We start from the raw sequence: 115,343 nt of genomic DNA, 5'->3' as shown, positions 1-115,343 counted from the left end.
GAACACGAACATTGTGGACATCGACGGCATTCCTGCAGATTGGGAAGGCGTGGATATCGGACCGAAAACTCGTAAAATCTATGCAGATGTTATCAAAAACTCCAAATTGGTTGTTTGGAATGGACCAATGGGTGTATTTGAAATCGAGCCTTTCGCTGGCGGTACTCGTGAAGTAGCGGAAGCTTGTGCTACAACAGAAGCATACACCATCATTGGTGGCGGTGATTCTGCGGCTGCGGCTGAAAAATTCCACTTGGCTGACAAAATGGATCACATTTCCACTGGCGGCGGCGCATCCCTGGAATTCATGGAAGGCAAAGCACTTCCGGGTGTTGTTGCACTTAACGATAAATAATCAAACGCATTACGCGTAATAAAGGCTTTAGGGCACCTAATAGTTAGGAGTTGAAACCATTGAGAACACCGATTATCGCGGGTAACTGGAAGATGTTCAAAACCGTACCAGAAGCTAAAACCTTCATCGAAGAGATCAAAGGTAAAGCAGAGGTTGCAGGAGTGGAGAGCGTTATCTGTGCTCCATTTACAAATCTTCCTGCTCTGGTTGAAGCAGTAAAAGGTACATCTATTAAAATCGGCGCACAAAACCTGCACTTTGCAGAAGATGGCGCATTTACAGGTGAAATCAGCGGCGGAATGCTGAAAGATCTGGGCGTAGACTACGTTGTGATCGGACACTCCGAGCGTCGTGAGTATTTCAACGAAACAGACGAAACGGTGAACAAAAAGGTTCATGCAGCATTCCGTCATGGCCTGACACCAATCGTATGCGTAGGCGAAAAGCTGGAAGACCGTGAAGCAGGTCAAACCAAAGAAGTTGTAAAAGTACAAACTGTAGCAGCTTTTGCTGGTCTGGCTAAAGATCAAGCGGCACAAGTTGTAGTTGCTTATGAGCCAATCTGGGCCATCGGAACAGGCAAATCCTCCACTTCGCAGGATGCGAATGAAGTGATTTCCTACATCCGTAGTTTGATTAAAGAGCTGTATGATGAAAATACAGCAAATGCTGTACGTATTCAGTACGGTGGTAGTGTAAAACCTGAAAATGTTACTGAGTACCTGGGTCAAAGCGATATCGACGGCGCGCTCGTGGGCGGTGCCAGTCTTCAACCGGCGTCGTACATCGCGCTTGTTGAGGGGGCGAAGTAAGATGACAGCACCAAAACCGGTAGCTTTAATTATTATGGACGGATTCGGACTGCGTGACACTGTGGAAGGCAATGCGGTTGCACAGGCCAATAAACCGAATTACGACCGGTATTTAAAACAGTATCCACATACTACTTTGACGGCTTCTGGTGAAGCGGTGGGTCTGCCGGAAGGACAAATGGGTAACTCCGAAGTAGGTCACTTGAACATCGGCGCAGGCCGAATCGTATATCAAGATTTGACTCGTATTTCGAAGTCCATCCGTGAAGGCGAGTTCTTCGACAATGAAACATTGGTTAAAGCCGTGCAGCATGCGAAGAAGAACAACACTAAACTTCACTTGTACGGACTTCTGTCCGACGGTGGTGTGCATAGCCATATCAGCCATCTGTTCGCTATGCTGGATCTGGCTAAAAAAGAAGGATTAACCGAAGTGTACATTCATGCTTTCATGGATGGACGTGACGTTATGCCTGATAGCGGCGTAGGCTTTATGCAACAACTGGTCGCTAAAATTCAGGAAGTGGGCATTGGACAAATTGCAACCGTACAAGGACGCTATTATGCAATGGACCGCGACAAACGTTGGGAACGTGTTGAGAAATCTTACCGTGCAATCGTATACGGTGAAGGTCCTCAATATACCGACCCACTCGAAGCATTGAAGGAATCGTATGAAAAATCAGTGTTCGATGAATTTGTGGAGCCAACTGTTATTGTGAAGGCTGATGGAAGCCCTGTAGGGCTGGTTGAAAGCAATGACTCTGTCGTATTCCTGAATTTCCGTCCTGACCGTGCGATTCAATTGTCTCAAGTATTTACCAATGAAGATTTCCGTGGTTTTGACCGTGGGCCACAATGGCCTAAAAATCTGCACTTTGTTTGCCTGACCTTGTTCAGTGAAACGGTTGGAGGCTTTGTTGCCTATGAACCGAAAAACCTGGACAACACGTTTGGCGAAGTGCTGGTACAAAACAACAAAAAGCAATTGCGTATTGCTGAGACAGAAAAGTATCCGCACGTTACTTTCTTTTTCAGTGGCGGACGCGATGTGGAGCTTCCTGGCGAAACTCGTATTTTGATCAACTCGCCTAAAGTGGCTACATATGATCTGCAGCCTGAAATGAGTGCGTATGAAGTAGCGGATGCTGCTGTTAAGGAAATCGAAGCCGACAAGCATGATGCGATTATCCTGAACTTTGCCAATCCGGATATGGTTGGACACTCCGGTATGCTGGAACCAACAATTAAGGCAGTAGAGACGACGGATGAATGTGTTGGACGTGTTGTAGATGCAGTTAAAGCCAAAGGCGGCGTGGTAATTATCATCGCTGACCATGGTAACGCGGATATGGAAATTGATGAGCAGGGACGTCCGTTCACAGCTCACACAACGAATCCGGTTCCGTTCATTTTGACTGACGAAAATATCGTTCTACGTGAGCATGGAATTCTGGCTGACGTAGCTCCAACGCTTCTGGATTTGATGCAACTTCCGCAACCTGCGGAAATGACAGGAAAATCTATGATTGCATCCCGCAAGTAAGCTTGATTTAATAAGTATAGGCTTGACCAATAAATTATGAATTACAAAGGAGATTAAGTACAAATGACTATTATTTCTGACGTGTACGCTCGCGAAGTCCTCGACTCCCGTGGTAACCCTACGGTTGAAGTTGAAGTATATCTGGAATCCGGTGCGATTGGTCGCGCTATCGTTCCTTCTGGTGCATCCACAGGCGCTCACGAAGCTGTAGAGCTTCGCGATAACGACAAATCCCGTTACCTGGGTAAAGGTGTTCTGCAAGCAGTTAAAAACGTGAACGAAATTATTGCTCCTGAAGTAATCGGCTTGGATGCTGTGAACCAAGTAGAAATTGATACACTGATGATCAAATTGGATGGTACTCCAAACAAAGGTAAACTGGGTGCAAATGCAATTCTGGCTGTATCCATGGCTGTCGCTCGCGCTGCTGCTGAAGCTCTGGGCTTGCCACTGTACACTTACCTGGGTGGATTCAACGCTAAACAATTGCCAGTACCAATGATGAACATCGTTAACGGTGGTGCTCATGCCGACAACAACGTTGACGTACAAGAATTCATGGTTCTGCCTGTAGGCGCTCCTACATTTAAAGAAGCTCTGCGTGTTGGCGCAGAAATCTTCCACAACCTGAAATCTGTACTGAATTCCAAAGGCTTGAACACAGCTGTTGGTGATGAAGGTGGTTTTGCTCCTAACTTCAAATCCAACGAAGAAGCTCTGTCCACTATTATCGAAGCAATCGAAAAAGCTGGTTACAAACCAGGTGTTGACGTATTCCTCGGTATGGACGTTGCCTCCACTGAGTTCTTCAAAGATGGCAAATACACTTTGGAAGGCGAAGGCAAATCCTTCACTTCTGCTGAGTTCGTTGACCTGCTTGCTTCTTGGGTTGATAAATACCCAATCATCACAATCGAAGATGGCTGCTCCGAAGATGACTGGGAAGGTTGGAAATTGCTCACTGAAAAACTGGGCAACAAAATCCAATTGGTTGGTGACGACCTGTTCGTAACTAACACAGAGCGTCTGGCTAAAGGTATCGATGAAAACATCGGTAACTCTATCCTGATCAAAGTAAACCAAATCGGTACGCTGACTGAAACATTCGATGCTATCGAATTGGCTAAACGCGCAGGATACACAGCTGTAATCTCTCACCGTTCCGGTGAATCCGAAGACAGCACAATCGCTGATATCGCTGTTGCAACAAATGCAGGCCAAATCAAAACTGGTGCTCCTTCCCGTACTGACCGTATTGCGAAGTACAACCAATTGCTCCGCATTGAGGATCAGCTGGGCGAACTGGCTCAATACCACGGCCTGAAATCTTTCTACAACCTGAAAAAATAGTATTGCGAAAAATGCTGACAGCGTCTTAGATCGATGATTTATGATCACGAAGTCTGACGCCCGAAGCTTTTACGCATGAATTAACCAGACCTGCTCGCTATATGCAAGCAGGTCTGGTTTTTGTTATGAATAATGTATCTATTATCTACAGAAGCTTAATGGCTAAGTGTCTTACTGTAGCTGTTGTTATCTACTGGAAGCTGTGGTAGAATAAAAATAGTGTTTTGCGTTAATTTCCGGCTATTTAAAGCATGATATGTGCATGTTTTCATAAAAGAGGCTGTGTTGTTTTGCAAAACAGATGTATAAGCTCAGGAGGTGGGATTTTTCATGGAAATCTTTTTGAAAGTGCTGCTCGTTGTGTTCTCGATTGCTGTTATTGCGGTTGTTTTATTGCAAAAGGGGAAAAGCGCAGGTTTGTCCGGTGCCATCTCTGGCGGTGCTGAGCATCTGTTCGGCAAGACCAAAGCTCGCGGTATGGATTTGATTTTACAACGCGTAACTGCTGTTTTGGGTGCATGTTTTATGATCGTTTCCGTTTTGGTTGCATTTTTCGCAAAATAAGATAAGTATATACCTTAAGCCTTCGTTTCATGGGAAACGGGGGCTTTTTTGGATTTTGGACAGGCAGGGATGCCGTCGATTAAATTCGTGTATACTAGGGTATGAGTATATTAAGAGCCTTGTATCAGGAACAAGGAACATGCGGATTTATTACTGAAAACTAAAGGTCACCCGAGGTGGACAAAATTATGATAACAGAGCAACAACTACTTGATTTCATGCGCGAGACCGCATATAAACCTATGACATACCAGGAGCTGGAGCAACATTTTGACATTAAGGATGCAGAAGAGTTTCGTGAATTCCTTAAGCTCTTGAACGCATTGGAGGAAGACGGGAAAATTCTGCTGACCCGCACAAACCGTTATGGTGTTCCAGAACGGATGGATTTGCAGCGCGGGCGTTTGCAGGCCCATGCCAAGGGCTTTGCTTTTTTGATTCCAGAGGACCGGGAGCACCCGGATGTGTACATTCATGCTAACGACTTAAAGAGCGCAATGAATGGAGATACGGTACTGGTAAGAGTGACGTCAAAGGGACCTGCGGGTGGCCGATTAGAAGGCGAAGTTGTGCGAATCGTGAAGCGCGCAGTGCTTCAGGTAGTCGGTGTGTTTCAGAGCCACGAAGCATATGGTTTTGTTTTGCCTGATGATAAACGTATTAATCGGGACATTTTCATTCCTAAGGACAGCTTTAACGGAGCTGTGAACGGGCAAAAGGTCGTCGTACGTATTGTGAGCTATCCAGAAGGACGTGCAGCGGCGGAAGGCGAAGTGCTGGAGGTGCTGGGTCATAAGGATGATCCGGGCGTTGACATCTTGTCCGTTATTCGCAAGCATCAGCTCCCGGAAGCCTTTCCGGATGAAGTGATGGCGGAAGCGGATCAGGCTCCTGATGCGATTACGGAAGAAGAGATCATACGTCAAGGACGGCGTGATTTGCGCGATAAAATCATTGTTACCATTGACGGTGAGGATGCCAAAGACCTCGATGATGCGGTTAATGTAGAGCGCTTGCCGAACGGAAACTACCGTCTGGGCGTTCATATTGCTGACGTAGGGTATTATGTGCGTGAGAATTCCAAGCTGGATCAGGAGGCATATAACCGCGGTTGTAGTGTGTATTTGGTTGACCGCGTCATTCCGATGCTTCCACATCGACTTTCAAACGGAATATGTTCATTGAATCCTCAGGTGGATCGACTGACTTTATCCTGTGAGATGGAATTCAATGAGCATATGAAGGTCGTAAAGCATGATATTTTCACCAGCGTGATTAAAACAAAGGAACGGATGACCTACACGAACGTTCGCAAAATCCTCGAAGAGGAAGATGCAGAACTGATGGAACGCTACAAGGACCTGGTTAATGTATTCCGTACGATGAAGGATTTGGCGTTGAAGCTGCGTGCAAATCGGATGCGCCGGGGTGCGGTTGATTTTGATTTTGATGAGGCCAAAGTGATTGTGAATGACGAAGGCAAAGCTGTCGATATTGTGAAAAGGGATCGTACGATAGCCGAACAAATTATTGAAGAGTTCATGCTGGCGGCCAATGAAACGGTAGCCGAACATTTTCACTGGCTTAAGGTACCGTTCTTGTACCGAATTCATGAGGACCCCGATCCAGAGAAGCTGCAAAATTTTATGGCTTTCGCAGCTAATTTTGGTCATCAGATCAAAGGTCGAGGAAATTCCATTCATCCGCGTGCACTGCAAACATTGTTGGAAGACATTCAGGGTACGAAGGAGCAAACGGTGCTTAGCACGATGATGCTGCGTTCGATGAAGCAGGCCAAGTATGATGCGGAGTCAACAGGACATTTTGGACTGGCCGCGGAGTATTACTCTCATTTTACATCACCGATTCGTCGTTACCCTGACTTGGTAATTCACCGTGTTATTCGTGAGGTGTTGGAGAATGGCGGGGCTTTGACAGATGAGCGTCAGGAATACTTGACTGCACGCATGCCAGACATTGCTCAGCAATCCTCCGAGCGTGAACGTGTGGCTGTGGATGCAGAGCGCGACACAGAGCAAATGAAAAAGGCTGAATACATGCTGGACAAGGTTGGCGAGGAGTTTGAGGGGATCATCAGCAGTGTAACCAGCTTTGGGATGTTCATTGAGCTAGACAACACTGTCGAGGGTCTGACGCGTCTGAGTGCACTTACAGACGACTATTATCATTTTGACGAGCAGCATATGGCGTTAATCGGAGAACGCACCTCTAAGGTGTTCCGCATTGGGGATGAGGTTAAGGTTCGCGTCGCACGTGTGAATATGGAAGATTACACAATTGACTTTGAACTCGTCGATATGAAGCAACGGCAACGCCGTGAACGGACGGGTGGATCGGGCCAGGGCGGAGATTTTGCACGTGGCGAGGGCCGCGGTAAAGGCAGGGGCCGAGAAGGACGTGACCGCAAGGGCGGCAAGGACAAGGCTGGTAGAGAGCGTAAAGGCGGTCGTGAGGCGGCTGGAAAGCCTAAAGAGGGCGGTAACGGAGGCATCAGCACCGCAGGGCGTTCAGGGCGCGGCAGTGCTAACGGAGCAGGAGCTGGTTCAGCTAGCAGCTTCGGCTTTGGCAGTGGCAAGGGCGGGTATAACTCGCCAGCAACGGGTGCAAGCAAGCGACGGAAGAAGACGTCTGCCAGCGGGATCTTCATTGGTGATGCAGCTACCCCAGGTAATGATGCCAAATCAGGCGGTGAAGGCGCAGCACGTCGCAAGCGGAAAAAAAAGGGCGCTAACGGTGGAAATAGCACCGCTGGGTTTGTACGGAAAAAGAAAAAGTAGGTTGAACCAACTTACTTTTTTAGGAGACTAGAGCTTCTCAAGAGCAGTAGATCATGCTAAATGAGGCTTAGGTATATGAGCGGTTTCTGTCTGTAGCAATGGATAGAAGCCGCTTGATTTTAGTGTGCTATTGGGGTAATTAGAAATGTAGAAGCCTTGACTTTTCTTGCTTTTACCATCCGAAATTTGTTACAATATATTTCTAGGGTAGCTCATTGTAGCGAGATTTCTAGATTGAATTAAGTTATGTATAAGGAGTGGTATTCATGGGTAAGAAGGCAGACGGGAAAGTGCTCGCCCAGAACAAAAAAGCTTCCCATGACTATTTTATTGAAGACACCTACGAGGCGGGCATGGTGTTAACGGGAACAGAGATTAAGTCTCTGCGGAATGGTCGCTCTAATATAAGCGATGCTTTTGCTACGATCCGTAATGGCGAAATTCATATTCACAATATGCATATCAGCCCTTTTGAACAAGGTAATCGTAACAATCCGACTGATCCGACGCGTACGCGTAAGTTGCTGCTGCATAAAGAGCAGATTCGTAAGCTTATTGGTCTCTCGAAACAGGAAGGCTACACCATCGTGCCGCTCAAAATTTATGTTCGCAACGGTTATGCCAAACTGCTACTTGGACTGGGTAGAGGTAAAAAGCAGTATGATAAGCGCGAAACAGCTGCCAAACGTGATGCACAGCGTGATATCCAACGTGCACTAAGAGAGAAGCAAAAAATTGCAAGATAAGCAGTCTGCTTACTCTGTATGGTACAAATTACGTGGATAAGTTACTTGTTCCTGTAATGGTGCTATTTTATCGAGCCTTAATGGCTTCATTCCGTTTCGTTATGACATGTAATATGTTATACTAACGAAGTAGTAATTTTTCAATGCATCTTGATTTAACTTGTTTGGAGTGTTGAATCTTAGGATTTGGCTTTTGATATTATGCACTTATGCTCCGGTGTTTCCGGATTTATCCGTGGAGCCCTTTTATAATAAGGGGGCGTTTATGGATTCGACGGGGATAGTTCGAGCATGGGTAGCGGGTAGTGGGGACGCGTCCACTTCATCAACGCTAAAGCCTATTAAACGGCAAACAACAAAACAACTACGCTTTCGCAGCTTAATAACCTGTGAGCGTGCTCCTCTCCTGCATCGCCCATGTGCCGGATGTAGGGGCTAACCTATAGTGGGATACGCTGTCACATCTCCGCCTGGGGTGTGCTGAAGAAGACAATCAGGCTGACCCAACGTATAGCCGGTTACGGGGCGATACTCGGGTGACATCAAAACTGTGACTACACCCGTAGAAGCTTATGTGTCGTTATCTTCGGACAGGGGTTCGACTCCCCTCGCCTCCATCGATCAAATCCACAACTTGTAGCTTAAAGATGACTTCTACATGTTCTTTGTAGACGATCACCTTTTCTACATAGCTGCCGATGAACTTCTTGATCTCAGGAAGGTTCCGGCTGGTGATGTGGTCCTGAAAGCCAGAAAGCAGTTGTCGCAGAGCATCCTCTGTGATGGCTGCTTTTTCTTTTACCTGGTGAGCCTCAAGCAGTTTCGTTTCTAGCTCAATTTTTTGCTGTTCCAGTGAGGATAACTTTTCAAGAATGGTAGGATTGTTCAGACCGCCAGCCACCGCATCTACAATGTTATCAATCTGGCGCTCCACACCTTCCAGACTCTTGGTCAGGCGTTGTTGATCGGCTTTGACGCTCGTTTGCTTGGAATTCTGGTACTCATTAAGCTGTTTAGCCAGAACAGGGATAGCCTGATCGTTAAAAATCTTCTCCTGAAGCTGAGCCAGCACGTAGGCTTCAATGTATTCGCGGCGCAGCTCAGGGTTTTTACATGCCTTTGTCCGATCACGGTTGCCGCAACGGTAGGTGACATATTTCAGTTTGCTTCTACCGCTGTATTTGGTATTGCCCATCATGGCATACTGAATACCTACGTTTTTTAAACATTCCCCGCAAACAATGAGTCCGCTAAGCAGGTACATTTCTTTTGCCTTGTAAGCGCCAGGTTGGCGCTTGTTTTGATTCATCTTTTCCTGTGCCTTCTGAAAATCTTCCTTGGTTACAAGCTGTGGCATACCACCTTCGACACGAATCACATCTTCACTTTTTTTTTATGCCGATTGCCGTTTCGTTTACCAGCCGCATCCTTGCTGTCGGTGAGGTTGAAAATGTAGGTGCCTGTGTATTTTTCATTGCGAAGAATGGTACCTAAGGTTCCCTTGCTGATCGGTTTCCCATAACGTGATGTGTAGCCTTGCTCTGTTAGTTCCCTAATGATCTGGTTGTACCCATGACCAGCGAGGAACATCGAAAAAACAGTTTCGACGATGCCACATTCCTCTTCATTAATGATGTATTTCCGTGTTACAGGGTCTACTGTGTAACCAATAGGAGGCAGACCGCCTGTATGCTTGCATTGGTATGCGGTTTCTTTCATTCCTTTCATGACCTCACGGGCCAAGTTTTTAGAATAGTATTCAGCCATACCCTCCAGCAACGATTCTAGAATGACACTTTCGGGGGAGCCGTCTAGGTTTTCGGTGACGCTGTACAGTTGAATGCCATTTAGTTTCAATTTGCGTTTGTATTTAGCACTGTCGTATTTGTCCCGGCTGAAACGATCCAACTTATGAACAATGAGCACATCAAATAATCCTTTTTCACTATCGACAATCATTTGCTGGAACTGTGGACGTTTGTCTGAGGTGGCGCTTTTGGCGCGGTCGATATAGATTTTAACGAGTTCAAAGCCTTTTTGTTTACAGTAGGCTTCAATAGCTCGAACCTGAGCGTCAATGGATTCATCCCGTTGATTGTCACTGGAAAAGCGAGCGTAAGCTGCGGCGCGTTGAATAGTCATTGGTATATTACCCCTTTCGATGTAGGCGAAATGATAGTAAATAGAAATCAAAGGCTGGCTCCTCAGAAAGAGGAGCACAGCAAGATAAAGATAAAGCGAGCCTATTGGTTCAGCGTTGCTTTTTGAGAATGGTATCCAGCATCTGCACAGCAGGAAGATAGTAACATTCCGTTGTTTCCCGCACTTGGTCGATTTCGTTCCATGACGTAGTATCTGGATCAGTACAGGTGTGTTTCAGCTTATGCCTTGAAATACTAGTGATGTAATGTGCGAGTATGATGATCTCCCCCGGTGCTTATTTTTTAGTTTGACTAATAATCTCTATGGTCAATTGAGCTGCTGCAACGATGAGGGCCAAGATTAACTTTTCCAATTTAAAATAGCCCCCTTTCCTTCATGCTGACATAGCCATCCTGGCCTAAAATGATATGATCCAGTAGCTCGATACCGAGCAGTTCCCCACTCTTTTGAAGCCTTCTGGACATGGAAATGTCTTCGCTACTTGGCGTAGGGTCCCCCGACGGATGGTTATGACAAGCGATGATGGATGCCGCATTGGAAAGAATGGAAAATTTGAAGACCTCCCTGGGATGCAAGATCGATGAATTGAGCGTGCCAAGTGAAACCTGCTGTAAGGCCAGTGGCTGGTTTTTGGTACTCAGCGTGAGAATACAGAAAGACTCCCGATCGCAATCCCCAATGAACTCTCGAAAGAGTTGGACGGTATCCTCCGGCTTATGAACTTTGCGACCTGCAAACAGCATCGACTTTTCTCGAACCAACTCCAAGTGAATCACTTGAACCCGCTTCATAGTGTTATTCATGTGATAACCTCCATAACAGAATGTAATAAGATAGGCATTATTAATAGGCCCATCCTATTTATAATTTCTGTTTGAAGCCCTATTTGAAACGTTTTAACGTGCTTTTATCAACGTGTATTCAAAAATACTATACTTAACTAAAATCATCTCGTGATTCATTGGTAAACCGGAGATGACATTCCAAATCAATAGAGCTTTCATCTACATGTAACCATTCGGCAACCGAGCGGACAACAACTAGACGTGTAAAAACGATGTTGTTCAAAGGTTATAACTTAGTCATGATCTCCGGGCTCAAAGGCAATGAAGTACCATCCATCCTGAACGCTCCAATCTTCGCAGGTATCCTGTAAATGCTTGGCCAGTTTGAGTACAGAAAGGTCATCGAGATGTACTTGGTCACCGTGCCCAGTGACGTGGCGATGGAGCGACCCGAAGGGGACGTTTGTGGAATTCTGTGCCACGGCCTTCGTTCCTTACAGGGCATGGCTTTTTTAGGTGTCGTGGCATCGATGTGTCCGTCCTCAAAAAGTTCGTAGCAGCGGAGGCTTCGCTTCTTCTGAGAGGCGAGATGGGCGTCGATTTGCTTCAATGCCTGCCGGATGGGTAGCAGCTTTCCGTCCCGCCTGAGATTGATCTCATCCACCAGCCGCTGGGCAACGGAAGGATGAGTGATGAAATGCCGCCCGGGATTCGACTCAGGCCTCGGCCTCATAGGATTGATGATGTAGTTCTTCAACTGGCATTTGATTGTAGTCATCGGCAATCATGAGCGCAGAGCCAAGATCACCATAATTTATAATCCAGGCCTCCAATTCGTTAACTGGTAGATTGAACCCTTCAAAGATATGCTCCTCACGCCTTTCAGGGTGACATTGGCTGTGAATCACCTCAATTCGATTGACATTTATCCGACGAAGCTGAAAAAACTGCCAGTGGTCCATGACCAATCCGAGTTTAATTTGTGAATCAATCAGGTGGAAAAGCTGAAATTGAAGTTCAGGCGATATTAAGTGATTTGCTTCTCTTGTCGCAAATTGCATAGTCATGGTTTAAGCTCCTTTTTAATGTAAGCCGGGACCTAATCGTTTTGATCCATTGCAATCATCTGTAACGCGAATCTCTGATGGGAACACTTCACATCATTCTCTTTCCCTTCATGCTGATGAAATTTCCTTCACCAAGAATGATGTGATCCAGGAAATCAATGCCGAGCAAGTCTCCGCCGTCTCTCAGGCGCTCCGTCAATTCACATCTTCCTGGCTTGGTTCAGGTCGACCAGAAGGGTGATTGTGACAGGCAATGATCGCTGCCGAATTTGCCAGAATTGCCAGCTTGAACGTCTCGCGAGGATGAACCAAAGAAGCGTTCAGCGACCCCAAAGATACTTGGTGCAGCGCTGTGGGTTCATTCTTTGTGTTCAGGCAAAGAACGCAAAAGGTTTCCCTGTCGTAATCACCAATGAACTGTCGAAACAAATCGGCAGCGTCCTTGGGTACCCGAATCAATCGATCAGGGTAGAGTAACGATGTTTTTTCACGTACCATGCGCAATGTAATGATTTCGATCCTCTTAGCCGGTTTTTTAATATAGTCACCCATTATTCTCTTTCTTTGAGAAATTACCACTGTTTATTTGAATACGAAGGGCCTGAATAGATGTAATGCCGCCGCCCTTTCACCGGGGCGTTCCAAACGCTGCTCGGTAAAAAGTCCTTGCGACTCATGGCATGAGAGGGTGCGCCCCCGATGCCCCAGAAAAAGGGGGAGAGATCCGTCTTCTCTCATTTTTTTGTCAAAGGAAATGATGTATTTTTTTCTACGGGGGCAACGGGGGCGCACCCTCCAAAGGTTCTTGTCCAGCCTGGTATTTTTGGGCCCCATCCATGCATTTTTAAGAGGGCTTTGCACCCGGTCAGGGGGCGGAATGCTTGCTGCGCCTCTGTAGAAATCTTTTTTGCCGTCAGTGTGATTAAATGGCATCCTGCTCCTGTAAGGCTTCCCTTCTTACCCAGAGCAATCTTTTACGCTGCTTTTTGATTGTCTTTTTCGGTAGCATGTGCCGCCGTTCTTTACTACCCTCTTTTGAGGTTTCGGTGTGAATCATGCCTGCATCGGCCATCTCCTTCCATAGCGTTGAAGTGGAAATCGGAAATTGCTCTCCTTGTCTGGAGAAGAAAAGGTTTACTTGGTTATACAGAACTTCCGGAAGAAAATAATAATAGTCTTGGTCATGCCAGCCGACATGAATGCTGCTTGTCGGTACAGTTTCGGGCAAGGGCTCATGACGGGTAATCTCGGTATGAATGCTCCGGTTAGCCAGCAATTGTGAAACGATAACTGTAAACCGTACGGAGGGTTTGATCTCGGTAACTTTCTCTCCTTGCTCGCTAGCCGTATCCAGAAATATGTCCCAAGCCTCTTTAAGAAGTTGCTGTCTTCTTGGAGGTTCAAGCGCTCCGACGCTTACGGCGTACTTCAGCCCGAAATGAAGGCCAAGATAAAGCCAGGTAGATGCTTCAATCAGTCTGCCGTGAACACCCAGGGCGGTGGCCTCATTTCTCTTCTGAATGAAAAGGTCTTTTATAGAGCTATACTCTTTAGATGCGTTCATCATTTGTTCGACCCATCCTAGGTAACCTGTCATCGCTTCTCTTAGTCTTTCAGCTTCGTGTTGTGCTTTCGTCAGCAGATTAAGATCAACGTCTGTTTTCAGGAGCTCGGTAGGAAACAAACGTGCAGCACTGGAACCTCCACTCACTAAATCTTCGGCTGTTACAATCGCCATGCCACGTGGAGGATAGTCCTGCCTCAGTGTAGTGTCTTGCTTCATCCTTCCTCGTCCAACTCTGTCGCCGTAGCCTCTCAGAATTTGCTGTGCTAGTTGCTCCATGGCTCGCTTTTCCTGAGGCGAGCTCGTCGGATGGTAATCATCAATTAGAAGGAGTGAGTCCTTGGTATCGAACCCGCGCTTTTCCACGGAGTTTGCCGTGTCTTTGAAGCTAGCGGGAGGATGCTCCAGCAGCTCGCCGAAGTGACTGAGGAACAGCTTCGCAAGGGTTGTTTTACGCGAACCAGTGTACCCGTGAAGCCAAACTAGGAATTTCGGTTCCAGGTTCACTTTTCGCAGTACTTCACATAGAGGTGTAAGAAATGTCAAACTCCACAACACGAGCGTCACACGAGTCGGAGCCAAGTTCAACAGTTTGAGGCTCGTCTTCATTGCCTTAACGGGATCGGACGATGTTTTGGGAAGTACGTAGTTTTTGAGTCGCGTATCCATTTCAACCTTGACATGGGGCACACCCAGGGCTCCATTTGCATGGAGATATGTCCACTTTCCGTCGATGGTTACCCAGCCAAGGTGAGCGAAAATCCGCTCATTTACCACTCCTGTCGCCGTCGATTGAATGGCATGACGAATGGTGTCCCGCATTGTATGGCCAGGAAGAATATTCGGTTCAGGTCCCCACATCGAGGGCCATTTCAGGCTCTCAAAATCACTTGCTGGGACTAGTACGGCCGGCAGTTTTTTTCCTGAATTAATGATAACTCCGTCGATTTCGTACAGAGTCGTCTGTTCTGCGCCATCGTCCTTCGTAATCGTTTTGGATATTCGGGCTACAAAGTTGGCAATCGGTATGTAATCCGCATCACCATCAGTTTTGATCTTAACCAGACACAGATTGCCTTTGTGTATGCTGTACCTGGAGGGAAGCAACTTCGAATACGATGCGACTGTCTTTTGGTTCGCAGTACGTTGTGAGCCTGTTTTCGATTTTTTAACAAAACGTTGTTTAGGTCTTGGAAGCTTGGAGCGCTGGGCCATGGCATTTGTGGCTTCGCTGGTTGACATATTATTATCGACATTTGCCGACGAAGGTTTGTTTATCGGTTTCATAAAGATTCCTCCAATTTACTGAGTTATTTGTGGGCGGGAGTACATCCCACCCAACAAGCAATGGGTTCAGATACTCAATCAGTTGATTAATCTTGATTGAAATCTATGGAAGCAAGGGTATGACCCATGTACTGTACATAGGAGACATTTTGATAGGAGATACATGTTTTTTCCGAGAAATCCAGGTTGAATGCATCGGTTATCTCCTTTACAAGTTGACTAGAATAAATAACCTTTTTATTGGCGGCGTCTTTTAATTGAAAGTAATTTTCTGCAATACTTTGCCCTATAACGATCCCTTTATCGTTTAGAGCCACATGTATTTGAGTTGGATTGCCCATTCTTTTGATAACATCAGATGCGATTAAGATCCTCTTACCATTTGCTTTTGTATTAACAATAGTGAGTACACCTTTCTGTACAACTGATCTATTGATCTGCTTGCTGTTAGAGGGACGAAAGTCTGCTCCAAAGATGGATTGTAGTTCTTCGTCGATTCCTACGAGTTGTTCATTTTTGATTTCTGTCATGAAGGACTCTCCTATTCTTTTTAAGGATTTTCGTACGGACATGTAGTAGCTTAACAGAAGTCCATATTTCCTCTTTGCACATGATTCGGCTTTCCGCAGGCATGTGCTCGCGGAAAAGAATATGTTTTTTTAAAAGTCAGTATTCATAAGGCATATCTCAATTATTTCAAAACCAAATAAATATGTCGCAAATTATAAGCAAATAAGCTGAGCACTTTATTTAGCACTCAGCTTTTCGAGAATTTCTTTTAGTTTTTCTAGTTCTGCTTGAGTAAGTACTTCTTTGTTGTACTTTTTTATAATTGCATTGGCATGCTTTTGAATTCCTTGTGATTTCTTCAACTCATATAAGACCTCATTTTTCACGTCTTGAACGGTATCAAAGTGAGAAAGTCCATGAGGAAGAAAGTCAATAGAGAGGTCTCTCTTACTAGTGTTTCTAAAGCGTGAAACGACGAACTTGGTATATTGCGATTTCGGTAAATAGAAATTTAGCTTTTGCGTTTTAGCCTTTTTCAGCGTTGCGTTAAGCAGATCTTCCCACTCTTCTTCTTTATCTCGGGAAGGGTTAACAAGATGACAAATTGTTCCTAATCCATTGTATTTCTCTGCACATAAAACAATCGCACGCTTTCCTCTGTTTCGTATTAGAACTTTCTCTATTGGTCTGTATCCCACATAGAATTGACCAAATATCCATACATCTGAACCGGAGTTGGAAAGATCCTTGATTACATTTTTGAATTCTTTTTTCGCCTTCTTCAGAGACAAATGGTTCAATGGTTCGCTAGTCGAATCATTCTTAAGGTGATTAATTAGGAAAGTTCTGCACCATTCCATGGACATAGTTAACTGAAACTTTTTTTGTAAATACATAGCCAAGGTAGGAGGTGACCAGCTTGAAATAGGATATCCGAAGTCTCGGGGAGATTTCTTCAGATCACGAATTACTTTTGCTCTTTGTTTGGTGGTGAGTGAATTGTGATTACCGGGTGATTGTTTGCTGAGGAGACCCTTTATACCTGTTTCCTTATAATCCTTTATGTAACGTTGTATACTCCGTAATGAAATCCCGATCTCGTTGGAAATTTTAACAGGAGTATACCCTTTAAGGTAGTATTTTATTGCCTTCAAGCGATTTTGCTTGTATTGGGGGATATACTCTTTCAAAAGCTCTTTTTCAATACACTTAGAAACGTCCACTTCTCTATCTCCTTGTTATGTAAACTATACACATCATAATTCAGAATATTTCCTAAATTCAATTTGAAAAACACTTATTAAGATAATTTTCTAAAAAGAGAGAATGAAAAGGTCAGTGTAATTTACACATTTTTATGGTTAGTATGGTCATATATTTTGGTACGGATCAGATTTTGCATGTTCCTTTTTATGATCCTAGTGCCGCACGCTGAGCGTCTCAGCGTCATACAAGATTATAATATACATTTATTTACATTTTGTGTCGTGGAAGTATGTATTTTTTGATCAGGACCATGAAATGAAAAAAAGAAGAGCCTTCGGAAATTACCGATTGCTCTTCGTATTTGATTAATAGAACACAGTGGACGGATGAAGTCTCAACTCATACATATATTCAAGAGCCCGCCTGTACGTTCCACGTTTATTACAACAAGTTCTTGATTTTTATCTGTTGTGTTTGAAGCATTGTTGTTGCAACTTGTGAGCAATGATAGACCAAGTATGAGTAAAATGAGAACACTGAAATTTTTTCCAAGATGTTTCATAGTTAAATCCTTTCAAAATAATTAGCTTCGACATAAAGGATATTATTACGCCTTCACAAATACACCATTAGTATACTTGTATTCCTCGCACAGTCCCTGCGAACCGTATGGAAGTAGGAACTGGTTGCCAGACATTGAAATATCCGATTGTCCCATACCACTCCACAGCAGTTCTAAAGGGTTAGTTCCCTGCTCCGAAGCCATGAAATTATAGGTGAGTATCCACACGTACATGTCGGCTTGTCCATCACTCGCAACCAAAACAATTTCAGGCGTTCCATCTTGAGTAAAATCATGTTCTTTAACAGCAAGCGAGTGATCAGGCAACAGGTCCCCAAATTCATCAAAGGGACTACTGCCTTCTATGGAAGGCAAGGATATGTTCCAGCTCTGCCCCAAAGCATGATCGACAACCTGTACTTTCACGCCATTGGGATGATCCAAACCCAGCACAATGTCCATGTTATCCCCATCTAAATGAACAGGATAGGTGAGATCAGCAGCAGGAGGAGTCCAGTGGTTGAAGTCTTTTAAGCTCACCGTTGGGGCGGCATTGGATGCTGGCGTTGTAGTCTGTGCTTCTTTCACAGGTGTTGTAGCTACCTGCACAGGAGGAGCGGGTTCCTGTTCAGATGATTTGGCTTCGACATTGGTTTGAGTCGGCGGTTCTGACTGAGGGGACGTTGATGTGGAAGAAGTAGAGGCGTTTTCTTGCCAAGCCTCTTTATCCGAGGATGGGGGACTTCCATCCAGTTTGGAAGTAACCTCTACTAAAAAGTAAGTCCAGTCCGACAGTTCTTGCCCATCTCCATCAATATCATAAGCAACGGGAGTGAATTGATTTTTGGAAAACACTTGAAATACGGTTTGAATGTTGATGCTCACACCTTGATCGGTGTATGTGGCTTGGTACATAACGTATTTGTTTACATCTTCTTCGTTGCCGTCCTTGTTGACCTGTTTCCAGACGACATTGCTAAAATACTTATCATTGCTCAGGGCTTCGTCCATCGTATAATGGGTGCCGCCTGGAACCGTAGCATCTTTAACCCAGGTGACGTATGGATTATCAAAGCCTCCGCGTGATGCAATGACAAGCAGTAAAATGAGAATCGCCACAATCCCCGCACTTACTATGCCAAATATTTTTTTAGGCTTGTTGCTTAGGACTTGGGGAACGATGGAACTTTGTCCCGTTTCTGTGTTGTCGGAATGCTTTACTTGATTGATCGTATTGGCTAGAACTTGAATGAATGAGTTTGCATCACCTTTAGAACCAGTTAGTATGTTCAGGTTGTTTCCTGAGCGTTCGCAGATTTGAATGTTGGTGTTAAAGGTGCGCCACAGAAAAAGAGCAGTCAGGAGTAAAGGCAAAAAGTTCATGGTGATCAGAGTTACGAATACAAACAAAATAGCAAATACAAGGTCAAACCAATTGATCTTGGAGCCAACAGCTATGGAGTTGATGTGGGTGAGCGGAATGTCCTGAGCCGATGGTTGTAAGGGAAAAGCGCCTAAGATGAGGTTTTGTCTAGTGAGCAACAGCTTTTCGCCCTCTAATGTAGCGGTTGTTCTCTTTTTTAAGTACGTAAGATAACTGAACCCCCCGTTCCATTCAAAAGTAAAATTTTTGGGTGTGGATGGAGTTTCTTCGGCCTTGGTTAGCATTTGAGGTACACCTTTCTACATTAATTTAACGTAGTTAATGAAAATAAATATAAGTTATGAGATTTGTACTATTATGAATTAGTCCAGTTTAGTTATTTGTTGTTTTGTGCAAAAGGCCAGCTTCGGGCTGGCCTTGTTTCCTATCTTTGGAGGGAAAACCTACCAGCTCTACATCCAAAGGTTTCTAAAGATCCATTTACGAATGATCACGGCGAGAATAGCACCAAATACTATACCCGACCCTACATTTGTATCCGTAAGGTAAGCGCCGATTAGCCCAAGGACTGCTCCCCCAATAGCCCATTTTAACAACATTGTCTTCAACCCTTTCAGTATGAAATAGAAGATGATTAAGACGACTTGTCACCTATGCAGAATACTGGTGACATACAATTTGGCCTACTGCTTAAGAGCCAAGAGTACTGACTTCATTTAAACTTAATCCTGGCAAATGCCTAAACTAAGAATCTTTTCCTACATATAAACCAGTCCTTTTTATCATTGTTATTTCCGTTTTTACGTCTTTGGATAGTAAAATTGTACCATAAACAATCCCTTTGGAATATATATTTATAATTATATATTCTATTGACTATTGGAGTGAGGATTACTTGTAGCTATGTTTACTGTAAGGTGATTAATTTGAAAAATATAATGGTATCTATCGGACAAACCATTAAAAACTATCGAAAGAAACGTGGCTGGAGTCAAGAAGAACTGGGTCATCAATCTGGTTTGCATACAACTTATATTGGGAAGCTTGAGCGAGCCGAAAAAGTTTGCAGTGTAGAGGTTCTTGCTAAAATCACAGAATCTTTTGAAGTTAGCCTTACGGAGTTTTTTAGTCACATTCAATCTTCTAATATTAGCGAATCAGAGGAGAGGCTTTTGAAAATAACGAATGAAATTCGCTTTATGGAGAAAAAAGAGCAGGAGCGAGTACTTAAAATTATTGAATTGATATTGGAGGGTTATTAAACCTTCTTTTTTTGTTTGGATTTATTTTCAGATGATTTTTGACTTTAAAAGCATAATGCTATCCTGCTTATGCGTTTAGTTAACCTTTCAGATACTTCTCATTTATACTTATTTTTGTTTCCTGAAAATGAGTGTAAAACTTCATGTCACGAGTTGATTGGTTGGCTTGGTCTGTAAAAGCCTGCTGGAGTGAGGAATCCTCCGTAATAAAGTAATCCCTTCCTTTCTGCTTACCAAACAAGGAAATCAATGCATATTTAAAGCTGGCGGGATTACAAATGCCTCCGGTACCCAAAGGGAGCAGCTCAACGGTCTGTCCAATGGTAAGTTTTTGCCCCACCTCTGGCTGCTCGTCCAGCAATGAGAGTAGACAAGCGAACAGGACGTCTGCATTGGAGCGTAAAGTGATTTTCTCCAAGTCATAGTATTCTGTTTTAACGTCATTCCAAGAAAATTGCCAGATGTGAGGCTCATTGGTGGTGTAGTTGCGGTCTACATTTTTGTAAGCATGACGGTTGCCATAGGCTTTTAGAAAGCGGTCGAGCTGTATGCGGTTGTGTTCGCCAAAGGAGAATTTGGGTAAGATAGCGCGGAAAAAGCTGGAGTAGTTTTCAAGGTCAAGTAACGAACGTGACAAGCTACGGTCGTTTCCCTGGTGATTGATTGTTTGAAGCAATTCATACATGGCTTGAAGGCGATGGGAGTCCGTGATTTCGTATTCGTCAGGACGCATAAGGTGTAACAGGAAGGAAACAGCCTGAAATCCATTCGTCCAGTCTGTCATCCGCTTCTCCCAAAATTGAAGGATGCCAGTGGATTCTGGGGGCACCTTTTCTGTGAACTCCGGCCACAGCTTGATGATGCTTCTAACTACACTACTTTGTGCAGAGGGCATATCTTTCCGCTGCCACCCTCCGAATGTCCAACCAAGTATTTGTTTTAAAATCGTTGGCGTCACAGTAGCTGGATCACACAAAAGACGCTTCCATTCTTCCAAAGGATACATGGGATATCTGGCGAAAGGAAAGCGAGATAGATGCGTGTCCATTTGCTCTTGAATGAGAGTTGCAAGAGCACGTTTTTCTTTTTCCGTGAAGGTTAGCGTTGACATGGTTTTCGCTCCATTTCTACATGAAAATAGCGACAGTATGGACATTCACATGCCCGTACTGTCGTTTTTTGGTTGGTAAGATTATTTACAAGGAGAAGGGATCATCTTCTTTTACACTCTGCATGAACATGATGCGTTGCTCCGGTGTAAGGAACGGATCTTCTAGCGCAATGTAACAAGGATCGGCTAATTCATTCACCCAACGTAAGGCATCTGCAATTTCACCGCCATGAAATACAGGGCTGTCTGACAATACTTCATCCTCTTTTACAATATCTACAATTCCAGTATCCTGGTCTATTGTCACAAACAGACTCGTACCATCCACGTATCTGTTTGTTCCACACTGATCGGTTGTTCTGATGATCACACGTACAAAAAAGGCCTGTTCGGAATGGAGCACTTCATGCTCTTCCAAACAGGCGGGTAGGAACTGTTGTTGATTGTGGGTGAACGGCCTAATCGCTAGCGCCATGATCCAAGTGTTTCCGTACGATTCAGGATTATTTACAACGTCCCCGTTGTATTCAATGACCTCTTTTAGTTTATTTAGTACATTGTCCTCATTTGCCTTTAAACTTCTGCTAGTTCTTTCAGCCATTGTTCGGCCTCCTTGTGGTGAATTCCGAATTGTGTAAACAAAGTGATGATGTAGTCATTGGTGGTCATGACAGCAATCTTGTAGATTTGGATGTTGCCGAGGTCATACAACTCGACGTATTCAGGGCAACTACCGAAAAGTCCGTCGTCTTCTCGTCTAAGACCTACGAGGCTGAGATCGTGTAGGTTATCCCCTGCCTCCAGGATGAAGATGGGACCGTGAGGCTGGAGGGAGAAATATGGATCATCTTTGTCATGGAATGAGTCGCGAAGCTGGGTAAAGTATTCCTGGATGTGATCCAAGAGGGCGTGGGGAAGCGGGGATACATGTAAAGAATCCATGTCTTGCTGGGTCTGTATGATACGCATGATACAACCTCCTAAAAAAGTAATTATTTCAAATTAATAATATATAATTTATTTCAAGACAAAGACGGCTTTGGGATAAAAAGTTAAAAAAATTAACGGGGCTTTCTGTAAACAAAATCACTTATCTATCCGATACATACATAAGAATCATTTGCTGTTAAAAATAACCTCTTAAACTCGCGATCTGAATTGTATGGTTGCTACGAACACATATAAACACAAGGTAGCTGGCGAACGTGCCTTGTGTCGCTGGGAAGGAGATATGAAAGCATTTGGACGTACTGCAAAACGGAATAGGGTATGAAAGTCTACGCTTATACGGTCCTTTTCAACCTCAGCATATGGAACAATTGCGAATTACCAGGGCCGTTAACGATCATGTATTCCTATATGTGAGCGGCATGCTGTCGGAAGAACAGGGAGCCGCGTGCATTGGACAGGACATGGAGCAGGAACCGATTGTCATACGTCAGCTAGATGAGCAAGGGCAGTCGCTTAGACGTTTATTTCATGGATTAATTACACGCATGTCTGTGCACTGCATACGGGGAGTATACACTTTTGAACTGGAGGCGGCTTCGCATTCCTATCAAATGGATACCAAAACGAAAAGGCGCTCCTATCAGGATATTCACCGTACTTATGATGATCTAGTCACTACAATGGTTCGGAAGTACATGTATGGGGATGCCATTGATACGGTGACTAATTATGCTAAATTAGGTACTTTTGTTTTACAATATGAAGAAACCGATTGGGCCTTTTTAAAGCGTCTTGTCTCTCGCTTTGGTTCGGTACTTGTACCGGAGATCACGGCTGCATCACCTAAGATTTTCTTTGGAATGCCAGAAGGCAAGCAGTACAAGGTGGAACGAGATGTATTTTACAGGGTACGGAAAACATTTCATGAGTTAGATACAGGAAAACCAGGGAAACGTGTTGGCGCGTATGTCACCTATACGATTGAAAATCTGCAATACTATGCGCTGGGTGACTTGATTACGTTACCCATTGGACAAGGCAAAGAGCTGGTCGTTGTGAGGGCAGTGACAGAGTTAAAGGACGGTTTACTCCAAACTCGTTACGATCTCCAAGCCGAACAGGATATTCAGTATGCTCGGTATGAAAATGACCAAGCCATCGGGATTTCACTCACGGGAACGGTGTTGAAAGTACAACAGGATTTGGTACAACTTCAACTGGAAATTGATCCGAAGCAAGACCCAGCTAAAGCTTGTTGGTTTCCCGTAGCCACCCGTTATGTGGCGGAAGAACATAGCGGCTGGTACGACATGCCTGAAGTTGGGGAACAAGTGGAGCTGTATTTACCTACACACTGTGAACAGGAAGCCTATGTGACAGATTCCTTGCGACAGCACCGCCACGCCAATGGACAGCCAGATGTAAAGGTATGGAAACACGTACAAGGTAGCGGCATCGAAATGTCTGAGCAGGAACTGATCCTGTCCACTTCCGATGGGTTTTCGATTACACTGCATGAGAATGCTGGCATCACCGTCAACAGTCCGGGGAATGTACAGATTCAGGGCGGTCATGTAAAGCTGAATGCAGGTCAGGAACTATCACTGGAAGCTGGAACCGCAATATATTTAAAAGGTGGAGCCAGCAGTATGGTGCTAGATGGTGAGACAGACACCAAAGCTCCAGTGATTTATCAAGAAGGTACGGTAAAAGCTCCAGTTTTCGTAGCTGACCTTCCTCCTGTACCTGAACCTCCATTGATGAGTATTAAAGCCTATGAAGTGGCTCAAACTGCAGCAACAGCCAAAGCTCCATCCAGCAACACTCCTACCGCGAAAGTCACAAGTCCGACAGCCCTTCAACAGGCTAAAGCCTTGATGGGTACGGTGTCTAAGCTTTTAGGCTCCATTCCGGTGATGGGAAAAGTGACTGGTGCTGTTATAGGAGCACTAAGTGGACCTGCGGCGGGTGTCATTCTGAAAGCAACTGCAGCGATCCCTGTTCGAAGTAAAGGAACACCTACGGTTGGAGGAGGCGGTAATGGAACCAGAGTTCATCCATTAAAATACTTGGCTGGTTTAACAATGCAAGGATTGGTCAGTCAATACGAGTATGAGCGAGCTCAGGAAGCTTATTATAACAAATGGATTTTGGGGAAAGTGTATACAAGTGCTCGTCATGTGGCTCATTCCGGTGGAACATTGGAGCTGGTTCAAAACTTGCTGAAAGAGTCTAAGATGGTGGTTCATGCGTATCAGCAGGTTCCTAAAATTGTTCGTGAAAAATGGATTAGGGATTATATGAAGCAACAACCTCCTCCTAAGCCGCTTTCCCCAGAAGAAGAAAAATTACAGAGAGCAAGAAAGTATGCGCAAAGTATTCGTGACTGGGAAGCTAATCGTCCCGAACCCCCTAAAAAAAGCTTTGGCGAGGAAACCACACTCTTTTTCCAGGGCATGGAGGAAACAGTTCAAGCGAACGTTGAAGGCTTGAAGCAGTTAAAAGATGCCCTAATCGAGCATCCTGTGGATACTATAAGTACAATAGTGTCGGGCCAATATGAAGAGGCAAAGGGAGATTTGGTATTTGCTAAAAATTATCTTTTAGATCAGGAAAATGCCAGAGAAGAGTATCTCAATGGTCTAAAAGAAGACGATAAACGGATGTTAGAGAAGGGCCAAAGTTACATGGAGGGTGAGACATTAGCTGGGATGCTAATTAGCTCTCTTCTGGGTAAGGGAAAAATAAAAGGTGGAAAAGGGACACATCATAATTCCAAGGATACCCCAGGAACAAAGCCCTTAAAACCTAATGAGTCCAAAACAGGTCCAACTAAAACTGAGGAAACGGTTAAGCCAAAGCCCCTAGTTTCTCATACAAAAGTGAAGTATGGCGATCAATATACTCGCGAAGGGCGAAGAAAGGTATTAAAATCAAATGTGGAGTACACTTCTCCAAATGGTCACACTTATAGAACGGATGATAAAGGTCGTCTTGTAAGTGCAGAAGGAAAGCTTGAATTAGGCGAAGCCAAAAGGAATAATCATGCCCAGAGAGTAGCTGGTCGGGAAGATCGTTTACCAGATGATGAGGGTGGGCACTTAATTGCTAGTATATTTAAGGGATCTGGTAGCCTTGATAATCTTGTCCCTATGAACGGTAACCTAAATAAGGGTGAATGGAAGAAGGTAGAAAACTCTTGGGCTAGGGCTTTAGAAGCTGGGGAGGAAGTAAAGGTAAAGATAAAACCTATATACAGTGGGGATTCGCAAAGACCTGTAAGTTTTGAAATAAAATACTCAATAGATGGTATTATGCAGAATCCAGTTAAATTTAAAAATATACCCGGAGGTTGATGCAATTGGAAACACAAAAAATTGCGGATTTGTATCAGGATATTGCAGTGAAAGTTAATGAAATAATCCCCGAAGAGTGGAGTAAAGTGTTCATTTACGCAGAAGTTCAAGAAGATGTGAGCAAAGTTGGGTTTTATTATTATCCTGAAAGGGAGGGAAACCCGGTTTTTGTTCTTGAAATACCCGAATTGTTTGAGGTTGACGAAGATCATATAGATCAGTTGAGGCATGAACTTTCTGGATGTTTTGAAGATTTGTGGAAGGAGTATACACAGGAAAATCAGGATATTTGGACAAGCCTAACCTTTATACTGGATGCAACAGGGCAGTTTAAAATTGACTTTGAGTATCAGGATTTATCAGAAGTAGATGATTTTGAAAGGCAAATAATTTGGAGATATAAATATCTAGGCTTAGAACCACCAATGGAAAAAAAACGTGCTAGGCAGATTTTTGAGAGCTACATTGAAAGTACACAGGATAACCATCAATAACTAGACTGAAAGAGTTATGATAGAAGTTTAATGGAATCAAAGGTTAAATGTGACAGAGTCGTCTTAGTGAATGCGTGATGTTTTTTTAGCGTAGGTGAAAGGCTCGTTTTTTCATTGATGGTTAAAATCCACAGGGTACTGGCACAGTTCTTTAGAACAAAAGCGACGGTACCGACATTGGTCTATATCGTCGGTATCGCGCTAAAGAATTATTGATAGAGTTTGAGTAGGTACATATAATGGACACTTAAAAAAGTGAGGGATTGGACTAATATGGCTAAAAAACATCTACAGTAAATAAAGTAAAGCAAGGCCCCACCGATGCATGATATTAGTCGATCCTTTTTTGTTTCATGCCAAAGTTTGAAACCTCACATTGGTTGCATAATGTACTTATTGACATATAAAGGACCATTTCTAAGATGTTTTAGTATCAATAAATGTTATAACCAACAACTCAATTGACTGACTGTATCAGGAGATAAATAGCTCTTCTATCCGTATAATTTAACGAAACTGACGGTTCTAATCTGATATGGTAAAAGAAAGTTTATTAAAGAGTACAGTAATGGTGAGGTCAAAAAAACAATGAAAAAGAAATTTCATTATGAGTGAACCACTCGTTCTTCATTTAGAAAACCATATCATTAGAGAAACCTGAAAAACCATTGTGAAAAGGGCTTGGAACCTTATTTTAGTGTTTTCAGGACTGCCTTCCTTGTTTCAAATTCAGTTAGTTTTTACTTTCCCCGCTCGTTGTTCCAAATTAAAGTATGCAATTGAGGAAGTACCCTAGCGGTTTGCATTTCTGGGTCACTAATAACTATGTCAAACAGCCATTCCAACTTTTTTAGTAATTGCTCAGCAATACTTCCACTGCGAGCTAGTTCATTATTCCCTACTTGAAGATAAAAAGGAATATAAGGGTACATCTTATGAACTTTCTTGGCAAATACATAATCATCTTCATCAAAGATAACTATTTTTAAAGAGACGTTTGAATGTTGTAGATTTTCGAAAATAGATTGAAGACCCTCCCAATTTGTAGACATCTTAGAGCTAGGAGGTTTTGGACTTATGGTTAAAATGTCTACATCATTGAACCAATCTTGCCAGATACTTCCTTGGGTTTCGATGATAACCTTTTTAGATAGTTTGTGTAGTTCTGAAATAAGATCCTTAACAGGTTCTTTATAAAGCGCAGGATTCCCGCCTGATATCGTGACATAAGTACAATTTTTTAAGCCAATATTTTGTAGTTGTTCAATTGTTTCTTTACACGTTAAACGTCTCAAGTTGGATTTATTTGAACCGTCCCAAGTGAATGCAGAATCACACCAAGAACATTTGTAGTCACAGCCATACAAACGAACAAACATGGTTTTTAGGCCGATGACAGATCCTTCTCCTTGAATAGTAGGTCCAAAAAGTTCAATGACTGGCAGTTTACTCATAATCACAATCTCCGCGTATCCCATAATGAGGTACAGTATCTTCTATGTCCGATGCAAATACCTCTGCCCAACTTGTAGGAGTTTCCCACAGTTTTATGGACCATACGGGTAACTTGGCCTTGTTGAGTTCGTAACAGATATACTTTGACATATTTTCTGCGGTAGTTCTACATCCAATAACGCATACCTTCGATCCGGTTTCTTTTAGGATTTTAAGAACGGGTTCATTTCCCGCTGCAATAAAAGCATGATCAAACTTATCCACGATAAGTTCCTTTACGATTTTCTTAAGATCACTAAAATCCATCACGAATCCTTCTTTGGAAATAGCTTCGGAACCTTGAACTTTCCCTCGAATGACAACTTCAAGTTTATACGTATGGCCATGTACATTTGCACATTTACCATCGTGACCTATCAGTTGATGAGAGGCATCAAATTGAAATATCTTACAAACATTTACTTCACCCTTCATATTGTACTCTCACTTCTCTCTTGAAGATACTGATCCAGTCCTGTCTTTCGCAAAAGGCACGCCGGACATTCACCACAGCCATCTCCCATAATCCCGTTATAGCAAGTCAGCGTCTTCGTTCTGATAAAATCGAGGTGGCCTAATTGATCTGCAAATTCCCAAGTTTGTTTCTTGTTAAGCCACATCAAGGGAGTATGAATGACAAAATTATAGTCCATCGCAAGATTTAAGGTCACATTTAGAGACTTGATAAAGACATCTCGACAATCGGGGTATCCACTAAAATCAGTTTGACACACACCTGTAATCAGATGATAGTAGCCTAATTGTTTAGCTAGAATGGCTGCAAAGGAAAGGAACAACATATTGCGACCATCAACAAAAGTGTTTGGAAGTGTTCCTTCGCTACCTGCTTCTATTTTTATATCTTCTCTAGTGAGCGCATTCGGTGCTAATTGATTGAGTAAATTAAGATCTAAAACGTGATGCTCCACGTTGAGTTCTTTTGCAATTTCAGAAGCACATTCCAATTCCAACTTATGACGTTGACCGTATTGAAAAGAAACTGTTTGGACCTCATCAAATTCTTTTAGTGCCCAGAGTAAACAGGTAGTACTATCTTGTCCTCCACTAAATACAACAAGTGCCTTATTATTCATCAGATTTATATTCTCCTTTCTCGAAGATCCTATGAGTACGCTACTACTTAACAAGTATAACATTATAGAATTTATGATAACGCCTAGTCTTTTTGAATATTTGTAAATCAACAGGAAACATTGGTAAGAATTCTACATTGTTAAGTCATTCCTAAACCAATAAGATAAATTTTCAACCCCTCTTAGGCCTCCCTGGTGAGGGAGGGGGTAGCTGATTTTAAAATCCTATTATATAATAGTAAAAAATACTGAGAAAAGGTGAATGAATGAAATACCTAGTTATTCTATTATACTTATTGGCTATTGTTACAGCGAATGTCGTGACGGCAGGAACAAATCCGATTCAATTTGGATTTTTTATTATTCCGGCAGGTTCCTTTATCATTGGGGCAACCTTTATCCTTAGAGATTTTGTTCAAATGTATGTGGGGAGAAGGTTTGTATATATCCTCATTTTCATAGCAATGATTTTGTCTGGGTTAACTTCATATTTACTCGGTGATGGACTTTGGATCACATTTGCATCTGTTTTGACTTTTCTCGTCTCTGAGACCACCGATACAGAAATATATACTCGTTTAAAGTTTCCGTTTTTTCTACGGGTGATGTACAGCGGTATTGTTGGAGGCTTCTTAGATAGCATTATTTTTGTAGTGATTGGGCTATCACCTCTTGGTGCAAACTTTATTCCTTGGAATGCAGTTGTATATGCAATTTTAGGCCAAATTATTGTTAAAACAATTGTTCAGTTGCTTGCGTCTGGCGTTATCCGTTTCTCTTTGAACAAGGGAGCAAATCGTTTTATACAAGAGTAGAGATATTTTAATAACAAGACAATTTATGTTATTATTGCAGGGGAACAAACATTTGTATATTAGGATACGGAGGAAATATGGAGAAGCGCATTTTAGTAGTAACCTCATGTACGGGTGAGAAGATAAGTAAGCCGGAGAATCAATTGTTATTTGAAGATTTTCAGGATAGATATAGATTACAGCAACGAGAATCTGAATTATCCGAGTATAAAACAACGGCCAAAAATATGTACACGGGTAGTCAGCATCTTGCATTAATGGAAGGAATCAATGCTTACCGTACACATGGCGGTATGATTGATGTGAATATAGTTTCTGCTGGATATGGGTTGTTAAGTGAGAATGAAGAGATTGTTCCTTACGAAGTGACATTTAACAATATGAACTCCCAAACTATAAAAAATTGGTCGAAAAAACAAAAAATTACCGAAATGTTACAAGAAAGAATTCGTGACTATGATTTGGTTTTCTTTCTTTTGGGAGATAAGTATTTACAATCTGTTGAATGGCCATTGAGTATTAGTGATCAACAAAGGTTCTTCTTTTTTGCAGGAAATTCAAGTAGAACTAGAGTTATGGTTGAAGAAAACTACCATCTTCTTTCTATAGGAGAGGATGAGGCTAAAGTATTTAGATTTGGACTCATTGGTATTAAGGGATTTCTTTTTGCCCAGATGTTAAAGCAGGCTTCTGCTGTGGGGCACAATAAGATCTGGGAGGATCTTTATTTAAACCCGTCAAAAGTTCGTGATTATGTTATGGACTCTTTTGATAATAAAGATAAGCAACTTACTTTATCCGATTTTTCAGGGAAAGAGAATAAAATTGATTCATTAAAAGCATCCCATCTCTTAAATTTTTATAGTGAGTTATTCCCGGTACCAGATTCTTTGATTGCTGTAAACTTTAAAACGGAACTGAATTTCTTCTTGCCGGAGAATGATGATCGTGTGGATCCAAATTATGATTTTATTAATGACGTCTCCCAAAAAGACCGCAATCCGTTGCTAAACGATGTGTATTCTCACCAGATTTACGGAACTCCACAATATGACGGTTTGTTGGTATCTAAAGTCAATATTGATAATGCAACTAAACAAAAAGTTCAACTTATAAAAGAGATGGGCGGAATTCATAAGTTTCTCCATCTACCTGAGGACTTTCCAATTATGGGTGATTGCGGAGCGTTTAGTTATATCAGCAACGAAGTTCCGCCATACACAACGAAACAAATTATTGACTATTATGATGAGTTAGGAATCAATTATGGTGTTTCGGTCGATCATCTGGTCGTGGGCCCTTTTAAGAAGGATCCTGATATAAGGAAGTTTAGATATGAGTTAACACTTAAAAAGGCTGAGGAATTTATTGTGGAATATCGTAAAGGAACACATAAATTCCATCCGATTGGGATTATTCAAGGGTGGGATCCCCAATCGTTCAAAGAAGCAGCGTTGCACCTAATCAATTTGGGTTATGACTATATTGCGATAGGTGGACTTGCAAGGGAACAATCAGGGAAAATATATGAGATTTTAAGAGAAATTTCACCGATTATCCCAAATGAACATTTCCGTATGCACTTGTTTGGTGTTGCGCGTGATATGCGCACCATGAGATCCTTTCATAAACTTGGAGTTACTTCATTCGACTCAAGTTCCCCATTGCGTCGGGCATGGCTAGGTACAGGACACAATTATCATACTTTAGGTGGAAAACACTATACGGCCATTCGAATTCCAGAAGCGAAAGAAACATCCGGAAGAGTAAAAAAAATGGTCCAAGAAGGAAAGGGGGAGTTTCTTCAGTATAAGGAACTCGAACAGAACGCTTTGAAGGCATTGAGATCTTTCAGTAATGGAGCATTGGAACTAGAAGAAGCCCTATCGGCCATTTTACGTTATGATGAACTACTTGGTGAAAAGCGTGAAGTGCACGAGGACCTATACCGCGAGGTACTATCTGAGCGTCCATGGGAAGCGTGTGGCTGTGAAATATGTAAAACAATTGGAATCGATACCATCGTGTTCCGAGGGAATAATCGAAACAGAAGAAGAGGTTTCCATAACACTCATGTGTATCACGAGCAGGTCAAAGAGCTAAGAAGAGCCTTAGATATCTCTCATCATGAAAATAAGAAGCATCTTTAAAATACGAGTAAAAAAATGAATGAAGCATAAATGGCCCTAGTGTGATACACTAGGGCTTATTTGCTTTGGGGGAATAGCAATGCTGTTTTCGATTGATGACGTGCGTAGATTAAACAGAAATAAGAATGCTGTATTTTTTAGTATCAATACTTTACATACCCTTAGATTATGGAATCTTCCGTTACTAAGTACAGATACGATAAATCCAGTTGTCGTTGTGGTAAGTTACGAAAGACTGGTTAGTCACAGCACAGATAAAATACAGATATCCAATCCAGTACTCCTTTATCCACTACCTAACGGTGAAGATGAGGATGAGTACGTGGTACTCTTTGTTATGTCGGAGTACCACTTAGCAGAATACTGTGAGAAACTAGTACTCTCATATGATTTCATCAGTCGATTAATTGAGAAAAAAGATAAATTAAGCAGTAATTCTACCAAACTTATGACCCTTCATTCATTCCAGAGTATTCTTAAAATATTCAATGATCTTTACATTGAACGTGAACTATGGCCTAAACTCTGTAGGGACTTCATTCATTATCTCAAATCTTTAACTGAGAAATATCCTTACCTTGGTTACCTACAGATATCAGAACGGAAAAAATTTAGAAAGAGTTCCATTGCAGATTCGAATTTTGCTTGGAGATTGTATGTTCATTATTTTGTAGATGTATGGGATGTGGAAGATCGCGAGGTTAAGATACCTGACTTATCTAAACCGTTTCAATATATGGGGTGGACAGGGGACTTTTTTCATCGGGATAATCCGTTATGGAATTCGTATTTAAGTGCGAATGGAAAATTTCGCTTTAATGATGCTGTTCGTGAATCGGTATATCAAATTTGGAAAGAATGGATAAAGTGAGCCTCACAAAGGCTCTTTTTTTATTGAAAAAGAAACGGTAGCTCGGATAGAAAATGTATGCTAAGATACAATTATCACGTAATATCACGTAAAAAAGAGGTGATACAGTGCAGTTCTACGTTGGATGGTCTCATAGTGATGCTATTTTTACAGATTACTTTCCCGATTGTTCTATACTCGTGAGTGCAGTTCCAGACAATAGAGGGACCCTTGGCAGGTTTAAAATCAAACCTAAAAAGATAATACTGGATTGTGGATCAGTCTATTATGTAAAAAAAAAGACTCGTCCCTCATTAAAAGATATTTTTAAAATACAAGTCTCTTTTCTTGAAAGTAGTGATCCGCAAGAAGCCTATATGGTTCATTTTGATGAACCGATGCTCAATAAAACAACATTATCCGAACGTTATATGTCCATGGAAAAAACTTTATTCAATGCTTATGAATACTTAAGTCTTTTTAGTGCTCAGAGGTTTCCTAAGTACGTACAACCTATGGGGGTGATTCAGGGCTATGATCGGGCAAGCATAGAATTTTCTGCAAAAGAGTTAGTTCGAATAGGTTATAGAGCGTTTGGTATAGGATCTTTGTTAGCCCTAAATCAAAGTAAACAAATTGAAATGATTAGGTATGCAGCGAATATTGTTGGCCCAGCTAATCTTCATGTATTTGGCGTAACGGGCATCCCTCAAATGCATGCTATGGTTGACATTGGTGTAAGATCTTTTGATTCTACGAGACCGACAATGGCAGCAGCCTTTTTCCAAATTTTCTATAGCAGACCTTTTGAAACCTATTTTTTGTCCAAATCACACGCAAAAATCGGTAGTCCTCGACTTAGTGAACCACTACCTTGTCAATGTCCTGTATGCCAAGTTAATGCCCATGATTTGTTTATTCCCTCCCCAAGGGACTACATGAAACTGAGGACGGTACATAACTACTATCATCTTTGCATCGTAATTAAGGATTTATTAACAAAAAAGAACGGAGGCGAAGCTTATGCTCTTTCAGATGTGTTATGGGCCAGAGATTGAAGCGATCTATGAAACGATTAGAAATCATTCTGGTCTTGATACTCAAACTCTTCGACAAAACTATCAGTATTCAGAAGAAGGCGATATCTCTTCCTTAATTGACGGGGCTCTAACGATTCTTCTTGATCTTCACTTCATACGCAAAGAAGAAAGTGGATTGGTAGCGATAAAGGATAGATCATGGAGCAATAAAGAAGTGTTTAGCCGGTTGGCTGACATTTCCCGAACAGAGATTGGAAACGACGAGAGTTTGAATTTTGTTTTTTCCTCCTTATATAATCAGGTATTCGTGAAGCAAGATAAGATGTTTGTGACGGATATCCATTATTACGTGAATAGCAGATTTACGAGGACGATGGTTGGGCATGAGAAAATAAATGCTTGGAAACGAATGATGGAGTGTTGGGGACTGGGAAAGCGGGTATACACAGGTTTTTACGCTTTACCTCATCTATCACTTTTACAGGAGATTATAGAGGAGATTGGTGATTGGGAGGGAGGGCTTCATCCTTTTTGTGAGAAATATATTCATCCTATCTTACCTTGTATCACTTCGGAAGGACGGATCTTTAGAGGAATGGTTTTTGGGCTAATGGGGTTACATAATAAATCCCTCGAAATTAGTTACAAACAAGATCTACCGTTTAAATCTTATGGTCCTAACCAGGAATGGAATTGGATTCGATTAAGAAAGCAGGTGAAGTAGTATGATACCATGTCTGGATAAAGATGCATTAAAGCTACTAGTTGGAACCGCTGACGAAAGGTACAGTTATTCTCCAGATTACTTTCGGAAGACTCATTTTCCCCAAGTCATGCATAGATATCATGGAAATAAACTTATTGCGGAGATTACCGAAAATGAGCTATTTGAAGATCTAGTAGAAGCGGACTCCGAAGGTAATCGCGTATTTTTCCTATTCGGGTCTACAGGGTCCGGCAAATCTGAGTTACTGTGTTGGGTTAAAGACAAATGGCAGCTTCACCAGGTGAACCGCCCCGTTATTCGTATTTCCCGTACCGAACTCAATCCCCAGGTTTTGATTAAGAAATGTTTTGCAGCTTTAGATATCCCTTTAGAGATTAGTATTGATGAAACCCGCTGGGAACTGCTGCTTAAAAAGCCAATTACTCTTATAAACCAAATTGTTTGGTCAACGTTGTCTGAAATTCTTCCTACCGATGAAGAGATTGTGCCAATCGCATTAATGATCAGGCCTATTATTGAGAAGAATGTGACTGAGTTTACGAGGCAGGTGCAGAATGGCCGAATTAAAAAGCCTCTTGAAGTTCTTCATCAATTTCAGTTTGAAGAACTGGTGTTGAGCACAACACTTCAAATACCTATTGAGTATCCTTCCTTTAGAAAAACATTGTCCCAAAAACTAGATCAATTTCTGTTTGAAGGGAGGGATATTGGTTCCTTGTTTAAACAGCTTACGGAGCAGCTAAAAAAGATCAATTTACGCCCGTTATTACTAATTGATGATCTTGTACAGTCAGTTAATATATATGCGACCGATTTATTGGATCAACTGATAACCCTAGATGAAGGCAATTGGGATGTTGTCATTGGTCTTACGCCAGGATCTGTTCAAGGAACAGATAAAGGATTTAATCTCACACAGCGGATTCAAAACTTAGATACTATCACGGATCGAGTTAAAAAATTGTGGTTATCAGATGAATCGGGGAAGGATTTCTATAGCTTGGACCGTATTCAAGTGACAACCTACATGTCCAATTATTTAGTACAATTAAAGGCCTCTCAAGGGTTCACATGTTCCAGCCATTGCCCTCGCTATTCTGAGTGTGAAAGGATCGCTCGGTCCGCCAGAGAAACTGAAGAAGATAAACTAGAACAAGACATAAATCTCTTGCCGTTCAATCGTCATTTGGTGAAGAGGACGTTCGATGCCATCCCAGTGGGTAAAGGAAAACTTCGGTATATGATTCTCAATAGTAAAGAGATTATTAGGTTTTTCCAAAAGGGCAAAAAAGAATGGGTGTCCAGGGTACTCCCTATGGTGAAAAGAGAAAAGTTCTCTGATCATTCCGATCTTTTTTTAAAAACGTACGCTGAGTGGTATGTACCTGAAGAACAAATGGATTGTCTCATCCCAAAAGAGGTATTACACTATTTTGGTTATCAGGATGATGACATGAGAATCCGCTTGTACCCACTCGAAAGTAAAGATGAAACCAATCCTAAACTGGTGACAAGAGAAGAGCTTCAGCAATCGAATCCAGATAAGTCAACCGTTAGAGAATGGGTTGAAGGGAAGCAAATCAATCCTGAACTTCTTGATCCAGTGAGATTGGGAGTATCTACTCTCATTCATGACGTCGTAAAAGGTATAAATATATCCCGACAGTTTACTCCAAGAATGACAGCAACCATTCAGAGGAAAAATGTAATGAACCGGACTCGCTATCCCATTACATTTGATGCCAAGAGAGGCGGTTTAAAGAGGATTGTGGTTAATCGTGGGTATGCATCTCTCCAAATTTCAAATTTCCAATTGCTTAAGTACTCGAATAAGGCAAAGGTTTTTCAACAAATAGCAAATGAATGCGAAACCGCAAGTTGGATATATCAGGCGGAAGAATTAAAAAATGATTGGAAGGATGAATTAGAAAAAGCGTTAGGATTGTCAGTTGCTTCATTTGTTTATCTTCTAAAGAATTGGATTGAGGCATGTTCCATTTTTGAAAATGCTCAATGGATAGCAGATATCAAAAATCAGTTTCCTGTCAATCAGGAGATGATAAGTTTCATAGAACAAAGTTATCAAGACTGGTATTTGTTGCGAGATAACATGTTTGAGCCCGTTGATTCTCGGAGGGTACCACAAGTTGAATTTGATCAATGGTTGAAGAACTACTCCCCTGTAAGGGAATTGGAGCATTACCAAATAGGAGAAATCTCACTCTATGCATTTCTTTTACGCTTAAAAACGGATTATCTATCATACCTTAATCTTTTAGATCATCGTTTAAAGAAACAACTCCATACACGACAAGCTATGATCCCCTTTTTGTTGGGATCGCAAAACAAGGAGTATCATATGTATGCAGACAAAATTAGGGAGTTCGAGAAGATGATGAATTTCACACTTCAAGATTACGTGGATTATGCGCGATTCGAAGAGCGCCTTCAGGAGGAAGGCATCACCAATACATTTGCGATAAATGTTTCTTTATATCAGGACGTGGTTCAAATTTTCAGACGGTTTGAAGTACTATGTGAAGAAGTTCAATCAATCATGGGTGAGTTTGATGAAATCCCAACTAACAATTGGAATACCTTTACACCCAGTTGGTCAAACCTAGCCATGAAAAAAGAGGAATTATTGCAATGCATAGATGCTTTGGCTTTTCTGAATAACAGCCTCTCCACTGCTAGAAGTGCCTGGTTACCAGTTCTACGTTCAGAATATGTGTTGGATGATGTTTTGCTAGTAAAAGCTATATGGTCTAGGCTCGTGAAAAGTGCAAAACAACTAGTAATGCAACAACAAACCACTAACTTAGACTTCCAGAAAGATATTATAGCATGGAAAGACATTGACTTTTACGGAATAAAAGCCCGGATAGAGGAACTTAAACTGCGCGAGGTCGAGAAACTAAACATAATTAAGCATTTACAGGTAGATCTTAGATGTGGAGAAATAGAAAGTTTGGATGACTTAATGAGAATAATTGAACTTAATAAGGAATTACGTCCAAGAGTTAAGCGACATCTCAAAGCACTTTTGGAGCAAGGATACACGATTCTACCACCAGTACAATGGAAGCGATTATTAGATGAGCTCAAGACGAGATTTCCGACTCTTTTCGAATTGGTTGAAATCAGATTGGTGGCTTCAGGTAAGTAGAAGAAATAATTAACAATAAATAATTTCAGATGGGGGGTACAATCTAAGTAAACGAATTTTCGAATATCTAATTTTCGTAAATAAAGTCAATAGATAATTTATCGTAATCGCTGTAGTAGAGATAGTTTTTTCAAAAGTAACATCATAGAAAAACATCATTGATATAAGTTTATTTTTATACGGAGTTTGGTGACTAACGTCTCTTAACTCCGTTTTTGTTTTATATTGTAGTATAATTGGAAGTAGAATCAGTAGGCAAAGTACAGAATTATGATATTTTTTGCATAAACTTGAGGTTTGTCAAATTCATTTTCCAATGTAGTCTATATATGGTACTATAATTCTATCAATTAGTGCTTTAGAAACAAATTCAGAACGCTAATAGGAGGACTTTATGCTTACTTTGTTTACATATGAAAATCAGAGACCCGATCGTTCACAAATTCAAGAATTTATAATAAAAGAGTGTTCATTTACATATTTAACAGCCACCAAAGCGCTTGCTTCTAAAAGGGAGGAAGATGCTCTGATCCCAAATGAGCAGTGCTTCAAAGATGAGAAGGGTCATGAACGTAAGATGGCATTGTTTGCAGAAGTACTTAGGGGATGGACAAAACAAAAGTATAAGCTAGCGTCACGAGGCGAATCTAAAATGATGTTATTCCGTGCGATGGACGAAGTATCTATAAATAATCCTCGACTAAGAGATTTATTACGTCATGATTTTGCCTCATGGAGCCGTTTGCTTTACGAACTTGCTGCTCAAGGAATTAATTTACATTATATGCAGTTACCAAGAGATAAGCAAGAAAGACTTGTAAATCCGATGATAGAAGGCTACCTCAAAGAAATACAACACTCTTTTTACAAGCGTCTGGAGCTTGAAAATAAAAGACTATTTGAAGAAGTTGCTCGTGAATATATACTTGAAAATTCTCCTCCTACTAATCTCGTTATTATGGAAGGGTTCACTTATTTGACTGATTTGCAAAGGTGGTTTATCGAACAATGTGATAAACAAGGGAAAGATGTTATTTTCCTGGTGCCTTATCGTGAAGAACAACTACAAGCCTACCAAATCATAAGAAATACATACGATTTTGTCTGGAATAATCGTCGTTCAATTGAAACGGACCCCCAAAGCAATAATGAAGACATCACGCACGTTCAAAATCATTTACTTCAAACTAAAAAATATCCTGATTTTAATGGTAATGTAAATAATGTTGTTTTAAAGCAATATGTGAACCGAGATCGCGAGCTTCAAGGTTGTTTGGCACAGATCAAAGAATGGTTTGAAAACCATGAATATGAACCAAAGGATATTGCGATTGTCATGCGTCGAACCAATGAATTTAATGATCGTCTTCGAGATTATCTTGCTATGAATCCAGTTTTTTTTACAGATCGTGAAACAGGGTTAAAACGACAGGTACAACTCGCTACTAATCCGAGATTATTATTGCTAACCCCTGTAGGTCGTTTTATTTTGACGCTTTATCAGTTGTGGCATAATGACCAATTATTACTTGAATCTGATGCATTCGAGTCTATTTTAGCGTCGGGTTGGCTGGGAGCCGTAATTCAAGATTCAACCCCGGCGTTCCGTGCCGTTAAGTATCAATACTTTACAGAATGTAGAACCAAAGAAGAGTGGATCAATGGTTTAAAGCAGCTTGAACGGGATAGTGAAGAGACAAAGAATTTACGTCTGCCCATTAAATTAATTGATTCTGAAATCATTCGTAAATGGAAGAAGGTTGTGGAACTTCTTGACCAAGTGTGTTTCAGATTATTTTATAACGGAGAATCATCATTTGGGGAACATATCAAAAAATTGCAAGAGCAATTAAATGAAATGCTCCCCAACGATCTCCGTAAAGCAGAGAGAGAGGTTCTGGAACAAATCCAAGCCGTCTTTGAGGATTTAAGCGCCTATTACTCAATTCCCATAACAACAGGTGAATTTGGTGATGCCCTCCATGCGATAACCAGAGGAAATTCCGAGAACAAAGAAGAGGAGCAGGATGAATCAGATATTAATATAGATAATGCGTCTCTCCGAGTTGTGATACCGGAAACGTTAGATGGAATGTTATATAAAGCTGTGATCTATGTAGGTTGTGATAACGTACACGCACCGGCCTTATATCCAGAACCATGGCCATTTTACATAGATGGCAGAAAAGATCATTTATATAAGGAAAGGTACATGTTTTTGACTGTGGTTAGAGCAGCAAAAGAAAAGCTTGTGATTAGTTATGCGCAAAAAGATGGAGATCACTCTTTCCAGCCAAGCACTTATTTTCAGGAAATAGAAAAGCTACTTGAAATGAAAAGAGGGAAGCAAGGTCTCCTTGACACGCTTGATTTAAGTGAAGCTCATGATGGAGTTAAGCACTCAAAGGTAGGTTCAGCTAAAAGAAAGGAGTATGATTTAAGCGAACTTGCCCATTATGGTCTATGTCCACTCCGGTATAGACTTGAAATGCTTCAGCCGGAAGTTCGGATGTATCGAAGTGAGTGGCAACTTGAAATTTATGCGCAAGGCATATGGTTAAATCGTATTTACGGTATGATCGAGAAGACAGGTGAAGATGAAATCCCTAAGTTGCGTACTTTTAACACCTTTAATCAATTTATGTTGGGCTATATGAAAACAACGAGACAAGAAATGTATAAGCTCTTTCCGGCTTTTACTCCGATCACCTGGCATGCCATTGAACACCGAGTCAAACAACAGCTATCATTTTTTAGCGAACTAACATACAAATACTTTAGCGGAGTTATAAAAGGGACAAAGCAATCGTTTCGTGTAATGGTAGATGGAGAATATGAAGAACGAACGGTAAAAGTGATCATTGATATTCCTTATATAGTTAAAAGAATGAGATTTGACTCGCCTATTCTGGATGATGTCCAAACGGAAGAATGGCTCTTGTCAGGTGTTGCGGAAGAAAACAAAACTGAAGGTAAAGGTAAAGTCCCAGAGGATATTGAAATGGATGGTGTGAAGCTTTTTCCTACTCAACGAAAGGCTGTTTCATGGTGGAGAAACTCTTTTAACGCCTTTTTTATGGTAGAAAAGGAACAAAAAGCAGGTGATAATTCACATACTCGTTTCTTGGAAGAACATTATCTAAAGATGAGAAATAAAGTGGTACATTGGATTAGAAGCATCGAAAATAACAGATTTCCAAAGCATGCCGGAGATCACTGCATATCTTGTCCGGTCAGGCTAGAATGCTTGGGAATAGCTGAAGAGAAGGAGGAGTTAACCGTATGAGCATTTTACGAGGTGGTATCCTTTTATCGGAAGAACAAGCGAGCATTGTCGATAGCGTCAGAACAACGGATAAGATTACTGTTGTATCTGCAGGGGCCGGATCAGGTAAAACCCGTACCATGGTTGCCGCTGTACTGCATCTGGTGGAGGAAGGAAACGTAAACATTGATGATTTTGCTCTGATCACCTTCACGAATAAAGCATCAGATGAAATGCGCGAGAGACTTGAAAGTGGTGTTCATGCTCGCATTACGGATGCCGAGAAAGCAGGAGACTGGGATCAGCGTGCACACTGGCTGGAACAAAAAGAGCGTATTGCATCGACCTTCATAGGTACAATTCATAGTTTCTGTACGATGCTGCTGCGCAACTTTGGATATACAGAGTTAATTGCTCACGAGTCGAATATTATTATGGCAAAGCATTATTTCAAAAAGGCATTGAAAAAAACAATGAATGAGGGATTGGATAATCCTGAAACTTCATGTCTCTTTCGGATGGACAAGGTTCACTGGGCTCCACATGATATGGCGGAGAGACTGGAAAAATGGTACGAGAACATTCGAAGCCGAGGACGATCTATCCAGGACGTCGTTGCCAAAACGCTTGCTCAAAACGAAGATGATGAGAATCAGTACTATCGCAATGCTGCAGCCCGTATGTTAGAGAATCTGGATCGTAACTATCAGGAGATAAAGAATGAGGTAGGCGGTGTGGATACGAATGATTTGCTGCATAAAAGTGCTGCTCTTGTAGAGCAATATAAAGAGCAAATCACCCCTTTGGTAGCTTCTCGCTTCCGTTATTTATTCGTAGATGAATTTCAGGATACAGATGAACTGCAGATGAAAATCATCCAAGCTTTATCGCCACAGCTTAAACATGTACTCGTTGTTGGTGACCGCAAGCAAGCGATTTATGGTTTTCGTGGTGCTGACCATTCTGTGATTAAGAAAATAGCTGAGGCGAATCATAAGTCACTGCTTTCACTCAGTGCTTCCCGTCGTCCAACTCAACCATTATATAAGGCGCAAACAGTTTTGTTTGATCACATGGGACAAAGTTATGATTTTTTGCGAGACAAATCGACTCAGGCAGATGATGCTCATATCCCCAGTGATGCATTAGTCCCTTTTCAGTATGAGCATGTAAATGTATATAGCAACCGTCACCAGCCGATTGCAGAGCGATTGATAGATAAAATAAGAGAATTTCACGGTCAACAAATTCATGACAGATATCGTGGTTTGCGTGAAATTGAATACAGGGATATCTGTGTTCTTTTCCGATCTAATAATCAACTCAATCAGTTTGCTTCTCTGTTTCCATCCAGTATTCCTATAGAAACAGATATGGGAGGGAGCTTTTTTCGAAAACCGGAGATCATAGCCTGCTATTATATGCTGCAAGCAATATTGAAGTACCCAGATGATGTTTCGCTTGATTTGGCTCTAGGCACGCCTTTTCTTCCATTTACCGCTTCAAGATCAGTCTACCGGAGCGATGGTGAGAATCTGGTACTAAGAGATTGGTTTGTAGAAGAAGAAGAATGTGCCGCATGGTATGAAGGAATGCGGAATGTGCGCAAACGAATGAAAATCGATCTCGTGCCGAAATTATTAACTGATATTTATGAATTCACAAAAATACGAGAGTATTATGGAAGCCAGGATAATCTGCAGGCTGTAGCAAATTTGGAGAAATTAGTGATGTGGTCGCGTGAATTAATGAATACGGAGGCCTTAACCTTGCAGCAATTTTTTGATCGATTCCAGATGGCTCTTTTATCTGGGGTGGACATAGACGAGGCTGATACAGGTGAGGAGGATACTAGGCCTAATAAAGTTCGTTTCTCAACGATTCATTCGGCGAAGGGTCTAGAGTATCCAATAGTAATCATTCCTGACATTGGACGCAATCTCCTGTTTGAGGGGAATATGCCCACTTTTTTTGTAAATCCAGATTGGGGGATAGACCTTGAATTACCAGGCGGACTTGGTCCATCTTCCAGGTTTAATGAATGGATTAGTGAATATCGCAGTCAATTTCTTGAGGAAGAAGCACGTATATTCTATGTGGCTATAACAAGAGCGGAACATGTTGTATGTTTAATTGGACATGGTAGAAATCAAGCGAACCAAGTAGGTAGCGATAACTGGTCATGGAAAGACGAGATTTTGAATGCAAGGCTACCATTAGAACAGTTAGGAAGAAATATTACTCATATTAATTTAGGACAGTAGTAACTACTGTTTTAAGCTTTGTTGAATCTATTGAACAGAGTTAGACTGGAGACGGTGAAAAGGCTGTAAGGCCTTGTTTATTTATGAGGTTTCAAGCTAAAAAATCGCGATGGTATTTTTTGAGCATCAAAAGATGCAGTTAATATATCATCGTTTTTTCATATGCTTTAGTTATTATTTTTGTTCTTTGGCCATTATTTGAGATTTAAACCTGCAACTTTTGGGGGTGAAAAATGGTGATCGAAAGAATGCTTGGAAAAAGCGAATTGTAATTAGTGCTTCTGGATTGTTTACTAGGCTTCTAATTGCACTTACTACACTAGGTTCAGGGATAAATCATTTACTGTCAGGAAGTAAACCGTCTTTATATTTTTTGCAAATTTACGCTCTATATCTTCTGATGGATATAAAATTATGAGGGGGCTCAAATACCGTCAGACCTATGTAGAGCATATTAAGCAGATCGGTTATCAATTTACAACTTACAATTTGAAACCTGCGGTGGAAAAAAGCTGGCGCGAAATACGATGAGTCTAATTGTTAGTTGGATTTGACAATGCTTAGAGATTTTAAAATATGGATGCTGGTACATTAATTATAGGATTCAGTTACCTTGTGCGGTATGTGGCAAATCGAAATAGATACTATACGGATGTAGAGTATGCCATCTCTCCAAACTTTCTCAGCATTACGACACTTCGAATTGTGGATTTGCCGCTCTATCGTTCGTAAAAATGAACCCTTATCCAGACAAAACCAAAATGGTTAATGTCGGACAGGGTTTCATCAGCCATTAGATATGTCTTTATTTGCGCGCTGTTTAAGTGGCTGTTTGCAATTTGGTTTTGAGAAATTTATCATAATCAAACATTTGGAGATCATTAGGTGCTAGTTATTTATAAGTTGCTTGCTTTGTACTATAATTACTAGTCTTTGTGTGCTTAGATGGTCAGCGCATCTGACCGGTAGGGTGGTCGGTTCGAATCCGAGAATGTGGTTTATTGGTACATTCGTGCTCTTGTATTAGTGGGCTTAACACTGGCAGGATTATCCAATTTATGTATTCTTGGTGCGAAAACTAAGGGGGAGATTACAATGGAAAACAAGACTAACACAAACATGTTTTTATCAGCAAGTGTAGAAACGGGTTGGGCACTGAGGACCAACATAGCCGCTGGGTACAGCCTCCCCCTCTGAGCAAACAAGCGATCCACTCAATTTTTGAGTGGACTCTTTTTATGGGTTTCAATTCATATTCTAAATACTACTAAACTTAGGAAAGGGCATAATAGAAAATGCAACCAGAGAATAATCAAGGGATTTTAGAGCAGAGAGATGTTGATAATGGACTTATCTTCATTCTTTATCTATTAGTGGTATTAGGGAATGTATGCTTTCCGGGATTCATTATGGCGATGCTCCTTTATATAAGCACATTGTGGTACTTTAACCGAATCGGTATATTTCGTAAGTTTAGTAGATTAAGGTTTGTGTTTCTGGCCTTTTATGTGCAAATTTTTTTACCGTTACTTACGGTTCTAACCTCCATGACTTTGGTTATAGAACTGATGGAATCTTTACCAAATAGTACATTGGATAACGTTCGAATATATATAATTTTAGGTTATTATATATTTGCTACCATTATCCTGAATCTTATAAGTTTTACAATTTTCAAAAAGCATGAACATTTCGTTTTTAATCAAAAACCAGCTTTAGAGTTAGGGAGAATGTTGATTTGGGGAATTACTTTCACTCTTAGCGTGTTAGTTATTACTGACGAAGTTAAGGATGTCTTTTTAAAGGTATCATTGTTAATGATAATGGCTCCGTTACTTATGTTTAACTACGCGGTTAAGGTTTTATATGAAAGCAATAGTGCCCTCAATGAATATAAAGATTCAAAGGGTAAACAGAAATGAAAGCACTTAGTTATGCGACCTCCCTAAAAAGACAAACCATTACACTACGGCGAATTGTGTATTTACCGCGCCATGATTCGGAAAAAAGAACCCTTGTCCACAAAAAACCACAACGGTTAATGTACTACAGGGATTCGTTTCCTTATTGATCGACTGACAATGTCAATTCAGTCTGGGATTAGATGCGAAAATTTTGTATGATGAGAATACAGTTAGGATTGTTGTGGAAATCTGCCTTTAATTCACACAGGTTGAGAGCTACATTGAAGGGAAGAATGAGTGGGGCTGAGCAACAAAGCTTATTAAACAAAACGGTGGTTTGAATACAAGGTTAATGAGAGCTTATGTCGAAGGGTGCTCGGAAGGCTTTAAAGACGGGGAACGAAGCGGTGCTGCTAAAGCTATTGTGTTCGTATCAAGATTATTTGAAGATCAACAAAATCAAAAATATCATAATTAGTTAAGCAAAACCTGCCCAAACAGTCTTACTAGTATGTGGCGGCGAAATGGAAGCAAGCTCCGTCCAAAGCGGAAAGAGGTTGCTTACTTGAGATTTGACAGGCTTAGAGGAGTGGCTGAGAAAAAATGATAGCGTCCATCTAAAATCTTGAAAGTAGGTAACTATTATTGTTTTATTGGGAATCTGTTCGGAATTGTACAGGAAGTAGCAAATTGAGTTGAAGGAAAATCTAGCCCTATGTCAATTTTTTTATTAAGAAGTAAGTAAAATAATGTCAGTTTTTAGATTTGCAGAAGCGAGCTTTGTTAGTTCTTTCTTATATTCTGCAGGGATTTGGCGTTGAAGAGGGTAGGTTTTAATTCTGTAAGCCTTGTGTTACATGTTTGATTTTATGAGAAGCGATAAAAAACGGAGAGTTTATTTTTTATTAGCAGCAAGTGGGGAGATGAACATATGAACGAAATAAACCAACTAGTAACGAATCCCATTGTATCTGTACTATTAGCTATAAGTACTATTGCAGGTTTTGTTTTAAGTGTCATATTTTATTTTAAAAGCAAAAAAGTAAGAAAGCTCATATACTCTATTGAAGGTAAGAATTTGATCAATAATGAAAATCACGTTATGGATAATGTCAGGATTTTATTTAATGAAAAAGACGTAAATAATTTAACGATTTCAAAAATTAGCATATGGAACGCAGGGAAAGAAACTGTTAATAAAGAGGATATTGCAATAATTGATCCAATTAAATTACGTTTACCTGATGACTGTGCTTTACTAGATGCTAAGATAATTAGAAGGAATGAACCGGCTAACAATGTTTCTGTTGAGGTCAGCGGGAATGATGTTATCTTAAATTTTGATTATTTTGACTTCAATGATTTTGTAATTATACAAGTTATACATACTGGACTAGAAGAGACAGAAATAAAAGGAGTTGGAAAAATAAAAGGGCAGGGCCCGTTTAGACGATTTAAACTCAATAAAACATTTTTGTTCTTAGTCCATATAATTTCTTTTTTGTTTTCGGGCTCCACTTTTAATAAACAAGCTTTTATAGATTTTTACTTGAAACAGCAAACAGATTTTGACATATATAGGGTGCATAAAAAGTCAGGGGAAGGAATTTTGGTTAGAAAACATAGAAGATGGAAGTAGAATAGATTTCGATGATCTTAGTCCTTGTCTAGTTCATCGTCTTTCTGGAGAACGATATGAAACTGAGGTTGAACGTCGATTTGCCGTCAATAAGTGAAGAAGCGGGTTGGATCGGCTTCAAATGGAGTGCCTATATGAGTAGCACAAGCTTTGAGTATACAAGCTGTGGGTTCAGGTGCATCTTGTGGAGAATGTGCCATGGAATATTGGACAATCGTCTCAAGAGTGCCGAGGAGTTAGAGCACACTTGTTTGCTATCGCTTGCAAACGAGGCTGCAGCTTTCCAGACTAAAACGAACTTGGAGATACTACATGAGAAGCTTACGTGCTGAACGTATGGGTGTAAATCATCTATATAGGAACTAAGCAGGCAAGCTTATTAGTGGATTAAGATTTGGGGTTAAAAACCATATAGGTAAGAGCATACCTCTAAGTGGCACGGTTAAGGTTGTTTTCCAGGATATATCCATTGAAGGCACTATTCCTCCGTCAGTAAGAGGGCGTATTAATGGTGTCCACTTATACAAGAAACTTCCTGACATATTCAAAGTAGGGTCCAAATTGACTGTTAAATATTCAAAGGCTGATCGTACACTGAATGTTTTAAGTGTTGATAACTAAGTTACTATGAAGGGGATTGTGATGAAAAATAGCGGGCATCTAAATTTCCAAAAGAAACGTGGTGAAAAACAGGGTTGTATAAAAGGGCTGTGATGGATTGAGGTTTGTCCCCTCCGGGCATTTACGATCTACAGAACATTTAAGATACATTTATAAATGCTGACCTTATTCCCAGAGAGCATTTTACAGATCGCCAAGATGTCAAGTATCCTCTTTGGAGAAACTACATTCATTCGGTACGTCCAAAGAGTAGCGCGGTGTGCCTTGTAACTATTGAAGATTATTGCACATTATAGATATTATATAGTGCTGGGGGCGTTGGAAAAAATAATTGTGTTATTTGGAGGATAAAATGATAACATTTGTAATGGTCAATCCTAAAAATGATATAGATCTCAAATATGTTCCTGATTTCCTTCAAACTCTTAGAAATAAGGCAGCATTTGTTAAGGCTTGTATCATATTTGATGAATCTGAAAATGAATGGGAAGCAAAAATCGAAACCGGGAATTCTCATCTTTATTTCGGAAAATTTTCATTATATACATATAACGGAACAAAGCAGTTGAGCGTTATTTTGCAGCCCCAAAAAGATATACATTTTGACGACCATCTTCATGATCTGAAAATCCTATTAAAAGAGGCCCTGAAAAAGGATTGGGAGCAAATACTCTGGTTGACAGATGAACAATCCTCTAGATTTGCTGAAGAACTTTATGGACGGATATACAGAGTAGAAAATGGACTTAGAAATTTTATTAACATGGTTATGGTTAAGAAATTAGGTGCATCTTGGTGGGACAAATATGTTCCTGAAGAAGTTCGTAACAAACATAAGGCTCGTCAAGGGGCATATAAAAGGTTAGCCGTATCTTTTCAAAATGTAAATGATCATTTAATGTCAATTGATACTGACGATTTGTTAATTGTAATGACAAATATACTTCAGAAATGGGAACCTACACATGATAATGAAATTGAGAAGTTAATTGCAAAAGATAACCTATCTCAAAGTGAAGTTATTAAACTAAAAGAAAAGCTAAAAGGCCAGTTAAAAATAGAAGTTAAGATATGGGATACATTATTTAAGCCGTATCTTTCAGAGTCATTCCTTTCAGAATGGGAAAACTTTAGTAAGAATCGTAATCATATTGCTCATAATAAATTAATAGATAAAATTGCGAATGAGAAGATTTCAGAAAATATAGTTTCTGTTGCAGAGATGATTAATAAGGCTTCAGAAAAATTCAGCCAAACTGAGATATCTGATGAAGATCGTGAACAAATAGAGATACTAAGAGAAATATTTGAAGAAGATGTGAAAAACCGACCATATGAGATGGTGGGTGTTGAAGTTAGGAATGAGAAGCAAATATTAAGTTTGTTTGAATCGACTTTGATGAATTTCGTATCGGATATCCAAGATCAAATATATTTCCGTCCTGCTCTTGATATTGAGTATAATTCCAAACCTGCCTTGGATTTAACAGAACCTACTGAACTTCTAAAGGTTAGTAGTCGTATTGACGATAAAATTGTTACATTAATATCAATTGTAAAAGAACTATCTGATGATCCTGGGGAGACTAGTTCCTTGGAGTTGAAACTACATCTTGACGATGGTGAGGTCGCAACTTGTAAAATAAGTAACTCCAATGGTAATGCAGAATGGGATACAGATGAAGGGTGCTATCAGCAAACAGCGGTAGATATATTTGATATTAGTGAACTAGAAGACTTTAGAGAAAAGATAATTAAAACAATTGATGAAAATTATCAAGATTATTTGGCTGAGTTACAGTCTGAACAATATTCATCTGTAAAGGATGGCGGTTGGGATCCTATTGCTGATTTTGATTGTGACGAATGCGGAGAAAGTTCAGTAAGTTTGGTTGATCATATTGGCGGGGTTGGGAAATGTGTGAGGTGCGGGCATCAACATGATTTAAAGTCTTGTATACGATGTGAAGAATTGTATAATCCCAATATAAGTGGAATAAATGGTTTCTGCGATGCTTGTGAAGCTTATATCGATTCCCAATAAATTATTCCCTAGAAATATTCCCCAATCTAAGCATCACACGGCAGCGGGTACTGACGCTATATGATGGTGATTTTACTATTATAAGCGGTACTGCTTATTTAGGTGATGAGGATTAGATGTGACTTTTTGAGTTTTCATGACACTTGAGGAATGCGTGCGGGGCATAACCCGTTTATAAAAGTAGGCTTATTGAAATGTACTAGAAACTACATGTAAATTAATGGAATTATACGATATAATATGTCGAGTGGAATCGTAAATATCATTTTTGTCCTTCCTCCACGAAGAACCGGGCAACCTCAAAGCAAAAAAGTGAGTCTTGGGAAAAGGCTAGAAAGACTGAACGGCGAGAGTCAAATAGTCAAGTACGGGCTTTCTTTATACTAATCGTAATAATTGCTGTAGTAATATTATTCGCTAAATACAATCCGTGATTAAGTAATTAAGAGTGAAGTTGATGGAAGGACTGGGTTAAAGGATGATTAATGAAGGAGACCTGGTTATCCCCAAACATTCTAAACATTACAACACGCAGAACTGTGGATTTACCGTGCCACGGTTCGCCTCCATCGATCAAATCCACAACTTGTAGCTTAAAGATGACTTCTACGTGTTCTTTGTAGACGATCACCTTTTCTACATAGCTGCCGATGAACTTCTTGATCTCAGGAAGATTCCGGCTGGTGATGTGGTCCTGAAAGACAGAAAGCAGCTATCACAGATTATCTTCTGTAATGGCTGCTTTTTTTAATAGTTTTTTTCTATTGCATTTTACACCTAAAACTTATATTACAATACAGTTCGAAATATAAATATAAATTACTCTAAAAATACAGAGATAATATAACTTTTAACCATAAAATAAGTATAACAATTTCAAAGGGAATAAAATCAGGTTACTGACATCCCAGTAGCCTGATTTTTAGATATAATATTTTGGACGATAATACCAATTTATAAATTCGTAAAATGGAGGGGAAATCTTGCGTATAGTTGATACAAAAGAATTTGATAAAAAAATGATAACCGATTTTTTTATTTGTAATTGGGGAACTCCTCAAATGGTGATTTCTAGCGGGATCTATCAATGTGATGAGTTAGATGGATTTGCTATCGTAGATCATACAGAAAAGATTATGGGATTAGTCACTTATGTTATAAGCGATAATGAATGTGAAATCATTTCTTTAGATAGCAAAGATGAAAATAAGGGAATTGGTACTGCGTTATTGAATCAGGTAGAAGCAGTATCAAAAAAGAGCGGATGTTGCAAAATAAAATTAGTAACAACTAATGATAACTTACATGCTTTTTTATTTTATCAAAAAAAAGGTTATCAAATTGCGAAAATATTTCCAAACTCTGTTGAAAAGGCAAGGATCGTAAAACCTGGAATACCAAAAGTAGCGGATAATGGTATTCCGATTCGTGATGAAATTCTATTTGAGAAAAGCATATTATGAATATTATAAGGACAATTTGAATTACTTAAAATTATTTTGTGTAGTATTCTTGAATTAGAGATGGTACGGACTTCACGTTGAATGATGCTTTCGTCGGTACCGTCTTTTTTTGGTTGGAAGAGCTGCCTTCTCATTTAATTGCATTAGTTTCACTTCATATCCGTCGCCACTTCCCCGCTCATAGAGCGGATTTTTGCTCTTTAATAAGTTCGATTGCGGACCAAGTAACTCCAACTCTACAAACCTCGATTATCCAAACCGCTTAATAAAATTAATTGTATTACGGAAGATGCCCTTCAAATTAATAACACCTACTTTAAGCAAGGATGGATTCAATCCAATCCTTAGTCCGTTTCTATCCTCCCCTTCTCCTTTCAGAAATGTACATTGAAAATAACGCATTCTATGGTTCTTTCTGTAAACAAAATCTCGATTCTGGCCGATACATACATAAGATGGGTTATTGTTAAATATGCCCTCCTAATTTTATATTTTGAATGAAACTCTCATCTTTTTAAGAAGAAGGGACTACCCCTATGAACTATATGGACGAGCATATTTTAAGTCTCAAAAATAGGCTTAATTATGATGTTGCATCTAATAACGTAAATACGAGTCTTTCTCAAACTGTTATATCCGATCGCGATCAATCCGTTTTCGGGGAAAATCAGGCGTTGCGGTTAGGTGATGAGTTCATTACGTTGGAATGGAGGATAATTTTTGACGGACAAATGCAGGTAAGCGTCCCAAAATCTTTTAGCTTGATGCCACTGGAGCAGGCCAAATTTAAGTATCCTTCGGAATATCGTCCAGAGGTCATTTATACCTCGGAGGATGGAACGGTGAATATCACCTTTAATCGGACAGAGTCCACTTTGGCAGACGAGGAACTTTCTGAGTTTGTGGAGCAAATGGCGGACACTTTGCGAGCTGTACAACCAATCCGTAACTGGCTGGGCACTCAATTGATCGTGAATCATTGCGGTCTGTCCATTGGCATGATCCGTTTTATAGCTGCAGGCGTGGATACGAATTTGTACAACGAAATCCTGCTGTTCACCCATGCAGGACAGGTGATGATGGGGACGTTTAACTGTACGGAATCGGACATGGAGGTATGGATACCTGTAGCGGAAAACACAGTGCAGTCGCTTCATGCAGTTTCATTGCCCTTACAAACTACGCTTGAGAAAGGAGCGGATTCGCTATGAGTCTGGGCTACGATAATATCCAAATTCACCCCTACGAACTGGTTGAGCTGGAGCACCTTACCCTCGCGAAGAAAATCAACGAGCATACTCGGCTCTATTTTACAGGGATCATCCCGGAAGAAATGCAGGACAGCTATGTGGAAACGACGGAAAAGAACACGGTTATTGAGGTAAGCCAGCGCAATGAATCGGGTGAAAGTAAGCCGCTATTCAGCGGAATTGCGCTATCGGTCGAAGTGAAGGTTGTGCGGGATGTGTACTATCTGGAGGTAGAGGCCATCTCCCATACTTATCGGATGGATATTCAGCAACGCACCCGTTCTTTTCAATATACCAAAATGACGATTCCCCAGATGCTGGAGCAGATTGGTAAGGATTATGAGGGGTTGGATGTGATTGATGGAGCGACCGGTGGAGAGCCTATCGGACGGATTGCCATCCAGTATCAGGAGACGGATTGGGCTTTTTTAAGACGCATGGCTTCTCGCTATCATACGAGCCTGATGCCTGTGGCGCGTTTTGACAGTCCTAAATTTTATTTTGGCATTGAAGACAGCCCTGCACAGGCCGTGCTAGATCATACCCGTTATACGGTACGCAAGCAGATGCTGCCTTTTCGCTACTTTCAGGAAAATGAGCAGGCGAAGGTGAACGAAAATGATTTTATTTTTTATGAGGTGGAGACAGACGAGGTGCTGGATCTGGGCGCTCAGTTGACCTTTCAGGGACACAGTTTGTATGTCATTGAGGCTTATACGGAGATGAGGCAAGGGCTGTTGCGGCATCAATATGTGCTTGCCTCGTACAAAGGCTTACGGCAGAAAGGCTATTATCAGGAAAAGCTGGCGGGTGCTTCATTAGGCGGGGTGGTCGTAGACGTACGTCAGGATCAGGTACGTATCCATCTGGATTGCGACAAGAAGCAGGCGGTCGATCAGGCGCATTGGTTCAACTATTCGACGGTGTATAGCGGCGGGGGACATACAGGCTGGTACGTAATGCCGGAGAAAGGGGACCCGGTTTCACTCTATTTTCCGGGCAGCCGTGAAGAGGATGGGGTAGCAGGCAGTGCAGTCCGACGTGCAGACAGAGGAAGCGGGCATAACAAGCTTTCCAATCCGCAGATGAAAATATGGCGAACACCTCATGGAAAAGAAATTCGTTTGGGACCGGATGAACTGGTCGTGACGGGTAAAGATGGTGCTATTTTTATCAAGCTGGACGATAAGGAAGGCATTCATATTATGAGCAATAAACAGGTAAGTATCTCGGCGGGTGGTAATCTGAGCTTGTCGGCTGGGAAAACGATGAATTTGTCGGCAGGCAGCGAGCTGCGTATGGATTGCAATGGCAGTCATATTCAATTGAGTGGATCAGCGGATATGAAGGGCAGTGAAGTGAAGTCGAATTAGGCTGTAGGGCAGCGGACGAATGGCATCAGCCTGTAGATATGAGTATATGAAGAGCTTTGGGTGGTGATTGAGTACAAATGGAGAAGCCTATGGATGAGTTAGAACCGCAATGGCAAGCCATTTTGAATCAGGCGTGGTTTCTCATCCGCAGAGACTGGGCACTGAAGTTCAAGGTGGCGCAGGAGCAACGGATTCAAGCCTGTGTCGAAGAGTTTAGGGGATATTGCCAGCACATTCGGCAAGAGCAGCTTCAAGGAAGAAAAGGAAGGATCGGTTATATCACGTACTCTATGCTACGTACCACCTGGCTGGAAGAACGGCCTGCTTATTTCGTAGAGGCTTCCGATGTTTTATGGATGCTTGATCCGCAGCCGATCCGATTGGAATGGGATACAAGCTGGACATATTCCTACTGGACCGATTTGCAGCGACAATTGCGAGGGGAGGTAGAGAAGCAGCATGTTTCTCTATCGGAGCTTGAATGGGAGCAGATAATGTTGGAGGCAGCAGTACACATTCATGCGCTCGTTGTGAATGCGTTGCGTTTGGCGATGAAACAGGCGGTGTGCTTGCCGGAGTTTCAAGAGCTGGAGCGAGATGAGACGTTCGAGATTCGTGTGGGGGAATATATGGATCATAGTGTGTCGGTATATCGAGAAGATCGCAGAGCCATGGAGGCAAATGAAATCCAGTCGTGGTTGCAGGAAAGAGAAGAACATGCGTACAGCTATCAGGCGTTGACCCAAGTTGAACTATCGGATGGGGATTACAGCCTATTGGATTTCCGTTATACAGCCTTTCGCCAAATCAGAATGGAACACAGCCGTCTGCATGGTTGTATCCTGGTAGGAACGGTGTGGCAGGATAGTCAGCTAAATGGAATCGATTTGACATACAGCGTACTTCATGGAGCCAATTTTAGCGGATGCTCGTTGAAAGGGGCCATATTGGATGTCGTTATAGGTAACGCCGGCTATGGATCAGATGCTTCACTAGATTGGGAGCCATTGGGTTTTGCTGGCGTAGATTTCACAGGGGCGAGCTTGCAGGGGGCCCGTTTTCAAGATGCACAGTTGCGGGGAGCCATATTTCAAGAGGCGTTACTACAAAAAGCGTCCTTGGACGGAGCAGACCTCACGGATGCCTGCTTTGTTGGAGCAGATGTGACAGGTGCATCCTTTAAAGGGGCTTGCCTGATCGGGACTGATTTTACGGGTGCAAACGTACAAGGAGTCATTTTTACCGATGAACAGCGTAGAGGAGCCATTGGTTTGGAGTGGTCTACACAGGTCAGGGATGCTGCTAGCAAAAGGGGGTGGTTGCACTGAGATATTTCCGACTGATGGTAGACGAGCGGGTAAAGCATCGGGTGGAGCCTGCTGCGCTGTCTCCTTTGCAAGTAGAAGATATCCTGACGGAGGCCGAGGGACAGCAACAGCAGGATGAACCTCTTTTTTTGGCTGTACATACCGATCCACGAACAGTGTACCCGGATTTTTTGGAATTTCCCCTACCACTGGTGTCCGATCGGATGAAAGTATTATTGGAGAAATATATGCCGGAACTGAAGTGGAAAGCAGCCATCCTTACCGATTTCCAGCAGGCCAGACAGGAGGTATACTGGGTGCTTCGTCCGCCGATGGTGGACTGTTTGTCTACACAAACGGAATGGTACCTCAATGGTACGTTGAAGCGTTTGCTACTGAGACAGGGGGAGATAGAGCCCCCTGTTTTTCGGATTGAGGGACTGATCGAACCTTATATCTATATCCATTTGGCTGTGGCAGAAAGCCTGCTGCGCCGATCTTTTACAGGTATTCGAGTGCAAAGAGTTGAGATAGAAGCACTAAGGAGGATGGGGTAAGTGGGAGAAGCCCAGGTGAGACCGGGAACGGGTGCAAAAAAAAGCTATGTCGTGGCAGGAGCGATCTTAAGTTGTAGTTATGGCACACAACCTACCCGTTTGAAGAGACCTTTTAGCCATGGCGTCTACGTAAAAAACAAAGCACAAATGAACATTGGAGATTACGTTCCAGGGGTGAACATTCAGTCTTTTGGAAATTGCTCCAGTCCCTTAAATCCAGCTGTGCAGGCTAGTGAGATGGTAGACATCTATGGCGTGAAGAAGGCTCCGTGTGTTCCAGTCCTGACCATGCCGTGGCTGAATGGGAAAAGTGATGTGAAGATCGAAGGACAGCCGGCTTTGACACAAAACTGTACCCATCAATGTCTGTATTGTGGTCATATTCAAATTGAAAATGATGGACAGGAGCTGGACTAAGGGTCTGTTTCAAAGCTGTTAGGTTTCGAATTGTATTCGGGACGTGTATACAGTTGAACTGAAGGCTGCTTCGTATTCGTATCAGATGGATATCCAGATAAAGAAGCGATCTTATCAGGATATCCATCGTACCTACGATGGTCTGGTCACTGCAATAGTACGTTTAAAATACAAGTAATATCAGTATGGAGATGGCCTTGATATTATGGGGGTGAAAAGCAACTCAAGGGTCTATCTTCTTCCCTTTTTAATAAAGTGTTGACAAGAATAAAAAAATATTATATCTTTATATCAAGATAAATAATTTAAAGATAAAACAAACAGAAAATTTTGAATAGGGAGGTATACACATGATTGCGATTTTAGAAAGAATTAATCAGTTGGCAAACAAAGCAAAAGAAGTTGGGTTAACTGAAATTGAAAAAACGGAGCAAATGGATCTTCGCAAGGAATACCTTCAAATCTTCCGGGGCTCTGTACAAAGCATTCTCTTGAACGCTACGATTTATGATCCAAATGGAGATGATGTTACCCCTGAAAAACTTAGAAGAGAGCAGGCTAAAATCGTTAAACCATGAATTTAGCTTTGCTAAATATCTCTAATTTAAAAATCTTTAAATAATAAATATAATATGGAGCGTGATTTTATGTTGGCGAGTGGATTGTTGTTGATACGTTTGGTAGTAGGATTGCTATTTGTGGGGCACGGGGCTCAGAAGCTTTTTGGCTGGTTTGGCGGTTATGGTCCAAAAGGTACTGGTGGTTGGATGGAATCAATTGGGATCAAGCCCGGAGTATTGATGGCCGTGGCCGCTGGATTGATGGAATTGCTGGGAGGAGCTCTATTTGCTGTAGGACTGCTTACTCCACTGGCTGCACTGTTGATTACGATGACGATGCTCGGAGCGATTGTCAAAGTACATGGCCAAAACGGGATCTGGGCCACAGCTAACGGCTATGAATATCCGCTGGTTCTTATTGCTGTCGTAATCGGAATTGCGTTGACAGGGGCAGGTTCATATTCCATTGATGCAATACTTCATTAATACATGAACTTAGGTCATTAAAGATTATCAATAATGAAAAATAAGGATTTTTACAATTAAAAGGAGGATTTTATATGTCACTTCAAACTACAGGTATCCATCATATTACAGCTTTTGCTGGTAATCCGCAGGCAAATGTCGACTTCTATGCAAGTATTCTTGGACTTCGGTTAGTGAAGAAAACAATCAACTTCGATGCTCCTGAGGTTTATCACTTGTATTTTGGTAACGAGGCAGGAAGTCCTGGAACGATTATTACTTTCTTCCCGGCACCAGGAACCCCCAAAGGGCGAGTCGGAGGCGGTCAGGTGGGCATAACCTCGTATGTGGTACCGCCAGGTTCACTTGATTTTTGGCAGCACCGTTTGCAAAGCTTTGGTATTGAAGTTACGAAAACAAGCCGTTTTAATGAACAGTATCTTCAATTCGAGGATAATGAGGGCCTACGTCTTGAGCTTGTTGAACGTGCAGAAGGAGCGAACAGTACTTGGTCTTACAATGGCATTTCGGCTGATAACGCCATTAAAGGGTTCGGAGGCGCCGTACTATTTAGCGTCAATCCACAGAAAACGATGGATGCATTGGAGAGCATACTCGGATTTACGAAAATCGACGAAGACGCCGAATATGCTCGTTATCAGTCCGCTGGAGAAATCGGCAACATTGTGGATGTTCCGCTGGTCAAAATGGGCTTAGGCTTTGGTGGAGCAGGCACGGTACATCACATTGCATGGCGCGCAAAAGATTTCGAGCAACATGAAGAGTGGAGAAGCACAGTCCAGCATTATGGCTATCAGCCGACCCCAATCATCGACCGCCAATATTTTAATGCGATATATTTCAGAGAAGCGGGCGGCATACTATTTGAAATTGCTACAGATCCACCGGGATTTGCTAACGATGAACCTGCGGAATCTTTGGGGCAAAAATTAATGCTACCAGAGTGGTATGAACCGCAGCGGGCTCAGATCGAGGCAAACCTGCATCCTATTGAAGTGAGAACATTAACAGATAAACAAAAGTAAACGAAATAGCTGCTGTTTTGCATCCAGATAAAGTCACATAAATCCACAATCTCATTCGATTGTGGATTTTTCATTCGATGAATTACCTCCTGAAAATGAAATCCTCCGCAATTAACCTATATTTATGATTTGACTAATCTAATATACGACATTATCTATCCAAGACAGAACCTGCTTCCAGGTATATATCTCATGACCTTCCGCCCTCTTGTTATTACACCAGCTTTTCAGACTTTACTAACATTTCTCGTAACACATGAGCGACTCGGCTTTTCCGGTTCTCAGCTTTCCTTTGTATCGCTCGTAATGATTGTTGGTATGCTGGGGTGTTGTTGTGATAATAAAACTGCTTGGCAGCAATGCGTAGTGTCCTTCTCAACAACATAGCTGATGAACGTGTTAACCTGGAACGGAGTCCCCTGCGCAATACTCGCAGCGTATTTTTGTAGGTCTCAAAATCCTCGGATGGAGGAATCAGAGCAAATAAATTTAACGAGGAGTCATTGAACCCGTAAGTTTCATACATGATTCTTAGATTTTCCGTATTTAAAACGTTACCTCTAAGATGGGTTGGATGCTCCTGATGATACCCGACCACCTCTTTGATGCAATAAAAAGGGATTTTTAAGCGATGCAGTCTATAGCCAAGATCCCAGTCTTCGAGTCCGTACAGCACAAACCGTTCATTAAAACCTCCAATACGAATTAAGTGGTTGCGTCTGATGGCCACACAACGAGTTACTAGCATCATCCAGGGAGCTACGTCCGTTGAGGCAAATTGTTTCTGCGTATTGGGAGGAACCCTTGTGGGGCTAACGACTTTAGACAGTGCACCTGTTTGATGAAGGACATCATCAGGGGTGATGATCGGAACAATTTCATTCGCTGTTTCAAAGTCAGGATTCCATAAGCCGGATTGTGTAAGTATGCTCCGACAATGTTCTTTTTCTTCCAAAGAAAAATCAGGGTGATAGTGGGTAAATGCATCGTCCCACGAGTGCGGAATGCCTGAAAGCACAGATTTGGGATACTTGCGGTGATAACGGCTCACGGTTTTAATGAAATGAGGCAGCACCAAAAAGTCAGCGTCACAGAAAATGATGTATAGCCCTTTTGCTCGGCGCAGTCCCAAATTTCGAACGGCAGATCGACCGCGTTGTTCAGGGTGTGACACATAGATAAGAGGATAGGATGCTTTGAAGCCTTCGACCATTTCTTTCGTTCCGTCTGTAGAACCATCATCAGCTACAATGACTTCGAATAGTTGCTTCGGGTAGGTTTGTGATTCAAATGAAGCGAGTGTGAGCAACAGCTGCTGGGCGCGATTATAGGTTGGAATGATGACGCTGTAGCGGATAGCCAATGTGATCTCCCCCCACCATTCTAATTAGACAACCTTTGAACGAGATAAATAATAACAATGTATTCAAGGATTTTAGCCTGGTCTAGTCAAACAACCCACAAAGTTCGAAACAGGCTTGGTCCTATGCGGATGTTAATGTGGGTGTGATGTATATGTCATGGCAGCATTATGCATAAGGATGTAAAGTAAAAGGGACACAAACAAACATGAGATGAAATGGGCATGTTTATGGTAAACTATATGGAGTTATAGAAGACCTGAAAGAGGAGTACTATATGACACAATTTGTCTATAAGCAAATTATTGACGATCTTAAAATGAAAATTTTCGCTGGAAAGTTTGCAGATATGAGATTGCCAGATGAACGTAGTCTTAGTGAGACTTACCAGGTTAGTCGTAGTTCCATTAAACGTGCTCTGACTAAAATGGAGAGTGTCGGAATTATTTTCAAAAAACAAGGTTCCGGGACATTTATTAATCCCTTATACATAAGAAATGAATCTATCTTTAACTACGAGGGCTCTAATCTAGGAGTTACTGATAATTTTCAAATGCATGGCAAAAAGCCAAAAATCAAAGTATTGAGTTTTGAGGTCATTCCACCGACAGAAGAACTACAGCGCGATTTGTTCTTGGACACTCATGATTTTGTTTATAAAATCGTTCGCTTGCGTCTGTTTGATGATGATCCATTTATGATCGAAACGGGCTATATCCCCATTAAAATTGTCCAGGATTTAAATCAGACCATTATTGAGGGTTCCATTTTTAATTATTTGGAGGACTCGCGGAACCTGGCCGTCACCAAATCCTTTTTATCTATTTTTGCAGAACCGTCTGAAGAGAATGATCAAAAGCTACTGCAATTGAAAGAAAATGAACCCGTAGGCATTATGGAGGGTGTTTTCTTTTTGGATAACGGTACCCCATTTGAATTTTCGCATATGCGATTTCACTACAAATATTTGAAATTTAATACCTTTGTATCGGTACACTAATGAAAAGACTGGAGAATTCTCCGGTCTTTTTTTTATAGTTTTGAAAAAGGATTAGAGTCTGCAAACTCTTCATTTATCACAAATTTTATTGGTTTATCCTGCTATATATTTTAATGTAAGAGCTTTTTTACTGTCTTTTTAATTTATATTTCATAGTATGTTCAAAATTTCACAAAATTGGACCGTATCACTTGTGAAAAAGGTTGAATTAATTCAGTGTAGCGTTATGATGTACATGTAGATGAAATTTCCGGAAATAAATTACAAACAAAATTACTAGGGAGTGGACACCATGGCTTTATCACCCGTGTTAGAAGATTACTCGTCTAAAACATATTTGGAAAAACTTGATGCATACTGGCGTGCAACGAACTACATTTCAGTAGGTCAGCTTTATTTAAAAGACAATCCTTTGTTGAGAGAACCTTTGAAAGATTCGGATGTAAAGGTTAAGCCTATTGGACACTGGGGCACGATTCCAGGCCAAAACTTTATTTATGCTCATCTTAATCGTGTTATTAATAAATATGATTTGAACATGCTTTACATTGAAGGTCCTGGTCACGGCGGCCAAGTTATGGTTTCAAATTCATATCTTGATGGAAGCTACACCGAAATTTATCCGCAAATCACGCAGGATATCCCAGGTATGAAGAAACTGTTCAAACAATTTTCATTCCCTGGCGGTATTGCTTCACATGCTGCGCCTGAAACCCCTGGATCTATCCATGAAGGCGGGGAGCTGGGCTATTCCCTTTCTCATGGTGTAGGTGCTATTTTAGATAATCCGAATCTGATCTCGGCTGTTGTTATTGGGGATGGTGAAGCTGAAACGGGTCCATTGGCCGCTTCGTGGTTCTCTAACCGATTTATCAATCCAATCACGGATGGCGCAGTGCTGCCGATCTTACATTTAAATGGCTTCAAAATTAGTAACCCAACGATTATGTCTCGCCAATCAAAAGAAGAGTTAACCTCGTTCTTTAAAGGTTTGGGTTGGGAACCATTCTTTGTTGAAGGTGAAGATCCTGATCACATGCACCCAGAAATGGCGAAAGTATTGGATACTGCCATCGAAAAGATTGAAGCTATTCAAAAGAATGCGCGTGAAAATAATGACCTTACTCGTCCGGCGTGGCCAGTGCTTATCTTCCGTTCCCCTAAAGGCTGGACAGGTCCAAAGGAATGGGACGGCGTGCCGAATACAAATTCGTTCCGTGCCCACCAGGTTCCAATTCCGGTCGATCAAAAAAATATGCAGCACGCACCTGCTTTATTAGAATGGCTGAATAGCTATAGACCAGAGGAATTGTTTGACGAAAACGGTCGTTTAAAAGCTGAGATTGCTGAAATTTTACCTACTGGCGATAAACGAATGGGAATGAACCCTGTTGCGAATGCAGGTAACCTTATTAAAGACTTGAAATTGCCTGATTTCCGTAACTATGCGCTGGATAACTCCACGCCTGGTAAAGTGATTGCGCAAGATATGTCGGTTTTGGGCAAATACGTTAAAGATGTGGTTGTTTTAAATGAAGAGAATCGTAATTTCAGAATCTTCGGGCCTGATGAAACGATGTCTAATCGCTTGGCACCTGTTTTTGAAGTAACCAAACGCCAATGGATGGATCAAATTATTGAGCCTAATGATGAATTCTTGTCATCGTATGGTCGTGTCATTGATTCCCAATTATCTGAACACCAAGCTGAAGGATTGCTGGAAGGTTACGTGTTAACAGGTCGTCATGGTTTCTTTGCAAGTTACGAAGCCTTCCTGCGTGTGGTTGACTCGATGATCACTCAACACTTCAAATGGCTGCGTAAAGCAACGGATCAAGGATGGCGTGCAGATATCCCATCATTGAATGTTGTAGCAACTTCAACGGTCTTCCAACAGGATCATAACGGGTATACACACCAAGATCCAGGTTTGTTAGGTCATTTGGCTGATAAGAAACCAGAATTTATTCGTGAGTATTTGCCAGCTGACGCCAACTCTCTTTTAGCTGTTTTTGACACTATTTTAAATGACCGTCAAAAGATCAATTTGGTTGTTTCGTCCAAACACCCACGTCCACAATGGTTCTCTGCTGATGAAGCGAAAGAATTGGTAGACAAAGGGTTGAAGATTATTGACTGGGCAAGTACAGATCAAGGCGGAGAGCCTGATATTGTCATCGCTTCTGCTGGTACAGAGCCAACGATTGAAAGCTTAGCTGCGATCTCGATCTTGCATAAAAAACTGCCTGACTTGAAGATTCGCTACATCAACGTAGTAGACTTACTGAAGCTGAGAAGCCAAAAGTTAGATCCTCGTGGATTATCTGACGCTGAGTTTGACCAATTTTTCACAAAGGACAAGCCAGTCGTATTCGCTTTCCATGGTTACGAAGGTCTGATCAAAGACCTGTTCTTTGATCGTCATAACCATAATCTGCATGTACATGGTTATCGTGAAAATGGCGATATTACGACACCATTTGATATGCGTGTATTGAATCAAATGGACCGTTTTGACTTGGTGAAGGAAGCTGTTCTAAGCTTACCTAACGCTGGAAAGTACGCAAATATTGCGGATGAAATGGATGCAATAGTTAAGAAACATCATCAGTTCATTCGTGAAGAAGGTATTGACTTGCCAGAGGTAGAGAACTGGGTATGGGAAGGCCTGAAATAAAAAAGTATAGTACATTTCAGCTTTGTGTTGGACAACCAAGCAGTCAAGTATGAGCTGGAATATATGATTTAGTAGTAGTATAGATGTGCCTGACCCCTTGAATTCAAGTAGGATTTCAACGGGGATCAGGCACTTTTTGATGTAGCACACTGAGAATTTAATAAGGAAGTCACGAGCAAGTGGGTAATAAGTATATGGGAACCGAATGGTTCACTGTATTTTGTCTGAATATTGAAGAGGTGTTATGGTATAAGAGAATAGGAGAGGAGGCTGTTAATATGAACCATCAAATTCCAGAGAAGGTATTGAATGATGGCACTAAGGTGCCTGCCATTGGATTTGGAACTGCTGGGTTGAAGGGTGCAGATGGAGTAAAAGTGATAACCAGCGCGATTGATGCGGGTTACCGTCTGATTGACACAGCTTTTAACTATGAAAATGAGGGCGCTGTCGGGAAAGCTGTCCAGCAGAGTTCAGTACCGAGAGAAGAATTGTTGATTTGCTCCAAACTTCCAGGTCGTCGACATGCATATCAGGAAGCCATTGTCACGATCGAAGAGTCACTATATAGAGGCGGTTTGGACTATTATGATCTGTATTTGATCCATTGGCCGAATCCCAAAATCGATCGGTATGTTGAAGCCTGGCAGGCATTGATTGAGGCGAAGAAGCGGGGCTATATTCGTTCGATCGGGGTCTGCAATTTCCTGCCTGAGCATAATGAACGATTGATTCGGGAAACAGGTATCGCGCCGAGCATCAATCAAGTTGAATTGCATCCATTGTTTAACCAGGAGCATCAGCGTGCAAAAGATGCTGAACAGGGCATTGTGACGGAATCGTGGAGCCCTTTGGGTCGCGGTCACAGCATGATGGAAAATGAAGAGATTGGGAAAATTGCCGCTGCTCATGGCAAAACCGCGACACAAGCGATTTTACGTTGGCATATTCAACTGGGAGCGATCCCAATTCCTAAGGCTTCTTCTGTAAAACATCAGACGGAAAATCTGGACATTTTTGATTTTGAGTTGTCACCAGAGGAAATGAACATGATTTCAGCGCTTAGCAGGGAAGATGGACGGCTATGGGACCAGGACCCCAATTCCTATGAAGAACTGTAATCTACAACAATGAATTCGAAGGGTTCAAAAATCTGTAGAGGGTTTTTGAACCCTTTGCTTTTTAGTAATAGCGGAAAGGATGCGATAGGCCTGAATATAGCTATGATGAATGATGAACATTTTTAACCGGATATGATGTATGATATGGGGGAATGCAGTCTTTTTGAAGGAGGGCATCATGGGGATTTTATCAAGGTTTAAGGATATTATGAAGGTGAATATCAGCGCCTTATTGGATAAGGCGAGCGATCCGGAGAAGACCATTGATGATCATATGCGGAACTTGAACAGTGATCTGGGCAAGGTGAAAGCGGAAACGGCCTCGGTACTAGCTGATGAGAAAAGAGCGAAAAGAGCACTGGATGAATGTAGAGCTGAGATCAAAAAGCTCCAGCATTATGCAAGTAAGTCTGTGGAAGCTGGCAATGAAGATGAGGCTCGAAAGTTTCTGGAACGTAAAATCTTGCAGGCAGAGAAACTGGAATCGTTACAGACCTCTTATGACTTGGCTTCGGCAAACGCCGTACATATGAAACAAATGCAGGAGAAATTGGTGTCCGATATAGGGCGTCTGGAAGTGCGGCGTGCCGAACTTAAAGGGAAGCTGGCGATCGCCAAAGCACAGCAAACCTTGAATGCTATGGGCGACCATGATTCTGTATTCGAAGCCTTGGAAGAGAAGGCAAACAAGGCATATGATGAAGCGATGGCGATAGCTGAGCTCCGGGGAGAGACGAAGGACGACCTGGATGCGTTATTCACGCAATATGAGAAGAGTACCAATGCGGAAGATGAGCTGGCTGCAATCAAGCAGAAAATCAATTCCAAAGAATCATAATAGTTTCTACATGAAGAGGTGAGCAGATGCCGGTTATCGAATACAAATGCCCCAACTGCGGCAGCGGCATGGTCTTTGACAGTGAGACAGGAATGTTATCTTGCCATAGCTGCGGAAGAGAGGACAACATCGATACGATTCCTGATCCTCTGACCAATCGTGTTTTTTCAGAAGATGAGGCCCATGAGTATCATTGCAATAACTGTGGAGCAGTGATTATGACCGAAGTGGAGACGAGTGCAACGGTGTGCAGCTTTTGTGGTTCTGCCGTGGTACTGGGTGATCGACTGACCGGGAAGCTGGCTCCGGCGCAGGTTATTCCCTTTTCGATCAGCAAGGAAGAAGCCATAGCTGCGTTCAAAAAATGGTGCAAGAATGGCCGTCTGACACCGAACCGATTTATGATAGCCGATCGAATCAAGGGAATAACCGGTATGTATGTCCCCTTCTGGTTATATGAATTACATAATCAAATTGAGGTTCAAGGTGAAGGTACCCAAGTGAGAACCTATACGAGCGGAGATTACGAATATACAGAAACGAAGCATTTTGATGTATATCGGAAAATCCGTTTGAATTACGTGAAGGTTCCGATTGATGCTGCGGAGAAAATGAATGACGAGCTGATGGATAAATTGGAGCCTTTTCCTTATGATCAGCTCAAATCTTTTAAAACGCCATATTTAGCGGGCTATATTGCGGAAAAGTATAGTTATAACGAAGAGGAGCTTTTCCCGCGCGTGAAAGACAAAGTGAAGGAATATATTGATGCTTATATTCAGTCCACGGTGTCAGAGTATACGTCTGTGAGTTACACGGAAAAGCAAATTGATACTACATTAAAACAAGCGGATTATGTCCTGCTCCCAGTATGGGTCATCCACTATGACTACAATCAATTGGAGCATACGTTTGCGATGAACGGTCAGACGGGCAAAGTAGTTGGTAAGCCTCCGATTAGCAAGTTCAAAGTGACAGCTTGGTTTGCAGGCATTTTCGGCATAACTCTCTTTTCATTAAGGTTCATAACTTGGCTAATAATGGGGGGAGGATTCTATTGAAAAAATATAGAGCCATTGTGGCTGTTTTGTTGTTCTTTGCTGTTTTTCTAGCGGTTCCTATGGAAATGAAGGGCGAAGTAGCAACGACAGAGATGAAGCCATTGATTTTTGACGAGGCGAGTCTACTTAATCAGGAAGAGTATGATGTGTTGAACTCTATGGCTAATCAATACGGAGCTGAAAGAGAGACAGACATTATTATTTATACGACCAACAATCCCGACAATATGGATGTTATGAAGATGACACAGGATTTTTATGATGATCATGGTCCAGGGTATGACAGGGCTCATGGAAATGCAGTCATCTTAACGATGGATATGAGGAATAGAGAGGTGTACTTGGCCGGATTTTATAAGGCAGAACGGTATCTGGATGACGACAGGCTTACGAAAATCCGCCATGAAATTACCCCGGATCTGACGAATGGCAACTATGGACTTGCCTTTCAAAAGTATATTCTCGGCGCGCACAAATATTTGGCTATCCGCCCAGGGGTGAATCCGGACAGTATATTTTTCAAAGGCTGGCTTCACTTGGCGATTGCGCTGGGATTGGCGTCTATTATTGTAGGTAAGATGGTTTCGAGTTCCGGCGGTCGGGTTACGGTAAATCGGCAGACCTACGAGGATGCAAGCACCTCAGGGGTTCTTGCACATCAAGATCTGTACACTCACACCACGACAACGAAGCGGAAGATTGAAAAGAGCAGTAGCAGCAGCTCATCAGGCGGAGGGGGCGGAACCACCAGCGGCGGTCATTCGCATAGTGGCAGCAGAGGATCATTTTAACGGAAGGGATGGATACAGCACATGGGATTCTTCAGAAATCAATTTGCAAATGTAGTAGAATGGGAAGAATTTAGGGATGATATGATTTTTTGGAAATGGAGCAATCGTGAAATTAAAAAAGGCAGTAAATTAATCATCCGCTCCGGTCAGGACGCGATTTTTGTCAATAACGGCAAGATCGAGGGTATCTTTGAGAATGAAGGGTCATATAACATGGACTCGGATATTATTCCATTTCTATCGACATTAAAAGGGTTCAAGTTCGGTTTTAACAGCGGCATGCGGGTGGAGGTCTTGTTCGTTAATACGAAGGAGTTTACGGTCAAATGGGGAACACAAAATCCGGTTTTGATTCCGACCCCCCAATTGCCAGGCGGGATGCCGATTCGGGCCAACGGTACGTTTAATTTTAAAGTAAATGATTATGTTACGCTTATTGATAAGATTGCCGGGGTAAAGGACAGTTATCTTGTAGAGGACGTTAAAATACGCATTACTTCGGTGTTGGATCAGTTATTGATGAAGTGGATCAGCAGAGAAGGCAAGGACATGTTTAATCTACAGGCAAATGCTTCTGATATTTCGAAGGGCATTCAAGAAGACCTGGATATGCAAGTGATGGACAACGGTATGACGATTACAGGCTTTCATGTGATGAGCTTCAATTATCCTCAAGAAATTCAGGATATGATTACGAAGACGGCTTCTCATGAAATGATCGGTAATCTGCAAAAGTACCAACAAGTGACGATGACTGACGGTATGGCATCGGGGAATGTAAAAGGCGGCGGTGCTGCGTCGGATATGGCGAGTATGATGATGGGCATGAATATAGCCAATGAAATGATGAAAAATTTGAACCCAAGTCAACAGCCTCAGGCTGAGACTCAGCCTGCACCCGATACCCCCACTCCTTCTGGCGACGGTAAAAGGCCAAATTTTTGTCCGAATTGTGGTACAAAAAACGAGGGAGCTAACTTTTGTCCGAATTGTGGACATAAATTGAACGGATAGCTTTGTAAACCAAACAGCAGTTGTTGCAGAGTATTCTCTGTGATAACTGCTTTTTTATTGTAGTTTGTTCAAGCATTTTCTTTATAAATCTGATTTATTGGATTGAAAAAAGTACACAGGATAAGGTACTATAGCTATATAGTATGTATTTATATTAACTAATTAGGTATTACATTAATAAACTATAGGTATAGGAGCCACAAAGATGACCAAATTCCAAGATCAAATCATTGCGCGGTACAAGTTTGATGATGCAGAGAACGTCGGCAAGGATAGCTCCGGACAAGGTAATGACGGGATTGCTTCAGGCACAGCAGCACCTACGATCTCCCATGCTACAGGAAGAGCGGCTTTGGCACTTGAGGGAGGACCCAACGGAACATCTTATATTCAGCTCCCTTCCGATCTGTTCAAAGATGTAAGCGATAACACCGGTGTTACAGTGACGGCTTGGGTAAACTTCGGCAGATTCACGGATATGTGGGAACGTGTTTTTGACTTTGGTAAGGCGCATACTGGGCCTTATATGTTTATGACACGGAATCTGCGCGGAACTCTTTTCACTGAGGTGGATTTGTCCGTAGACCCAGGAAGAGGCTTTGTCAGGGATGAGTGGATGCACATAGCCCTGTCTGTCATCGGCACAAAAGGCGGTACATTAAGCAGTGCGGGACCGGTGGTATATGTTAATGGTGAAGTGGCAGCAGACGGTTCCATTAGCCAAACCTCCAGTGGTAACTATGCCAAGCTGCGCAAATGGTTCGAAACATTTGCAGATACGACCAACTATAGTAACAATTTTATCGGTCGTTCCCAACATGCAGCCGATGTAGACTTTGCTGGCTCGGTTTCGGACTTCCGAATTTATAAAGCAGGTTTGACGGCGGATGAAATTATTGAGGTCATGTGCGATTCATTGACAGATGAAGAGATCGTGAAGCTTGCCCGAGATAAGTATTTATCATTTCCGACGACAATTATAACCAAAGACATAGCTCTGCCAACGGTTCTGATGGGTGGAAGAGTAGAAGTGACCTGGAAATCCAGCCAGCCTAGTATACTCTCTGACCATGGTCAGGTTCAGGCGATTACTTCCGCACAGGGAGTCACCGTTACGGCTCTCTTGACCAGAGGTTCAAGCAGGATAGAAGAAAGCTTTGAAGTATCCGTTCTTCCAGAACAGTTGCCTCCATACACGCTGACCATTCATGGGAATAAAGAAGTTGTGGATGTCAGCGAAGTGATGTACGGCTTGTTCTACGAAGATATCAATAACGCGGCAGATGGCGGGATATATGCAGAACTTGTACAAAATCGCTCCTTCGAATCCTTTGAGTTTGATACGTATTCCCATGCTTCTGGTGAATGCGGCTGCTCTACAGGACGGAACCGCAATCCATTGTTCGCCTGGTCTGGTGATACGGACAAGATGGCTCCACAACATAGCGGTGGATTAAATGAGTTTTTGGGTGCAAAAGACAAGGATGTGAACTCTTATTATGTGACGGTAGCGGATGGGGCAACGATTCGAAACAAAGGCTTTTCCGATTCTAACCAGAATTGTGCCATGTCCATCCAAGAAGGTGCCAAGTATGAGTTTACCATCTGGGCAAAGGCCGAATCTGCGGGTACAATCACACTGCAACTTCAAGACTCGAAGGAGAAGGCTATCAGTGATTCGGTAACCGTACAGGTGGAAGGTGGAAACACATGGAAAAAATATGGCGTCAACTCCAAGCTGGTACTGACAGGTACAGCTACGATTCTGGGGCAGCTGGCGCTTACATTTGAAGGCGACATTTCCATTGATATGGTCTCCTTATTCCCACAAGATGTATGGGGGGCAGGAGAGGAAGAGCAATCCCCATCGGCACACGCCAACTATCAGGGTAATCCGAACTACCGATTGAGAAAAGATCTGGTGAACGCACTGGTCGGCATGCATCCGAAGTTTTTGCGTTTTCCAGGGGGATGTATTTCCGAAGGATCGTTTATATGGGAAAACGTATATGACTGGAAGGAATCCATTGGGGATATCGAGCTGCGCAAGGAAAACTTTAATGTATGGGGCTATATGATGACCATGGGTCTTGGTTATATGGAATACTTCCAGTTGGCAGAAGACCTCAATGCAGCTCCGCTTCCAGTTATGGCCTGTGGTGTGCTCTGCCAAGCCCGCTCGGATTATGCTCATCCGGCTGGCGGCGCATTAAGAGAATACTATATCAAGAATTTTACGGATCTGATCGACTTTGCGATCAGCGTTGATTTTGAACACAATGAATGGGCCGCCATGCGTAAAAAAATGGGCCATGAAGCACCGTTCGATCTGCGTTATCTGGGCGTGGGGAACGAAAACTGGGGCACAGAGTTCTTCGCCAACTTTGAAGTGTTCAAGACATCGATTGATGAGTACATGGAGAAAAACTACCCAGGATATGAGCTGCACATTATCTCCACGGTTGGCGCTCAAGCAGACGACGATGCCTATCAACAGGGCTGGAAGTTCCTGAGCGGTAACATGGAGGGCTCTGCCAAGGTTGCTTTTGCGGACGGTAACCAGGTGACGGAAGAAACTGTAACCTGGTATGAGAAGCAAAAAGACTATATGGACACCATTGCCGATGAGCACTATTACCGTTCTAATGAGTATCTGTTGAATAATGTGGACCGCTATAATTATTACTATAGAGCTTATAACGCTGATGGCAGTGTCAACTGGAAAGAAACGTCGAAGGTGTTTGTTGGGGAGTATGCCTCGACAGATAAAAATACATTGGCAGGCGCAGTCGCAGAAGCAGCAGTGATGACGGGCTTCGAAAATAATGCCGACGTCGTCCGGTTGGCTGCCTATGCGCCGCTGTTTAACAAAGTCTTGACGGACGGAACGTACAGATGGACGCCGGATTGTATCTGGTTCGATGACGAAACTGTATGGTTTACACCAAACTATTATGTGCAGCAAATGTATGCCAAATATTTGGGGAATAAAGTATTGGCCACTTCGTTCTCTACTTACAAAAACGGCCAGCCAATTGACCTCATTCCTCAGGGTGGAATTGAGATCGCGACAGGTAACGCCGAGGTTGTGGTTAAGCGTGTGACTGTTACTTCGAATAAGGACGGCAGTGTGCTGCTGGATCAAGATTTTACCAAGGCATTGAATTCAGACTGGAAGGTTATTCCTGGTTCCGTGGGATATACGGTGGAGGAAGGCAAGGGGCTTGTCCTCAAAGCCCAAGATAGCGGGCTGAACGGCCTGTACATCTTGAACGACAGCTGGAACAACTATAAGGTAGAGGTCGTTGCTTCCCGCATTTCCGGCACGGACGGTTTTTATGTGGGCGCAGGTCTCACGGATATTACCGCTGAGAAAAAGAACGTCATCGAATACGCGATTGGCTATGGCGGCAATGCTACCGGCGTGAAGGTTTACAAGCAAGGCATAGAAGGCTATACCATGGGTGACTACTCTTCCAGTACAGCTGCGGGCAACTTGAGAGCAGCCAGCTATGAAGAACTGGCCGATAATACCGACTACACCATCACGGTGAACTATGGGGGAGAAACGGGCAGCAACCTGATTTGCTCCTACACGGACGGCAAGACAACCAGCAAAGTGCTGGATTACAAGCTGGAGGCTTATAACAGAGACGTGTTTCATTCGGTGACCCGAGATGCTGAACATGTATATGTGAAGCTTGTGAATGCCGACAACGTAGATAAGGCAACGCAGCTGAATCTACAAGATTTGAATGTTGAGTCCAGCGCCAAGCTGATTACACTAACCGGCGATTCCTCGCTTGTTCATGTACCTAACGTGAATAAGAAAAATGATGAAAAGGTAGTGCCTACCGAACATCAGGTCACACTTCATACAGATTCTGTCCTCTTACAATTACCGGCTAATTCGGTAAATGTACTGGTACTGGATCTTAAAGCGTAGGGTACGAGATAGTTAAGGTAAGGATGTTGGAACCTTTTCCCGCTTAAAAACAAAAAGGGGTGTCCCAAGTAGCCGTTTTATGGCTTTTAGGACACCCCTTTTTCTATGGATCAAGTCAGAACGTTGTTGTCTCGATTTCCCTGACGGGCATTACTTCGTGCTTCTGTTTACCAATTCACGCGGATTGGTGCCATCGTCTATCGTTAGCGGGGTAGGAGCACCTGTAGCAATTCGTTCCCAAGGTACCATTTTAAAGTTCTGATTTAACTTCTTGCCGTTTTGGAGATTTTCGTCATCTTGTGCAACGAAGATACCATGAGGGAAATTCTTGCCTAATCCATAGCCAAGAACATCAATACCGTCTGTGACAGACGTACCATCTACGGTAGGGCTGTCGCCGATCGTGAAGTTGCTAATATAGGCATTGTCGCCTTGTCGTTCATAGATCGCATAGCTGCTGTTGCCTTGACTGGAGGCCATCAGGTACCCCTTGCCGTCCTTGCCATAATACAATGTGAGTCCCTCTATGTCATCGTGAAGTCTGCGTCCATCTGCAATATCAATACGTTGCAGCGGCTTGGATGAACCGTCTGGCTCGGCGCTATATTTCCAAATGGCGTAATCCTCTTCAGCAATGTACAGCGTACCATATTCATCATCGGCGACCATGCCCTCGGATTGCGTAGCCAGCTTAAACTGGCGGACAAGCTTGCCGGCAATTTTGCCGTTTCCGTTGTCAGTCAACTCATATTGCTCGAATTCGCCCTCTTTGCCCAAAACGAGTGCGTAAAACTTATCTGTCTTGAGGCTATGGTACAAACTGAATCCATATACTTCTTTCATGGTTGCTTTAATAGGTTTATCAACCACGTTGGTTAATGTTCCTGATTCACCGTCAATGGCAAAGATATCGATCGTGTTATTGGTACGATTGGTTGCGCCTGCGATATCAATTTTTTTACCGCCCAATGTGAAACCGTAACGAAGATCCACGTTGTTCATTTTTCCGACTTTCATGTTTTGCAGTTGCTTGCCATCTAGATCATAGACTAAAATTCCGCCTCCTTTATTGGTAGCTAAAATTCTGCTTTTATCCGGATCAACCGGATTGAGCCAGATCGCAGGGTCATCAGCTGCATCTTCTCCATCCTCCACGGCTTCTGTTTCGACAGAGGGGGTCACTTTATAGGTGGGAACTGCGTCTTTAGGATCTGCATATTTGCTATTTTCTGCTTCAAGCGCAGTAATCACTTTTGTAGGAAGATATACATTTCCATTGATCATCTTAATTTCTCGGTCCGCTTTTCCGGTTTGGCCGGCTAGACGATATTGCTTCTCGCCGACTGTAAAAGTCCCGACTATGCCATTTTTCAGCTTGACCAACACTGAATGGTCATCACTATCCCATGTAATAGTTGCCCCCAATTTATCTGCTTGTGTTCGTAGTGGTGCATACCCAGATGGTTGAGTGTCTGCCGCATGGATCAGGTCTGGTGATACCAGAATTCCTGTTAACATGGTTAATAATGCTAGTTTAGTTGACTTCATATGTATGCCCCTTTTCTGATGTAAAAATGATATAACCGACTCAGTATAAAGCGACAATATCAAAAGAATACAATCAAAATGTAAAAGAAATGTAAAAGAGACGTAAACATTCAATTGGTGGCTGGTTTCCAATATTGTTGTCTGTAATTTTTCGGCGACATTCCGAATCTTTCCTTGAAGCACTTTGAAAAATAGCTGGCTTGGGAGAATCCTGTTTCCTCCGTAATTTGTTGGATGGACCAGTCGGTTTGCAGCAAAAGACTGCGTCCCTGATCCAGACGGTAGTCCATTAAATACTCAAGTGGTGTGCGCTGAAAGGTGGCCTTCATGCATCTAGCAAGATAATTTTGATGTACGTGAAAATGCGCCTCCAGGTCTTTATTAGTAATCGCATTTCTGTAGTTTTGTTTTAAGAAAATTTCGATCTGTTCAGCTAACTTGGAGGAACTGCTTTTATAATTCTCATCATATTCCAAACTCTGAAAAATATTCACAAATGTTTGTTGAGTCTCCCATAGAGCCAGCTTTCGGGTTTTTAGAGTAGAGGCTAGTAAATAGTCCAATTTGGAGAACAGCTCATGGGGATTAATTAATTTCTGATATTTGGGTAGATGGATGGTGGTATGTTCTGAGTGAAAATGCAGTTCAGGAATGGGGGTGCTAGGGATAATAAAATTCGGCGAGGATTGGGCACACCACATACTGTTGGTTTGAAAATGAAACCAGTAAAAGGAGGTTTGTTCTGTACATGCCTCTATGGGGAAATGGTGCTTGTCCGGCTCAAGAATGAGAGCATGATTTTCAGTTATCTTCCACGATTCATCTTCCTCACCGATGTGCAGTAGTCCTTCTTTAATGATAATTACGTCAAAATAACCCAAGTTATAGCGATTCGGATGCCAGTCCCCTTTTTGATATGTAGTAAAATTTCCCTCTATGAAATAGGGCAATGGAGGGACAAGGAAAGATAGAAAGTCTGTTTTGCTCATAGAAGTCAGCTCCTTTGTGTGTGAAATCGTATAAGTTTTAGTTAAAGATTGCGATTTTTTTTATAAATTCAGGTTGATAAAATAAGGACTGTAGCAATGGGCGCTCAGGTTAGCTTGTTCGATATTATCATTACTTTATCCTTATTTTTTCAAAAATGAAAGCGTTCTATTTCCAGGAAGGGATGTTTATTCAATGAAAACGGCAAAGCCAGTAAAGCATGTCATCGTCGATGATTCATTTTGGAAAAAGTATAAGCAGGTTGTGGCGGAAGAGGTCATTCCCTATCAGTGGAAAGCATTAAATGATGAATTACCAGATACAGAACCCAGCCATGCGATTGAGAACTTTAGAATTGCAGCCGGGGAATCCAGTGGGGAGTATTATGGAACCGTTTTCCAGGACAGTGATCTTGCCAAATGGCTGGAGACGGTCGCTTTTAGCTTAAGGGATCATCCAAATTCTGCGCTGGAAGAGCGAGCCGATGAAGTTATTGAACTGTTGGGAAGAGCTCAAGCTGAGGATGGGTATCTGAATACGTATTATCTGCTCAAGGAACCCGATAATCGCTGGACGAACCTAAGAGATAATCATGAGCTGTATTGTGCCGGGCACTTTATAGAAGCGGCTGTTGCTTATTATGAAACGACAGGTAAGACGAAATTTCTTCACATTATGGAGAAATACGTAGACCTGATTCAGCAGACTTTTGGTACAGAAGAAGGGAAAAGGAAAGGCTATCCGGGCCATGAAGAAATTGAGCTGGCCTTGATCAAATTATACGACGTAACGGCTAAGGAACAATATCTTAAATTAGCGCAATATTTTATCCAACAGCGGGGACAGCATCCAATTTATTTTGTGGAGGAGCAAGAAAAGAGAAAGCATATTCAAACAGAGCCCACCTGGAATGATGATAACAACATTAATTTTGGCCTAGGCTTTGAGTACCAGCAGGCACACCAACCTGTACGGGAACAAAAAGAGGCCGTCGGCCATGCGGTAAGAGCAGTGTATTTGTATATTGCGATGGCGGATCTGGCCGCAAAAACGGGAGATGCTTCCCTGTTACAAGCCTGTGAAACGCTGTGGGATGATGTCACGAACCACAAAATGTACATTACCGCCGGAATCGGGTCTACGGTGAACGCGGAAGCGTTCACTTGCCATCATGATCTTCCCAATGACAGCATGTACTGCGAAACTTGCGCCTCTGTAGGGCTGGCCTTCTGGGCTAACCGCATGCTGCGCTTAGCGCCGGACCGGAAATATGCCGATGTTTTGGAGCGCGCGTTATACAACGGAACGATCAGCGGAATGGATCTGGATGGGAAACGGTTTTTCTACGTGAATCCGCTGGAAGTCAATCCTTTTCAAAAATCGAGAAAGGATCAGGAACATGTAAAAACAGAACGGCAAAAATGGTTCTTCTGCGCCTGCTGTCCGCCCAATTTGGCGCGAATGATTGCATCAGTGGAGGACAATATGTACACCCAGACTGATGATACGTTATATACGCATCTGTATATTGCCAGCAAGGTGAACATGAATTTATCTGGCCAAGACGTTGAAATTACACAAACTCATCATTATCCGTGGGATGCGGATCTTGCTCTTTCGATCCATGTAACAGAGCCAACTGCATTTAAGTGGGCACTGCGAATTCCAGGGTGGTGCAAGCAGGCAGAGGTCAAGGTAAATGGGGAAGCTATCTCCATAGACCATCTGGAAAAAGGCTATGTCGAGATTCAGCGTACTTGGAAGGACGGCGATGTGGTCACATTGCATTTGGCTATGCCGGTCGAGCGCATTCGGAGCAACCCGCTTGTCTCCATGAACCAGCAGCAAATTGCTCTCCAACGCGGTCCAGTCGTGTACTGTCTGGAAGAAGCCGATAATGGAGCGAACCTGGCAGGGTTAAGATTACCAAAGGATAGTCCTATTACAGAAGAGTTTAGCGAGAATCTGCTAGGTGGCATTGTAAAGCTGACCATAGAGGGATATCGGGTAAAAAGTTCGAATGCATTATACAGCTCGGAGCCCCTTGAACTTGTTCCTCAACAAATTACCGCTATTCCTTACTACGCCTGGTGTAATCGGGCCAAAGGGGAAATGCGTGTATGGGTTTATGAATCATAATTCATTCGCATGGGGAGAGGAAAGATCATGAGTACGAGAATTGTGAGTACGGAACCACCTGAAAAAGCAACCAGTACCGTTCCTTTTCATCGTAAAATCAGCTATTCATTAACGGATACGGCTGGCAATCTACTATACTGTGTCATCTCCAGCTATCTGTTATATTTTTATACAGATGTATTCGGTCTTTCTATCGGGATTGCCGGAACATTACTATTTATCACCCGTTTTATTGATGCCATTGATGCCCCGATCTGGGGCATCCTGATTGACCGGACCAAGTCCAAATATGGTCAGAGCAGACCTTATTTTCTATGGCTAGCTGTTCCGTTTGCCGTGTTCATGGTCCTTACGTTTACGACGCCCAATTGGAGTGAATCGGGGAAAATTGCATACGCGGCTATCACTTATATCATAGCGGGTATCCTGTATACGGGAATCAGTACGCCGATTACGTCTATTCTGCCTAACCTGAGCACCAATTCCAATGAACGTGTGGTCTTGAACTCTTTCCGTATGGTCGGGGGAAACGTGGGCTTCTTCATCGCCACGACGTTCACATTACCCCTCGTAGCCTTCTTTGGACAGGGGAATGATCAAAAAGGCTTTTCTTTAACACTCGTTTTATTTGGAATCATGGCGATTATTATGTTTTTCATAGCGTTTGCCGATTTGCGTGAGAATGCGGCAGTGAAAACGAAAGCTGTCCCGATTGCTAAAAGCTTTACAGCTATCAAGCGAAACTGGCCCTGGATGCTCGTTGTAGCTGCTAACCTGTGTTACTGGATCGGCTTGAATATTCGTTCTGCCACGCTCATTTTTTATCTGCAATACAATCTGGATAGTAAGGACTTGGTGCCTTTAATCAATGGATTGACCTCTTTGCAATTGATCTCGATGGTTCTGATTCCGTTTTTCGCCAGAAAATTAAGTAAAAATACGATCATGATTATCGGATTGATACTAGCTGCACTAGGTCAAGTCGTGATTTTAATGGGGAGTACAAACTTAACCCTTATTATTGCCGGTTGGATCATAGGTGCATTAGGATCAGGCTTTGCGTGCTCGATGCCATTTGCAATGTTGTCCGATACAGTAGATTACGGGGAATGGAAAAATGGAATTCGGGCAAGTGGATTCCTGACTTCTATTGGAAGCGCATTCTGTATTAAAGCGGGTAGCGGAATTGGCGGATTATTGCCAGCATGGGTTATGGGTAGCACAGGCTATATTGCTGGAAAGATTCAGACCCCGACTGCTTTGTCTGGCATTCAGTTCAGCTTCATCTGGCTGCCGTTTATCGTCTTCTTGATCGGAATCATTCCTATGTTTTTCTATAAGAAATTCGAGAAGAATGAAGCTTCTATTCAACAAGACTTAATTGCGAGAAGATCATAAGTATTCACTTAACAAGTTATTAATGACATTTTATAACATGGTTATGCTGCTTAAAAACCTGTTCACTGAGCTGAGCAGGTTTTTAAGTTTTTTCTATTCAAATGTGAGCAAAACCATTGACAGAATTTTCTTTTAGAGTGATACTTCTATGTAGAGAAAAGTGTACAGAATCAAGAGCCAGAGACATCTAGCCTTGCAACTTTATACATTTTTTCGCCATGAAAGACTCTTCTGTTGAAGGGTTTTTTTCAATTTGATAAAAAGAAAGTGATGATATGAGTCAACTAAGTGTAAGGATGAGAACGCATGGCTTTCTAAATAGACATTTTTCAGGAGAGTCCATTGACTATCGGCAGATTATTGCCCTGTTTATCCCGCTTCTGATTGATCAGGCTTTTATTGTGGGTCTTAATTTGGTGAACACAGCAATGATCAGTTCGTCGGGGATGGCGGCGGTCAGTGCTGTAAATATGATTGATTCATTAAATATTTTTCTAATTAATGTATTTGTGGCTGTGTCTACCGGGGGGACGGTTGTTGTGGCGCAGTATAAGGGAAGCGGTAATGACCTTATGGTCTCTAAAGCAACCTCCGGTACCATATCCTCCGTTTCCTTGCTGGCCTTATGCATCAGTCTGTTTATGATCGTGTTGTACAATCCAATTTTAAGTGTGCTGTTTGGCTCCGCCTCGCCTGATGTATTGGCTAACGGCAAGGTGTACCTGCTGGGAAGCTGTATGTCTTTTGTAGGGATTGCGATTGTTGAAGCGGTATGTGGAGCGCTGAGAGGGATCGGCAAGACGAGGGCATCGCTGGCTCTTTCGCTTATCATGAACCTTTCGTACGTGCTGCTGAATGTCGTATTTATTAACTTGTTGGATATGGGTGTACTGGGCATGACGATTGCAGTCAATGTGTCCAGATATGCAGGGGCTGCCTGCGCGTTGATTTATTTGGTCAGGGTAGATGATGACTTGCGTGTCCAGCTTAGGGATATGCTTTATTTTAATCTGGCTATGCTTAAAAAGATTCTGTTTATTGGTCTTCCTTTTGCGGCGGAACAGATGTTTTTTAATGGGGGTAAAATTTTAACCCAAATTTTCATTGTGAACCTGGGGACCAATGCATTGGCGACGAATGCCATTTGCTCATCCCTAGCTAACGTGTTCCAAATTCCTGCGAATGCTCTGGCTCTTACAATTGTGACCGTGGTCGGTCAATGCATGGGGCGGCGAAATGTACACGATGCCCGCAAGTTTACCAAATCGTTTATTTGGCTGTCTTCCGCTTCGTTTATTGTAATGGGGCTGATCCTAATGCCTTTGTTTAAGCCGATGGTAGGGCTGTTTCATCCGCCTGCTGAAATTGTAGATGACATTTTTATGGTCATGCTGATTAATACGTTGGCCCAGATTCCGCTCTGGTCCATCGCCTTTATCACACCTTCTGCGCTTAGGGCGGCAGGTGATTCTAAATTTACGTCCCTCACCTCAATGCTGTCCATGTGGCTATGTCGGGTAGTGCTGGGATATGTTTTGGGTATTGTGTTCAATTGGGGAATTGTTGGTGTTTGGCTGGCCATGGATATTGAATGGGGGGTGCGGGGGATCGTTTTCCTCTGGCGCTTCCGCGGCAACAAATGGGTTCAGCATCGTTTGATCGACTGAATAGGTCCACTACTATAAAATTGACCTCGGATGAGGCCCTTTATAGTAGTGGATTTTTTTCTAAGACGCATATGGTTACGTGCGTATTACTCCATGCTGATCCCTATATTGCCTAGCTGCGCTCCCTGCTGCATACGGTAAAAGGCTTGCGCCGTATCTTGTAGAGGGAAGACGCCGTCTATAATGGGATGAAGGGAATGACGCTCCATGAATTGGAGCATATCTGCGAATTCCTCGCTGCTCCCCATAGAGGTACCGATGATGCTAATCTGTGGGAAAAATATGGAGCGAAGCGGAATTTCTATGTGATCTCCTGAGCTTGCACCAAATGTAACGATTCGACCATCCGGTTTGATGACATCCAGATATTTATCGAACGTAGCGGGTCCGATGCTGTCAAGGATCAGATCCACGGTGTCTCCGTTCATACTTTCTTTCCAATCGCTATCACTGTCGAATGCATGATGAGCGCCATGGGCGAGAGCAGCTTGCTTTTTGGCTTCGCTACGTGATGTGACGCTGACCCGTGCGCCTGCTGCTAAGGCCATAAGCATGGCATACGTGGCTACCCCGCCGCCAATACCGGGAATGAGGACATGATTCCCTTGCTGCAATTGGCCTCTAGTGAAGAGAGCGCGGTAAGCGGTCAAGGCAGACAGAGGCAGTACCCCAGCTTCTTCCCAAGACAGGTAAGCTGGCTTGCTGACGGCATTTTGAGCGGGAATGATGACCGATTCGGCCAATGTTCCATCCGAAGGACCGCCCAGAATGGCAGGAACCAAGGGAACGAGGTGCGTCTTTTCCCATCCGGTACAAGGATTGATGATTACTTCAGTGCCAACCAGCGAGTTTGGAACGCCAGCGCCTATAGCTTCGATCACGCCTGCTCCATCCGATCCGAGAATGAGTGGAGCGTCGTTGGCGGTTCGATCCGCCATGAGGAACAGATCCCGATGATTCAAGCCTGCGGCTTTGAGTCTGACCTTCACTTCACCGTGCCCCGGATGTCTGTCCTTAACGTCCTTATACATCAGGCCCTCAAGGCCGCTTTTGCCGGTATGTATTACAGCTTTCATTTTAAAGCCTCCTGTGATCGATTTTAGATGCATTTGCATGTACTTTGAATTGTACAGAGCGGCAAGCATCCGGTAAAATGAACAAAATCGAACGTCAGTATCATAAATGATCATACCAAGCAGGTGATGTATATATGGAAAGCAGTGATTTGAAAATTTTTCGGGCGGTTGCTCGCGAGGGCAGTATCACAAGGGCTGCACAAGTGTTGAACTATGTACAGTCCAATGTGACCTCGCGGATTCAGCAGCTTGAGGCACAATTGAACGTACCGCTATTTCGCAGATCTAATCGCGGAATGACGCTAACATCGGCAGGAGAGAATCTGCTGGAGTATGCAGAATCCATACTTACCTTGCTCGACGAGGCAGAGAAGTCTACTCAATATTCGGCTCAGCCTGCGGGACCGTTGCGACTGGGCTCGATTGAGACGACTGCGGTTACGCATCTAACCTCATTATTGACGGGATATCACGCTCAATACCCTGATGTGCATCTGTCGCTTATGACCGGGGGGACGCATGCTCTTGTACAAAAGGTATTGAATTACGAGTTAGATGGGGCATTCGTCTATGGCCCTGTCGATGATCCCAATATAGAGCATATGGCGGCTTTCGAAGAGGAGTTGGTGCTTATTTCGGAACCGGGAGAAAGTGATATGAGCAAGTTGCTCGCCAAGCCTATGCTGTTCTTCGATATAGGCTGCACACATCGGGCAAGAGCGGAAAGCTTTCTGAGCGAAGCAGGTGTAGATGCGTATCAGACTATGGAATTTGGGACATTGGAAGTCATTGTGGGTGGTGTAGCCTCTGGCCTGGGGGTGTCCATGCTTCCACACTCGTCAATTGTAAAGGCGAAGGAGGCGGGAAGGATTGCTTCGCACCGTTTACCCGAAACATATAGCAAATTAGAGGTGTGGTTTGTTCATCGGCGGGATTCGGCTTACTCCAGTGCGCTGTCAGGCTTGCTCCACTGGATGAAAAAGGATGCTATACTTAACTAGGATTAAATTGACATCAGGGGTGTATCATTTGGAAGAACATCATTTATCGAAAAATCCATCTACAGTAGCACCGGGAGAATTTGTGAGGAATGGCGGCTATCAACGACGAGAACCAGATAGGATGGCGGTATTATCAGAGACATTACATACGGAGCCTCTATCTTTTTCAGAAGATGGGCCGCCTGGATGATTGACTTCATTCTTATCGTCTTTGGGTATGGAGGGCTGGTTTATTTCACAACGAAGAAACTATCTGAAACGGGAACTCCAAATCTGGGCATGGTAGTAATTCTCTTCTTGATTGGCTCTTTCTGCTATTATCTGTTACTGGAAGGACTTACAGGCTATACGCTGGGCAAGTTTGTACTTCGTATTCAGGTTGTGAATGGAGAAGGAAGGCCACCAGGCATGATTAAATCGTTGATCCGTACGCTCATATATCTGGTGGATACGAATCCGCTGCTTTTCTGGGGGCTGCCCGCCGGCATCTGTGTGCTGGTGACACCTCGGAAACAACGAATTGGAGATATGGTCGCCAATACATATGTAGTTAAGGTACGGGATTTGGGGAAGGTAGGCAGAAAGAAAAACGGAATTATTGCAGGAGCAATCATCCTGATGACGATCGCTTCGATTGTCTTGGCTGTATCCTTAATTTCTACGCTCATTACTCAAATCGTGAAGCCAGAGGTATTTATCAGTAAGGATAACCAGTTTGCGATTACGGCTCCGTGGAATTGGTCACGAGATAATGGGATTAATGAGGAAGCGGATATTTCCATTAAAAATGAATTTACCGATAGATATTTGATTGTATTGTCTGAACCGAAAAGCGACTTTGACAGCAGTATGACCCTTCAAGAATATAAAGGGATTATTGAAGACCATTTGGTGTCAGAAATTACGGACCCCGAATTGGGGCTGGCCTCCGACAGGGTGGTGAATGGATACCCAGCCATTGAATTCACCCTAAAAGGAGAAGTAGACGGGATTCCGATCATGTATAATGTGACCACGATTGAAACGCCTTCGCATTATCATCAAGTGCTTGCTTGGACCTACGCTTCCCGATACGGTCGAGCCCAGCAAGAGCTGCGCAAGATTAGAGATAGTTTCCGTGAAATGAACATGATGTAACGTGAACATGAAGCTGCTACTATATTCGAAGTTATTAGGGTAAACAAAAAAAGCAGATAGCTAGCAGATAGCTCATAGGAGCATCTGCTTTTTTTTTATTTAAGCTGAATTTAAAAGATGAACATCAAAAACGGAGCAGGCGGAATAGTGCTGTACAAGCAAAGCGGTGGCGATGGGAAGCGCTATCCGCCTGCGTAGTGGCGTTATCGTAGATTTATATAGATCATTTGGTCATACAATAGAATGTCTGATCACTCGTAATCCAGCCACTTTCGCCACCTTGCCTTGTGGATGGGCTTTGAATTGAATTGTCACTTCATTTTTGTGGCTCGTCACAGACAGAGGCAACTCATAGGCAAACGTCTCGAATTTATTCATTTCCTCGGATTCCAGCTTGCCTTCTCCCAAATTATGACCATCTGCGATGATGTCAAAGTCACGATGAGAGCGGTCGGAGTCCTTCAGATAGGTCACTGCTAATTGGACAGGCTCATCAGGGAGCACCTTCATGACAAAAGAGAACCAGCCCCCAGGCCATGTATCGCGATATTTGCGGTTATAGATGGACCCCAAGCCTACATGTTCGCCAGTAAAGGCATGATCCCGTTCAGGCTGCATTTCGGCAGGCTGCACAACATCCACTGTACGTCGTTCCAGTTCCAGCTGGTACGCTAACGCGGTACGGTATTCTGCCTCTGTTGATGTCCACTCCTCCTTGGAAAAGAGATCCCAATAAACGGTATAAGAACGATCATATATCTGATAAAACGGACGAAGCTGCAACTCTCCGATATAACCCAGGTCGCTTAGATGGAATGTATTCGGCTCGATCCTGTCAGCAGTCAGCTTGGTTGCCAAGGAATCAGCCGATCCGATCAGAACAGATGCCAGCAGACGTTCCTCGTTGGACTCCTGTTCAACAGGACCCAGATCTCCAGCCAGCACAAGTGGACCGTACATGAAGGCAATTCGTCGCGGATTATCTGGCATTTCCTCAACTCTTACTGTCATAGGAATATCGTACTCGACCGTATCTCCATCGTTCCATTCCCGTTCAATTACAATATAGCTGGTAGGACATGCCTCTGCGGCATACTCTTCCCCGTTGATCTTAATCATCATGCCCTGCTCCGCCCAGTGTGGGCATCTTAGTTTGATCATGAAGAACTTGGGCTCCTTGCTTATGACACGCAGCGTTCCTCGCCCATTTTGCGGAAAGAGAGTTTCTTGTTGGAGCTGTACATCCATTTCATCCCACGTCACAGTAGAAGGGACATATTGGTTAACATAGATTGTATTTGCTGTGTGAAAATAAATCGCGGTGCCGTACATAGAGTGACTCTCCATACCGGACCCGACACAGCATGTAAAATCCTCATATTGAGAATTGAAGGACTTGTGTCCACCCATCTCCAGCGATACAAAATAGCACACCCGTCCATCTACAGGCTGTTGTGAAGCCAGAATATGATTAAACATTGCTCGTTCATAGTAATCAGCATAAGCTGCATACGCGTCCCATTCGAACATATGTCTTGTTAATTTCAGCATATTGTAGGTGTTGCAGGTTTCACAGGTGCCTTCACCCAAACGATCATTCAGCTTGCCAGGTTCACCAAAATGTTCATTATAGCTATTGCCGCCGATTACGTAGGAATGCTTATGAACCACCCGATCCCAGAAAAAGCGGGAGAGGTCCGCATATAGAGGTTTGCCTGTCACTTCGAACTGCCGTGCTGCACCAATGATCTTAGGAATTTGCGTATTAGCATGTCGTCCTGCCAGCGTATCGCGGCTGTCTGCCAGATCATTCAGCACTTCTCCATGATAAAAGCGTTCCGCCAGATTCAGAAAGCGTATCTCTCCAGAATGTTCCGCCAGATCGGTTAGCACCTCGTTCATGCCGCCAAACTCGCAATGGAGCACCTGTTGCACCTGTTCATCGCTCAGTCCTTGGAATACATCCTCCAGCCAGTCGCCGAGTTTGATTTCCATCGCTAATGCTTTGGGATGATGAGCGAGCAGGTGGACATCACGCAAGCCTGCAAAGAGCTTGTGCATCGTATATAGCGGTACCCAGCCTCCGTTAAGGTCAAAGCCCTGGGAACGAATATCTCCGGCTTTGACCTCTTCAAAAATCTCTTTCCCGCGCGGAATACCGGAAATGTATCCGTTTCCATGACTGTTTTGGCATATTTCCAACTCGTCGATCACATAGTTTGCTCGCTCCAGCAGTCTTTTGTTACCTGTTGAGGCAAACATCAGTGCACAGCCAGACAGGTAGTGACCAAGTGTATGTCCACTGATGCCGCGTGCTTCCCAGCCTTCATAATGAGCCGCTTTGGGTTCCAAGCCCGCATATTCACGAAAACGTGACAATAAACGGTCGGGTTCCAAACCCAGCAGATAGGTCGTATTCAGTTCCATAGCGTGGTAAAGTGGGCCGGAATCAATGCTTACTTTATGCAAGTCAAAAGCTTGTGCTTTCAAAATCATCGCTCCTTAGCTAAGATGAAAGTGTATATTTCTCCACTACATTAGCACTGCAACCGCGGTATGTCAGTAGCTTAACCATACAATGGGTGGACAAATCCGAACATGAATCTAAAGAGGCGATAACATGACCTATCTGAAAGTAAATGTAGATACTCCGATCCAACTAATCTCGGCAGGCGAGTTTGTTTCCGAGGTGCCATGGAAGCATATGAGCCGTTCCATTGAGAACTTTGAGTTGATCCTGGGTGTCCAAGAAACGGTATATATACGGGAGGAACAGGAGGATTTTGAAATAGGGGAAGGAGATATTCTATTGCTGTACCCTGGTCGTACGCACCGAGGATACCGGGAATCATTGCCGGGGGTTAAATTTTATTGGTTTCATTTCGATATGCCTGCGACCCCGAATGTATTATCTATTGAGGAAATGAAGCAGGAAACAAGTGCTATGGATGGGCTTTTGCAGCGTCATGGCGTGATGCGGGATATCTATTTACCGCAAAGTGTACAGGCAGATAATGGAGATCGGATTCATATTATTGTCAATCAAATTTTGCATGTCGCCAACTCACACTATCTTACATATCACAGTGCTAACTATTTGTTCACCTCACTGCTGATTGAGATATCTGAACTGGCCCTCAGTCGCTTGATCTCCAATCCTGTCCATTCACAGGGGAATGTGAGTATGAACAAGATTATCGAGTGGACTCGAATTCATGCTGAGGAACCGCTGACCGTGACCGATCTGGCTCGGAAGTTCAATTACAACAAGGATTATATATCTCGTTTATTCAAGCAAAATACGGGCATGCGCCCCTTGGAGTTCATTCACAGTATTCGAATCAACAAAGCGAAGGAATTGATTTCCCGTACAGATATGAGCATTAAGCAGGTTGCGGAGGAAGCGGGATACACGGATGAGAAGTATTTTATGCGATTGTTCAAAAAGCGAGTCCATATGACTCCCTCGCAATACCGGAATGCCTATCACAAAACATTTATGAACAATGTCTAGTCCATTTCCGCTTGGATCGGGAAATTTTATAGATAAAACATGGAGGAAGAGTCGGCTAAAATAAACTTGTAAGCGTTTCACTTATAGATAGAGGGGAGGAGAGACATCCACCATGATTACTAGAGAACAGATTTATTTGGATGAGAAGCTGGAGACCAAATCGGCTGTGTTTGAGTTTATTGCTCAAGAGGCTGAAAAGCTGGGTGTCACCGTCCATAGGGAGCAAATGGTGCAGGATTTATGGGAGAGGGAAAAGGTATATTCGACAGGGCTTCAGGACCAGTTTGCCATCCCTCATACGCAAAGCGAGGTGGTCACCAGACCGGCAGTCCTCGTCATCCGATTGAAACATAGCATTGACTGGGACTCTCATGATGGCAAGCCTGTCCAGTATATTTTTAGTATTTTAGTGCCTAAAGGGTCTGTGGATGTATCCCATTTACAAATTATTTCCTCGCTCGCAACCCTGCTTTTAGAAGATTCCTTCAAAGAGGCGGTAGCGGACGCGAATAGTAGCGGCGATGTGTATCATTTGCTGGAACAGTATACAGAAGGGTTGGTGTCATAATGAAAATTGTAGGCGTTACATCGTGTATTGCAGGGTTGGCTCATACTCCAATGGCGGCCAAAGCGCTGGAAAAAGCAGCAGCACAGCTCGGTCACCATATTAAAGTGGAACAGCAGGGTGCGCTGGGCCAAGTGAACAAGCTTACAGAGGAAGACATTGCAGCGGCGGATTTTGTATTGATTGCTTCGGATCAGACGGTGAAGGATGCGGAGCGGTTTGAAGATAAAAAAATCGTTCGCGTTAAAATCGGCCATGCGGTCAACAATGCGGAAGCGGTACTCACCAAAGCGGTGGAAGCGATCTCTGCTCAAAAATAAGGTTAGGAAGGCAACACGGAGAATCAGCAGCGTAGCTGACTTACATGTTATCCGATTGTCCGATGAGCCTTTGAATTAACAGTAGTATTCATGATGGGGGAGAACACGATGAAAAAATGGCTCGGTGAAGCTAAAAAGCATCTGATGACAGGCATTTCTTATTTGCTTCCAGTTATTATTGCAGGCTCCTTGATTGTTGCCGTGTGTAAAATTATCGGTCTGACCATGGGGGTCACCGACTTTGGCCCATATGCTGACAAAAGTGGTTTTCTTCATATTTTATACTTAGTTGAAAATGTAGGTTGGCGCGGAATTGGACTGCTAAACATGGTTCTGGCTGGGTATATCGCCTATTCGATTGCTGACAAGCCTGCACTTGCTGCAGGGCTGATCGGCGGTGTGCTGGCGCAGGAAACAAATGCGGGCTTTCTAGGCGCTCTTGTTGCAGGTTTTTTTGCGGGGTATGTCACCCTCTGGGTGAAAAACAGAGTGAAAATTACAGGCCCAGCCGCTGGTTCTGTTCCGCTGATTATTTTGCCGCTCATTACGGTAGGCTTAACCGGGATTCTCATGTCCGTCATTCTGGGTGGGCCGCTGAGCGCGATTAATGAAGGACTGGTCAACTGGATTAAGCATATGAGTGAGAGCGGAACCAGCACCCTGGTGCTTGCCTTGATTTTGGGGGCTATGATCGGGTTCGACCTTGGGGGCCCTGTTAATAAAGCAGCCTGGATGGCGGGAAATGCGTTATTCCTGTCGGGCGTGTATTTACCCAATATTTTCGTAAATATTGCGATCTGTATTCCACCTCTGGGCTATGGAATTGCAACTCTAATTTTGAAAAAACGCTTTTCCAAAACGTATCGGGAAGCTGGAAAGGGCTCTGTGATCATGGGCATTATCGGAATTACAGAAGGGGCTATCCCGTTTACACTGCGTAATCCTGCCAAGCTGATTCCAATAAACATGATTGCCTGCGCAGCAGGTGCAGCATTGACAGCTTTGCTAGGCGCACATGTCATCATGCCTCCAATTGGCGGTTTGTATGGCGCGATATCCGTCGGTACTCCGTTTGCATATCTGGCTGGAGGGATTACAGGCGCATTGATCATTGTAGCTGGAACCTTGCTCGTCAACTTCCGTGAGGAAGAGCAGCAGGCTGAAGCGAAAGAGGCATCTGTTAAGAAAAATGGAGAAGACATAGAACTCGTATTTGACTAAATATCACTAGACAGAAGATAGATGGAGGGAGAACGAGATATGAGCCGTACAAAAGTGCATGTCATACCCCATACTCATTGGGACCGGGAATGGTATTTTACTACTTCCAGATCGAAAGTCTACTTGGTGAAGCATGTGAAAGAAGTATTAGATGCGTTGGAAAACGGGGACGGTTTTAAATACTATCTTTTGGATGCTCAAGGGTCATTGCTCGACGACTATACCCGCTGGTGCCCGGAAGATGAAGAGCGCATTCGCCGCCTAGTAAGCGATAAGCGTCTGATGACTGGACCGTGGTATACGCAGACCGACCAATTGGTGATTTCCGGAGAATCTATTGTACGTAACCTGTATTACGGTATGGAAACCGCACAGAAATACGGTCATGCCATGGAGGTCGGATATGTGCCGGATGCCTTCGGTCAATCGGCGCAGATGCCACAGATTTATCAGGAGTTTGGTATTCGACATTTTCTGTTCTGGCGCGGGGTAGCAGATAACACCAATCCGAAAACCGAGTTTTTGTGGAAAGGGTCGGATGGCAGTCAGGTGTTTGCGGTACAGATGCCGTTTGGCTACTACTATGGTGGCAATATTCCAGAGGAAGCGGGAGAACTTGAGGCGTATCTCGACAGTCAGATCGGTGCACTGGAGGAAAAAGCGTCCACTCGCCATGTTTATTTTCCCAACGGCTTCGATCAGGCGCCGATCCGCCTGAACTTGCCAGAGCTGATTCGCACGTTCAATGAGCTGGACCCGAAACGAGAATATGTGATGAATGAGCCGGAACGTTTCCTTGAAGAGATTGAAAAAGACAGCAGTGATCTTCCTGTACTGGAAGGAGAGCTTATGGAAGCCAAGCATATGCGTATTCATAAGTCGATTTTTTCCACACGGGCCGACCTTAAGCAGCAAAATAATGAGATTGAAAACTTAATCGTGAATACGCTGGAGCCTGTACTGTCGATCAGTCATGCACTTGGACATGAATATCCACATCATATCGTGAAGGATATATGGAAGCTGTTGTTTGAAAATGCGGCTCACGACAGCATTGGTGGCTGCAATAGTGATACGACGAACCGAGATGTGGCCTTTCGTTACAAACAGGCGCGCGATATCGCGGAGAATTTATTAGAGCTGCACAAGCGAATGATCGCGTCGAAGATTAAGCAGGAGGAGACTTTTGCCTTCACCGTCTTTAATACGTTGCCTTATCCGCGCAAGGGAGTGACGGAGATTGAAGCTTACTTGCCGGAAGGAAGCTTTGTCATTCGGGATACGAAGGGTCAGCAGCTTCCATATACGATTACCGAGAAAGTGGAACAAACCGACTACGTGCTTGGTCAGCATATTGATCTGAACCCGAGCAAAAAGGTGTACCTGCCTGAACGTGTGTTTCGTGCCAAGCTGTTAGTGGAGCTTCAGGAAGTCCCTGCTATGGGGTATACACAAATCGTGTTTGATTTCAGTTCGACTGGGGATGCGATAGCAGAACGCAGCAACGGAGACTGTATTGAAAATGAATTTTTTACGATATCTGTACAGGAGAACGGGGCATTAAGCATTACGGATAAAGTCTCGGGACGTGTGTACGTGGATCAAATGGTGTTCGAGGAAAATGGAGATGACGGAGATTCCTACAACTATTCTCCGCCGGAACGAGACCTTACGGTATCTTCACTGGGTGCTGATGTGGAGACGATAACATCCAAAGGTCCGGTAGCCGAAGATCTGTCCCTTCGGATGAAGCTGAAGGTTCCGTATGACTTAAATGAGCGTTTCGCTGCTCTGACTTCGGCTGAGTTGCCACTACAGGCATCGGTCTCGCTACGTAAAGGTGAACGTCTGATACGTTTCTCCGTAAATGTCGACAATCGGGTATTGAGTCACCGTCTGCGGGTGCTATTTGATACCGGGATTGCCTCCAAGCTATCCATTGCAGATCAGCCGTTCGGCGTCATTGCCCGTCCAACTACGCTGGAGGAAGCAAAGGTATGGGAACGGGAGCAGTGGACGGAGAAGCCGATCACCATAGAGGCGATGCAAAGCTATGTTGCGTTAAACGATGGCTCACGTGGAGTAGCGGTGCTGACCGAAGGGGTAAGAGAATATGAAATCATAGGCCCTGAACATGATACAATAGCGCTGACGTTATTCCGTACTTTTGGATATATGGGTAAGGAGAATCTGCTATATCGCCCAGGTCGTGCCTCGGGAGAAAAGATCGTAGAAACGCCGGACGCACAGCTGCTAGGTGAGCTTTCGTTTACGTTTGCTCTACATGTCCACGAGTCTGGGTTTGATGAGGCGGACATCGCTCGAGCAGCGAAGGAATATTTAACGCCGTTGTCCAGTTATCAGCTGTCTGATTTTCTCAACGGTCGCTTAATATTTGCCTTCCGTGACGAAGAGCGAATATTCGAGCAAAACTACAGCTTGTTATCATTTAGCGAGCCTTCCAACGTCATCTTAAGTGCATTCAAGAAAGCAGAACATAGCGATGGGTATGTCGTTCGTGTGTTTAATCCTTATCTGAAGAAAGACGCAACTGCACGTATCACATATGGTGGATCAGCCCACTACGAGTTGGTTTCGCTGGATGAGCGCTCCAAGGGGGAGACACTGGTTGCATCCGCTTCGGAGGGTGCACAGTTGCCGGAATTGCAGCATTGCAAGTTGCTGACAGTACTGGTAACCCCGGAAATAAAGTAACGTGAAAGTAAAATACGGTTTATCGGAAAGGAGGTCTTAATCTACATGATTTTTCCCTACAAACGCTTGAAAAAGCTGTACCAGCTCATTAGTGGAAATGATCAAGGCTGGTCTTGGACCACCAAGGCGCTCGCTGAGCGGCTGGAGGTCACAGAACGGACAGTCCGCGACGACCTCAAGAAGCTGGATAGTATGCTGAATGAATATGGAGCACACTTGGAATCCAAAAGGGGCAGCGGCTATACGATCAGGATTGATGATCACGAAAAATACCATTTTTTCGCGGATGAAAGTCAGGAAGAAACAGAAGTAGGTCAGCGCCTGCCAGAGGCTCCAGAAGAACGCATACGATATGAGCTGTTCAAGCTGCTGAATGCGGGGGAATACGTGAAGATGGAGGGCCTCGCCGATGAGCTGTATATTAGCCGGGCAACAATGAATAATGATTCTAAAATCATTCGTCAGATTCTGGAGGATTATAGCCTCACCCTGCGCACCAAGCCAGGACATGGTGTGAAGGTGGTAGGGGAAGAAAAGAATATTCGTTACTGTCTGGCTGAATATGCCGATATCCGCGATGAAGAGGGGCAACGCAGCGGCATGCCCTTGGAGCAACAACAGCTGTTTCAAGGATTAGATCTCTCGCAGATCCGCACAATTATTCTAAAGCATTTGCGGAGCGTGGGGACCAAAATGGCTGATTTGGCCCTGAAAGACCTTATTACTCATCTGGCGGTCATGGTGCTGCGGGTGAAGGAAGGACATGGGATAGAACGCTTTGAGGCAGTGGTGGGCAGTCAGCGGGATATTGAATTGGCTACCACCATTATGAGGGAAATGGAAGAGGTATTTGGCATCATCTGCCCTGAAGGAGAACTGGATTATGTTCTGCTGCATATTGTCAGCAAAAAGATGACCGAAACCGAGTGGGAGCGTCTTCAGTCTGACCGTCTCTTCTTGACAGTGCACGGGATGCTGACGTTTGTCTATGAACGCTTCACCTATGACTTGCGTGACGATGAACGGTTATCCCGGGATTTATTTGTACATTTGAAGCCAATGCTGATCCGGCTGGAGCATGGCATGAACATGCGCAATCCGCTGCTTGGACATATCCGCAAGTATTATCCGCTTGCTTATGAAATCACAGTAGGCGCAGTAAAAGAACTGCAAAAATCGTTTCCATTCGACATCAATGATAACGAGATCGGTTATTTGGCACTTCATATCGGAGCTGCACTGGAACGTAAATACCATATTCCTCATCGGCGTCGCAAAACCGTGTTGCTGGTGTGCGGCTCCGGCTACGGAACCGCCCGTATTCTGGAATCCAGGCTGCGTTCGCTGTTTGCTGAGCTGGATGTATCCCGTGTGGTTTCCCTTCGGGAATACGAGGAAATGTCCACCGTCGATGAGGACCTGGTCGTTTCGACCATTCATTTGCAGCAACGTAAGGATAAGCCTTCGGCAGTAATCAGCCCGATTCCTTCGGAACGGGATATGGAGACAATGACGCGGATGATACGTGCCAGCGATGAGGAACAGGAGACATCACTGCTGCGGTATTTTGACAAGGAATGGTTTATGACTCGCTCCGATCAGCCGAGCAAAGATACCCTGATTGAAGAAATGAGCGGTATTTTAAAGCAAAAAGGAGTGGTGACCGACAAGTTTTTGCCAGCAGTCAAAGAAAGAGAGAAGCTGGGTTCTACTGCGCTGGATCGAGGGATGGCCATTCCCCATCCTCTGGAGCTAAGTTCTAACCGAACAGTCGTAAGTGTGTGCTTGCTGGAAAATCCGATCCAATGGGACGCTAACCATGAGGTTCACGTAGTATTCCTGCTCTCAATCTGCAAAGAGGACTATGAGCAGGCCATGGGAATTTATGATTTATTTGTAGAACTGATCCGGCAGGAGGAAACGCTTGAACGATTAAAGCATTGTCATTCCTTTGATGCCTTTATGCTAATCGCCCGTCAGGTGCTCGCAGTCAAGAGTAATGATTTTTATTAAGGGTGACCATATTATCTACTCTCATATGGAACGGAAGAAGAGATCCTAAGGGTCTCTTTTTAGTATTCTACGTCCTTATATCTGCTAGAGAAATAGCTTGTCAGACTGTAATTTGGTAATCTTATGTAAGACTTGTATGGGGAATATATTTATATTATTTCATTCAAAAGGGGCGAGTGAGATGCTGAAATCACCATTAAAGGAAGAACTAACTCGAATACTCGAAGAGCATTCACTTGATGATGAATTAAAAGAAGAGCTCTATCAGGAAGCCGAAGCTACGATACAATTTCATCTAGAGCATGAGGAAAACTATGAACATGTTGGAAATAGTCGGATCGCCGGCTATCCAGATTTGCCGCCTTCGATCGAGTGGCCGTGTAATTCAGACGGAGAATATTATACGTTTATTGCTCAGATCAATCTAAGTGAGTTGCCTTTTTCACCATTTGAGGGATTGCCTCATCAGGGCATACTATACTTTTTTCTTGGGCTGGATGAGCCAGCTTATGATATTGAGCATAAAATCTTTTACTATAACGGCGATAGCAGCGCTTTGCAGAAAACTTTGCCGCCGAATGGGAAGGTTGAAGTATGTGCCGAGAACAGGGATTTCACCGCGTATGCAATTTCCTTTCATCCGATCCTGACACTACCCTCGGAGGGTGAACTAGGAGATATTCTTGTAGATCAGTACGAAGAGCTTTATGAGCTTCTATATGAACATAGCGACACGGTGTGGGGACAGCATCAGTCTTTTGCCGGGAATACTCGTCGGGATGCTTATCTGTGCCGAAACGGGCTAGAGGGTCTTCTATTTAACTGGCATAAGAGTGAGAGTCAGATCCACCAGGAAGCCGAGCAAGCTATGCATAGGGGAGGTACGGAGTATGCGGAGCAGTTACGATCCAAAGTGCTGCCTCAGCTGCAAGAATACCAGGCCAACCGGAAAAAGCACGATCAAGCTTCAGAAAATTGGCATGTTCTGCTCTCTGTATCATCCTTGAATGAGGTCGGTATGTGCTGGTGGGACGCAGGGTATTTGGAGTTTTTTATAGATCAAAGGGATTTGAAAAACCTTGATTTTACGCGAACGTATGTTAATCTGGCAACGAGCTAGCCGGGGCGCCAGACTCATGTTTATGATGAAGGCTAAAGGCCGGGGTTAGAGCAGGGTGCTTTTTGTTTGATAAAAAGTAGTGAATTGAGCATATGGCACAGTAGTTTTGTTTTGCCTGACCGTTGGGAATTGAACGATTAATCAAAGGTGGTCCTATATAGGACTGCCTTTTTTAGATGTAAATGAACGATTGTACTCTGTTATTAGTCTTATAGATGAGACCGCAACAAGGGGGGGACACACATATGACTGATCGAGAGCTATTTGAACTATATAAGGAACAGATATATTATTTTTGCTATTATCTGATGCAAAATCAAGCAGATGCGGAAGATGTTTGCCAAGAGGTATTTGTCAAAGCAATCTTGGCCGACAGGTCAAAGGTACAAGATCTCAAATCATGGATTTTACGAATTGCTTCCAATGAGTGCAGCAATGTGCTTAGAAGGCGAAAGACTGGGCTGATGAAGGAAATACGAACTTTTTTATTGTCACGCCCTCATTCATTTAATCCGGTGGAAGAGAGCTTATATCATCGAGAAACTCAGACAGAGCTACACAAGCTATATAACAAGCTTCCAGATAAAATTCGAATGGTCGTGATCCTTCGTTATGTAAACGAATTGACTGTGCCGGAAATATCTAGAGTTACAAATATACCCGAAGGAACAGCTAAATCCAGATTAAATCGGGGGCTTAAACTGCTAAAAAAAATGGTGGTATCTCAAGTAAAGGAGATGAATAGCAGTGAGTCGGTATTTTGAAAAAGAACAGCATATTCCTCAACCTGAATATGATGCAATGTGGGTGAATATAGAACAGGAAGCAGCCAGACGAAAAGAAACTCTGCAACAGTCAGAGGAAGCACCTACACCTAGAACAAAAATTGTTCCTGTGAGTATCGTATTCTCATGTTTTTTACTCGTTGCCATCCCTGTATTCGCTAGTGTAACTATTAATTGGGATGAAATAGGCGGACGTAGTGTAACCAATGCGCTAAATAATGGTATTGGCCAGCGGTATGATCTAAAAGCAACCAATGCAGGCATTACGATGAATTTGAATGGTGTTGTAACAGATGGCGAAAAAATGAAAATGCTTATCTCTCTGGATTCAGGAATCGATCCAACCAGTTATATTGGGTTTGCTATAGAGAACACTATGGTAACTAGCAATTCTAATAACAAGGAACGAGCACACGGATATTTAAATTACGATCCTAAAAGCCAGAAACTCCTTGGTATTTATGAAACTGTTGATACATTAAAAGATCGGAAACAAGATTACACACTTGAGGCACAGAATCTAATTTTTTATCGTAACCAGGACATTCCTCTAAAGACGGATCATCAAGCCGGGGATACACTTGTTACGGGGACCAAGCAGTATCCTAACATTTATATAGAATCCGTTCGACAAACCAACAACAAGACTGTTGTCCGCTTTAGAGTTGCTACAGCTCCATCGGATTTAGGACGTGGGAACCCGCATTTAGTAATGAAAGTGGGCGACAAAGAAATAGACGCAATCCCCACCATTCTACCTAGCGACAGCCCAGACTTGCATATTGAGCAGGTATTCAACATGACTGCACAAGATTGGAGTAAGGCAAACCTCCATTTTAGTTACATTGAGGAAGCAAAACGAATTGAGGGCACCTGGAAGTTCGAATTTGAAGCGGATGGGAAAAAAGCAAGTGAAGCAATTTATTCTAAGAAGTTGCATAGCAGCACTGAATTCCAAAATAATACAGGCGCTACCCTAGACCAACTGATTGTTACCCCCTTGGATATTGAAATTCTAGTAACAGAGCGTGATTCACTTAAAAAAGGAAATGTTCATTATAAAACAGTTCAACTGGTTATAGGTGATAAAAAAATTAGCGGTGGTCGGAATATTAAAGGAGTTGATCCTGAAAGTTATCAACACTTATATCAGTTTGAATCTCCAGAATGGTATAAGGACTGGTCTGATGTTCCAATGAAACTTATATTGAAAGATGCTGTCATTGAGAAACGTGATACGTCTAAGAATTGGGTCACTCTTCATAAACCTAAAGAAGAGAAACAGTTCGCTGGCCTTAAAGCGGACGGTTATCAAATTGATTTTGCATACTATACAGAGGGAAAAGATTTGATTGTCGAATCGAAATCCGGTTCCCCTGGCTTCAAAGGTGTCAGCCAAACAACGATGCGAATTAACGGCAAAGAAGTAATACCTGAGATCATTGCGAAGGGTATGGTATCCACAGGCGTTAATGTTGATCGTTATAAAGATATTAAATTAGACGGAAGCTTGGAACTAAATCCTGGCATCTACAAGTACAGTGATCCTGGACGTGATATTGAAGTTGTTTTGAAATAGATAGGGCGTTCGCCGCCTATTCTACAGATACGTAAATATAAAAGCCCTTCCGGCTTTCCATGAGGGAAGCAGCGGAAGGGCTTTTGTTATATATACTTGCCTATGGGGGGAGTTTATTTATATCCGCTGCACGGTGAACTCGAATTCCAGCTTTTGATCGGCTGGAATTTGATATTCCTCATGTACTGGAGCACCCCAGCTGTCGTCGCCGCCTACGCCCATTTGCTTGCCAGCTACGGTGACAACGGTGTAATACACGTTCGGTAACTCATACACATGGTATGCACTTTCCAGCTCGAACGCTGTATACGGCGAAATATTGCATTCCACCGGCGCGGTGGCAGGTGCGGTAATGCGGATGCCCCGCTGGGAATCGTCAGTAATATCGACACGGCGCACGCCTGTACGATTGCCGGATTCCTGTGGCACGACATACCCGGACACGTTATCCGCAGCTTCGTTGCGGAATACGCCAAGTCTAGCACCGAAGGCCCGGTCGATGTAATTCTCCTCTGGTCCCATCGCATACCAGTCCAGATGGCGGTAGTCCGCTGGAACCTTGAACGAAAGGGCAAAGATCGGCAGGTTAGGCAGTCCCGATACACCTTCATAGGTGGATTTTACGTTCAGACTGCCGTCCGCCAAGACGGTATAGGCTACCGTTACCTGTACGTCTGCATGAATGCTCAGCGTGTAGCGGAACGTAATGGTCACACGGTCTGCCTGCTCTTCCGTGACCTCGATACCCACACATTTACGCGTCAGACTTGCAGCGAACCAGCCACCAGCTTCAAAACCGAGTGCGGTTCCCCGATCATTGTCTGTGGTCGCCCGCCAGAACAACGGGGCAGGAGGCGTAGCGATCATCTCACGTCCCGCGTAGCGAAGTGAAGTCAGGCTGCCTACTCCTTTGGAGAACATGATGCTGAAATCTGTACCGTGAACGCCAATATTTACATCGCCATGCACCACTCGTAGGGCTCCACCTGTAGGAGCTTTCAGCGGATTTGGATTTTCCACAATGAAAATATGCTGTCCGAAGGCTACTTCATGCCCAGCCTCAGCCCAAATCGTCGCTTCCTTCAATACAAGCGCCGTGTGAATGACATATTCCCCAGGCTTCCCGTCTGTGCTTGGGAACGTCAATGGAATATAGGCTTCGGTCTGAGCCGCCACATCCACATGACTCACATTTCGCGTGATCTCTTGACCTTCATGCAACAGGCTGTATACCAGCTCATAGTCCCCTGTTCCCTCGAACAGGTTTTCGTTGCGAATGGTCACACCTTTGGTATCCGGGATGAGCTTCAGATTTTGATACAGGAATTTGACCTCCTGCATCTTTGGTGAAACCTTCCGGTCCGCATAGACAATTCCGTCCGTACAGAAGCCATAGTCTGTCGGACGGTCGTCAAAGTCGCCGCCGATCGCGAGATACTCGCGTCCGTAGCGATCTTTTTTCATGACCGCTTGGTCGATGTAATCCCAAATAAAACCGCCTTGATACAGCTCGTATTTGTTCTCTAGCTCGGTATACTTGTGCATGCCGCCCACGGAATTGCCCATCGCATGCATGTATTCGCAACTGATATATGGCTTTTGTGGATTGTCGTTCAGGTATTGCTCGATATCAGCGGGCTTGGCGTACATCCGGCTCTCCATATCGCTGGTATCATCGTACGTACGATTGTGAAACACGCCTTCGTAATGTACCAGACGGCTCGGATCGGTGGACCGGAAATAGTTAGCGACATTGCGTAGCACTTCGCCTGCATACGACTCATTTCCGCAGGACCAGATCAGAATGGATGCATGGTTTTTGTCCCGTTCCAGCATGGAAATGGCGCGATCCATAACGATATCCTGCCACTCAGGCAGATTGGCCGGAATATTCCATGAAGGCTCGACCGCGCCGAGTTTTTGCCAGGAACCGTGTGTTTCCAGGTTCATTTCGTCAATCACGTATATCCCGTACTCATCGCACAGCTCATACCACAGTGTCTGATTCGGATAATGAGAGGTACGTACAGCGTTCATATTGTTCTGCTTGAGTGTCCGAATATCCCACAGCATATCTTCAAGGGAAATTGCACGCCCGGTACGAGCGTTAAATTCATGACGGTTCACGCCCTTGAATACAATGCGCTTGCCATTCAGATGCATGACCTTGTTCACCATCTCGAATTTGCGGAAACCAACCTTTTGTGGGATCACCTCGACGAGTGTTCCATCGGCATCATAAATTTGAATGAACAACGTGTACAAATAAGGCCTTTCCGCGCTCCAGCGCTCTACTTGCTCCAAAGTTGCTGACAGCGAGGCGATGCCATCTGTAAAGTCAGCTTTCAAAGAAGCTACTATATGTCCGGTGGCATCCTTCACATCGACAGTTGTATGGGCTGTTGCTGGTTGCTCCAAAGTCAGTTTCAATTCCAGCAGGCCCTGCGTGTAGGTAGCATCCAGGTCCGCCTTGGCATGCAGGTCGCGTACGTGAACAGTAGGGATCGTGTACAAATATACGTCTCTGAAAATGCCGGAAAAACGCCAAAAATCCTGATCCTCCAGCCAAGCTCCCGTACTTCTTTGATATACCTCTACCGCCAGCTTGTTTTCGCCAGCTTGCAGGTAGGGTGTCAGTTCAAAATCAGACGGTGTAAAGCTGTCCTCGCTGTAACCGACAAATTGTCCGTTCAGCCATACATAGAAAGCCGACTCAACACCTTGAAAAGAAATGAACACAGGCTGCGCGTCAGAAGCCATATTTTCAGGCAAAACAAAGCTTTTGATATAGCTACCGACCGGATTGTGGTCTTGTGGAATATGAGGTGGACGAACGTCCGAATGTCCGTCCCACGGGTACATCGTATTGGCGTACTGCATTTGACCGAAGCCTTGCGTCTGAATATGACCCGGCACCTGAATATCGCTCCAGCCGCTATACTCAAAGTCAGGGGCATAGAATTCTGCTGGGCGAGTAGCTGGATTCGTCGCATAGTTGAACTTCCAGCTCCCATTCAGGCTGTGACGCCAGGCCATATCGGCCTGGTGCTCTGCTTCCTGAAGCGTGGCGTAATATTTATGATCGGAATAGGCAGGCAAGCGATTTACCGCGAATTTGGTCACATCGGTGAGCCAGTCCAGACTAGGGGTATGAATGGTCAAGGCGAACACTCCTTATTTTTAAATTGAATGAAGACCGTATACAGAAATCTATTATTTTACCGAGCCGACCATACCTGCGACAAAGTGCTTCTGCATCAGGAAGAATACCAGTGCAGTCGGCAATGTGGACAGGACAATGGCGATCATAATAACGCCGTAGTCCGGTGCATAGCTGGAGCCGAGGTTCGAGATCAACAGCGGGATGGTTTGATTTTCTGGCGTTTGCAGTACAATCAGAGGCCAGAGGTAGTTGTTCCAGCTGGACATGAACGTGATAATTGCGGCAGCGGCATAGGTTGTTTTCATCGTAGGCATATACACCCGGAAGAACAGACCCAGCTCGGATAATCCATCCATCCGGCCAGCTTCCAGCAGATCCTTGGGAAACATCTTGGTGCTTTGACGGAAAAAGAAGATCAGGAACGCCGTAGTTACGGTCGGAATAACGACAGAAGAGAGCGTATCAATGCCGATCCACGGTATCACATTAGAAATGCTGCCGAACATCCGGTAAAGCGGGATCATGATTGCCGCAAACGGAATCATCATTGACATCAGCAGGATATTGAAGACAACGTCTTTCGCTTTACTTCTGTAAATTTCAAAGCCATAACCAGCCAGTGATGCAATGAGCATCGCCAGCAACGTCGTTGAGATGGAAACCTTTGCAGAATTGCTTAGTGCTGTAACGATGTCTACTTGTTCGAGCAGATTGTGCATGTTATCCATCAGATGGGAGCCTGGCAGAAGCTTGCCTTTGGTCACATCGACTGACAGGTTCGTGGAGCTGGATAGCATCCACAGGAACGGGAAAATCGAAATGAATGACACAAGAATCAGAAAGGCGTACGTAAATGCTCTTTTTGTTTTCATCATTTTTTCTCACCTGCCACTTTAAACTGGATAATCGACAAGATAATGATCATAATGACGATGGAATAAGATACGGTCGCCGCATAACCAAAGTCGGATGAATACTTGAATGACAGATTATAAATATATTGCGAAATGGAAGATGTCGCGTTACCTGGTCCACCTTTGGTAATATTCATGATTTCATCGAAGAGCTGAAGTGTACCAATCGTCGATGTAATCGAGGTGAACAGGATAATCGGCTTAAGCAGTGGAACGGTAATGCTGAAAAACTGCCGGATCGGGGAAGCTCCGTCAATACGGGCCGCTTCGTAGATGGAACTGTCAATGTTCTGAAGACCCGACAGGTAAAAGATCATGTTGTACCCGGTCCAGCGCCATGTGATCGCGATAATAATCGTTACTTTGGCCCAGAAAGGATCTGTAATCCATTGGATTGGCGTGCCAATCACGTGCAGGTTCAGCAACAAGGAGTTTACCAAACCGTCAGCCGAGAACAGATACTTGAAAACAACCGAATAGGCTACAAGGGATGTGATACACGGCAAGAAGATGGCGGTGCGGAAAAAGCCTTTGAATTTCAGGTTTTTATCATTCAACAATACGGAAATAAACAGGGCCAGAATGACCATTAAAGGTACCTGGAAAATTAAATAGATAAACGTATTCTTCACGGCGGTGATGAACATTTTATCAGTGAACAGACGCTTGTAGTTATCAATGCCGTTAAAGCTCAGATTAGACCCAGTACCCGTCTTAAAGGATAAGATTAGCGCCTGAATCATCGGATAGAAATAAAAGGCGGCAATCATGATCACTGCGATGGATATGAACAACCATCCTGTCATACCTGCTTTAAGACGTGTTGTAGTCATTTTGGGCGCGGCTGTCTTCATACCATGTCAACTCCCTATGCAGCAATAAAACCTTGAACTCGCAAGCCCAAGGTTTTAAGTGCTTATCGTTTTATTGTTTAGCCTTGGCTAGATGGACTGACTTATTTAAGCTGTGCTTCCGCTTGTCCTTGAGCGTCCTTCAGAACTGCATCTACATCTTTTCCGTTCAGGTAGTTTTGAATTTCAACAGTCATGATGTCCTCAATCGCATAAGTGTGCAGGCCATAATTGACTTTTGGAACTTGTTTAGTCCAATCAGCAAATTTCTTGTATACTTTGTCGCCACCGAAGTAAGCATCTTCCACGTCATAAGCTTTACCGCTGGAAGCTGCGTTCAATGAACCAACAATTCCGATTTTGCTCAGCATATCTTGATACAGCTCTGTATCTGAACCGAATGTTTCTTTCAGGAAATCAGCAGCCGTATCTTGACCGTCCGAGTTGAGGACATACCAGGAGCTGCCGCCGAGGCTGGAAGCATTCACGGATTCAGGTATATTTTTCAGTTTAGGGAAAGGAACAACAGCCCATTTACCGGATTGCGAAGCTTCTGCCTTAATCGAAGGTGTAATCCAGTTACCTGTAGGTACAGAAGCAACTGCACCGCTGTTGAATGCGGCCAAGAATTGACTCCAGTCGGCATTCATTTTAACAATGTTGGCATCGAACAAGGATTTGTACGTCAAGAGCGCTTCTTTCAGAGCTGGATTACCAGCCAGGTTTGGTGTTTTACCGTCTTCTTTCAGGTACCAAGAACCTGCAGTTTGGATCATGCCACGGATCAGACCGAGGTCATTCGGATCTTGAGTCAGCATATCTTTGCCTGTTTTTTGTTTTACAGCTTTACCGATTTCAATAAATTTGTCCCAATCAATATTGGTCAAGTCCGCTACTTTGTAGCCAGCTTGTTCCAGATAATCCGTTCTTACATACAATCCCATTACACCGGAGTCAAATGGAACTCCATATTGCTTGCCGTTGTAGCTGGTCGGCCCGATTTTATAATCAGCGAAGTCGGATGCTTTGATCGAATTAGTCATATCATGGAAAGAATCGGGATAGGCTTGCAGGAAGTTCTGTGCCCGGTAATCCTCAATTAAAACCACGTTCGGCAATCCTTTAGTAGAACCGGAGTTGAGGCCGGCATTCATTTTTTGTACGATATCGTTTTGAGCATATTCGACAATGTTTACGGTTACATCTGGATGTTTGGCAACATAGCGATCTTTTGCCAGCTTCAGGGCTGCGATGTTGAAGTTCGGGTCCCAAGCCCAGACTGTAATTTCTTTCTTGCCTGAATCTGTGGTCGTAGCTGCTTTCTCAGAATTGCTGGAGCATGCGGATAACAAGATCAAGCTTGCGATCAGCAGAAGGAAAGACATTTTTTTCATTTTGTTCAACCCCTACTTTTTTTATATGTTGCTAACCATGTAGAACTTTTTTGAAAGCGGTTACCTTGTTTATGAATTTAGTTTATCATCCTTGCTTTACTGGCAGTTAGGAATATCTTTATACAGATTGGTCTTATTATTATGATTTATCTAAAAAGGTACCGCTTACATTTGTGTTTTCTTTAGATTTATGTACTTTTTATAGATGGGACTAAAGATTTTCACGAAGCGCCACTGCGCGGCCGGATGGTGCTTCCCATCGCTGTTGTGCCTAGATGGCTAGCACCATTCCGCCCACTCCGTTCTTGTTCCACCTTTTTTGTTTCGTTTAACCTATATTTTTTATGGGGTAGGAGGAGCGGGTTTTACGATTAGAGGCAGTGTCATTCTTACTTTGGTGCCCTCGCCCTTCTTGCTGGAAATGGTCACGCCATATTCTTCTCCATATAAAAGGGTAATGCGATTGTGCACATTCTGGATGCCGATGCCCGTAAATAGTTGGCGTTTGCTCTTGGGATTCGGCAGTCCGTCCTGCGCTGTATTTCCGTCCAAATCCATACCGTCTCCATCGTCGACTACTTCACAGATCAATGTATCCTCTGTTTTCGACACCAATATATAGATGTGCCCTGTATTTTTCTCATTAAACGCATGGAAAAAAGAGTTTTCGATAAAAGGCTGAATAATCAGCTTGGGCACATGATACTCCAGACAATCAGGTGATACAAAATAATTTACCTGTACCCGTTGCCCATAGCGCACATGATTAATGAATACATAATTTTGCATGTTGGCCATTTCTTGCTCGATGGTGATCGTTTCGCTCACATTGCTGATTGTATTTTGCAGCAAGGAAATGAGCGCATTAATCGTCTCGGCGGCAGTTTCCTTGTTTCCTTTGAGCACTAGCATTTTGATTGAAGCCAATGTATTGTACAGAAAATGTGGATTGATCTGCCGTTGTAGTGCAGCTAGCTCTGCATTTCGTTGGCCTTTTTGGGTTTCTAAAAGCTTACGAATATAATCATTTAGTTCATCAAGCATGTAGTTGTAAGCATGACTTAACTGTCTGACCTCGTAGCTACCCGTGACCGGGATATAATTATCAAAATTTTTCTCGCGTATAGTCGACATTTGCTTGACCAGCCGAGTCAGAGAACGAATCAGGCGACGTGAAATGAGAAAAACAATCACCAAAGCAATCAGTACAATGGCGATACAGATCCAGACAACAGATTTAACGTCAATAATTTGCCCAACTGCGGTTTGCCTATCGATCATGTTCACCAGATAAAAATCAAATGAAGGGATATAGTTGGAAAGAACGATACTTTCCTTATTCATTACATCCGCATTAATATAGTTTAGTCCCTGTTCATTGATTTTGGTGGCATAGCCCAGCAGCTCACTGGAGCGTTGTCCGATTAGGTCCTGACGGTTGCTCGATACAATCAGTCCCGATTTGTCCAAGATCAGCACATCATTACCGTTACTCGTGAAATTGTTATAAAAACGCCGAAATTCTGGCTCCCGAATGGCAATGTAGATCATTCCGTACAAGGTACCACTGGTTCGCTCCATAAATGGTTTAGAGGCGATGATATAGGGTGTGGGTTTTTGCATGGTGCTAGTCATTTGTTGATGAAATAACTCCGTATCCATTTGATACATAAGCTGTGCCGGGCGTGCTACACTTCGGGCCGTAATAGCACTGCTCTTAAGCTGCTCCGCAGTTACAGGCCAATAGGAGGAATCGGAGTAAAAGCTCCGTCCGTTCAGACCTGTTACAGCGACACCGACATCATAAGCATCGACGTTCGATTTAATTTGCTTCATTTGCTGTGCCATACCGAAGTAAATCCTTGCCGAGTTAATCGAGTCGGATTGGCCGCCAGTCAGATAGTTTTTAACCGTTCCGTTTTCCGAAGCATGGGTTACAGCATTCACGATGGAGTCATTGAAGGATTCAAAGCTGGATTGAATCTGGCTAAGCACCTTGGCATTCGTAATACTGAATGTTTCAGCGAATAGTCGTTCAGACATTCGAATCGTCACCAAAGAGGTCAGCAACGATACCGCCGTGATGCTGACCACCATAACAATAAAGATTTTGAAGAACAGACCTTGATATTTGATCTTGTGGATATATCTTTTCATATTCGATCTCTTTTCTGCTGGCAGATATGCGCTTGCTCTCTAATGGAGATGCTCCCGGCGGTACTGGCTGGGCGAGTAGCCCTTCACCTTTTTGAACACTTTAGTAAAATAGCTGGGGTCCGAATAGCCTACTGTACTGCTAATATCTGAAATGGGCAGCGTCCCCGATCGCAGTAATTCAGCAGCCTTTTCAACCCGAATTTTGTTTAGATACTCGCTAAATCCCTCTGTATGGTGTGCCGTAAAATAACTGGATAAATAAGAGGGGTTAAAATGAAAATATTGCCCAAGGGTCGTCAAATTGAGTGTTTCAGCATGATGTTCCTCAATATACTCCAGCAATTTTTTCATGCTTGCACTACTTCCTTGCTGCGTCTTAGCCAGGATCTGTCGGTTCGCTTCCTCTAAAAAAGTCTCCAGCAACCGTACGGCTTCATGTACATGAGGGGCATCATTAATTGTTTTGAAATACGAATATTTCGCCGCATCCAGCTCCTTCATATCATACCCCTGATTCCCGAGCAAAATTGTAATGTTGAACACGATATTTCCGAGCAGCGATTTGAATTCAAAAGCGGTCGAGGTGTAGTTGCCGGACATGGCGGCTACATAGGACCTCAAATCCTGAAAAGCTGTATCAAAATGCTCACGCTTCATCTCTTCCGTAAACTGTTTTAAGTTAAACGAACGATTCACCTGAACAGGCTGAGGGAGTTCATCTTCGATCAGCAGCGCTGTCTCTGGGAAATAAAAGCGGTAACTTAGTAATTTGGGCAGCTCATCCTGATAGACACTGCTAATCTGATTAAAATCATCAAATAGATGACTGACCGCCCAGCCCGTCTGCGGATCGAGCTGCTTCATCTCTTGAGCCACTTCTCGAATTGCAGTCATCCAGGCATCTAATTCCCGTGGTCCCAGATTGGCTAAAAAAACGGCCGCATACCTATCCGATGGCAGCTGTCGCAGAACGATGTGTTCACAGGCAGAGTCTACTCGGTCTGTAAGCTTGGAAAATAGGTCCGAAGCCGAGGGAATGGTAGAGCGTCCCTTATCTTGCTGTACCGACTGTTCTATACCTATAAGCGCAAAACGGGCGTAAGGAAATGCTTGCTTCACCAGCTCAACGTCATAATCTATGCTATAGCCAGAGATCAATTTTTCGATCACATGATCCATCGTGATTTGATTATTCCCGGCATCTTCCTGATATTGAATGGATGGAATTTTGCGGGCTGTTCGCTGGAGCACCTGAAGCAGCTCATCTGTGTCCAGCTTGGGCTTCAAAATATAGTCAGCCACACCTTGCTGAAAGGTGGAGCGCACATAATTAAACTCGCCGTAGCTGCTGAGCACAATCACCTCGATATCTGGATAGTTCTGTCTGACGATGCGTGTCAGCTCCTCACCATCCATGATCGGCATTACGATATCCGTAATGACAATATGAGGACGCAAGGCTTCAATCAGCTCCAGCGCCTCTTTCCCATTGGAGGCCTCACCTACAATTCGAAATCCGTATTGTTCCCACGACAAATGGTGTTTGATCCCTTGCCGTACCAATATCTCATCATCTACAATTAAAATGTTGCATAGCTCATTCATGACAGCACTCTCCATAATTATATCTATTCAAAAAAGACGCCATTAAGGCGAGGGCCTAATCATCTGACGTATATAGTTGATAACGCTTCCAACTTTAACTAAAATCTAAAGCTTTTAATCTTTACATGCTAACATAAACGGCAGGTGATTCCAAAATAATTTAGTTCAAATGGCATATAAAAGACAAAAAAGGCTGCCGAGAAAATCTCGACAGCCTGAACAACCGGGATTACTTTATACAGTACCCCATGTCCGATCTCCTGCCAAATATTTTTCAGTCAAAATAGACAGCAGTTGAATACCAACCTCGTTATGTCCTCCCTCAGGCAGGATTAGGTCGGCGTATTTCTTGGAAGGCTCAATAAATGCCTCGTGCATCGGCTTAACCGTCGTCAAATAGTGATCATGGATCGAATGGATGGTGCGACCGCGTTCCTCAATATCGCGAAGAACCCGACGGAGAATGCGCACATCAGGGTCCGTATCCACAAATACCTTAATATCAAGCAGGCTGCGGAGTTTTTCGTCTGACAGCACGTGCAGACCTTCCAACATAACGATATGATTCGGCAGAAGCTCTACCGTCTCGTCCGTGGAACGAGCATGAACCGTAAAGTCATACACGGGCGCTTGAGTCGCTTGTCCTTTTTTTAGACATTGAAGATGCTCAATCAGCAAGTCGTTGTCAAAGGCAAACGGATGATCATAGTTGACCAAAGCACGTTCGTCATAACTCAGATGTGAATGGTCTTTATAGTAGTTATCCTGAGATATGAAAGTCACTTTATTAGATCCCAGACGCTCAACGACGGCGCGTGCGACCGTCGATTTACCGGAACCTGTACCGCCGGCAATACCAATAATTAGCATGGCGTTTCACTTACCCTTCCCTAAATGTATCCCGATACAACTCAAGTATTGTAGCACAATGCACACTTTTTTTCATCAATGTTGCACGTTGTATTTCTTCCATTTCCGTATCTTGGCTCTGAATGTTTTGAACGGTGCTACGGAATTGATATGAATCCATCTCGCCATAGGCCAGTTCGGATTGGTGCCTGTCCACTTGTGAACGCCCTGGGTGAAGAGTTCTTCATGACTGAGTGTGTCCACCCAATCCAGCCACGTTTGCTCAGCCAACTTGAACATATCGCGTAATTCATATAGAGAGTGGTGGGAATAGGTCTTGTAGAATGATTGGTATAGTTCGCCTAGTCTATTCCACTTATAATTCGGGGCAGGCATGATGACGGTTTTTCCTTCTCGTTCGTCTCTGTCCCAACTCATGACAAGATGAAGCCATCCAAGCTGATAGGCTATCATTTCTGCAGGTGTTTTATCTACTTCGTCGATTCGAGTATCCTTGTGGCTTTCGTCGATGTCCTGGAATTCACCGTCAAACCGTAAGTAGGCGGTATGAATGGCTTTTTTTAACTCTGATTTGGAAGCGTAGTCGTAGCTAGACATCTAATCGCTCCTTTACATGATATTGGTGATACTCACCCTTTATATGTACCATTCTCAATATGACAACCGTATGTCTTATTCAAAAATAAAAAAATCTCGTTTTTTGTGATTTTATGAAACACCATTTGGTGTGTTCGCGAAAAAGAACGAAAAATTAATAGAAAAATTAAGACAAAAGATAAGTAATTAGACATATTTTAATATTTATTTAAGTGCCTATAATTATTGGAGTATAGCGATTAGGGGCCCTCATTGGTGTATGGATATGATTTCCTCCATCAATACGTTATATACCGTTTGCTTTAGTATTCATAAATCCAATTAAGAAGGGAATTGTGATATGAAATCGAGTTTGTTAAAAAAATGTGCAAGTGTAATGTTAAGCAGTACGTTGGCACTGTCTTTATCATTACCGCTATTAGGCCACGCACAGGCTGACGAGAATGTACAGGTAAGTGATGATTTTGAACAAGGAGAAGCTCAAGGCTGGTCCGCAGATTCGGGGAACTGGTCTGTGGTCAAGGACGGGAATGGTTCTACATACCAACAATCTAGTCGAAGCGAAAGCCATTCCGTAAAAGGCAATACCTCATGGACAAATTATAGTGTGCAAGCAGATGTATATGTAAATGATTTTAATGGCTCTAATCGAGTATATGTGGCAGGTAGATACACGGATTCTAACAACTTCTATGCAGCATCGTTGTACAACAAGAAAGGCGGAGCCCTTGAGATTCGTAAAAAAGTTAATGGCTCTATGAAGACACTGGCTACTAATAAAAAATACAAACTGGACACCCATACATGGTACAGAGTGAAGCTGGAGCTATCTGGTCCGGAAATCAAAATGTATGTTAATGATCAGCTGGAGCTGTCCGCAACAGACGCCAGCCTCACAGCTGGAGCTATGGGTCTGGTAACGTCTAAAACAGTTGCTCAGTTCGATAATGTGATTGTATCGGGTGCTTCTTCAGAAGGGGGTACAAGTACACCACCTGTGAAGCCGACACCGGGTACAGAACAACCGACTCCTGGGGTGGAGCCTGGTGTAACCTCCAAAAATAATTATAATTTGACTGGCTTTTCGTATGGTAATACAGGCGGAGGGAACATTGCCAATACCGATGCCAATTACAAAAAGGTGTACAATGCTGTAGATCTCAACGAAGCTCTGAAAAAAGGCAGCAAAGTTAAAGTGATTGAGATTATGAACGATCTGGACCTTGGCTGGAATGAGATTCCTAGCGCTGCGAAAACAATGCCGTTTAGTGCCAACAATCCTGTACAGACACATCCTGTCTTGAAGAAAACAGGGGTAAGCAAAATTTATGTAGAGAATATGAATGGAGTTACGATTTTCTCAGCCAATGGTGCGAAAATCAAGCATGCCGGCTTTGTGATCAAACGAAGCTCAAATCTGATTTTCCGTAACCTTGAATTTGATGAACTTTGGGAATGGGATGAAGCAACCAAAGGAAATTATGACAAGAATGACTGGGATTATATTACTATCGAAGGTGCAAGCTCCAAGGTATGGATCGACCATTGCACATTTAACAAGGCCTATGATGGCTTGGTAGATGTGAAAAAGGGCAGTAACGGAGTTACAATTTCCTGGTCCTTGTTCAAAGGAGATGACCGCAGCTCCAACAGTTGGGTAACCCAACAAGTCAATGCCATGGAAGCAGATAAGTCCTCCTATCCTATGTACGCTTATTTGAGAAGCAGTGCAGTGGGCATGAGTAAAGAAGATATCATTGATATTGCAGCAGGACAAAAGAAAGCGCATCTGGTGGGTGCCACGGAAATGGCAGGCGACAATGCGGATTTGGAAGTGACACTGCATCATAATTATTATCTGGATATCCAGGACCGTATGCCACGTTTGCGCGGTGGTAATGCGCATGCATATAACATCGTTATGGATGATGCTGGATTGGCCAGAGCCAAAAAAAGAATTACGTCCGACATGGCCAAAGCGATCGCTGCCAAAGGATATCATTTTGATGTCGTGGGTAATGGTGCGATTTCAACAGAAAACGGCGCGGTGTTGCTAGAAAAATCGTATTTAATAGATGTGTTTTCTCCGGTGCGTAACAATCAAAAAGACCCTAATAAAGCGGATTATACAGGTAAAATCAAAGCCGAGGATGTTATCTTTTCGGACAACGGTGCTGTGTTCAGGGGCGGCAGTGACGCTGCGAATAGCCCATTAGCTCCTTTCCAGCAAAGGTTAAGAGCTTCTCTTGGAATGGGTTCACAACGTTGCCATACAGCTATACAGCCGAAGACCCTGCCAACCTGGTTGCTCAATTGCAGGCCAAGGATGGGGTGGGCGCAGGCAAGCTGAACTGGTCGAGTGAGAACTGGCTCAAAACGGTGTACAATACAGCCGCTACGAAAGACGTACAAGTGGAAGGAGATTCCGAGTAGGTAGGTAGTTTGAAAAAAGCAGTCGGGACAGATACGCTCTGTTCTGACTGCTTTTGTTGTTAAACATGTTTAGGCTGCGTTCGGTACGAACTTAACCAATAACGACAAATGAGGACACGCCAGCAGGTACGGATCTAACGCGGAATAATACTCCATCATCTCTAAAAGTACGCAGAATATAAGGCTGGTTTGTAGGTGTGCGGACTCTGTTGAATCGGGCAGTACCAAAGCGGTCGAAGCCTGCAGCTTGCACAAAGGTTCCATCTAAACGCCGGAGTGTTGCAAAAAATCCAGACGTGTTAAAAGGTACACCATCATTGTTAGCCCAGATAACTGTAAATCTACGAAGGGTTTGTGTTGGACTCACATTGCGATATCTCGTAACAGGAACCTTTCTGCCCGTAGATTTCAGCGTTTGTGGAGGACGAATGGCCACTAAAAATCAACTCCTTTGTTGTGATGAGATATTAAATGCACACAAAGGAGTGTTGGACCGTGCTATAAACTACTCTTCCTTAAAATAGGCGTATAACGAACTCAAACGGGTACCTCCGTATACACTATAGTCCGATATGAGACACATTATGCCCACTCGCGCCGTAGCGTGAAAAGGTCTTTTAACGCGTCTGTAGACAGCTCAGTAATCCAGCCCTCGGTGCTGGTGATGATTTGGTCACTGAGCTGCTGCTTGCTCTCCAGCATTTCATCAATGCGTTCCTCCAGCGTACCCAACGAGATAAATTTGTGAACCTGTACATCTTTGGTTTGTCCCATCCGGTAGGCTCGGTCTGTGGCCTGATTTTCAACAGCCGGATTCCACCAGCGATCAAAGTGAAAGACATGGTTGGCAGCCGTCAGATTGAGACCCACCCCCCCGGCCTTGAGCGATAAAATAAACACAGACGGCTGCTCGTCAGGGGGAAGCGTATGCGATTGGAATTGCTCAATCATTCGGTCACGCGCAGTTTTGGATGTACTACCGTTCAGATAGAGCACGGGTTCTTGAAGCTCCTGAGCGAGTACCTGCTGAAGCATCTGTCCCATACCAATATACTGCGTAAAAATAAGACAGCGCTCGCCCTCTTCCCGCAGCTCCTTGACCATAGCCAGAATGCGCTCCAGCTTGGATGAACGGCTAATAACCGCTTCAAGATCGGGCTGACTATAACCAGAAGCTGCTGCATCCAGGAGCGCCTCCTTAGTTAAGAGAGCAGGGTGGTTACAAAGCTGCTTCAACTGGGTCAGGGCTGATAAAATGGCTCCTTTGCGCTCGATCCCCTCCAGCTTCTGCATCCGTTCCATCAGTTCTTTAACAATCTGATCATAGAGCGCACCCTGCTCGGAGGTGAGATGAATGTACGTTTTCATCTCATTCTTGTCAGGCAAATCAAGCTGTATCGCAGGGTCCTTCTTTTTGCGACGTAGCATGAAGGGCTGAACCAGCTTTTGCAAATCCAACGTGCGCTGCTCATTATGTTCTTTTTCAATAGCATTCATGAAGCGATTGCTAAAGGCGCGTGAGCTGCCCAGATAACCTGGATTGATGAAATCATAAATGGACCATAGCTCGGACAGCCGATTTTCAATAGGTGTTCCTGTCAACGCGATACGATGACGTGCAGGGAAGCTACGCACAGCTGTGGATTGCTTGGTTTGCGCATTTTTAATGTTTTGCGCTTCATCCAGACAGATCGAATCCCAAGTCATGCTCTGCAGCAGCTCTTGGTCCAGAGTTGCCGTAGCGAAGGAGGTCAGGATGACATCAGCTTGCTCGACTTTTTCGCGGAACAAGTCTCCTTGCTCCCGTTTGCTTCCATAGTGCAGCATGACCTTCAAGGAGGGAGCGAAGCGGCTGAGCTCCTTCTGCCAGTTGCCCAGCACTGAAGTCGGGCAAATCAGCAGCGATCTGGAGCGCACACCTGTCTCGGCGGCAATGTCCTGTAGGTGCAGTAAATAAGTGATAAACTGCACCGTTTTGCCGAGTCCCATATCATCGGCTAGGCACGCGCCCAATCCGAAGCGTCGCAAAAAGGCAAGCCATGCATACCCGTCCTGCTGATACGTCCGCAGCTCGGCTTGCAGCCCATCGGGTACGTCCAAAGCGGGCCATTCCGATTGCCGTCCGAGCTGGCTGATCAGCTTCAGTAGATGAGAGTTCAGCTCTACTTCCAGTCGGAAGCGTGCCGGGTCCTCCGGCTGCTCGCCCGAGGCGTCGCCTTCAGGCTCGTCGGTGTTACCGAGCAGATGCAGCTGCAGGATGTCCTGAAAGGACAATCCCTGAGTGCTGTCGATCCCGGCCATGGCGCGGCGGATTTGCGCCAGCAGCGCAGGGTCGAGCGCGATCCATTGGCCGCGGAAGCGCACCAAGCGCTCGTTGCGAGCCACAAGCTCGGCGAACTCCGACTCGCTCAGATCGGCATCGCCGATGGCCACACGCCAATCGAACTGGACAATGGAGTCCAGTCCGAACAGCGAGCTGCCCTTCGTGCGCTCTCCCGCCCCTTCGCCTGGGCGTACCTTGGCCCGCAGCTTTGGCTTCTTGCGGGTGGCTGCCTCCCACCAGGCTGGCAGCAGTACCTGCCAACCGCTTTCCAGCAGACGCTGGCTGTCGGTCGTCAGGAATTGCCATGCGGCTTCGTCAGAGAGCGGGCGGCTCAGTATGTCATCACGGCTTCTGGCACGCTGCCCTGCGGGCAAAATAGCGGTCAAGCGTTCTAGCCACCCGCCTGAGCGCTCACGCACATGCGCCGTCCACGCTTCGGGCCATGAGCCGGAGGCATAGCCATCAGCGGCGAGCTGTACAGGCACCAGCAAGGCCGGGTCCTGCTTGTCCTGCAACACAAGCTTGAGCTGCCAGGACGGCTCGTCGTCCTCCAGCTCTGGCTCCAGCAGTTGCAGAAGCGGGCGGAACGGCGCCGTATCGGCCTTCCAGCCAATGGCGATCAGCCATGCCTGGGCATCCAGGCCCGCCGCAACCTGTCGATTGGGGGCGAAGAGAACCGGATACTCTCTTCGCAAATCGGCGGCTTCCGCTTCGGTGCCGTACCAGCGCTGAAAAACAGCGGCCGAGAATGCCGCTACCAGGCCATCGCGCTCGTTCTCATCCAGGCTGTCCAGCAAAGCAGGCTCTGCCGGTTGGATGTTTTCCAACGCTTCTGCATCCCACTTCCATTGCAGCTTCCCTGCCTGGAACGACGTGAAGCTGGGCACATAGGCTTTCGTTTCAATGCAGTGAGCCAACAGAGGGATCAGCCGAAGCCACGGGGCATTGGCCTCGTCCCAGATCCATTCGATGTGCTTCAGCAACTCCTGCTCTGCCAGAAAAGGAATCACTTGCTCCGAGGGCAACACGATAATATCTGTGTCTTGAACATGCTGAATCTCTAGCTCGGTGCCATAAAATGAAGCCTCATGCCAAGCAAACAAACGTTGCTTCAACATTTGACCGGAAATGCTATAGTTCATGGAGGAATCGCCATAAATTAGCGCGTCTCCATAGGTAGTTAATTGGATGTGCACCGTAATCGTTTCGGTATATTGGCTCATGATAACAATTTCCCTTTCCGCAATTCCTCCTGTAGCGCCCGCAGGCGGCTGTGACGGCTGGTAAAGGTCATGAAGAACAGCTCCCAGCGTGTTTCTTGCTTCATTTTTTTGTACAGCTTGAACAATCGCTTTAACAGCTTAACTGCCGCTTTATAGCTAGATCTGTTTTTTTCCAGCACATAACGTTCTACCGCTTGATGGTAAAAGGGCAACAGCAACTCAGGCGCATTCTTTTCGATGGGTTGCAGCACGCTCACCCGAAAACTCAAAGGTTCACTGCGTATGCTTAGCTGATAGTCGATCCATTGCCGCCATTTTTCATGAGCAAGCAGGGCCTCTTCATACATCCCCCCGGCAAATGGAAGCATACCCATCAGCGTGTCCCACATGTCCTGTTCTGCATCTGGAAGGTGCTGCAAAACCAGCTCCCAATCATGCATATAATCCTGTAAATGATCATCCCGATGACTGTGAAGGAGGGGGCCGATATGTCGCAGTCCATCCTTGAGACGTACCCAATCTGCGGCCTGTCGCAACGCATGTAAGAACAATAGCAACTGGCTGGAGGAGATTTTTAGTGGAAAAGCTCGTTCCGCCTCCTCTAGTAGTTCCCAGGCTTTATGATCCTGCGCTTGGTAAACATACATCCAGCTCTGAGCCAGCATCCACGGAAGGCGTGCCAACGTAGCACTACGCTCCTCTTCAGCTGCAAGTAAATGCTGTAATTCTTCCGTATATATGCTAGGGTCCTGCCTTGTAGGATACACCCAGTACAGCCAAAACTGATAATATGCGTCTGAAAAATAAGTACCGTTCCGCGACTCTATCAGCATTTTCTCGCGCAAATAAGCTAAAGTTTCTGCCATACGAGCTTCGTGCATCGGTTCATCAGTCAGCTCCAGAGGACGCTCAAAATCACGTTCAATTGCCTCTTTCAGCTCATCTGCGGCGATTTGGGTGTAGTAGCCCATATAGGTATGAGTGGGGTAACCCGTCATGGGGGCCTGAGGTACCAGCTTCTCCAGTACACGCAGATGGGCATGCAGTCCATATAGCTGCTGCATACCGGGTGAGAGCGGCGGCTTCACAGCATAGATCGAAGCTAAAGCACTTTGCACATATTGGGAATTTTGAGTGTGCACATGATTAAGGGCGATACACTGATCGAACAGATCATGCCATTCGGAAACGGGCATGTCCGGTAGGTTGCTTGCTTTTTTACGGAGAGCATCTCTTGTTGCTTCCTTGTGATCCGGCGAAGGGTTCGACCGGAAAGCAGGTGTGGTACGGGTGTCTGCTTGTGTAGTCAGCCGAGTGAAACCCGCCGAATGAGCGTTCACTAATGCGTGGACGGAACGTTCCTGTTCATTCGCGTAATTCAGCAATACGGCGATCATATGCTTGCAGTTGGTGCGAACAGGGCATGTACATCTGCTGGCAGCAAAAGCACTCAAGTGGAGATCCACTTCGTAGAGCTCATTCCCATCCACGACAGCCGCGATATGGTCAGCATCAGTCATTGCGAATTCTTTGACCTTTCCCTGCTTAAAGTACTGAAAACCTCGTTTGATCGTCACATCATTAAAATGGTCAGCCACGTTTTGAATAAGCTGCTGCCACTGTATATCATCCATAAGATAGGTTGGTTTCATATGCAATAGTCTCCTAAGAGAGAATAGTTGATCTGATATTGATCTAATAGTAGCTTAACTCTTCCATTATATCAGTTCACGAATGTAATTGAGTGGAGGGCGCAGTTGGAAAATTTCGAGGAATAAACGCTGGTTAAAAGTAAAACCCCTTACGCTTTAGCATAAGGGGGGAGCCATTGG

Annotated in this window: 81 protein-coding genes, 1 other RNA gene and 3 pseudogenes (1 of these 85 only partly in view); 54 read left to right on the top strand and 31 right to left on the bottom strand. The window is 43.6% G+C overall.

Going from position 1 to position 115,343, the window contains the following annotated elements; all coding sequences use genetic code 11:
* The 8 genes from ACXHJ1_RS05805 to ssrA form a co-directional block, all read left to right on the top strand.
* Positions 1–355 carry the final stretch of a phosphoglycerate kinase gene (locus tag ACXHJ1_RS05805; protein WP_016820125.1) on the top strand. It extends 827 nt beyond the left edge of the window, so the window shows 355 of its 1,182 coding nt (coding positions 828–1,182); the start codon falls outside the window, past its left edge; the stop codon is at positions 353–355.
* 59 nt (positions 356–414) lie between these two features.
* Positions 415–1,167: a triose-phosphate isomerase gene (gene tpiA / locus ACXHJ1_RS05800; RefSeq protein WP_013308264.1), complete on the top strand. Its 753-nt coding sequence runs from the start codon at positions 415–417 to the stop codon at positions 1,165–1,167.
* 1 nt (position 1,168) lies between these two features.
* Entirely contained in the window at positions 1,169–2,713 is a 1,545-nt protein-coding gene (gpmI, locus tag ACXHJ1_RS05795) for a 2,3-bisphosphoglycerate-independent phosphoglycerate mutase (RefSeq protein WP_016820126.1), read from the top strand.
* A gap of 63 nt (positions 2,714–2,776) precedes the next feature.
* Entirely contained in the window at positions 2,777–4,063 is a 1,287-nt protein-coding gene (gene eno / locus ACXHJ1_RS05790) for a phosphopyruvate hydratase (RefSeq protein ID WP_013368821.1), read from the top strand.
* 330 nt (positions 4,064–4,393) lie between these two features.
* Positions 4,394–4,627 (top strand): preprotein translocase subunit SecG, encoded by a 234-nt coding sequence (gene secG, locus ACXHJ1_RS05785; RefSeq protein WP_013368823.1) that lies wholly within the window; start codon positions 4,394–4,396, stop codon positions 4,625–4,627.
* A gap of 188 nt (positions 4,628–4,815) precedes the next feature.
* Positions 4,816–7,425, top strand: coding sequence for a ribonuclease R (gene rnr / locus ACXHJ1_RS05780; RefSeq protein ID WP_457905786.1), 2,610 nt, complete (start codon positions 4,816–4,818; stop codon positions 7,423–7,425).
* 266 nt (positions 7,426–7,691) lie between these two features.
* Positions 7,692–8,171 carry an SsrA-binding protein SmpB gene (gene smpB / locus ACXHJ1_RS05775; protein ID WP_007428162.1) on the top strand — a complete coding sequence of 160 codons (480 nt, stop codon included), beginning with the start codon at positions 7,692–7,694 and terminating at the stop codon, positions 8,169–8,171.
* Positions 8,172–8,426: 255 nt separating this feature from the next.
* Positions 8,427–8,791, top strand: a transfer-messenger RNA (tmRNA) gene (gene ssrA / locus ACXHJ1_RS05770).
* Here ssrA and ACXHJ1_RS05765 read toward each other — a convergent pair.
* The 9 genes and pseudogenes from ACXHJ1_RS05765 to ACXHJ1_RS05725 all read right to left on the bottom strand — a co-directional run bounded on the left by ACXHJ1_RS05765 (position 8,752) and on the right by ACXHJ1_RS05725 (position 18,983).
* Positions 8,752–9,549, bottom strand: coding sequence for a recombinase zinc beta ribbon domain-containing protein (locus ACXHJ1_RS05765; RefSeq protein ID WP_457905785.1), 798 nt, complete (start codon positions 9,547–9,549; stop codon positions 8,752–8,754). The two genes, ssrA and ACXHJ1_RS05765, sit on opposite strands and share 40 nt — an antisense overlap.
* A complete protein-coding gene (locus ACXHJ1_RS05760) occupies positions 9,546–10,313 on the bottom strand; it encodes a recombinase family protein (RefSeq protein WP_457905784.1) in 768 nt (255 codons plus the stop codon). The genes ACXHJ1_RS05765 and ACXHJ1_RS05760 overlap by 4 nt, the downstream gene beginning before the upstream one ends.
* 374 nt (positions 10,314–10,687) lie before the next feature.
* Complete coding sequence (locus ACXHJ1_RS05755) at positions 10,688–11,137, bottom strand: JAB domain-containing protein (RefSeq protein WP_457905783.1); 450 nt, start codon at positions 11,135–11,137, stop codon at positions 10,688–10,690.
* Between the two features lie 698 nt (positions 11,138–11,835).
* Positions 11,836–12,186, bottom strand: a complete 351-nt coding sequence (locus tag ACXHJ1_RS05750) for a DUF960 family protein (RefSeq protein WP_457905782.1) — start codon at positions 12,184–12,186, stop codon at positions 11,836–11,838.
* 88 nt (positions 12,187–12,274) lie between these two features.
* A pseudogene (locus ACXHJ1_RS05745) lies at positions 12,275–12,684 on the bottom strand (JAB domain-containing protein).
* 424 nt (positions 12,685–13,108) lie between these two features.
* Positions 13,109–15,037: a hypothetical protein gene (locus ACXHJ1_RS05740; RefSeq protein ID WP_457905781.1), complete on the bottom strand. Its 1,929-nt coding sequence runs from the start codon at positions 15,035–15,037 to the stop codon at positions 13,109–13,111.
* 86 nt (positions 15,038–15,123) lie between these two features.
* A complete protein-coding gene (locus tag ACXHJ1_RS05735; protein WP_165082231.1) occupies positions 15,124–15,567 on the bottom strand; it encodes a hypothetical protein in 444 nt (147 codons plus the stop codon).
* 216 nt (positions 15,568–15,783) lie between these two features.
* Positions 15,784–16,770: a helix-turn-helix domain-containing protein gene (locus ACXHJ1_RS05730; protein ID WP_457905780.1), complete on the bottom strand. Its 987-nt coding sequence runs from the start codon at positions 16,768–16,770 to the stop codon at positions 15,784–15,786.
* A 590-nt stretch (positions 16,771–17,360) separates the two neighbouring features.
* Complete coding sequence (locus ACXHJ1_RS05725; RefSeq protein ID WP_457905779.1) at positions 17,361–18,983, bottom strand: hypothetical protein; 1,623 nt, start codon at positions 18,981–18,983, stop codon at positions 17,361–17,363.
* 642 nt (positions 18,984–19,625) lie between these two features.
* On the opposite strand from ACXHJ1_RS05725, the gene ACXHJ1_RS05720 reads away from it, so the two are divergent.
* Positions 19,626–19,961, top strand: coding sequence for a helix-turn-helix domain-containing protein (locus tag ACXHJ1_RS05720; protein WP_457905778.1), 336 nt, complete (start codon positions 19,626–19,628; stop codon positions 19,959–19,961).
* 79 nt (positions 19,962–20,040) lie between these two features.
* On the opposite strand, the gene ACXHJ1_RS05715 is transcribed toward ACXHJ1_RS05720, so the two are convergent.
* The 3 genes from ACXHJ1_RS05715 to ACXHJ1_RS05705 all read right to left on the bottom strand — a co-directional run bounded on the left by ACXHJ1_RS05715 (position 20,041) and on the right by ACXHJ1_RS05705 (position 22,041).
* Complete coding sequence (locus ACXHJ1_RS05715; protein WP_457905777.1) at positions 20,041–21,072, bottom strand: hypothetical protein; 1,032 nt, start codon at positions 21,070–21,072, stop codon at positions 20,041–20,043.
* Positions 21,073–21,157: 85 nt separating this feature from the next.
* On the bottom strand, positions 21,158–21,673 hold the full coding sequence (locus ACXHJ1_RS05710; protein WP_457905776.1) for a hypothetical protein: 516 nt from the start codon (positions 21,671–21,673) through the stop codon (positions 21,158–21,160).
* The gene (locus ACXHJ1_RS05705; RefSeq protein ID WP_457905775.1) at positions 21,646–22,041 is read right to left on the bottom strand and encodes a hypothetical protein; all 396 of its coding nucleotides are present in this window, start codon (positions 22,039–22,041) and stop codon (positions 21,646–21,648) included. The genes ACXHJ1_RS05710 and ACXHJ1_RS05705 overlap by 28 nt, the downstream gene beginning before the upstream one ends.
* Before the next feature lie 272 nt (positions 22,042–22,313).
* Here ACXHJ1_RS05705 and ACXHJ1_RS05700 point away from each other — a divergent pair, with 272 nt between their 5' ends.
* Together ACXHJ1_RS05700 and ACXHJ1_RS05695 are read left to right on the top strand one after the other, a co-directional pair.
* Positions 22,314–25,379 carry a DNA/RNA non-specific endonuclease gene (locus tag ACXHJ1_RS05700; RefSeq protein WP_457905774.1) on the top strand — a complete coding sequence of 1,022 codons (3,066 nt, stop codon included), beginning with the start codon at positions 22,314–22,316 and terminating at the stop codon, positions 25,377–25,379.
* A 5-nt stretch (positions 25,380–25,384) separates the two neighbouring features.
* Positions 25,385–25,873: an immunity protein YezG family protein gene (locus tag ACXHJ1_RS05695; protein ID WP_457905773.1), complete on the top strand. Its 489-nt coding sequence runs from the start codon at positions 25,385–25,387 to the stop codon at positions 25,871–25,873.
* Between the two features lie 740 nt (positions 25,874–26,613).
* Here ACXHJ1_RS05695 and queE read toward each other — a convergent pair.
* The 3 genes from queE to queC are packed head-to-tail and all read right to left on the bottom strand — an operon-like array spanning position 26,614 to position 28,461.
* The gene (queE, locus tag ACXHJ1_RS05690; protein WP_457905772.1) at positions 26,614–27,327 is read right to left on the bottom strand and encodes a 7-carboxy-7-deazaguanine synthase QueE; all 714 of its coding nucleotides are present in this window, start codon (positions 27,325–27,327) and stop codon (positions 26,614–26,616) included.
* A complete protein-coding gene (gene queD, locus ACXHJ1_RS05685) occupies positions 27,320–27,802 on the bottom strand; it encodes a 6-carboxytetrahydropterin synthase QueD (RefSeq protein ID WP_457905771.1) in 483 nt (160 codons plus the stop codon). The genes queE and queD overlap by 8 nt, the downstream gene beginning before the upstream one ends.
* A complete protein-coding gene (gene queC / locus ACXHJ1_RS05680) occupies positions 27,799–28,461 on the bottom strand; it encodes a 7-cyano-7-deazaguanine synthase QueC (protein ID WP_457905770.1) in 663 nt (220 codons plus the stop codon). Before queC ends, queD begins: the two co-directional genes overlap by 4 nt.
* A 266-nt stretch (positions 28,462–28,727) precedes the next feature.
* On the opposite strand from queC, the gene ACXHJ1_RS05675 reads away from it, so the two are divergent.
* From ACXHJ1_RS05675 to ACXHJ1_RS05580, 20 genes are all read left to right on the top strand, one after another.
* Positions 28,728–29,276: a VUT family protein gene (locus tag ACXHJ1_RS05675; protein ID WP_457905769.1), complete on the top strand. Its 549-nt coding sequence runs from the start codon at positions 28,728–28,730 to the stop codon at positions 29,274–29,276.
* Between the two features lie 77 nt (positions 29,277–29,353).
* A complete protein-coding gene (dpdA, locus tag ACXHJ1_RS05670) occupies positions 29,354–31,426 on the top strand; it encodes a tRNA-guanine transglycosylase DpdA (RefSeq protein ID WP_457905768.1) in 2,073 nt (690 codons plus the stop codon).
* 79 nt (positions 31,427–31,505) lie between these two features.
* Positions 31,506–32,297, top strand: a complete 792-nt coding sequence (locus tag ACXHJ1_RS05665; protein ID WP_457905767.1) for a hypothetical protein — start codon at positions 31,506–31,508, stop codon at positions 32,295–32,297.
* Between the two features lie 107 nt (positions 32,298–32,404).
* On the top strand, positions 32,405–33,334 hold the full coding sequence (locus ACXHJ1_RS05660; protein ID WP_457905766.1) for a queuine tRNA-ribosyltransferase: 930 nt from the start codon (positions 32,405–32,407) through the stop codon (positions 33,332–33,334).
* Positions 33,300–34,040 (top strand): hypothetical protein, encoded by a 741-nt coding sequence (locus ACXHJ1_RS05655; RefSeq protein WP_457905765.1) that lies wholly within the window; start codon positions 33,300–33,302, stop codon positions 34,038–34,040. The genes ACXHJ1_RS05660 and ACXHJ1_RS05655 overlap by 35 nt, the downstream gene beginning before the upstream one ends.
* A 1-nt stretch (position 34,041) precedes the next feature.
* On the top strand, positions 34,042–37,212 hold the full coding sequence (locus tag ACXHJ1_RS05650; RefSeq protein WP_457905764.1) for a P-loop NTPase fold protein: 3,171 nt from the start codon (positions 34,042–34,044) through the stop codon (positions 37,210–37,212).
* A gap of 394 nt (positions 37,213–37,606) precedes the next feature.
* A complete protein-coding gene (locus ACXHJ1_RS05645) occupies positions 37,607–40,498 on the top strand; it encodes a hypothetical protein (protein ID WP_457905763.1) in 2,892 nt (963 codons plus the stop codon).
* A complete protein-coding gene (locus tag ACXHJ1_RS05640) occupies positions 40,495–42,741 on the top strand; it encodes a UvrD-helicase domain-containing protein (RefSeq protein WP_457905762.1) in 2,247 nt (748 codons plus the stop codon). The genes ACXHJ1_RS05645 and ACXHJ1_RS05640 overlap by 4 nt, the downstream gene beginning before the upstream one ends.
* Positions 42,742–44,036: 1,295 nt before the next feature.
* Positions 44,037–44,663 (top strand): hypothetical protein, encoded by a 627-nt coding sequence (locus tag ACXHJ1_RS05635; RefSeq protein WP_457905761.1) that lies wholly within the window; start codon positions 44,037–44,039, stop codon positions 44,661–44,663.
* 913 nt (positions 44,664–45,576) lie between these two features.
* Positions 45,577–46,284: a hypothetical protein gene (locus ACXHJ1_RS05630; protein WP_457905760.1), complete on the top strand. Its 708-nt coding sequence runs from the start codon at positions 45,577–45,579 to the stop codon at positions 46,282–46,284.
* A gap of 973 nt (positions 46,285–47,257) precedes the next feature.
* Positions 47,258–48,949 (top strand): hypothetical protein, encoded by a 1,692-nt coding sequence (locus tag ACXHJ1_RS05625; protein WP_457905759.1) that lies wholly within the window; start codon positions 47,258–47,260, stop codon positions 48,947–48,949.
* Positions 48,950–49,968: 1,019 nt separating this feature from the next.
* Positions 49,969–50,412 (top strand): GNAT family N-acetyltransferase, encoded by a 444-nt coding sequence (locus ACXHJ1_RS05620; RefSeq protein ID WP_174821129.1) that lies wholly within the window; start codon positions 49,969–49,971, stop codon positions 50,410–50,412.
* Positions 50,413–50,948: 536 nt separating this feature from the next.
* Positions 50,949–51,623: a hypothetical protein gene (locus tag ACXHJ1_RS05615; protein ID WP_457905758.1), complete on the top strand. Its 675-nt coding sequence runs from the start codon at positions 50,949–50,951 to the stop codon at positions 51,621–51,623.
* Entirely contained in the window at positions 51,620–53,035 is a 1,416-nt protein-coding gene (locus ACXHJ1_RS05610; RefSeq protein ID WP_457905757.1) for a hypothetical protein, read from the top strand. Before ACXHJ1_RS05615 ends, ACXHJ1_RS05610 begins: the two co-directional genes overlap by 4 nt.
* 77 nt (positions 53,036–53,112) lie before the next feature.
* Positions 53,113–54,363, top strand: coding sequence for a pentapeptide repeat-containing protein (locus tag ACXHJ1_RS05605; protein ID WP_457905756.1), 1,251 nt, complete (start codon positions 53,113–53,115; stop codon positions 54,361–54,363).
* A 14-nt stretch (positions 54,364–54,377) separates the two neighbouring features.
* Complete coding sequence (locus ACXHJ1_RS05600; protein ID WP_457906165.1) at positions 54,378–54,899, top strand: hypothetical protein; 522 nt, start codon at positions 54,378–54,380, stop codon at positions 54,897–54,899.
* Positions 54,900–55,316, top strand: a complete 417-nt coding sequence (locus ACXHJ1_RS05595) for a DUF4280 domain-containing protein (protein WP_016820136.1) — start codon at positions 54,900–54,902, stop codon at positions 55,314–55,316.
* 350 nt (positions 55,317–55,666) lie between these two features.
* Positions 55,667–55,894 carry a DUF896 domain-containing protein gene (locus tag ACXHJ1_RS05590; protein ID WP_016820137.1) on the top strand — a complete coding sequence of 76 codons (228 nt, stop codon included), beginning with the start codon at positions 55,667–55,669 and terminating at the stop codon, positions 55,892–55,894.
* Positions 55,895–55,963: 69 nt separating this feature from the next.
* On the top strand, positions 55,964–56,362 hold the full coding sequence (locus ACXHJ1_RS05585) for a DoxX family protein (RefSeq protein WP_457905755.1): 399 nt from the start codon (positions 55,964–55,966) through the stop codon (positions 56,360–56,362).
* A gap of 74 nt (positions 56,363–56,436) precedes the next feature.
* Entirely contained in the window at positions 56,437–57,387 is a 951-nt protein-coding gene (locus tag ACXHJ1_RS05580; RefSeq protein WP_457905754.1) for a ring-cleaving dioxygenase, read from the top strand.
* A 214-nt stretch (positions 57,388–57,601) separates the two neighbouring features.
* On the opposite strand, the gene ACXHJ1_RS05575 is transcribed toward ACXHJ1_RS05580, so the two are convergent.
* On the bottom strand, positions 57,602–58,750 hold the full coding sequence (locus ACXHJ1_RS05575) for a glycosyltransferase (RefSeq protein ID WP_457905753.1): 1,149 nt from the start codon (positions 58,748–58,750) through the stop codon (positions 57,602–57,604).
* Positions 58,751–59,025: 275 nt separating this feature from the next.
* Here ACXHJ1_RS05575 and ACXHJ1_RS05570 point away from each other — a divergent pair, with 275 nt between their 5' ends.
* The 8 genes from ACXHJ1_RS05570 to ACXHJ1_RS05535 all read left to right on the top strand — a co-directional run bounded on the left by ACXHJ1_RS05570 (position 59,026) and on the right by ACXHJ1_RS05535 (position 71,196).
* Positions 59,026–59,748 (top strand): GntR family transcriptional regulator, encoded by a 723-nt coding sequence (locus ACXHJ1_RS05570; RefSeq protein ID WP_016820141.1) that lies wholly within the window; start codon positions 59,026–59,028, stop codon positions 59,746–59,748.
* 292 nt (positions 59,749–60,040) lie between these two features.
* Complete coding sequence (locus ACXHJ1_RS05565; protein ID WP_457905752.1) at positions 60,041–62,425, top strand: phosphoketolase family protein; 2,385 nt, start codon at positions 60,041–60,043, stop codon at positions 62,423–62,425.
* Positions 62,426–62,703: 278 nt separating this feature from the next.
* Positions 62,704–63,546: an aldo/keto reductase gene (locus tag ACXHJ1_RS05560; RefSeq protein ID WP_457905751.1), complete on the top strand. Its 843-nt coding sequence runs from the start codon at positions 62,704–62,706 to the stop codon at positions 63,544–63,546.
* 178 nt (positions 63,547–63,724) lie between these two features.
* Positions 63,725–64,384 carry a PspA/IM30 family protein gene (locus tag ACXHJ1_RS05555; RefSeq protein WP_457905750.1) on the top strand — a complete coding sequence of 220 codons (660 nt, stop codon included), beginning with the start codon at positions 63,725–63,727 and terminating at the stop codon, positions 64,382–64,384.
* 26 nt (positions 64,385–64,410) lie between these two features.
* On the top strand, positions 64,411–65,445 hold the full coding sequence (locus ACXHJ1_RS05550) for a TFIIB-type zinc ribbon-containing protein (RefSeq protein WP_457905749.1): 1,035 nt from the start codon (positions 64,411–64,413) through the stop codon (positions 65,443–65,445).
* Complete coding sequence (locus ACXHJ1_RS05545) at positions 65,442–66,236, top strand: TPM domain-containing protein (RefSeq protein WP_330721337.1); 795 nt, start codon at positions 65,442–65,444, stop codon at positions 66,234–66,236. The genes ACXHJ1_RS05550 and ACXHJ1_RS05545 overlap by 4 nt, the downstream gene beginning before the upstream one ends.
* Positions 66,237–66,257: 21 nt before the next feature.
* On the top strand, positions 66,258–67,250 hold the full coding sequence (locus ACXHJ1_RS05540) for an SPFH domain-containing protein (protein WP_457905748.1): 993 nt from the start codon (positions 66,258–66,260) through the stop codon (positions 67,248–67,250).
* Positions 67,251–67,455: 205 nt separating this feature from the next.
* A complete protein-coding gene (locus tag ACXHJ1_RS05535) occupies positions 67,456–71,196 on the top strand; it encodes an alpha-L-arabinofuranosidase C-terminal domain-containing protein (protein WP_457905747.1) in 3,741 nt (1,246 codons plus the stop codon).
* A gap of 150 nt (positions 71,197–71,346) precedes the next feature.
* On the opposite strand, the gene ACXHJ1_RS05530 is transcribed toward ACXHJ1_RS05535, so the two are convergent.
* Both ACXHJ1_RS05530 and ACXHJ1_RS05525 read right to left on the bottom strand, forming a co-directional pair.
* Positions 71,347–72,744 (bottom strand): phytase, encoded by a 1,398-nt coding sequence (locus tag ACXHJ1_RS05530; protein WP_457905746.1) that lies wholly within the window; start codon positions 72,742–72,744, stop codon positions 71,347–71,349.
* Positions 72,745–72,854: 110 nt separating this feature from the next.
* A complete protein-coding gene (locus ACXHJ1_RS05525; RefSeq protein ID WP_016820150.1) occupies positions 72,855–73,733 on the bottom strand; it encodes a helix-turn-helix transcriptional regulator in 879 nt (292 codons plus the stop codon).
* 193 nt (positions 73,734–73,926) lie between these two features.
* On the opposite strand from ACXHJ1_RS05525, the gene ACXHJ1_RS05520 reads away from it, so the two are divergent.
* The 3 genes from ACXHJ1_RS05520 (at position 73,927) to ACXHJ1_RS05510 (ending at position 78,935) form a co-directional block, all read left to right on the top strand.
* Positions 73,927–75,870, top strand: a complete 1,944-nt coding sequence (locus ACXHJ1_RS05520) for a glycoside hydrolase family 127 protein (RefSeq protein WP_457905745.1) — start codon at positions 73,927–73,929, stop codon at positions 75,868–75,870.
* 27 nt (positions 75,871–75,897) lie between these two features.
* Complete coding sequence (locus ACXHJ1_RS05515) at positions 75,898–77,268, top strand: glycoside-pentoside-hexuronide (GPH):cation symporter (protein WP_457905744.1); 1,371 nt, start codon at positions 75,898–75,900, stop codon at positions 77,266–77,268.
* Between the two features lie 275 nt (positions 77,269–77,543).
* Positions 77,544–78,935, top strand: coding sequence for an MATE family efflux transporter (locus ACXHJ1_RS05510; RefSeq protein WP_017427856.1), 1,392 nt, complete (start codon positions 77,544–77,546; stop codon positions 78,933–78,935).
* Positions 78,936–79,021: 86 nt separating this feature from the next.
* Here ACXHJ1_RS05510 and ACXHJ1_RS05505 read toward each other — a convergent pair whose 3' ends face one another.
* Positions 79,022–80,011, bottom strand: coding sequence for a zinc-binding dehydrogenase (locus tag ACXHJ1_RS05505; RefSeq protein WP_457905743.1), 990 nt, complete (start codon positions 80,009–80,011; stop codon positions 79,022–79,024).
* 134 nt (positions 80,012–80,145) lie between these two features.
* Between ACXHJ1_RS05505 and ACXHJ1_RS05500 the strand changes: the two genes are divergently transcribed.
* Together ACXHJ1_RS05500 and ACXHJ1_RS05495 are read left to right on the top strand one after the other, a co-directional pair.
* On the top strand, positions 80,146–81,012 hold the full coding sequence (locus tag ACXHJ1_RS05500; RefSeq protein WP_029515299.1) for a LysR family transcriptional regulator: 867 nt from the start codon (positions 80,146–80,148) through the stop codon (positions 81,010–81,012).
* Positions 80,996–82,149, top strand: a pseudogene (locus ACXHJ1_RS05495) (RDD family protein). The gene ACXHJ1_RS05500 and the pseudogene ACXHJ1_RS05495 overlap by 17 nt, the downstream one beginning before the upstream one ends.
* A 231-nt stretch (positions 82,150–82,380) precedes the next feature.
* Here ACXHJ1_RS05495 and ACXHJ1_RS05490 read toward each other — a convergent pair.
* A complete protein-coding gene (locus tag ACXHJ1_RS05490; RefSeq protein WP_457905742.1) occupies positions 82,381–84,639 on the bottom strand; it encodes a beta-L-arabinofuranosidase domain-containing protein in 2,259 nt (752 codons plus the stop codon).
* A 130-nt stretch (positions 84,640–84,769) separates the two neighbouring features.
* On the opposite strand from ACXHJ1_RS05490, the gene ACXHJ1_RS05485 reads away from it, so the two are divergent.
* The 9 genes from ACXHJ1_RS05485 (at position 84,770) to ACXHJ1_RS05445 (ending at position 95,981) form a co-directional block, all read left to right on the top strand.
* Positions 84,770–85,663 (top strand): AraC family transcriptional regulator, encoded by an 894-nt coding sequence (locus tag ACXHJ1_RS05485; RefSeq protein WP_457905741.1) that lies wholly within the window; start codon positions 84,770–84,772, stop codon positions 85,661–85,663.
* A gap of 112 nt (positions 85,664–85,775) precedes the next feature.
* On the top strand, positions 85,776–86,231 hold the full coding sequence (locus tag ACXHJ1_RS05480; protein WP_457905740.1) for a PTS sugar transporter subunit IIA: 456 nt from the start codon (positions 85,776–85,778) through the stop codon (positions 86,229–86,231).
* Positions 86,231–86,548 (top strand): PTS fructose transporter subunit IIB, encoded by a 318-nt coding sequence (locus tag ACXHJ1_RS05475; protein WP_107734430.1) that lies wholly within the window; start codon positions 86,231–86,233, stop codon positions 86,546–86,548. The genes ACXHJ1_RS05480 and ACXHJ1_RS05475 overlap by 1 nt, the downstream gene beginning before the upstream one ends.
* Before the next feature lie 108 nt (positions 86,549–86,656).
* A complete protein-coding gene (locus ACXHJ1_RS05470; protein ID WP_457905739.1) occupies positions 86,657–87,769 on the top strand; it encodes a PTS fructose transporter subunit IIC in 1,113 nt (370 codons plus the stop codon).
* 39 nt (positions 87,770–87,808) lie between these two features.
* The gene (gene mngB, locus ACXHJ1_RS05465) at positions 87,809–90,484 is read left to right on the top strand and encodes a mannosylglycerate hydrolase (RefSeq protein ID WP_457905738.1); all 2,676 of its coding nucleotides are present in this window, start codon (positions 87,809–87,811) and stop codon (positions 90,482–90,484) included.
* 45 nt (positions 90,485–90,529) lie between these two features.
* Entirely contained in the window at positions 90,530–92,497 is a 1,968-nt protein-coding gene (locus ACXHJ1_RS05460; protein WP_457905737.1) for a BglG family transcription antiterminator, read from the top strand.
* Positions 92,498–92,678: 181 nt separating this feature from the next.
* Positions 92,679–93,617, top strand: a complete 939-nt coding sequence (locus ACXHJ1_RS05455) for a YwqG family protein (RefSeq protein ID WP_457905736.1) — start codon at positions 92,679–92,681, stop codon at positions 93,615–93,617.
* Positions 93,618–93,862: 245 nt separating this feature from the next.
* Positions 93,863–94,381, top strand: a complete 519-nt coding sequence (locus tag ACXHJ1_RS05450; RefSeq protein WP_457905735.1) for an RNA polymerase sigma factor — start codon at positions 93,863–93,865, stop codon at positions 94,379–94,381.
* Positions 94,365–95,981 (top strand): DUF4179 domain-containing protein, encoded by a 1,617-nt coding sequence (locus tag ACXHJ1_RS05445; RefSeq protein WP_457905734.1) that lies wholly within the window; start codon positions 94,365–94,367, stop codon positions 95,979–95,981. The genes ACXHJ1_RS05450 and ACXHJ1_RS05445 overlap by 17 nt, the downstream gene beginning before the upstream one ends.
* A gap of 117 nt (positions 95,982–96,098) precedes the next feature.
* Here the strand turns inward: ACXHJ1_RS05445 and ACXHJ1_RS05440 are convergent, their stop codons facing one another.
* The 8 genes from ACXHJ1_RS05440 to ACXHJ1_RS05405 all read right to left on the bottom strand — a co-directional run bounded on the left by ACXHJ1_RS05440 (position 96,099) and on the right by ACXHJ1_RS05405 (position 107,532).
* Positions 96,099–99,143 carry a glycoside hydrolase family 2 TIM barrel-domain containing protein gene (locus ACXHJ1_RS05440; protein WP_457905733.1) on the bottom strand — a complete coding sequence of 1,015 codons (3,045 nt, stop codon included), beginning with the start codon at positions 99,141–99,143 and terminating at the stop codon, positions 96,099–96,101.
* A gap of 51 nt (positions 99,144–99,194) precedes the next feature.
* Positions 99,195–100,019, bottom strand: a complete 825-nt coding sequence (locus ACXHJ1_RS05435) for a carbohydrate ABC transporter permease (protein ID WP_013368914.1) — start codon at positions 100,017–100,019, stop codon at positions 99,195–99,197.
* Positions 100,016–100,912: a carbohydrate ABC transporter permease gene (locus tag ACXHJ1_RS05430; RefSeq protein WP_016820161.1), complete on the bottom strand. Its 897-nt coding sequence runs from the start codon at positions 100,910–100,912 to the stop codon at positions 100,016–100,018. Before ACXHJ1_RS05430 ends, ACXHJ1_RS05435 begins: the two co-directional genes overlap by 4 nt.
* Before the next feature lie 101 nt (positions 100,913–101,013).
* Positions 101,014–102,303 (bottom strand): ABC transporter substrate-binding protein, encoded by a 1,290-nt coding sequence (locus ACXHJ1_RS05425; protein WP_025363733.1) that lies wholly within the window; start codon positions 102,301–102,303, stop codon positions 101,014–101,016.
* Positions 102,304–102,645: 342 nt separating this feature from the next.
* Positions 102,646–104,460 (bottom strand): cache domain-containing sensor histidine kinase, encoded by a 1,815-nt coding sequence (locus ACXHJ1_RS05420; protein ID WP_457905732.1) that lies wholly within the window; start codon positions 104,458–104,460, stop codon positions 102,646–102,648.
* 39 nt (positions 104,461–104,499) lie between these two features.
* On the bottom strand, positions 104,500–106,065 hold the full coding sequence (locus ACXHJ1_RS05415; RefSeq protein ID WP_457905731.1) for a response regulator transcription factor: 1,566 nt from the start codon (positions 106,063–106,065) through the stop codon (positions 104,500–104,502).
* A 234-nt stretch (positions 106,066–106,299) separates the two neighbouring features.
* Positions 106,300–106,935, bottom strand: a complete 636-nt coding sequence (gene udk / locus ACXHJ1_RS05410; protein WP_013368919.1) for a uridine kinase — start codon at positions 106,933–106,935, stop codon at positions 106,300–106,302.
* Positions 106,936–107,010: 75 nt separating this feature from the next.
* Positions 107,011–107,532 carry a ClbS/DfsB family four-helix bundle protein gene (locus tag ACXHJ1_RS05405; protein ID WP_457905730.1) on the bottom strand — a complete coding sequence of 174 codons (522 nt, stop codon included), beginning with the start codon at positions 107,530–107,532 and terminating at the stop codon, positions 107,011–107,013.
* Between the two features lie 340 nt (positions 107,533–107,872).
* On the opposite strand from ACXHJ1_RS05405, the pseudogene ACXHJ1_RS05400 reads away from it, so the two are divergent.
* Positions 107,873–109,965, top strand: a pseudogene (locus ACXHJ1_RS05400) (pectate lyase family protein).
* Positions 109,966–110,056: 91 nt separating this feature from the next.
* Here ACXHJ1_RS05400 and ACXHJ1_RS05395 read toward each other — a convergent pair.
* The 3 genes from ACXHJ1_RS05395 to ACXHJ1_RS05385 all read right to left on the bottom strand — a co-directional run bounded on the left by ACXHJ1_RS05395 (position 110,057) and on the right by ACXHJ1_RS05385 (position 115,163).
* Positions 110,057–110,401, bottom strand: coding sequence for a hypothetical protein (locus tag ACXHJ1_RS05395; RefSeq protein ID WP_016820169.1), 345 nt, complete (start codon positions 110,399–110,401; stop codon positions 110,057–110,059).
* A 146-nt stretch (positions 110,402–110,547) separates the two neighbouring features.
* On the bottom strand, positions 110,548–113,511 hold the full coding sequence (locus ACXHJ1_RS05390; protein WP_457905729.1) for a DEAD/DEAH box helicase: 2,964 nt from the start codon (positions 113,509–113,511) through the stop codon (positions 110,548–110,550).
* The gene (locus ACXHJ1_RS05385; protein WP_457905728.1) at positions 113,508–115,163 is read right to left on the bottom strand and encodes an SWIM zinc finger family protein; all 1,656 of its coding nucleotides are present in this window, start codon (positions 115,161–115,163) and stop codon (positions 113,508–113,510) included. The genes ACXHJ1_RS05390 and ACXHJ1_RS05385 overlap by 4 nt, the downstream gene beginning before the upstream one ends.
* Between the last annotated feature and the right edge of the window lie 180 nt (positions 115,164–115,343).

It is taken from the genome of Paenibacillus sp. ALE2, from assembly GCF_054113385.1.
This window is presented reverse-complemented; position numbering and strand designations above follow the sequence as displayed.

What these genes read in the sequence shown, in the direction of transcription:
- mngB (WP_457905738.1), top strand. Translation starts at nt 87,809, where the DNA reads ATGAGCCGTACAAAAGTGCATGTCATACCCCATACTCATTGGGACCGG.
- ACXHJ1_RS05625 (WP_457905759.1), top strand. Translation starts at nt 47,258, where the DNA reads ATGATAACATTTGTAATGGTCAATCCTAAAAATGATATAGATCTCAAA.
- ACXHJ1_RS05585 (WP_457905755.1), top strand. Translation starts at nt 55,964, where the DNA reads ATGTTGGCGAGTGGATTGTTGTTGATACGTTTGGTAGTAGGATTGCTA.
- ACXHJ1_RS05485 (WP_457905741.1), top strand. Translation starts at nt 84,770, where the DNA reads ATGACCTATCTGAAAGTAAATGTAGATACTCCGATCCAACTAATCTCG.
- ACXHJ1_RS05385 (WP_457905728.1), bottom strand. Translation starts at nt 115,163, where the DNA reads ATGAAACCAACCTATCTTATGGATGATATACAGTGGCAGCAGCTTATT.
- ACXHJ1_RS05510 (WP_017427856.1), top strand. Translation starts at nt 77,544, where the DNA reads ATGAGTCAACTAAGTGTAAGGATGAGAACGCATGGCTTTCTAAATAGA.
- ACXHJ1_RS05650 (WP_457905764.1), top strand. Translation starts at nt 34,042, where the DNA reads ATGATACCATGTCTGGATAAAGATGCATTAAAGCTACTAGTTGGAACC.
- ACXHJ1_RS05500 (WP_029515299.1), top strand. Translation starts at nt 80,146, where the DNA reads ATGGAAAGCAGTGATTTGAAAATTTTTCGGGCGGTTGCTCGCGAGGGC.
- ACXHJ1_RS05530 (WP_457905746.1), bottom strand. Translation starts at nt 72,744, where the DNA reads ATGAAGTCAACTAAACTAGCATTATTAACCATGTTAACAGGAATTCTG.
- ACXHJ1_RS05635 (WP_457905761.1), top strand. Translation starts at nt 44,037, where the DNA reads ATGCAACCAGAGAATAATCAAGGGATTTTAGAGCAGAGAGATGTTGAT.
- ACXHJ1_RS05755 (WP_457905783.1), bottom strand. Translation starts at nt 11,137, where the DNA reads ATGAATAACACTATGAAGCGGGTTCAAGTGATTCACTTGGAGTTGGTT.
- ACXHJ1_RS05520 (WP_457905745.1), top strand. Translation starts at nt 73,927, where the DNA reads ATGAAAACGGCAAAGCCAGTAAAGCATGTCATCGTCGATGATTCATTT.
- ACXHJ1_RS05725 (WP_457905779.1), bottom strand. Translation starts at nt 18,983, where the DNA reads ATGCTAACCAAGGCCGAAGAAACTCCATCCACACCCAAAAATTTTACT.
- ACXHJ1_RS05460 (WP_457905737.1), top strand. Translation starts at nt 90,530, where the DNA reads ATGATTTTTCCCTACAAACGCTTGAAAAAGCTGTACCAGCTCATTAGT.
- ACXHJ1_RS05480 (WP_457905740.1), top strand. Translation starts at nt 85,776, where the DNA reads ATGATTACTAGAGAACAGATTTATTTGGATGAGAAGCTGGAGACCAAA.
- ACXHJ1_RS05435 (WP_013368914.1), bottom strand. Translation starts at nt 100,019, where the DNA reads ATGATGAAAACAAAAAGAGCATTTACGTACGCCTTTCTGATTCTTGTG.
- gpmI (WP_016820126.1), top strand. Translation starts at nt 1,169, where the DNA reads ATGACAGCACCAAAACCGGTAGCTTTAATTATTATGGACGGATTCGGA.
- ACXHJ1_RS05470 (WP_457905739.1), top strand. Translation starts at nt 86,657, where the DNA reads ATGAAAAAATGGCTCGGTGAAGCTAAAAAGCATCTGATGACAGGCATT.
- ACXHJ1_RS05750 (WP_457905782.1), bottom strand. Translation starts at nt 12,186, where the DNA reads ATGACTATGCAATTTGCGACAAGAGAAGCAAATCACTTAATATCGCCT.
- secG (WP_013368823.1), top strand. Translation starts at nt 4,394, where the DNA reads ATGGAAATCTTTTTGAAAGTGCTGCTCGTTGTGTTCTCGATTGCTGTT.
- ACXHJ1_RS05540 (WP_457905748.1), top strand. Translation starts at nt 66,258, where the DNA reads ATGGGATTCTTCAGAAATCAATTTGCAAATGTAGTAGAATGGGAAGAA.
- ACXHJ1_RS05640 (WP_457905762.1), top strand. Translation starts at nt 40,495, where the DNA reads ATGAGCATTTTACGAGGTGGTATCCTTTTATCGGAAGAACAAGCGAGC.
- ACXHJ1_RS05565 (WP_457905752.1), top strand. Translation starts at nt 60,041, where the DNA reads ATGGCTTTATCACCCGTGTTAGAAGATTACTCGTCTAAAACATATTTG.
- ACXHJ1_RS05425 (WP_025363733.1), bottom strand. Translation starts at nt 102,303, where the DNA reads ATGAAAAAAATGTCTTTCCTTCTGCTGATCGCAAGCTTGATCTTGTTA.
- ACXHJ1_RS05455 (WP_457905736.1), top strand. Translation starts at nt 92,679, where the DNA reads ATGCTGAAATCACCATTAAAGGAAGAACTAACTCGAATACTCGAAGAG.
- rnr (WP_457905786.1), top strand. Translation starts at nt 4,816, where the DNA reads ATGATAACAGAGCAACAACTACTTGATTTCATGCGCGAGACCGCATAT.
- ACXHJ1_RS05555 (WP_457905750.1), top strand. Translation starts at nt 63,725, where the DNA reads ATGGGGATTTTATCAAGGTTTAAGGATATTATGAAGGTGAATATCAGC.
- ACXHJ1_RS05415 (WP_457905731.1), bottom strand. Translation starts at nt 106,065, where the DNA reads ATGAATGAGCTATGCAACATTTTAATTGTAGATGATGAGATATTGGTA.
- queD (WP_457905771.1), bottom strand. Translation starts at nt 27,802, where the DNA reads ATGAAGGGTGAAGTAAATGTTTGTAAGATATTTCAATTTGATGCCTCT.
- ACXHJ1_RS05525 (WP_016820150.1), bottom strand. Translation starts at nt 73,733, where the DNA reads ATGAGCAAAACAGACTTTCTATCTTTCCTTGTCCCTCCATTGCCCTAT.
- ACXHJ1_RS05715 (WP_457905777.1), bottom strand. Translation starts at nt 21,072, where the DNA reads ATGTCAACGCTAACCTTCACGGAAAAAGAAAAACGTGCTCTTGCAACT.
- ACXHJ1_RS05590 (WP_016820137.1), top strand. Translation starts at nt 55,667, where the DNA reads ATGATTGCGATTTTAGAAAGAATTAATCAGTTGGCAAACAAAGCAAAA.
- ACXHJ1_RS05450 (WP_457905735.1), top strand. Translation starts at nt 93,863, where the DNA reads ATGACTGATCGAGAGCTATTTGAACTATATAAGGAACAGATATATTAT.
- eno (WP_013368821.1), top strand. Translation starts at nt 2,777, where the DNA reads ATGACTATTATTTCTGACGTGTACGCTCGCGAAGTCCTCGACTCCCGT.
- ACXHJ1_RS05665 (WP_457905767.1), top strand. Translation starts at nt 31,506, where the DNA reads ATGCTGTTTTCGATTGATGACGTGCGTAGATTAAACAGAAATAAGAAT.
- ACXHJ1_RS05615 (WP_457905758.1), top strand. Translation starts at nt 50,949, where the DNA reads ATGAACTATATGGACGAGCATATTTTAAGTCTCAAAAATAGGCTTAAT.
- ACXHJ1_RS05550 (WP_457905749.1), top strand. Translation starts at nt 64,411, where the DNA reads ATGCCGGTTATCGAATACAAATGCCCCAACTGCGGCAGCGGCATGGTC.
- smpB (WP_007428162.1), top strand. Translation starts at nt 7,692, where the DNA reads ATGGGTAAGAAGGCAGACGGGAAAGTGCTCGCCCAGAACAAAAAAGCT.
- udk (WP_013368919.1), bottom strand. Translation starts at nt 106,935, where the DNA reads ATGCTAATTATTGGTATTGCCGGCGGTACAGGTTCCGGTAAATCGACG.
- ACXHJ1_RS05515 (WP_457905744.1), top strand. Translation starts at nt 75,898, where the DNA reads ATGAGTACGAGAATTGTGAGTACGGAACCACCTGAAAAAGCAACCAGT.
- ACXHJ1_RS05390 (WP_457905729.1), bottom strand. Translation starts at nt 113,511, where the DNA reads ATGAGCCAATATACCGAAACGATTACGGTGCACATCCAATTAACTACC.
- queE (WP_457905772.1), bottom strand. Translation starts at nt 27,327, where the DNA reads ATGAGTAAACTGCCAGTCATTGAACTTTTTGGACCTACTATTCAAGGA.
- ACXHJ1_RS05620 (WP_174821129.1), top strand. Translation starts at nt 49,969, where the DNA reads ATGATAACCGATTTTTTTATTTGTAATTGGGGAACTCCTCAAATGGTG.
- queC (WP_457905770.1), bottom strand. Translation starts at nt 28,461, where the DNA reads ATGAATAATAAGGCACTTGTTGTATTTAGTGGAGGACAAGATAGTACT.
- ACXHJ1_RS05740 (WP_457905781.1), bottom strand. Translation starts at nt 15,037, where the DNA reads ATGAAACCGATAAACAAACCTTCGTCGGCAAATGTCGATAATAATATG.
- ACXHJ1_RS05605 (WP_457905756.1), top strand. Translation starts at nt 53,113, where the DNA reads ATGGAGAAGCCTATGGATGAGTTAGAACCGCAATGGCAAGCCATTTTG.
- ACXHJ1_RS05505 (WP_457905743.1), bottom strand. Translation starts at nt 80,011, where the DNA reads ATGAAAGCTGTAATACATACCGGCAAAAGCGGCCTTGAGGGCCTGATG.
- ACXHJ1_RS05705 (WP_457905775.1), bottom strand. Translation starts at nt 22,041, where the DNA reads ATGCGTATCATACAGACCCAGCAAGACATGGATTCTTTACATGTATCC.
- ACXHJ1_RS05535 (WP_457905747.1), top strand. Translation starts at nt 67,456, where the DNA reads ATGACCAAATTCCAAGATCAAATCATTGCGCGGTACAAGTTTGATGAT.
- ACXHJ1_RS05405 (WP_457905730.1), bottom strand. Translation starts at nt 107,532, where the DNA reads ATGTCTAGCTACGACTACGCTTCCAAATCAGAGTTAAAAAAAGCCATT.
- ACXHJ1_RS05475 (WP_107734430.1), top strand. Translation starts at nt 86,231, where the DNA reads ATGAAAATTGTAGGCGTTACATCGTGTATTGCAGGGTTGGCTCATACT.
- ACXHJ1_RS05630 (WP_457905760.1), top strand. Translation starts at nt 45,577, where the DNA reads ATGAACGAAATAAACCAACTAGTAACGAATCCCATTGTATCTGTACTA.
- ACXHJ1_RS05675 (WP_457905769.1), top strand. Translation starts at nt 28,728, where the DNA reads ATGAAATACCTAGTTATTCTATTATACTTATTGGCTATTGTTACAGCG.
- ACXHJ1_RS05655 (WP_457905765.1), top strand. Translation starts at nt 33,300, where the DNA reads ATGCTCTTTCAGATGTGTTATGGGCCAGAGATTGAAGCGATCTATGAA.
- ACXHJ1_RS05760 (WP_457905784.1), bottom strand. Translation starts at nt 10,313, where the DNA reads ATGACTATTCAACGCGCCGCAGCTTACGCTCGCTTTTCCAGTGACAAT.
- ACXHJ1_RS05710 (WP_457905776.1), bottom strand. Translation starts at nt 21,673, where the DNA reads ATGGCTGAAAGAACTAGCAGAAGTTTAAAGGCAAATGAGGACAATGTA.
- ACXHJ1_RS05580 (WP_457905754.1), top strand. Translation starts at nt 56,437, where the DNA reads ATGTCACTTCAAACTACAGGTATCCATCATATTACAGCTTTTGCTGGT.
- ACXHJ1_RS05420 (WP_457905732.1), bottom strand. Translation starts at nt 104,460, where the DNA reads ATGAAAAGATATATCCACAAGATCAAATATCAAGGTCTGTTCTTCAAA.
- ACXHJ1_RS05560 (WP_457905751.1), top strand. Translation starts at nt 62,704, where the DNA reads ATGAACCATCAAATTCCAGAGAAGGTATTGAATGATGGCACTAAGGTG.
- ACXHJ1_RS05430 (WP_016820161.1), bottom strand. Translation starts at nt 100,912, where the DNA reads ATGAAGACAGCCGCGCCCAAAATGACTACAACACGTCTTAAAGCAGGT.
- ACXHJ1_RS05610 (WP_457905757.1), top strand. Translation starts at nt 51,620, where the DNA reads ATGAGTCTGGGCTACGATAATATCCAAATTCACCCCTACGAACTGGTT.
- ACXHJ1_RS05645 (WP_457905763.1), top strand. Translation starts at nt 37,607, where the DNA reads ATGCTTACTTTGTTTACATATGAAAATCAGAGACCCGATCGTTCACAA.
- ACXHJ1_RS05600 (WP_457906165.1), top strand. Translation starts at nt 54,378, where the DNA reads ATGGTAGACGAGCGGGTAAAGCATCGGGTGGAGCCTGCTGCGCTGTCT.
- ACXHJ1_RS05735 (WP_165082231.1), bottom strand. Translation starts at nt 15,567, where the DNA reads ATGACAGAAATCAAAAATGAACAACTCGTAGGAATCGACGAAGAACTA.
- dpdA (WP_457905768.1), top strand. Translation starts at nt 29,354, where the DNA reads ATGGAGAAGCGCATTTTAGTAGTAACCTCATGTACGGGTGAGAAGATA.
- ACXHJ1_RS05570 (WP_016820141.1), top strand. Translation starts at nt 59,026, where the DNA reads ATGACACAATTTGTCTATAAGCAAATTATTGACGATCTTAAAATGAAA.